This window comes from Brevundimonas sp. 1080 (assembly GCF_040545985.1).
GTDB lineage: Bacteria > Pseudomonadota > Alphaproteobacteria > Caulobacterales > Caulobacteraceae > Brevundimonas.
Genome location: NZ_JBEPMW010000001.1, coordinates 388,965 through 499,766 on the forward strand (window position 1 = coordinate 388,965; position 110,802 = coordinate 499,766).

112 protein-coding genes, 1 other RNA gene and 1 pseudogene (1 of these 114 cut by a window edge) are annotated in these 110,802 nt (G+C 66.2%); 53 read left to right on the forward strand and 61 right to left on the reverse strand.

Features of this window, described 5'->3' with window-relative positions:
* The 6 genes from glyS to ABIC32_RS02020 form a co-directional block, all read right to left on the reverse strand.
* On the reverse strand, positions 1-994 hold the 5' end (the start) of the coding sequence (glyS, locus tag ABIC32_RS01995) for a glycine--tRNA ligase subunit beta (RefSeq protein WP_354071962.1). It extends 1,079 nt beyond the left edge of the window; 994 of the gene's 2,073 nt are visible here — the first part of the coding sequence; it begins with the start codon at positions 992-994; its stop codon lies off the left edge, out of view.
* Positions 994-1,887 carry a glycine--tRNA ligase subunit alpha gene (locus ABIC32_RS02000; RefSeq protein WP_055805924.1) on the reverse strand — a complete coding sequence of 298 codons (894 nt, stop codon included), beginning with the start codon at positions 1,885-1,887 and terminating at the stop codon, positions 994-996. Before ABIC32_RS02000 ends, glyS begins: the two co-directional genes overlap by 1 nt.
* A 100-nt stretch (positions 1,888-1,987) precedes the next feature.
* Positions 1,988-2,896 (reverse strand): fasciclin domain-containing protein, encoded by a 909-nt coding sequence (locus ABIC32_RS02005; RefSeq protein WP_354071965.1) that lies wholly within the window; start codon positions 2,894-2,896, stop codon positions 1,988-1,990.
* A 203-nt stretch (positions 2,897-3,099) separates the two neighbouring features.
* Positions 3,100-3,978, reverse strand: coding sequence for a 4-(cytidine 5'-diphospho)-2-C-methyl-D-erythritol kinase (locus tag ABIC32_RS02010; protein WP_354071967.1), 879 nt, complete (start codon positions 3,976-3,978; stop codon positions 3,100-3,102).
* A gap of 3 nt (positions 3,979-3,981) precedes the next feature.
* The gene (locus ABIC32_RS02015; protein WP_354071969.1) at positions 3,982-5,844 is read right to left on the reverse strand and encodes a tetratricopeptide repeat protein; all 1,863 of its coding nucleotides are present in this window, start codon (positions 5,842-5,844) and stop codon (positions 3,982-3,984) included.
* Positions 5,845-5,908: 64 nt separating this feature from the next.
* Positions 5,909-7,564 carry an electron transfer flavoprotein-ubiquinone oxidoreductase gene (locus ABIC32_RS02020; RefSeq protein WP_354072932.1) on the reverse strand — a complete coding sequence of 552 codons (1,656 nt, stop codon included), beginning with the start codon at positions 7,562-7,564 and terminating at the stop codon, positions 5,909-5,911.
* Between the two features lie 195 nt (positions 7,565-7,759).
* On the opposite strand from ABIC32_RS02020, the gene ABIC32_RS02025 reads away from it, so the two are divergent.
* Positions 7,760-8,572 carry a uracil-DNA glycosylase gene (locus ABIC32_RS02025; protein WP_354071971.1) on the forward strand — a complete coding sequence of 271 codons (813 nt, stop codon included), beginning with the start codon at positions 7,760-7,762 and terminating at the stop codon, positions 8,570-8,572.
* A gap of 84 nt (positions 8,573-8,656) precedes the next feature.
* The gene (locus tag ABIC32_RS02030) at positions 8,657-10,342 is read left to right on the forward strand and encodes a lytic transglycosylase domain-containing protein (protein WP_354071973.1); all 1,686 of its coding nucleotides are present in this window, start codon (positions 8,657-8,659) and stop codon (positions 10,340-10,342) included.
* Positions 10,343-10,346: 4 nt separating this feature from the next.
* Here ABIC32_RS02030 and ABIC32_RS02035 read toward each other — a convergent pair whose 3' ends face one another.
* From ABIC32_RS02035 to ABIC32_RS02045, 3 genes are read right to left on the reverse strand one after another with little or no spacing between them, the layout of a single operon-like run.
* The gene (locus tag ABIC32_RS02035) at positions 10,347-10,478 is read right to left on the reverse strand and encodes a hypothetical protein (protein ID WP_255353863.1); all 132 of its coding nucleotides are present in this window, start codon (positions 10,476-10,478) and stop codon (positions 10,347-10,349) included.
* Positions 10,479-10,513: 35 nt separating this feature from the next.
* Positions 10,514-11,182, reverse strand: a complete 669-nt coding sequence (locus tag ABIC32_RS02040) for a glutathione S-transferase family protein (protein WP_199059057.1) — start codon at positions 11,180-11,182, stop codon at positions 10,514-10,516.
* 22 nt (positions 11,183-11,204) lie between these two features.
* Positions 11,205-11,525 carry a DMT family transporter gene (locus ABIC32_RS02045; RefSeq protein WP_199059058.1) on the reverse strand — a complete coding sequence of 107 codons (321 nt, stop codon included), beginning with the start codon at positions 11,523-11,525 and terminating at the stop codon, positions 11,205-11,207.
* A gap of 162 nt (positions 11,526-11,687) precedes the next feature.
* On the opposite strand from ABIC32_RS02045, the gene purB reads away from it, so the two are divergent.
* The 4 genes from purB to ABIC32_RS02065 all read left to right on the forward strand — a co-directional run bounded on the left by purB (position 11,688) and on the right by ABIC32_RS02065 (position 15,009).
* A complete protein-coding gene (gene purB / locus ABIC32_RS02050; protein WP_199059059.1) occupies positions 11,688-12,986 on the forward strand; it encodes an adenylosuccinate lyase in 1,299 nt (432 codons plus the stop codon).
* Between the two features lie 4 nt (positions 12,987-12,990).
* Complete coding sequence (locus ABIC32_RS02055; RefSeq protein ID WP_199059060.1) at positions 12,991-13,722, forward strand: 2OG-Fe(II) oxygenase; 732 nt, start codon at positions 12,991-12,993, stop codon at positions 13,720-13,722.
* Positions 13,719-14,252: a DNA-deoxyinosine glycosylase gene (locus ABIC32_RS02060; RefSeq protein WP_199059061.1), complete on the forward strand. Its 534-nt coding sequence runs from the start codon at positions 13,719-13,721 to the stop codon at positions 14,250-14,252. Before ABIC32_RS02055 ends, ABIC32_RS02060 begins: the two co-directional genes overlap by 4 nt.
* Positions 14,253-14,376: 124 nt before the next feature.
* Positions 14,377-15,009 carry a fasciclin domain-containing protein gene (locus tag ABIC32_RS02065; protein WP_199059062.1) on the forward strand — a complete coding sequence of 211 codons (633 nt, stop codon included), beginning with the start codon at positions 14,377-14,379 and terminating at the stop codon, positions 15,007-15,009.
* A 185-nt stretch (positions 15,010-15,194) separates the two neighbouring features.
* On the opposite strand, the gene ABIC32_RS02070 is transcribed toward ABIC32_RS02065, so the two are convergent.
* Entirely contained in the window at positions 15,195-15,518 is a 324-nt protein-coding gene (locus tag ABIC32_RS02070; protein ID WP_039244540.1) for a DUF1476 domain-containing protein, read from the reverse strand.
* A gap of 289 nt (positions 15,519-15,807) precedes the next feature.
* On the opposite strand from ABIC32_RS02070, the gene purC reads away from it, so the two are divergent.
* The 7 genes from purC (at position 15,808) to ABIC32_RS02105 (ending at position 20,827) form a co-directional block, all read left to right on the forward strand.
* Positions 15,808-16,566: a phosphoribosylaminoimidazolesuccinocarboxamide synthase gene (purC, locus tag ABIC32_RS02075; RefSeq protein WP_055752965.1), complete on the forward strand. Its 759-nt coding sequence runs from the start codon at positions 15,808-15,810 to the stop codon at positions 16,564-16,566.
* Positions 16,566-16,817 (forward strand): phosphoribosylformylglycinamidine synthase subunit PurS, encoded by a 252-nt coding sequence (purS, locus tag ABIC32_RS02080; RefSeq protein WP_354071978.1) that lies wholly within the window; start codon positions 16,566-16,568, stop codon positions 16,815-16,817. Before purC ends, purS begins: the two co-directional genes overlap by 1 nt.
* 96 nt (positions 16,818-16,913) lie before the next feature.
* Positions 16,914-17,393: a YbhB/YbcL family Raf kinase inhibitor-like protein gene (locus ABIC32_RS02085; RefSeq protein WP_354071980.1), complete on the forward strand. Its 480-nt coding sequence runs from the start codon at positions 16,914-16,916 to the stop codon at positions 17,391-17,393.
* 60 nt (positions 17,394-17,453) lie between these two features.
* The gene (locus tag ABIC32_RS02090; RefSeq protein ID WP_354071982.1) at positions 17,454-18,656 is read left to right on the forward strand and encodes an MFS transporter; all 1,203 of its coding nucleotides are present in this window, start codon (positions 17,454-17,456) and stop codon (positions 18,654-18,656) included.
* A 33-nt stretch (positions 18,657-18,689) separates the two neighbouring features.
* The gene (gene purQ / locus ABIC32_RS02095; protein ID WP_354071983.1) at positions 18,690-19,352 is read left to right on the forward strand and encodes a phosphoribosylformylglycinamidine synthase subunit PurQ; all 663 of its coding nucleotides are present in this window, start codon (positions 18,690-18,692) and stop codon (positions 19,350-19,352) included.
* 103 nt (positions 19,353-19,455) lie between these two features.
* Positions 19,456-20,166, forward strand: a complete 711-nt coding sequence (locus ABIC32_RS02100) for a hypothetical protein (protein ID WP_354071985.1) — start codon at positions 19,456-19,458, stop codon at positions 20,164-20,166.
* 7 nt (positions 20,167-20,173) lie between these two features.
* The gene (locus ABIC32_RS02105; RefSeq protein WP_354071987.1) at positions 20,174-20,827 is read left to right on the forward strand and encodes a hypothetical protein; all 654 of its coding nucleotides are present in this window, start codon (positions 20,174-20,176) and stop codon (positions 20,825-20,827) included.
* A 3-nt stretch (positions 20,828-20,830) separates the two neighbouring features.
* On the opposite strand, the gene ABIC32_RS02110 is transcribed toward ABIC32_RS02105, so the two are convergent.
* Positions 20,831-21,004: a hypothetical protein gene (locus ABIC32_RS02110; protein WP_354071989.1), complete on the reverse strand. Its 174-nt coding sequence runs from the start codon at positions 21,002-21,004 to the stop codon at positions 20,831-20,833.
* Positions 21,005-21,060: 56 nt separating this feature from the next.
* Entirely contained in the window at positions 21,061-21,480 is a 420-nt protein-coding gene (locus ABIC32_RS02115; protein ID WP_354071991.1) for a hypothetical protein, read from the reverse strand.
* Positions 21,481-21,554: 74 nt separating this feature from the next.
* On the opposite strand from ABIC32_RS02115, the gene ABIC32_RS02120 reads away from it, so the two are divergent.
* A complete protein-coding gene (locus tag ABIC32_RS02120; protein WP_354071993.1) occupies positions 21,555-22,352 on the forward strand; it encodes a TspO-related membrane protein in 798 nt (265 codons plus the stop codon).
* Positions 22,353-22,355: 3 nt separating this feature from the next.
* Here ABIC32_RS02120 and ABIC32_RS02125 read toward each other — a convergent pair whose 3' ends face one another.
* Both ABIC32_RS02125 and ABIC32_RS02130 read right to left on the reverse strand, forming a co-directional pair.
* A complete protein-coding gene (locus ABIC32_RS02125; RefSeq protein WP_354071995.1) occupies positions 22,356-22,601 on the reverse strand; it encodes a Tat pathway signal protein in 246 nt (81 codons plus the stop codon).
* Positions 22,598-22,738 carry a hypothetical protein gene (locus ABIC32_RS02130; protein WP_354071997.1) on the reverse strand — a complete coding sequence of 47 codons (141 nt, stop codon included), beginning with the start codon at positions 22,736-22,738 and terminating at the stop codon, positions 22,598-22,600. The genes ABIC32_RS02125 and ABIC32_RS02130 overlap by 4 nt, the downstream gene beginning before the upstream one ends.
* A 110-nt stretch (positions 22,739-22,848) precedes the next feature.
* Here ABIC32_RS02130 and purL point away from each other — a divergent pair, with 110 nt between their 5' ends.
* The 4 genes from purL to ABIC32_RS02150 all read left to right on the forward strand — a co-directional run bounded on the left by purL (position 22,849) and on the right by ABIC32_RS02150 (position 28,637).
* Positions 22,849-25,065 (forward strand): phosphoribosylformylglycinamidine synthase subunit PurL, encoded by a 2,217-nt coding sequence (purL, locus tag ABIC32_RS02135; RefSeq protein ID WP_354071999.1) that lies wholly within the window; start codon positions 22,849-22,851, stop codon positions 25,063-25,065.
* Positions 25,062-25,511, forward strand: coding sequence for a DUF305 domain-containing protein (locus ABIC32_RS02140; RefSeq protein WP_066549998.1), 450 nt, complete (start codon positions 25,062-25,064; stop codon positions 25,509-25,511). Before purL ends, ABIC32_RS02140 begins: the two co-directional genes overlap by 4 nt.
* Positions 25,512-26,069: 558 nt before the next feature.
* Entirely contained in the window at positions 26,070-27,473 is a 1,404-nt protein-coding gene (locus ABIC32_RS02145) for a cytochrome P450 (protein WP_354072001.1), read from the forward strand.
* A gap of 72 nt (positions 27,474-27,545) precedes the next feature.
* A complete protein-coding gene (locus tag ABIC32_RS02150) occupies positions 27,546-28,637 on the forward strand; it encodes a glycosyltransferase family 4 protein (RefSeq protein WP_354072003.1) in 1,092 nt (363 codons plus the stop codon).
* Here the strand turns inward: ABIC32_RS02150 and ABIC32_RS02155 are convergent.
* The 5 genes from ABIC32_RS02155 to ABIC32_RS02175 form a co-directional block, all read right to left on the reverse strand.
* Entirely contained in the window at positions 28,616-29,437 is an 822-nt protein-coding gene (locus ABIC32_RS02155; RefSeq protein ID WP_017504752.1) for a TIGR00282 family metallophosphoesterase, read from the reverse strand. The genes ABIC32_RS02150 and ABIC32_RS02155 overlap by 22 nt on opposite strands.
* A gap of 10 nt (positions 29,438-29,447) precedes the next feature.
* Entirely contained in the window at positions 29,448-29,996 is a 549-nt protein-coding gene (locus ABIC32_RS02160; RefSeq protein WP_354072006.1) for a 5-formyltetrahydrofolate cyclo-ligase, read from the reverse strand.
* Between the two features lie 80 nt (positions 29,997-30,076).
* Positions 30,077-30,237, reverse strand: a non-coding RNA gene (gene ssrS, locus ABIC32_RS02165) — 6S RNA.
* Positions 30,238-30,300: 63 nt separating this feature from the next.
* The gene (locus ABIC32_RS02170) at positions 30,301-30,624 is read right to left on the reverse strand and encodes a cell division protein ZapA (protein WP_137722256.1); all 324 of its coding nucleotides are present in this window, start codon (positions 30,622-30,624) and stop codon (positions 30,301-30,303) included.
* The gene (locus tag ABIC32_RS02175) at positions 30,624-30,887 is read right to left on the reverse strand and encodes a hypothetical protein (RefSeq protein WP_354072008.1); all 264 of its coding nucleotides are present in this window, start codon (positions 30,885-30,887) and stop codon (positions 30,624-30,626) included. The genes ABIC32_RS02170 and ABIC32_RS02175 overlap by 1 nt, the downstream gene beginning before the upstream one ends.
* A 94-nt stretch (positions 30,888-30,981) precedes the next feature.
* On the opposite strand from ABIC32_RS02175, the gene tkt reads away from it, so the two are divergent.
* From tkt to ABIC32_RS02205, 6 genes are all read left to right on the forward strand, one after another.
* Complete coding sequence (tkt, locus tag ABIC32_RS02180) at positions 30,982-32,973, forward strand: transketolase (protein WP_354072010.1); 1,992 nt, start codon at positions 30,982-30,984, stop codon at positions 32,971-32,973.
* A gap of 170 nt (positions 32,974-33,143) precedes the next feature.
* Positions 33,144-33,989 (forward strand): alpha/beta hydrolase, encoded by an 846-nt coding sequence (locus tag ABIC32_RS02185; protein WP_354072012.1) that lies wholly within the window; start codon positions 33,144-33,146, stop codon positions 33,987-33,989.
* Positions 33,986-34,390, forward strand: a complete 405-nt coding sequence (locus tag ABIC32_RS02190) for a VOC family protein (protein WP_354072014.1) — start codon at positions 33,986-33,988, stop codon at positions 34,388-34,390. The genes ABIC32_RS02185 and ABIC32_RS02190 overlap by 4 nt, the downstream gene beginning before the upstream one ends.
* A gap of 5 nt (positions 34,391-34,395) precedes the next feature.
* Positions 34,396-35,592, forward strand: a complete 1,197-nt coding sequence (gene purT / locus ABIC32_RS02195) for a formate-dependent phosphoribosylglycinamide formyltransferase (RefSeq protein ID WP_354072016.1) — start codon at positions 34,396-34,398, stop codon at positions 35,590-35,592.
* Positions 35,593-35,833: 241 nt separating this feature from the next.
* Positions 35,834-37,921 carry a carbon starvation CstA family protein gene (locus ABIC32_RS02200; RefSeq protein WP_354072018.1) on the forward strand — a complete coding sequence of 696 codons (2,088 nt, stop codon included), beginning with the start codon at positions 35,834-35,836 and terminating at the stop codon, positions 37,919-37,921.
* Positions 37,905-38,147, forward strand: a complete 243-nt coding sequence (locus ABIC32_RS02205) for a YbdD/YjiX family protein (RefSeq protein ID WP_233156286.1) — start codon at positions 37,905-37,907, stop codon at positions 38,145-38,147. The genes ABIC32_RS02200 and ABIC32_RS02205 overlap by 17 nt, the downstream gene beginning before the upstream one ends.
* Before the next feature lies 1 nt (position 38,148).
* On the opposite strand, the gene ABIC32_RS02210 is transcribed toward ABIC32_RS02205, so the two are convergent.
* Both ABIC32_RS02210 and ABIC32_RS02215 read right to left on the reverse strand, forming a co-directional pair.
* Positions 38,149-39,456, reverse strand: a complete 1,308-nt coding sequence (locus ABIC32_RS02210) for a S41 family peptidase (protein ID WP_354072020.1) — start codon at positions 39,454-39,456, stop codon at positions 38,149-38,151.
* A gap of 14 nt (positions 39,457-39,470) precedes the next feature.
* Positions 39,471-40,181: an SDR family NAD(P)-dependent oxidoreductase gene (locus ABIC32_RS02215; RefSeq protein WP_354072022.1), complete on the reverse strand. Its 711-nt coding sequence runs from the start codon at positions 40,179-40,181 to the stop codon at positions 39,471-39,473.
* 41 nt (positions 40,182-40,222) lie between these two features.
* On the opposite strand from ABIC32_RS02215, the gene ABIC32_RS02220 reads away from it, so the two are divergent.
* On the forward strand, positions 40,223-40,927 hold the full coding sequence (locus tag ABIC32_RS02220) for an HAD family hydrolase (protein WP_354072023.1): 705 nt from the start codon (positions 40,223-40,225) through the stop codon (positions 40,925-40,927).
* Here the strand turns inward: ABIC32_RS02220 and ABIC32_RS02225 are convergent.
* Positions 40,918-41,709, reverse strand: a complete 792-nt coding sequence (locus ABIC32_RS02225) for a hypothetical protein (protein WP_354072024.1) — start codon at positions 41,707-41,709, stop codon at positions 40,918-40,920. The two genes, ABIC32_RS02220 and ABIC32_RS02225, sit on opposite strands and share 10 nt — an antisense overlap.
* An 82-nt stretch (positions 41,710-41,791) precedes the next feature.
* The gene (locus tag ABIC32_RS02230) at positions 41,792-44,746 is read right to left on the reverse strand and encodes a TonB-dependent receptor domain-containing protein (RefSeq protein WP_199059087.1); all 2,955 of its coding nucleotides are present in this window, start codon (positions 44,744-44,746) and stop codon (positions 41,792-41,794) included.
* A 430-nt stretch (positions 44,747-45,176) separates the two neighbouring features.
* On the opposite strand from ABIC32_RS02230, the gene ABIC32_RS02235 reads away from it, so the two are divergent.
* From ABIC32_RS02235 to ABIC32_RS02245, 3 genes are all read left to right on the forward strand, one after another.
* Positions 45,177-45,491 carry a ribonuclease E inhibitor RraB gene (locus ABIC32_RS02235; protein WP_038293704.1) on the forward strand — a complete coding sequence of 105 codons (315 nt, stop codon included), beginning with the start codon at positions 45,177-45,179 and terminating at the stop codon, positions 45,489-45,491.
* A 25-nt stretch (positions 45,492-45,516) separates the two neighbouring features.
* Positions 45,517-48,816, forward strand: coding sequence for a carbamoyl-phosphate synthase large subunit (gene carB / locus ABIC32_RS02240; protein ID WP_354072027.1), 3,300 nt, complete (start codon positions 45,517-45,519; stop codon positions 48,814-48,816).
* A gap of 70 nt (positions 48,817-48,886) precedes the next feature.
* Entirely contained in the window at positions 48,887-49,165 is a 279-nt protein-coding gene (locus ABIC32_RS02245; RefSeq protein WP_354072030.1) for a DUF1294 domain-containing protein, read from the forward strand.
* Here the strand turns inward: ABIC32_RS02245 and ABIC32_RS02250 are convergent.
* A complete protein-coding gene (locus tag ABIC32_RS02250) occupies positions 49,155-50,453 on the reverse strand; it encodes a dicarboxylate/amino acid:cation symporter (RefSeq protein ID WP_354072033.1) in 1,299 nt (432 codons plus the stop codon). The genes ABIC32_RS02245 and ABIC32_RS02250 overlap by 11 nt on opposite strands.
* A gap of 128 nt (positions 50,454-50,581) precedes the next feature.
* On the opposite strand from ABIC32_RS02250, the gene ABIC32_RS02255 reads away from it, so the two are divergent.
* The 5 genes from ABIC32_RS02255 (at position 50,582) to ABIC32_RS02275 (ending at position 53,393) form a co-directional block, all read left to right on the forward strand.
* Complete coding sequence (locus ABIC32_RS02255) at positions 50,582-50,782, forward strand: cysteine protease (RefSeq protein ID WP_295192070.1); 201 nt, start codon at positions 50,582-50,584, stop codon at positions 50,780-50,782.
* 70 nt (positions 50,783-50,852) lie between these two features.
* Positions 50,853-51,518 carry a glutathione S-transferase family protein gene (locus tag ABIC32_RS02260; RefSeq protein ID WP_354072035.1) on the forward strand — a complete coding sequence of 222 codons (666 nt, stop codon included), beginning with the start codon at positions 50,853-50,855 and terminating at the stop codon, positions 51,516-51,518.
* A 54-nt stretch (positions 51,519-51,572) separates the two neighbouring features.
* Positions 51,573-51,773, forward strand: coding sequence for a hypothetical protein (locus tag ABIC32_RS02265; protein WP_045809837.1), 201 nt, complete (start codon positions 51,573-51,575; stop codon positions 51,771-51,773).
* A gap of 145 nt (positions 51,774-51,918) precedes the next feature.
* A complete protein-coding gene (gene greA, locus ABIC32_RS02270; protein WP_017504734.1) occupies positions 51,919-52,392 on the forward strand; it encodes a transcription elongation factor GreA in 474 nt (157 codons plus the stop codon).
* Between the two features lie 47 nt (positions 52,393-52,439).
* Entirely contained in the window at positions 52,440-53,393 is a 954-nt protein-coding gene (locus ABIC32_RS02275; protein ID WP_354072037.1) for a mitochondrial fission ELM1 family protein, read from the forward strand.
* Between the two features lie 124 nt (positions 53,394-53,517).
* On the opposite strand, the gene ABIC32_RS02280 is transcribed toward ABIC32_RS02275, so the two are convergent.
* A complete protein-coding gene (locus tag ABIC32_RS02280; protein WP_354072039.1) occupies positions 53,518-53,808 on the reverse strand; it encodes a glycine zipper domain-containing protein in 291 nt (96 codons plus the stop codon).
* A gap of 69 nt (positions 53,809-53,877) precedes the next feature.
* Between ABIC32_RS02280 and trxB the strand changes: the two genes are divergently transcribed.
* Positions 53,878-54,885, forward strand: coding sequence for a thioredoxin-disulfide reductase (gene trxB, locus ABIC32_RS02285; protein WP_354072044.1), 1,008 nt, complete (start codon positions 53,878-53,880; stop codon positions 54,883-54,885).
* Between the two features lie 16 nt (positions 54,886-54,901).
* Here the strand turns inward: trxB and ABIC32_RS02290 are convergent, their stop codons facing one another.
* From ABIC32_RS02290 to ABIC32_RS02305, 4 genes and pseudogenes are all read right to left on the reverse strand, one after another.
* The gene (locus ABIC32_RS02290) at positions 54,902-55,861 is read right to left on the reverse strand and encodes an aldo/keto reductase (protein ID WP_354072046.1); all 960 of its coding nucleotides are present in this window, start codon (positions 55,859-55,861) and stop codon (positions 54,902-54,904) included.
* Positions 55,862-55,930: 69 nt separating this feature from the next.
* A pseudogene (locus ABIC32_RS02295) lies at positions 55,931-56,353 on the reverse strand (response regulator); the annotation flags it as partial.
* 48 nt (positions 56,354-56,401) lie between these two features.
* A complete protein-coding gene (locus tag ABIC32_RS02300) occupies positions 56,402-58,339 on the reverse strand; it encodes a PAS domain-containing protein (RefSeq protein ID WP_354072048.1) in 1,938 nt (645 codons plus the stop codon).
* A gap of 79 nt (positions 58,340-58,418) precedes the next feature.
* A complete protein-coding gene (locus ABIC32_RS02305; RefSeq protein WP_354072050.1) occupies positions 58,419-59,600 on the reverse strand; it encodes a cell wall hydrolase in 1,182 nt (393 codons plus the stop codon).
* Between the two features lie 235 nt (positions 59,601-59,835).
* Here ABIC32_RS02305 and ABIC32_RS02310 point away from each other — a divergent pair, with 235 nt between their 5' ends.
* Complete coding sequence (locus ABIC32_RS02310; RefSeq protein WP_354072052.1) at positions 59,836-63,075, forward strand: PAS domain S-box protein; 3,240 nt, start codon at positions 59,836-59,838, stop codon at positions 63,073-63,075.
* Between the two features lie 79 nt (positions 63,076-63,154).
* Here the strand turns inward: ABIC32_RS02310 and ABIC32_RS02315 are convergent, their stop codons facing one another.
* Both ABIC32_RS02315 and ABIC32_RS02320 read right to left on the reverse strand, forming a co-directional pair.
* Entirely contained in the window at positions 63,155-63,511 is a 357-nt protein-coding gene (locus ABIC32_RS02315; protein WP_055752926.1) for a DUF6481 family protein, read from the reverse strand.
* A gap of 246 nt (positions 63,512-63,757) precedes the next feature.
* The gene (locus tag ABIC32_RS02320) at positions 63,758-63,943 is read right to left on the reverse strand and encodes a hypothetical protein (protein ID WP_066549928.1); all 186 of its coding nucleotides are present in this window, start codon (positions 63,941-63,943) and stop codon (positions 63,758-63,760) included.
* Between the two features lie 448 nt (positions 63,944-64,391).
* On the opposite strand from ABIC32_RS02320, the gene ABIC32_RS02325 reads away from it, so the two are divergent.
* Entirely contained in the window at positions 64,392-65,516 is a 1,125-nt protein-coding gene (locus ABIC32_RS02325) for a cell wall hydrolase (RefSeq protein WP_354072055.1), read from the forward strand.
* A gap of 21 nt (positions 65,517-65,537) precedes the next feature.
* On the opposite strand, the gene nadC is transcribed toward ABIC32_RS02325, so the two are convergent.
* Genes nadC through nadA form a run of 4 tightly spaced genes read right to left on the reverse strand, consistent with a single transcriptional unit; the run spans position 65,538 to position 69,907 of the window.
* Complete coding sequence (gene nadC, locus ABIC32_RS02330) at positions 65,538-66,395, reverse strand: carboxylating nicotinate-nucleotide diphosphorylase (RefSeq protein WP_066549924.1); 858 nt, start codon at positions 66,393-66,395, stop codon at positions 65,538-65,540.
* Entirely contained in the window at positions 66,392-67,906 is a 1,515-nt protein-coding gene (locus tag ABIC32_RS02335; RefSeq protein WP_354072058.1) for an L-aspartate oxidase, read from the reverse strand. The genes nadC and ABIC32_RS02335 overlap by 4 nt, the downstream gene beginning before the upstream one ends.
* On the reverse strand, positions 67,903-68,757 hold the full coding sequence (locus ABIC32_RS02340) for a metalloprotease (protein ID WP_354072060.1): 855 nt from the start codon (positions 68,755-68,757) through the stop codon (positions 67,903-67,905). The genes ABIC32_RS02335 and ABIC32_RS02340 overlap by 4 nt, the downstream gene beginning before the upstream one ends.
* 58 nt (positions 68,758-68,815) lie before the next feature.
* Positions 68,816-69,907, reverse strand: coding sequence for a quinolinate synthase NadA (gene nadA, locus ABIC32_RS02345; protein ID WP_354072062.1), 1,092 nt, complete (start codon positions 69,905-69,907; stop codon positions 68,816-68,818).
* Positions 69,908-70,097: 190 nt separating this feature from the next.
* Here nadA and ilvA point away from each other — a divergent pair, with 190 nt between their 5' ends.
* Entirely contained in the window at positions 70,098-71,612 is a 1,515-nt protein-coding gene (gene ilvA, locus ABIC32_RS02350; protein ID WP_354072064.1) for a threonine ammonia-lyase, biosynthetic, read from the forward strand.
* A gap of 69 nt (positions 71,613-71,681) precedes the next feature.
* The gene (locus ABIC32_RS02355; protein WP_307512393.1) at positions 71,682-73,889 is read left to right on the forward strand and encodes a methyl-accepting chemotaxis protein; all 2,208 of its coding nucleotides are present in this window, start codon (positions 71,682-71,684) and stop codon (positions 73,887-73,889) included.
* A 37-nt stretch (positions 73,890-73,926) separates the two neighbouring features.
* Here the strand turns inward: ABIC32_RS02355 and ABIC32_RS02360 are convergent, their stop codons facing one another.
* Positions 73,927-74,325 (reverse strand): host attachment family protein, encoded by a 399-nt coding sequence (locus ABIC32_RS02360; protein ID WP_017504716.1) that lies wholly within the window; start codon positions 74,323-74,325, stop codon positions 73,927-73,929.
* A gap of 109 nt (positions 74,326-74,434) precedes the next feature.
* On the opposite strand from ABIC32_RS02360, the gene ABIC32_RS02365 reads away from it, so the two are divergent.
* Positions 74,435-75,145, forward strand: coding sequence for a LamG-like jellyroll fold domain-containing protein (locus tag ABIC32_RS02365; protein WP_354072067.1), 711 nt, complete (start codon positions 74,435-74,437; stop codon positions 75,143-75,145).
* Here the strand turns inward: ABIC32_RS02365 and ABIC32_RS02370 are convergent.
* From ABIC32_RS02370 to ABIC32_RS02400, 7 genes are all read right to left on the reverse strand, one after another.
* Positions 75,142-75,669 (reverse strand): methylated-DNA--[protein]-cysteine S-methyltransferase, encoded by a 528-nt coding sequence (locus tag ABIC32_RS02370; protein ID WP_354072069.1) that lies wholly within the window; start codon positions 75,667-75,669, stop codon positions 75,142-75,144. The genes ABIC32_RS02365 and ABIC32_RS02370 overlap by 4 nt on opposite strands.
* Positions 75,653-76,744, reverse strand: coding sequence for a bifunctional transcriptional activator/DNA repair enzyme AdaA (locus ABIC32_RS02375; RefSeq protein ID WP_354072071.1), 1,092 nt, complete (start codon positions 76,742-76,744; stop codon positions 75,653-75,655). The genes ABIC32_RS02370 and ABIC32_RS02375 overlap by 17 nt, the downstream gene beginning before the upstream one ends.
* 58 nt (positions 76,745-76,802) lie before the next feature.
* Complete coding sequence (locus ABIC32_RS02380; protein ID WP_199060406.1) at positions 76,803-77,012, reverse strand: helix-turn-helix transcriptional regulator; 210 nt, start codon at positions 77,010-77,012, stop codon at positions 76,803-76,805.
* On the reverse strand, positions 77,005-77,706 hold the full coding sequence (locus ABIC32_RS02385; RefSeq protein WP_199060407.1) for a hypothetical protein: 702 nt from the start codon (positions 77,704-77,706) through the stop codon (positions 77,005-77,007). The genes ABIC32_RS02380 and ABIC32_RS02385 overlap by 8 nt, the downstream gene beginning before the upstream one ends.
* 73 nt (positions 77,707-77,779) lie before the next feature.
* Positions 77,780-78,892, reverse strand: coding sequence for a hypothetical protein (locus ABIC32_RS02390; protein ID WP_354072074.1), 1,113 nt, complete (start codon positions 78,890-78,892; stop codon positions 77,780-77,782).
* Between the two features lie 26 nt (positions 78,893-78,918).
* Positions 78,919-79,254 (reverse strand): PadR family transcriptional regulator, encoded by a 336-nt coding sequence (locus tag ABIC32_RS02395; protein ID WP_199060408.1) that lies wholly within the window; start codon positions 79,252-79,254, stop codon positions 78,919-78,921.
* Between the two features lie 161 nt (positions 79,255-79,415).
* Entirely contained in the window at positions 79,416-82,373 is a 2,958-nt protein-coding gene (locus ABIC32_RS02400; RefSeq protein WP_199060422.1) for a TonB-dependent receptor domain-containing protein, read from the reverse strand.
* A gap of 316 nt (positions 82,374-82,689) precedes the next feature.
* On the opposite strand from ABIC32_RS02400, the gene uvrB reads away from it, so the two are divergent.
* Positions 82,690-85,029 (forward strand): excinuclease ABC subunit UvrB, encoded by a 2,340-nt coding sequence (uvrB, locus tag ABIC32_RS02405; protein ID WP_354072077.1) that lies wholly within the window; start codon positions 82,690-82,692, stop codon positions 85,027-85,029.
* A 30-nt stretch (positions 85,030-85,059) separates the two neighbouring features.
* Here uvrB and ABIC32_RS02410 read toward each other — a convergent pair whose 3' ends face one another.
* On the reverse strand, positions 85,060-85,815 hold the full coding sequence (locus tag ABIC32_RS02410; protein WP_354072079.1) for an HNH endonuclease: 756 nt from the start codon (positions 85,813-85,815) through the stop codon (positions 85,060-85,062).
* Between the two features lie 83 nt (positions 85,816-85,898).
* Positions 85,899-87,578, reverse strand: coding sequence for an ATP-dependent nuclease (locus ABIC32_RS02415; protein WP_354072081.1), 1,680 nt, complete (start codon positions 87,576-87,578; stop codon positions 85,899-85,901).
* Between ABIC32_RS02415 and ABIC32_RS02420 the strand changes: the two genes are divergently transcribed.
* Positions 87,559-87,747 carry a hypothetical protein gene (locus tag ABIC32_RS02420; protein ID WP_354072083.1) on the forward strand — a complete coding sequence of 63 codons (189 nt, stop codon included), beginning with the start codon at positions 87,559-87,561 and terminating at the stop codon, positions 87,745-87,747. The two genes, ABIC32_RS02415 and ABIC32_RS02420, sit on opposite strands and share 20 nt — an antisense overlap.
* A gap of 40 nt (positions 87,748-87,787) precedes the next feature.
* On the opposite strand, the gene ABIC32_RS02425 is transcribed toward ABIC32_RS02420, so the two are convergent.
* Together ABIC32_RS02425 and ABIC32_RS02430 are read right to left on the reverse strand one after the other, a co-directional pair.
* Entirely contained in the window at positions 87,788-88,210 is a 423-nt protein-coding gene (locus ABIC32_RS02425; RefSeq protein WP_354072085.1) for a hypothetical protein, read from the reverse strand.
* A gap of 88 nt (positions 88,211-88,298) precedes the next feature.
* Positions 88,299-88,538, reverse strand: coding sequence for a hypothetical protein (locus ABIC32_RS02430; RefSeq protein ID WP_354072087.1), 240 nt, complete (start codon positions 88,536-88,538; stop codon positions 88,299-88,301).
* Between the two features lie 164 nt (positions 88,539-88,702).
* On the opposite strand from ABIC32_RS02430, the gene ABIC32_RS02435 reads away from it, so the two are divergent.
* Both ABIC32_RS02435 and ABIC32_RS02440 read left to right on the forward strand, forming a co-directional pair.
* The gene (locus ABIC32_RS02435) at positions 88,703-89,266 is read left to right on the forward strand and encodes a hypothetical protein (RefSeq protein WP_354072089.1); all 564 of its coding nucleotides are present in this window, start codon (positions 88,703-88,705) and stop codon (positions 89,264-89,266) included.
* Positions 89,267-89,563: 297 nt separating this feature from the next.
* Entirely contained in the window at positions 89,564-91,045 is a 1,482-nt protein-coding gene (locus ABIC32_RS02440) for a DEAD/DEAH box helicase (protein WP_354072934.1), read from the forward strand.
* A gap of 223 nt (positions 91,046-91,268) precedes the next feature.
* Here the strand turns inward: ABIC32_RS02440 and ABIC32_RS02445 are convergent, their stop codons facing one another.
* Together ABIC32_RS02445 and ABIC32_RS02450 are read right to left on the reverse strand one after the other, a co-directional pair.
* Entirely contained in the window at positions 91,269-92,618 is a 1,350-nt protein-coding gene (locus tag ABIC32_RS02445) for an OmpP1/FadL family transporter (RefSeq protein ID WP_354072091.1), read from the reverse strand.
* Positions 92,619-92,780: 162 nt separating this feature from the next.
* Positions 92,781-93,548 (reverse strand): competence/damage-inducible protein A, encoded by a 768-nt coding sequence (locus tag ABIC32_RS02450; RefSeq protein WP_354072093.1) that lies wholly within the window; start codon positions 93,546-93,548, stop codon positions 92,781-92,783.
* A 97-nt stretch (positions 93,549-93,645) separates the two neighbouring features.
* On the opposite strand from ABIC32_RS02450, the gene map reads away from it, so the two are divergent.
* The 7 genes from map to ABIC32_RS02485 all read left to right on the forward strand — a co-directional run bounded on the left by map (position 93,646) and on the right by ABIC32_RS02485 (position 98,085).
* A complete protein-coding gene (gene map / locus ABIC32_RS02455; protein WP_017504701.1) occupies positions 93,646-94,464 on the forward strand; it encodes a type I methionyl aminopeptidase in 819 nt (272 codons plus the stop codon).
* A gap of 282 nt (positions 94,465-94,746) precedes the next feature.
* On the forward strand, positions 94,747-95,472 hold the full coding sequence (radC, locus tag ABIC32_RS02460; protein WP_354072095.1) for a RadC family protein: 726 nt from the start codon (positions 94,747-94,749) through the stop codon (positions 95,470-95,472).
* The gene (locus tag ABIC32_RS02465; RefSeq protein WP_354072097.1) at positions 95,469-95,993 is read left to right on the forward strand and encodes a GNAT family N-acetyltransferase; all 525 of its coding nucleotides are present in this window, start codon (positions 95,469-95,471) and stop codon (positions 95,991-95,993) included. Before radC ends, ABIC32_RS02465 begins: the two co-directional genes overlap by 4 nt.
* Positions 95,994-96,049: 56 nt before the next feature.
* The gene (locus tag ABIC32_RS02470; RefSeq protein ID WP_055752906.1) at positions 96,050-96,292 is read left to right on the forward strand and encodes a BolA family protein; all 243 of its coding nucleotides are present in this window, start codon (positions 96,050-96,052) and stop codon (positions 96,290-96,292) included.
* Between the two features lie 5 nt (positions 96,293-96,297).
* Positions 96,298-97,200 carry an aldo-keto reductase family protein gene (locus tag ABIC32_RS02475; RefSeq protein WP_242077198.1) on the forward strand — a complete coding sequence of 301 codons (903 nt, stop codon included), beginning with the start codon at positions 96,298-96,300 and terminating at the stop codon, positions 97,198-97,200.
* Between the two features lie 91 nt (positions 97,201-97,291).
* Positions 97,292-97,645, forward strand: coding sequence for a Grx4 family monothiol glutaredoxin (grxD, locus tag ABIC32_RS02480; protein WP_017504696.1), 354 nt, complete (start codon positions 97,292-97,294; stop codon positions 97,643-97,645).
* Positions 97,645-98,085: an acyl-CoA thioesterase gene (locus tag ABIC32_RS02485; protein ID WP_017504695.1), complete on the forward strand. Its 441-nt coding sequence runs from the start codon at positions 97,645-97,647 to the stop codon at positions 98,083-98,085. Before grxD ends, ABIC32_RS02485 begins: the two co-directional genes overlap by 1 nt.
* Here the strand turns inward: ABIC32_RS02485 and ABIC32_RS02490 are convergent.
* A complete protein-coding gene (locus tag ABIC32_RS02490; protein ID WP_354072101.1) occupies positions 98,069-98,479 on the reverse strand; it encodes a hypothetical protein in 411 nt (136 codons plus the stop codon). The two genes, ABIC32_RS02485 and ABIC32_RS02490, sit on opposite strands and share 17 nt — an antisense overlap.
* 283 nt (positions 98,480-98,762) lie before the next feature.
* Here ABIC32_RS02490 and ABIC32_RS02495 point away from each other — a divergent pair, with 283 nt between their 5' ends.
* Entirely contained in the window at positions 98,763-99,869 is a 1,107-nt protein-coding gene (locus ABIC32_RS02495; protein WP_354072103.1) for an NADH:flavin oxidoreductase/NADH oxidase, read from the forward strand.
* 7 nt (positions 99,870-99,876) lie between these two features.
* Here the strand turns inward: ABIC32_RS02495 and ABIC32_RS02500 are convergent, their stop codons facing one another.
* From ABIC32_RS02500 to rpsD, 3 genes are all read right to left on the reverse strand, one after another.
* Complete coding sequence (locus ABIC32_RS02500; RefSeq protein WP_354072105.1) at positions 99,877-102,228, reverse strand: bifunctional diguanylate cyclase/phosphodiesterase; 2,352 nt, start codon at positions 102,226-102,228, stop codon at positions 99,877-99,879.
* A 95-nt stretch (positions 102,229-102,323) separates the two neighbouring features.
* Positions 102,324-102,689 carry a hypothetical protein gene (locus ABIC32_RS02505; protein WP_055753328.1) on the reverse strand — a complete coding sequence of 122 codons (366 nt, stop codon included), beginning with the start codon at positions 102,687-102,689 and terminating at the stop codon, positions 102,324-102,326.
* 189 nt (positions 102,690-102,878) lie between these two features.
* Positions 102,879-103,496, reverse strand: coding sequence for a 30S ribosomal protein S4 (rpsD, locus tag ABIC32_RS02510; protein ID WP_055806141.1), 618 nt, complete (start codon positions 103,494-103,496; stop codon positions 102,879-102,881).
* Positions 103,497-103,746: 250 nt separating this feature from the next.
* Here rpsD and ABIC32_RS02515 point away from each other — a divergent pair, with 250 nt between their 5' ends.
* Positions 103,747-103,968, forward strand: coding sequence for a hypothetical protein (locus tag ABIC32_RS02515; protein WP_174085306.1), 222 nt, complete (start codon positions 103,747-103,749; stop codon positions 103,966-103,968).
* Positions 103,969-103,979: 11 nt separating this feature from the next.
* Here the strand turns inward: ABIC32_RS02515 and ABIC32_RS02520 are convergent, their stop codons facing one another.
* From ABIC32_RS02520 to ABIC32_RS02550, 7 genes are all read right to left on the reverse strand, one after another.
* Entirely contained in the window at positions 103,980-104,918 is a 939-nt protein-coding gene (locus ABIC32_RS02520; protein ID WP_354072108.1) for an MBL fold metallo-hydrolase, read from the reverse strand.
* Positions 104,919-105,012: 94 nt separating this feature from the next.
* Entirely contained in the window at positions 105,013-105,624 is a 612-nt protein-coding gene (locus ABIC32_RS02525; RefSeq protein ID WP_017504687.1) for a superoxide dismutase, read from the reverse strand.
* A gap of 107 nt (positions 105,625-105,731) precedes the next feature.
* Positions 105,732-105,956 carry a hypothetical protein gene (locus tag ABIC32_RS02530; RefSeq protein WP_039244260.1) on the reverse strand — a complete coding sequence of 75 codons (225 nt, stop codon included), beginning with the start codon at positions 105,954-105,956 and terminating at the stop codon, positions 105,732-105,734.
* A gap of 15 nt (positions 105,957-105,971) precedes the next feature.
* Positions 105,972-106,916 (reverse strand): DUF4350 domain-containing protein, encoded by a 945-nt coding sequence (locus ABIC32_RS02535; RefSeq protein WP_354072111.1) that lies wholly within the window; start codon positions 106,914-106,916, stop codon positions 105,972-105,974.
* A 22-nt stretch (positions 106,917-106,938) separates the two neighbouring features.
* Positions 106,939-107,772, reverse strand: coding sequence for an S-formylglutathione hydrolase (gene fghA, locus ABIC32_RS02540; RefSeq protein ID WP_354072113.1), 834 nt, complete (start codon positions 107,770-107,772; stop codon positions 106,939-106,941).
* The gene (locus ABIC32_RS02545; RefSeq protein WP_354072115.1) at positions 107,773-108,159 is read right to left on the reverse strand and encodes a VOC family protein; all 387 of its coding nucleotides are present in this window, start codon (positions 108,157-108,159) and stop codon (positions 107,773-107,775) included. It abuts the gene before it with no gap.
* Between the two features lie 61 nt (positions 108,160-108,220).
* On the reverse strand, positions 108,221-109,327 hold the full coding sequence (locus ABIC32_RS02550) for an S-(hydroxymethyl)glutathione dehydrogenase/class III alcohol dehydrogenase (RefSeq protein WP_153925925.1): 1,107 nt from the start codon (positions 109,325-109,327) through the stop codon (positions 108,221-108,223).
* 63 nt (positions 109,328-109,390) lie between these two features.
* Between ABIC32_RS02550 and ABIC32_RS02555 the strand changes: the two genes are divergently transcribed.
* Positions 109,391-110,101, forward strand: coding sequence for an NAD-dependent deacylase (locus ABIC32_RS02555; RefSeq protein ID WP_354072117.1), 711 nt, complete (start codon positions 109,391-109,393; stop codon positions 110,099-110,101).
* 61 nt (positions 110,102-110,162) lie between these two features.
* On the opposite strand, the gene ABIC32_RS02560 is transcribed toward ABIC32_RS02555, so the two are convergent.
* On the reverse strand, positions 110,163-110,714 hold the full coding sequence (locus tag ABIC32_RS02560; protein WP_039244254.1) for an OmpA family protein: 552 nt from the start codon (positions 110,712-110,714) through the stop codon (positions 110,163-110,165).
* Positions 110,715-110,802: the final 88 nt, after the last annotated feature.

The following is a 110,802-nucleotide window of genomic DNA, read 5'->3' on the forward strand; positions in this document are numbered from 1 at the left end:
CGAAGCCGACCTTCTGGTCCTCGTCCCAGAAGAAGCGCGCGTCGTTCAGGCGGGCGCTCAACACGCGGCTGTTGCCGGCGGCCAGGGCCTTGCCCCCGTCGGTCGCCTCGACGTTTGCGACGACCAAGAAGTTGGGCGCGAGGCCATTATTGGACGGATCGCGGACGGCGAAATACTTCTGGTGCACCTTCATCGACAGGCGCACGACTTCCGGCGGCAGGGCCAGGAACTGCGGATCCATGTCGCCCAGGATCGGGGTCGGCCATTCCGCCAGACCCGCCACCTCGTCCAGCAGGCCGTCGTCATCGACAAGGGCCAGGCCGCGCGCGGCGCAGGCGGCCTTGGCCTGTTCCAGAATGCGTAGCTTGCGGTCGGCGACGTCCAGCAGGACGAAATTCTTTTCCAGTTGGGTGCGATAGTCGACGAAGTCGCTGACGCGCAGCAGCTCGCCGGATCCCAGGAAGCGGTGCCCCTCGGTGATCGCGTCGCTCTGAATCCCGTCGATCTCGAACGGGACCACCTTGCCGTCGAACAGGCACAGGATGCGCTTGATCGGACGCACCCAGCGCAGCGTGCCGGACCCCCAGCGCATCGACTTGGGCCAGGGGAAGGTGCGGACGACCTGATCGACCGTCTCGGCGACCAGATCGGTCGTGGCGCGGCCCTTGGACGACAGGACGGCGAACAGGACGCCGTCGCGCTCGGTCAGTTGATCGCGCGTCAGGCCGGTCTTGCGCAGGAAGCCTTCCAGCGCCTGTTCCGGGGCCGAGGCGCGCGGGCCCTTGACCTCTTCCTCGCGGTCCGGCGTGGCCGTGGGCAAGCCGTCGATCACCAAGGTCAGGCGGCGCGGACCGGCATAGGCCGTCAGCGCCTCCCACGTCAGGCCGGCGGCCTTCAGGCGGTCGGAGACCATACGCTCAAGGTCGCGCGCGGCCCCCTGCTGCATCCGGGCGGGGATTTCTTCAGAGAAGATTTCGAGAAGAAGTTGGGGCATCAGGCGGTTTTCCGCTCTTGTTCGACATAGGCGAGGGCGCAGGCTTTGCAGAGTTCGCGGATGCGGCCGATGTAGCTCTGGCGTTCGGCCACGGCGATGGCGCCGCGGGCGTCCATCAGGTTGAACAGGTGACTGGCCTTCAGAACCTGGTCGTAGGCGGGCAGGACCAGCGGCTGATCCTGCGGCCCGCGCATGTCGAGCAGGCGCTGAACCTCGCCCACCATATCCTCGAACCGGCGCTTCAGACCGTCGACGTCATAGCCGTGGAAGTTGGCTTCCGACTGCTGGCGCTCGTTCTCTAGGAAGACCTCGCCATAGGTCAGGCCCTCCTTGGTGAACTTCAGATCGTAGACGTTGTCCACGCCCTGGACGTACATGGCCAGACGCTCCAGCCCGTAGGTCAGCTCGCCCGACACCACATCGACTTCGATGCCGCCGACGCCCTGAAAATAGGTGAACTGCGTCACCTCCATCCCGTCGCACCAGACCTCCCAGCCCAGACCCCAGGCGCCGACGGTGGGGTTTTCCCAGTCGTCCTCGACGAAGCGGATGTCGTGCAGTTTCGGATCGATGCCGATGGCCGCCAGCGACCCCAGATACAGCTCCTGAAGGTTGTCCGGGTTCGGCTTCAGGATGACCTGGTATTGGTAATAGTGTTGGAGGCGATTGGGGTTTTCACCATAGCGGCCGTCGCCGGGGCGGCGGCTGGGCTGAACGTAGGCGGCCTTCCACGGCTTGGAGCCGAGCGCGCGCAGGACGGTGGCGGGGTGCAGCGTGCCAGCCCCCACCTCGATGTCATAGGGCTGCAGGATGGCGCAGCCCTGCTCGCCCCAATAGCGGTGGAGCGTCAGGATCAGGTCCTGAAACGCGAGCGGCTCGGTCGAGGTGGTCAAATCGGGCTCGTGGGGAGGGGCTGAAAAAAAGACGGCGGACCATAGGGCCCGCCGCCTTCCGCTTCAACACGCTACCGAGGGAGCGCGTGGATGACCCTGATCAGTTAGGGGTCGGCTTGGCTTCGGCCGCGCCGTCGGCGGCGGGATCAGCCGCATCGACCGGCGGGGTGGCGGGGGTGTCGACCTGACCATCGGTCGGGTTGACGACCGGCGACGAGGAGGTGGTCGTCGTCATCGCGGCGGGCTGACCGTTCGGCGCCGTCGGGGCCGGGGTCGATTCGGCGGCCGGAGCAGCTTCGGCCGGAACAGCTTCGGCCGGAGCGGCGGCCCCGGCGGGCGCGGCGGCCTCTTCATCGCCCATGGCGGCCATGGAGTTCGCCGGGTTCAGGACCTTGTCGATCGGGAAGATGGCGCCGTTCGAGGCGTCCAGCTCGGCGCTGACGACGGTTGCGCCGTCAGCCTTGATGGCCGAACCCGTGCCGTCCAGCAGGACCTGGCTCTCGGCGGCCGTCTCCACGCCGCCCTTCTTGCCCATGATCTGGTCGGGCGTCACGTCGGCGACGATGACGTGATACAGCAACAGCTGGCGCAGTTCGGCGGCGTTGGCCGGGTCCATCAGACGCGTCCGCTCAGCCTCCGGCACGGCGGCGAAGGCGGCGTCGGTCGGGGCGAAGATCGAGATGGCCGGGCGGCTGGCCAGGGTATCGGTCAACTGGGCGGCGTCCAGCGCGGCCAACAGGGTGGTGAACTGACCGCTGGCCTTCAGCTTGTCGACGACGGTTTCGCCGGCGACAGGCGTGGTCGCCTCAGCGGTCGTGGTCGTAGTCGCGGCGGCTTCAGCCGTCGGCGCCGACGTCTGCGGCATGGCCGGCATTGCCGGATCTGTTTGCGGCATGGTCGCCGGGGCGGGCGTCGTCGTGGTCGCCGGGGCGGTCATGTCCTGGGCGAATGCGGGGGCGGCCATCAGGCTGACGACGGCGGTGGCGGCAAGCAGTTTTGCACGAAGCATGGCGATTTCCTTTTTCCTGTTTGAGGATCGCCACGGGGGAGACAGCGACCCGTTCCAGACATCGGAACTGCCGACTCAAATCAGAACGCCGTAATTGGGTTCCGAGATTTCGAAACAATGCGTAACGTTTGTGATGATCTGGGCGAGACCTGGGCGAAATCGCCGGTTTCGCAGTCTGATCGCCGGTATTCGGCCACAAAGCTTCAGCGTTGCTGTACGGACAGCTGTGTTGCTTTGACCCAGCCCTCGGGATGTGCAGCGGACAGAGCGCGCGCAGCGTATTGGGCCGCGTGGTCGCTGGGATACAAACCGAACACCGTCGCGCCTGAGCCGGACATTCGCGTCAAGGCGATCTGGTCGGTCGCCGCCACCGCCGACAGGGCTGCGCCGATCGCCGGCGTCAGGGCCAGCGCCGGCGCTTCAAGATCGTTGCGCTGGGCCGACAGCCATTCGATGACGGCGGCGATGGACCAGTCCCGAGGCGGCGCGGGTCTGTCGGCCGCTCGCACCGGCCCTGCGTCATAGGCCCGATAGACGGCGCCGGTCGGCGAGGGGACGCCGGGGTTGAACAGGACGGCCGGCAGGGGCGGCAGGCAGTGTTCGTCGGTCAGCACGTCTCCCCTCCCCTCGGCCCAGGCCGTGCGCATCCGAAGACACATAGGCCCGTCCGCGCCGACGACGCCCGCGACCGCCTCAAGCGCGGCGTCACTGAGATCGAGCGCCAGGACGTCGCGCGCCAGTTTCAGCGCCGCGCCCGCATCGGACGATCCGCCGCCCAGCCCCGCCGCGATGGGCAGGCGCTTGTCCAGCGTGACCTTCAGTTTCGGCGCTCCGATGCCGCAGGCCTCGCCCAACTGACGCAGGGCGCGCAGGATCAAGTTGTCGTCCGTCGCGCCCAGCCCGCCGCCGAAAGGCCCGTCGACCGTCAGCGACAGACGATCCGCCGGCTCGACCGACACGCGATCCCCGACGTCGGCGAACGCGACCAGGCTGGACAGCGGATGATAGCCGTCAGCGTCCACCGCCCCGACGTGCAAGAACAGATTGATCTTGGCCGGCGCCAGGGCGGTCAGGGCGGGCATGACCTATTGCGCGACGCCCTGAGCGCTCGGCGCGTTGTCCAGCCCATTGGCGATCTTGCGTTCGACCTCGGCCCGGCGTTCGGGTTCGGGCTCCAGCACCAGGACGCGGTTCCACAGCCAGACGGCTTCGCGTTGACGGCCGACCTTCCAGTAGGCGTCGCCGAGGTGATCATTGATCTCGGCGTTGGACGGCTCCTTGTCGACAGCCTCTTCCAGCGTGTTGACGGCGGTTTCGTACTGGCCCTGTTTGAACTGCGCCCAGCCCAGCGAATCCTGGATGTTGCCGTTGTCGGGCTCCAGCGCGTGGGCGCGGGCGATCATCTCGGCGCCTTCCTGAACCCGCAGCCCCTTATCGACCCAGAGATAGCCGAGGTAGTTCAGCATATCGGCGTCGTTCGGCGCGGTCTGAAGCGCGGCCCACAGTTCGGCCTCGGCCTCGGAAACACGACCCAACGCCTCATAGGCGGCGCCGCGCAGGAAGTGGACGCTGGCGCCCTGATCGGCAGTGTTCAACAGCGGCCCGTCCAGCAGGGCCAGCGCCTCGTCATGCTGTTTCAGCTGCATCAGCTGACCGGCCAAGACCAGGGCGATCTGCCGATCGTCGGGGCTGGCGGCGGCGGCGCGGCGCAGCTCGGTGAGCGCGTCCTGCGACTGGCCGTCCTCTTCCAGCGCCACGGCCAGCTGAGCGCGGGCGGCGGCATAGAGCTGCGGATCGGCGGTCCCGACCCGCGACAGGGCGTTGCGGGCGGCGGATTTCAGACCGGCGCGGGAAAGCACCTGGGCCAGCTGATATTCCGTCTCGTCATCGTCGTGCAGGTTCTGGGCGAGGCGCAGATAGACGGCGGCGAACTCGTTGCCGCGCTCGGCCGAAGCCTGGGCGGCGGCGGTGATCAGGCCCTGGGCGGCGCCTTCGCGGAAGTCGGGCAAGGCGGGCGGGCGGCCGCCGTCCTTCAGCCGTTGCAGCGCGCGGGCCACGCCCGGATCGACGGGTTGCACCGCCATGGCGGCTTCATACAGGGCGACGGCGTCGTCGCGGCGTCCGCGCCGTTCCAGAAACTCGCCATAGGGGCGCTTGAACAGGGCGCCGACGCCGGCGACTTCGGACGCGGTCTTCAGCTCGACCTCGGCCTCGGCATAGTCGCGGCGCTTCTCCAGCAGGGCGGCGCGATTGATGTGGGCGAAGGCCAGGGTCAGGGGATCGCCGGCGGTCGGGACCGGCTGAAGCGCCCGGGTCCAGTCGCCCGCCGCGGCGGCGATCCACGGCGCGACCAACAGGCCGGCGCGCGCATGCGGGGTGCCGATGGGCTGACGGGCCAGTTCGGCGTTCGGCGTCCTGGCGTCGCCGCGCACGAAGTCCTGCACCAGCCGCACCAGCCGTCCGCCCTCGACGAACGCGGGAGACGCGGTCGCATCGGTCGGGGCCAGGGCGGCCGCCACGTCCAGATCGCCCGTCAGCAGGGCGGAGGTGAAGGCCTGTTCGCGCACGCGCGGCTGTTCCGGCGTCAGCCGTTCCGCCTGGGCCAGATAGTCCGAGCCGGTCGCCCCCTCGCCCTGCATCAGGGCCAGCTTGCCCGCCAGATACAGACCATAGGCGCTGCGGCCCTCGGCGTTCGTCGGGATCGGCGCCCAGACGGCCGGGATCGCAGGCGTCGCGGGCGTGTCGGTGATGATGATGTGAGGCTCGGGCCTGGCCTCGGTCGGCGTCTGGCCCGGCGCCGTCTGGCCCGGCTCCAGGATGACGGCCGGCGGATGGGTCTCCGGCGTCGGGGCGGGCGGGGTCGTTTCCTGAGCCGAGGCGTGGCCGGCAAGCGCCACGGCGAGGACGGTCAGGGAGGCGGCGAACAGGCGAGAACGGGAGGCGATCATGACCGGACCCTTCACGCTTTTGCAGCGGCGGGCAAGGGCGGAACACCGCCCCTGCCCCGTTCCGTCACATGTTCGGATAGTTGGGACCGCCGCCGCCCTCGGGCGTGGTCCAGACGATGTTCTGCGACGGATCCTTGATGTCACAGGTTTTGCAGTGGACGCAGTTCTGGGCGTTGATCACGAAGCGCGGATCGGCCTTGGCCGCCTCGTCGCCATAGACGACCTCGTACACGCCCGCCGGGCAGTAAAGCCGCGCCGGCTCGCCGTATTTGGGCAGGTTGACCCGGATCGGGATCGACGGATCCAGCAGCTTCAGGTGGGCCGGCTGGTCCTCGGCGTGGTTGGTGTTGGAAATGAACACCGACGACAGCTTGTCGAACGACAGCTTGCCGTCCGGCTTCGGATAGGCGATCGCCTTGTGGTCGGCGGCCAGGCCGGTCGAGGCGGCGTCGGTCTTTTCGTGCTTCAGCGTCGGGATCGGCGACAGGCCGCCCAACAGGGTGCGGCACCACATGTCGAACATGCCCAGCGCCCCGCCCAGCGTCGTGCCGAACTTGGACAGCAGCGGCTTGGCGTTGCGGACGACCGACAGCTCCTTATAGACCCAGCTCTTTTCGAAGGCGGTCTGGTATTCGACCAGTTCGTCGCCCGCGCGCCCGGCCTGAACGGCGTCGTAAGCGGCGTCGGCGGCCAGCATGCCGGTCTTCATCGCATTATGGCTGCCCTTGATGCGGGGCACGTTCACGAAGCCGGCCGAACAGCCGATCAGCACGCCGCCGGGGAAGCTCAGCTTCGGGATCGACTGCAGGCCGCCCTCGGTGATGGCGCGCGCGCCGTAGGAGATGCGCGTTCCGCCCTCCAGGTGCTGGGCGATCTCGGGGTGGTGCTTGAAGCGCTGGAACTCGTCGAACGGCGACAGGAACGGGTTCTTGTAGTTCAGGTGAACCACATAGCCGACGGCCACGTAGCGATCGCCGAAGTGATACAGGAAGCTGCCGCCGCCGGTGTGTTCATCCAGCGGCCAGCCGGTCGTGTGCTGAGCCAGGCCGGGCTGGTGCTTGTCGGCCGGGACCTGCCACAGCTCTTTCAGGCCGATCCCGTATTTCTGGGGCGACTTGCCGTCCTGAAGCTTGTGCCGGGCGATGATGGTCTTGGCCAGGGAGCCGCGCACGCCCTCGGCGATGAAGACGTACTTGCCGTGCAGTTCGATGCCGGGCTGGAAGTCGCCGGTCGGCTTGCCCTCGCGGTCGATGCCGAAGACGCCGGCGACGACGCCCTTCACCTGACCCGTCTCTTCTTCCCAGACGACGTGGCTGGCGGCCATGCCGGGATAGACCTCGACGCCAAGGGCCTCGGCCTGCTCGCCCAGCCAGCGCGTGACGTTGCCCAGCGAGGCGATGTAGCAGCCGTGATTGTGCATGAAGGGCGGCATCAGCGGCATGGGCAGCGACGCCGACCCCTGCGGGCCCAGCAGCAGGAACTTGTCCTTGGTGACCGGCGTCTCCAGCGGCGCTCCGCGTGCCTTCCAGTCGGGGAACAGCTCGTTCAGCGCCTTGGGATCGATGACCGCGCCCGACAGGATGTGACCGCCGACCTCGGCCGCCTTTTCCAGAACGGCGACGGTGATTTCCTTGCCGTCCTTTTCCGCGCGCTGCTTCAGGCGGATGGCCGCCGACAGGCCGGCCGGACCGCCGCCGACGATCACGACATCATATTCCATGATCTCGCGCTCGACGCCGTTCAGCGCCTCCAGCGGCGGCAGATTGTCGATGATGGCGTCCTGACGGGCGTTTTCCGCGCCGCCTTCGATGGCGTCTTCGGCCATGGTTTCCCCTGAATCCCGGTTATCTGTGTGGTTATGCCGCTTATCGGAAGGTGACGCGAGGGCGGTCAAGGCTTATCGGTGGTTCGAGACATGAACGCGCAACCCCATGACATCGCTGCAGTCGAAAGCCTGCTCGCCTTCTGGCGGGATGCGGGGGTCGACGCCTGCTACGGCGATGCGCCCGTCGATCACACCCACATCGCCCCGCCGCCGGCCGTCAAGGCGGTGCAGAGGGCGACGGCCTCGGTCGTCATGCCCCTGGCCGGCGTCAACGCCGATGACGCCCTCGCCGAAGCGCGGCGGCTCGCCGCCGGCGCCGCGACGCTTCAGGATCTGGCGGCGGCGGTCGCGGCGTTCGAGGGCTGTCCGCTGCGCGGCATGGGCGCGACGCAATCGGTGTTCGGACGCGGCAACCCCAACGCCTCGGTTCTGATCATCGGCGAAGGTCCCGGCGGGGATGAGGATCGGGCGGGCCAGCCCTTCGTCGGCAAGGCCGGGCAGCTGCTGGACCGGATGCTGGCGGCGGCAGGTCTGACCGACAAGGTGTTCATCACCAACACGGTCTTCTGGCGCCCGCCCGGCAACCGCACCCCCAGCCCGCAGGAACAGGCGGTGTGCGCGCCCTTCGTCGAGCGCGCCTTCGCCCTGCTGAAGCCCAGGGCCGTGCTGCTGCTCGGCGCAGCCTCGGCCAAGTCGGTGCTCGGCGCCGAGGAAGGCATCATGAAGCTGCGCGGCGCCTGGAAGGAATGGCGCCTGCTGGAGGGGGCGGTGTCGGCGCCCGTCATGCCGACCCTGCATCCCGCCTTTCTGCTGCGTCAGCCACAAGCCAAGCGGCAGGTGTGGAGCGACCTGCTTTCGCTGGCCGTTCGCCTTGAAACGGACTCGGTTGAAAAACAAGGCTAATCGCGGCATGTTCGCATGCTGACGACCGATCGCCATACACGCGCCCGTAGCTTACGCGCGTCGCCAACGAGGGGGCCGCCGCTTATGTTTTCGTTCCGCCGCGCGATCCTCGCGTCGACGCTTGTCCTTGCGTTCTGCGCCGCCACGACGGCCGCGACCGCCGAGACGCCCTACGGGTCAACCGCCGAAGCCAGTGCCGGTTCCGGACGTCCCACCGCGCTGAGCTCGGCCGACAGAATCTCCTACACCACCGCCTTTGACGCCCTGCGCCGCGGCGACATCGAGACGGCCCGCATGGCGGCCCGTCAGGCGCAGGACCGTGTGCTGCTGGGTCAGGTCGAGTTCGAGAGCCTGTTTCATCCCGATCATGTCGCCACCTATGAAGAGCTGACGGCCTGGCTTGAGACCTATTCGGATCTGCCGTGCGCGGACCGCGTCTATACTCTCGCGCTGCGTCGTCGCCCCGACGGCGCGCCCGAGCCGGTGCGTCCCGGCGGCGTGCTGGGCCGCACCTGGAACAGTCTGGTCAGCGCCGTGTCCGGCGACGGCGGCGTCACCGATCCGGCCAAGGCGGCGCGCGTCGCCTACAACAACGACGACCTGACCGGGGCGTCGGTCCTGGGGCGACAGATCGGCGACTGGTGGACGGTCGGCCTGGCGGAATGGCGTCTGGGCCAGTTCCACGAATCCTTCGCCGCCTTCGAACGCGTCGCCAACGATCCAACCGAGGACGCCTGGGTCCGCGCCGGCGCCGCCTTCTGGACCGCGCGCGCCGCCGCCCAGTCCGGTCGCCAGGATCGCGTCACCGACTATCTGCGCCTGTCGGCCCAGTGGCCGGCCACCTTCTATGGCCAGATCGCCCTGCGTCAGCTCGGAGAAGAGCCGACGATCGAGAACATGGGCCCTCGCCCCTATGAGGCCGAGCCACGCCTGCGCCGCGCGGCCTATGTGCCCCAGAGCGCCGCCGTCGAACCGACCGCCCTGGAAGCCTTCGTCCAAGCCGACGCCCGCGCCAAACGCACCGTCGCCTTCTATGAAGTCGGACGCAACGCCGACGCCGAGACCGAGCTGCGGTCCGGCCTGCGCACCGCAGTCGGCGATGCGGCCAAGATGTGGACCGCCCTGGCGCGCGCCATTCTGCCGGTCAACAACGGCGACGCCACGCGCATCGACGCGACGCGCTATCCGATGCCGGATCTGACGCCCGAAGGCGGCTTCGTCATCGAGCGGGCGCTGGTCTACGCCCTGGCGCGCAAGGAAACCGATTTCAATCCCAACGCCCGGTCCAGCGTCGGCGCCTATGGGCTGATGCAGGTCATGCCGACGACGGCGGCCGAGATGACCGGCGATCGCACCTTCGTCTCGGACCCGACCAAGCTGCTGGTTCCGGCGGTCAATATGCGTCTGGGTCAGGCCTACATCAACAAGATGCTGGCCCTGCCGGCCTTCCAAGGTGATCTGCTGCGGGCCGTGGCCTCCTACAACGCCGGGCCGGGGCCGATGCTGGCGGCCGTCAGGAAGCTGGGCGCGGACGCCGATCCCCTACTGCTGATCGAGACGATCGACGTGCCCCAGGCGCGCGACTACGTCGAAAAGGTCATGGCCAGCTACTGGATCTATCAGCGCTTGTTCGGCGGCCCGCTGAAGACGCTGGACGCCGTCGCGTCGGGGGCGCGCGCCGTGCCTATGGCGCTGGATTACGTGGCCCCGCCGCCGCAGGCCGAGCCGGTCCTGATCGCCGAGACTACGCCCATCGCCGGCGCGCGCTGACCTCTTAGAAGACCGCGAACAGCAGGCTGGCCCAAAACGCCGCCCCGACCAAGGCCGCAAGCCCATAGGCCATGACCGGATTGAGGCCGCGCGCAGCGGCTTGGGTCGGAGGGCTGGGCAGGATCGGGCTCGTCATGCCCATACAGATAACAGCGCTCACTTAACGCGGCGTCAGCCGGGATGGTTGTCGTGCGTTAAGCCCAGCGCGTCGGCTTCCCACTCCCGGAAGTGGGGATGGGCCAGCAGGGTCTCGGCATAGGCCCGGGCCGGGCCGTCGTCTCCATGGGCTGAGAGGTCAAGCTGGAAATGGCGGATGCGGGCGGCGACCGGCGTGAAGAAGGCGTCCGGCACGGACCAGTCGCCGAACAGATACGGCCCGCCTGCGCCAAACCGCTCACGCAGGCTCCGCCACAGTTCGACGATGCGGCGCAGATCCTTGGCCAGTCCCGGATGGTCCGGCGCGGATGCGCGACTGGGGCCGACCATCCAGTGATCCGGGCCGGTCGAACAGGCCGTGCGCAAGGCGGTGAAGCCGCCGTGCATCTCGCACGCCGCCGAACGCGCCAGCCAGCGCGCATGGGCGTCCGACGGCCAGAGGCGGGCTTGCGGATAGCGTTCCGCCGCCCAGACGGCGATGGCCATCGAATCCCAGATCACCTCGCCTTCGACCTTCAACACCGGGACGAGACCGGACGGCGAATGCTCGCGGATGCGCTGATCGGTGTCGGGCTGGTTCAGCGGCACGAGGATTTCGTCAAAGGTGGCACCGCAATGTTTCAGCACCAGCCACGGCCGCAGCGACCACGTCGAATAGGCCTTGTCGCCGATCACCAGTTCCATCACGCGTCTCCTGTCGCCGCCATCAATGGCTCGCCGCCAGCTTCAGCACAACCAGGCCCGATGCGACCAGGACGACGCCCGCGATCCTGAGCGGCGTCAGCGGCTCGCCCAGAAAGACCGCGCCCGCCACAAAGGCGCCGACTGCGCCGATGCCGGTCCAGATGGCGTAGGCCGTGCCCAGCGGCAGGGTCTTCATCGCCAGCGACAGCAGACCAAACGAACCGATCATGAAGACGATCATGCCCACGGTCGGCCACGGTCGCGTGAAGCCGGCCGACGCCTTCATCAGAAACGCCCAGACGACTTCGAGCAGGCCGGCGAAAACAAGGAATACCCAGGCCATGACATTCTCCCTGCATGGCGTCGGGTCGTCCCGGCGTTGGTCCCATGTGGGGGAGGTCGTCCTCCTGAAAGCGCGCTGAATCTGGGACAACGGCCGGCAAAGTCAACCGCGCCGTCCCGCAAACCTTGACTCCACGCCCCCCACGACCGACACGACCCGCCCATGATCACGCGCTACTCCCGCCCCGTCGCCGCCGCCATCTGGTCCCAGGAAACCAAGTACAAGATCTGGTTCGAGATCGAGGCCCACGCCGCCACGAAGATGGCCGAGTTGGGCGTGATCCCCAAGGAATCGGCCGACGCCATCTGGGCCAAGGGCAAGGATGCGAACTTCGACGCCGATCGCATCGACGAGATCGAACGCACCACCAAACACGACGTCATCGCCTTCCTGACGCACGTCGCCGAGATCGTCGGCGAAGAAGCCCGTTTCCTGCACCAGGGCATGACTTCCTCGGATGTGCTGGACACCTGTTTCGCGGTTCAGCTGGCGCGCTCGTCGGACCTGCTGATCGAGGGCGTCGATCGGGTTCTGGCCGCGCTGGAGACACGCGCCAAGGAGCATAAATACACCCCGACCGTGGGCCGTTCGCACGGCATCCACGCCGAGCCCGTCACCTTCGGCCTGAAGCTGGCCGGCTATCACGCCGAGTTCCAGCGCGCCAAACGCCGCCTGATCACCGCCAAGGAAGAGATCGCCACCTGCGCCATTTCGGGCGCCGTCGGCACCTTCGCCAATGTCGACCCGGCCGTCGAGCAATATGTCGCCGACCAGATGGGCCTGACGGTCGAGCCGGTCTCGACCCAGGTCATCCCGCGCGACCGCCACGCCGCTTTCTTCGCCGCCCTGGGCGTCGTCGCCAGCTCGGTCGAACGTCTCGCCGTCGAGATCCGCCACCTGCAACGCACCGAAGTCCTCGAAGCCGAGGAGTTCTTCGACAAGGGTCAAAAGGGCTCGTCGGCGATGCCGCACAAGCGCAACCCGATACTGACCGAGAACCTGACCGGCCTGGCCCGTCTGGTCCGTTCTGCCGTGACGCCCGCGATGGAGAACGTCGCCCTGTGGCATGAGCGGGACATCAGCCACTCCTCGGTCGAACGCGGCATCGGCCCGGACGCCACCATCCACCTGGACTTCGCCCTGCACCGTCTGGCGAATGTGGTCGAGCGGCTGAACGTCTACCCAGAGAATATGCAGAAGAACATCGACCGCCTGGGCGGTCTGGTGCACTCGCAGCGGGTGATGCTGGCCCTGACCCAGGCCGGCGTGTCGCGCGAAGACGCCTATGCCGCCGTTCAGGAGAACGCCATGAAGGTCTGGCGCGGCGAAGGCGCCTTCCTGGATTTCCTGAAGGCCGACGACCGCGTCACCCTGCCCGCCGACCAGCTCGAAGCCCTGTTCGACCTCGGCTACCACACCAAGAACGTGGACGTGGTGTTCAAGCGGGTGTTCGGAGACTGACGTCATGAGCGAGCGCACGATCCGGCTCAATCCCCGGCTCGATCCCCGCGACTATGCGGCGGCCTATGCGCGCGACGGCATGGTGCAGGTGCCCGATCTGCTGGATGAGGTCAGCGCCGAATGGTTGGAGCTTGCGCTCGAACACGACACGGCTTGGCATCTGTCCTTGAAGACGCCGGAAGGCGGCAAGCTGCTGTCGCCGCAAGACATGCAGGCCATGGGCAGAGATGCTATCGGCGCCCAGATGCAGCGCGCGCTGGGGGAGGGTCGCGACGGTTTCTCCTTCATCTATCTGGCCTATCCGATCATCACGACCTTGCTCACCGGCAAGGACGAGGGCCATGCGACGCACGCCCTGGTGCAGTTCTTCAACGACACGCCCTTCACCACATTCGCCAAGGCGGTGACCGGCGAAGCCAGCGTGACCAAGATCGACGCGCAAGCCACCTGGTTCCGGCCCGGCGACTTCCTGACCCAGCACGACGACACGGGCGTGGGCGAGCGACGGGCGGCCTATACGCTGGGTCTGTCGCGCGATTGGCGGCCAGATTGGGGCGGCCAGTTGCTGTTTCACGACGCCAACGGCGATATCGAGCGCGGGTTCAAGCCGGGCTTCAACGTCTGGACGGTGTTCAAGACGCCCCGCCAGCACTCCGTCGCGCCGGTCGCCGCCTACGCCGGCGGCAAGCGCCGCTCGATCACTGGCTGGCTGCGCGACGACCCGCCGGTCAAGTGACGGATCACACGGGCGATCGCAGGCTGGGGTTCGCACCCGTCGTCGATACGGAAACCCGATTGTTGATCCTGGGCAGTTTGCCCGGCGACGCCTCGTTGAGGGCGGCGCAGTACTACGCCCATCCGCGCAACGCCTTTTGGCCCCTGATCGGCGGTGTGTTGGGCGAGGACCTTGTAACCCTTCGCTATGAGCAGCGGCTGGACCGATTGAAGGCGCGCGGCGTGGGGCTGTGGGATGTGATTGCGTCGGCGGAAAGGTCGGGCAGTCTGGATGCCGCGATCCGCTCGCCGGAGGCGGCTGATCTGCGCGGCCTGATCGGCAGCTTGCCGCGGCTGAGAGCGGTCGCCTTCAACGGCAAGCTGGCGGCCAAGTTGGGACGGCGCATTATCGGCGACGTCGCAGGGGTTGGCCTTATCGACCTGCCTTCATCCAGCCCGGCTCATGCCATTCCACTGGCAGGCAAGGCGAACATCTGGAATTCGTTGACTGATCTGATCGAACGACAGGTCTCTTGCTGCAAAGCAGCATAGAAGTGCGCGCGAAAACTGAATGGTGAAGCTGCGATGTCTTGTCGCGCGGCATGCATCCATTGTGCGGTGTCGCGCGTAACGTTCCCGTTACCGCCTTGAGAGCGGCCCAAAGGGAACGAAACACATGACCAAACTTCGCAATCTTATGCTCGTCGCCGTGTCCGGCGGCGCGCTGATGGCGCTCGGCGCCTGCGGCAACAACGAGCCGGCCGCCACGACGCCGGCGGAATCGACTGCCATGGCCCCGGCCGACGGCGCCGCCATGGCCCCCGCGACCGACCCGATGGTGGGCGGCGCGGCCATGAGCCCGAACGAGACGATCGTCGCCAACGCCTCCAAGGCCTCCAACCTGACCACCCTGGTCGCCGCCGTGAAGGCCGCCGGCTTGGTCGACACCCTGCAAGGCGCAGGTCCGTTCACGGTCTTCGCCCCTGACAACGCCGCCTTCGACAAGATCCCCGAGGCGACGCGCACCAGCCTGATGCAGCCGGCGATGAAGGCTGATCTGACCAAGATCCTGACCTACCATGTGGTCGCCGGTCGCCTGACGGCCGCCGATATCGCAGCCCAGGCCGAGGCCAACGGCGGCACCGCCACGCTGAAGACGGTTCAGGGTGAAGAACTGAAGGTTTCGGCCGGCCCGAACAACACCTGGGTCATCACCGACGCCAAGGGCGGCAAGTCCACGATCACCCAGGCCGACGTGGGCCAATCGAACGGCGTCGTCCACGTCGTCGACACGGTTCTGATGCCGTAAAAAATATTTGGTTTCAGGCGGCGACGCCTGAAACCAAATCTCGGCCCTGGTGTTCTTCAGGAGCGCGAGACGCACAGTACGCCGGGTGAGACATCCCCCCAACGTCCCCGGCAAGAAGAAAGGGCCGCACTTTCCCCCGGGTGCGGCCCTTTCGAATTCTCAGATCAGTCCAAAGACCGAAGCGATTACTCGCCGGCGCGAATCTGCTCACGAGCGATCGAGGCCAGTTCGTCGATCTTGGAGCGAATCTCGCCCTCCGACACCGACAGGCCCGAGGCCTTGAAGTCGCCGGCGACCTTGCGGAACACGTCCTCGTCTCCCGGCTGCTCGAAATCGGCGCGCACCACGGCGGCGGCGTACTGGTCCGCGCTTTCGCTCGACAGGCCCATCTTTTCCGCAGCCCAAAGGCCCAGCATCCGGTTGCGCCGGGCGATGGCCTTGAACTCCTGCTCCTGATCGAGGGCGTATTTGGCTTCGAAGGCCTTTTCCCGATCGTCGAAGGTCGTCATTTCGCTCAGCAAAGCTCCGTCCACCCCGCTAACGTCGGGGCAAGCGCCGTCTATAGACCGCCCGCCCGCGAACGCAACCTGACTTCCGTCGCATGGACATCCTGTCCCCAATGATTGCAGCGCCGGCCATCCTCATTTGTATCGAGGGCCGCCTTCGGCTAAGGAGACCCCGAACGAGATTGACTGCCCGAACGATTCCGAAACGCGCCGCCAGGACCGGGTCTTCCCCCTCCACATATGGCCGCGCGATTTTTGTTTCTGGAGGGCGCCCGTAAGCCGGGACCGGACCATGAACAGCAAGCGCAAGAAGATCTACGAAGGCAAGGCCAAGATCCTGTACGAAGGACCCGAGCCCGGCACCCTGATCCAGTATTTCAAGGACGACGCTACCGCCTTCAACGCGCAGAAGAAGGCCGTTCTCGAAGGCAAGGGCGTGGTGAACAACCAGATCAGCGAGTTCATCATGTCGCGCCTGAACGGCATCGGCGTGACCAACCACTTCATCAAGCGTCTGAACCTGCGCGAGCAGCTGATCCGCGAAGTCGAGATCATTCCGCTCGAGGTCGTGTGCCGCAACATCGTCGCCGGCTCGATGAGCCAGCGCCTGGGCATCGAGGAAGGCACGCCCCTGCCCCGCTCGATCATCGAATTCTACTACAAGAAGGATGAGCTCAACGACCCGATGGTCACCGAAGAGCACATCACCGCCTTCAACTGGGCCTCGACCCAGGAGCTGGACGACATGCTGGCGATGACGGTGCGGGTGAACGACTATCTGTCGGGCATGTTCAGCGCCGTCGGCATCACCCTGGTCGACTTCAAGATCGAGTTCGGCCGGGTGTGGGAAAACGACTTCAGCCGCGTCCTGCTGGCCGACGAGATCAGCCCCGACAGCTGCCGCCTGTGGGACGCGTCGACCGGCGAGAAGCTGGACAAGGACCGGTTCCGCCGCGACCTGGGCAATGTGATCGAAAGCTACACCGAGGTGGCGCGCCGCCTCGGCATCATGAAGGGCATGCCGACGGTGATCCAGGGAGGACTGCACTGATGGCCCCAACCGCTTCAAGCAAGGTAAAAGTTCACGTCTTCCTCAAGCCCGGCGTCCTGGATGTTCAGGGCAAGGCCGTCGAAGGCGCCCTGCAGGGTCTGGGTTGGTCGGGCGTCTCCAATGCCCGCGTCGGCAAGCTGATCGAGTTCGACCTTGCCGGCGCCGAAGACCCGCAAGGCGAAGCCAGGAAGATGTGCGAGCAGCTGCTCGCTAATACGGTGATTGAAAGCTACCGCATCGAGGCGGCGTAAACTCTGCTGTCTCCTCTCCCATGTCGCGGGAAGGAGACGGTTGCATCCTTCGGCATCGACGCCAGTTTAGCAAACGGCTTGATTGACGGAGCGCCCATGACCTTCACCCTCACCTCCACTGACATCCAGGACGACGGCGTGCTGCCGGACGCCCAGGTGCACGCCAAGGGCAACACCTCGCCGCAGCTCTCCTGGTCCGGCGCGCCGGAGGGGACCAAGAGCTATGCGATCACCTGCTATGATCCCGACGCGCCGACCGGCTCGGGCTTCTGGCATTGGACGGTGGCCAATATTCCGGCGGATGTGACAGAGCTGCCGGCCGGCGCCGGCTCGCCGGGCGGGCATCTGCCCCACAGCGCCATCCAAGGCCGCACGGACTATGGTCAGCCCGGTTTCGGCGGCGCCGCCCCGCCCCCCGGCCATGGCCCGCACCGTTACATCTTCACCGTCTTTGCGGTGGATGTCGAAAGCCTGGACGTCACGGCCGACAATTCCGGCGCCGTGTTCGGCTTCAACCTGCATTTCCACACCCTGGCCAAGGCGTCGATCACGGCGACCTACGAAAACAAAGCGTGATCGGCGCCGGGCGGTGTCGCCCTTGTGGCGTCATGAACGCTGATTAGTTTGCAGCGCAACATGACCGACGCCGCTCTCGACACCCCCCTTCCCGTCCGCTCGCGCGGGGCGGTCGCCCTCGTGCTGATCGCTCTAGCCATGGGCGGGTTCGCGATCGGCGTGACCGAGTTCGCGGCCATGAGCATCCTGCCGGACTTCGCCGCTGGGCTTGGCGTCGATGCGCCGACCGCCGGCCATGTCATCAGCGCCTATGCCGCAGGCGTCGTGGTCGGCGCGCCGATCCTGGCCGTGCTAGGAGCGCGCTACCCACGCTGGCTGCTGCTGATCGCCTTCATGGCCCTGTTCGCCATCGGCAATGTGGCCAGCGCCCTAGCCCCGACCTATCACTGGATGCTGGTCTTCCGCTTTCTCAGCGGCTTGCCGCACGGGGCCTATTTCGGCGTGGCGGCCCTGGTCGCGGCCTCGATCGTACCCCTGCATTTTCGCACGCGCGCGGTCTCGACCATCCTGATGGGGCTGACGGTCGGCACCGTTCTAGGCGTGCCCGTCGTCAACATGATCAGCCATGCCCATGGCTGGCGCTGGACCTTCGCCATCGTCGGCGTGCTGGCCGTCGTCACCATGGCCCTGGTCGCCCTGTTCGCGCCGCGCGATACTGCCCACCCCGACGCCAGCCCCTGGCGCGAGTTGGGCGCCCTCAAGCGCGGCCAGGTCTGGCTGACGCTGGGCGTGGGCGCCATTGGCTTTGGCGGCATGTTCGCAGTCTACGCCTATCTCGCCTCGACACTCGAGGCGGTGACGGGCGCCGGCGCGGCTGTCCTCCCCTGGGTCTTCGCCGTGTTCGGCGTCGGCATGTTCCTGGGCAATATCCTGGGCGCCTGGGCGGCGGATCATCTGGGGTTCAAGGCGGCGGGCGGCCTGTTGTTATGGAGCGCAGCGGCGTTGGCGCTTTATCCGCTCGCGGCGCCTCACCTGTGGGCCGTGATGGTCGTGGTCTTCCTGATCGGTGGCGGAGGCGGCCTGGGTTCGATCCTGCAGACGCGGTTGATGGACGTCGCCGGCGACGCCCAGACCCTGGCGGCGGCGCTCAACCATTCGGCGTTCAACACGGCCAACGCCATTGGCCCGCTCTTGGGCGGGATGGCGATTGCGGCCGGTTATGGCTGGGCCTCGACCGGCTGGGTCGGCATGGGCCTGTCCCTGGGCGGCTTCGTCATCTTCCTGATCGCCTGGCTGACCGGTCGGGCGCGCGCGACGGCCTGACAAGGCGAAAGAACCCTGCTAAAGGCCCGCGCCATGAGCGCAGCCGTCATCGTCTTCCCCGGTTCCAACTGTGATCGCGACTGCAAGGTCGCCGTCGAACGCTCCACCGGCGAGCCGGTCTCGATGGTGTGGCACGCCGAGACCGAACTGCCCCAGGGGCTGGACCTGATCGTCATTCCCGGCGGCTTCTCCTACGGCGACTATCTGCGTTGCGGCGCCATGGCGGCCCAGTCGCCGGTCATGCAGGCGGTCAAGAAGGCCGCCCACGACGGCGTCGCCGTGGTCGGCATCTGCAACGGCTTCCAGATCCTGTGCGAAGCCGGAATGCTGCCCGGCGCCCTGCTGCGCAACAGGGGTCTGAAATACGTCTGCAAGCCCATCGCCCTGACCGTCGCTAACGGCCAGACCCGCTTCACCGCCGGCTATCAGGGCGAGCGCGAAGTGACGATGACCCAGGGCAACGGCGACGGAAACTTCTTCGCCGACGCCGAAACCCTCGCCCGGATCGAGGGCGAGGGTCAGGTCGTCTTCCGCTACGTCGACAACCCGAACGGCTCGGTCAACCATATCGCCGGCATCCAGAATGCGCGCGGGAACGTCCTGGGCATGATGCCCCACCCGGATCGCGCCTTCGAAGCCGAACTCGGCTCCGCCGACGGCGCGACCCTGTTCCGGAGCATCTATGCGGCGGCTTGACGCACCCTTGCGCTAGGCCTCAACGCTAAGCGACTATCGTCGCTCGCCCAAGTTGACAACCTCCCCGCGCCGCGCCATCCAACTGGCATTGGGGGAGTTCAAAATGATCAAGAAGTTCGTCGTTGTCGCATCCGCGATGCTCGTCACCGCATGCGCTACGCCTTACGTTGCGACGCCGTATGAGCGCGCGGACTCGAACGTGCGCACCATCACCGTCTTGGACGATTCAGCGGAAGACCAGGCGATCGCCTACGAAGTCGCGTCCATGGGTTCGAACTTCGGCCTGATCGGCGCGCTGGTCGACGCCGGCATCCAGGCCGAGCGTCGGGCTGCGCTGAACCGTGCGCTGCAGACGGCGTCCTTCGACGGCGAAACCCTTTTCGAGACGCGGCTGGCCGAAAGACTCGGCTCGCAAGGCTATCAGGTCAAGGTCCAGAAGACGGACGCGCCGCGCGGGAAGCGTGATTTCCTGGTCAGCTATCCCACGCCGGAGGGGCCGGTGGACGCCTATATCGACGTCGTCGTCACCCACTACGGCTATCTTTCGGCGGGCGCTTTCCAACCCTTCCGGCCATCCGTGGGGGCCAAGGTTCGCCTCGTGGCCGCCAATGACCCGACCAAGATCTTGATGGACAACCGCATCGTCTACAACATGATGAACACCGAAGGCTCTGGCGCCATCACCCTGTCGCCGAACCCGGCCTATGAGTTCAAGAACCGCGAGGCCTTGCTGGAACACCCGGCGCGCACCGCGGCTGGCATCCAGGACGCACTGTATCAGGTCGCCGACACCGCGGCCCAACTGCTGCGCTAGTCTCGCCATGCGTTTCGTCTTCGCATCCGTTGTCGCTTCGGGCGTCGTGGGGTTGGCCGGTTGCGTGACCGTCGCACCGCCCACGCCCGCCACGCTGACGTTCGACCGCACAGACTGCATGGCAGTGGACCTGACAAAGGCAGTTAGCCTGACTCCTCCCAAGGAACAGGCGGTCCACTATGTCTCGGCGCCCGTCGACCAGACTGCGCCCTGCGCGGCTCTCGATGGCGCGTACTTGGCCTATGCTCTGTTCGCCATTCCGGACGACACCGAAGACAAGACCCTGACCGTAGGAGCCTATCTTGAGCCTTTGCGGATTCTGTCGCCGGCCGTAACGATTTTCGACGCCGAGGGTCGTGTGACGCGCGGTTTCGGTTCCGAGGAATTCATGTATCGCGGCATGAACTATTCGGTCTTATTCAGACCGCGCGCCAACGAGCGCTTCGTGATGGTGTCCAGCGATCCGTCACGGGTGGGCCAGCGATATGATTCCATCAGCATCGGAACGAGTGCGACAACGGCTTATACAGGCTACGGGACCGCGACCATCGTAAGTGGCGTTGATAGTGCGCAATCACGGGTCTTTTCCTACGACGGATTAGCCCAGGTGACGGTGAACGACGCCGATACCAAGGAAGAGGCCGCCGCTCCCAGGCCCTGAGCGTCAGGCGGTCTCGTCATCCGTATCGGGCGCTTCGTCCGGCGTAACCACGCCGCCCGGTTCGCGCTGGGCGGCCAGTTCGCGGGCGCCGACGCCGAGGCCTTGTTCGATAGCGCGGTTGGCGGCGACTTCGTCTTCGAGCGAGGGCTGGGGCTGGGTGTTTTCGATATCGGCCATGATGGGCTCCTAAGTGTGGATTGCATCTGACAACCACGCGGTCGAGCTGATTGTTCCTACCGGCCGAAAAACGGCTCCAGGCTGGCGCGCGACAAAGGGCGGAAGATCAGGAACTGACCATCCACCGTCACCGTGACCTCATGGGCTTGCGGACGTTGCAGCAGGGCCGGATCGTCCAGCGACACGGCGCGGCCTGAGGCGATATCGCGCGCATCCAGCGCCGGCGTCGTCGGCCGCCCCTTCTCGTTGGCGAGCGCCGACAGGAAACCCCGCACCTCATTGGCCTGCTGCTGAGGCGTCAAGGCTGCGCGGACACGTAACCAAGCGGTCTGGATTGAAGTCAGCAGAGCCGCTCCGCTCGTCTGGGCGGACGCTTGGCCCGCTGCCACGACGATCGCGATGAACAGAGCCGGCAGGGAAGCTTTGAGCGTCATGTCGGGCAGGATGAAGCCGCCGACCGCCAATGCAAGCTTCACTTTTCTGCCGCTCGCGGTGAACCTTCTGGCGTGGCGAGGCGTAAAGGCCGGATACGCGTCACACTGGAATCCGAATGTCCTCCATCATCCGTCCCACGCCCCGCCAACGCACCCGTCGTCTGGTCGTCCTGGCCGCCGCCCTGTTCGCCATCATCGTGCCCCTGGTTCAGAACCTGGCGGGCCTGGGCTTGAACCAGGCCGAGTTCGCCGCCGACGGCAACAGCACCCTGCGCGTTGCGGGCTACGCCTTCTCGATCTGGGGCCTGATCTATATCGGCATTCTGGCCTATGCGATCCGTCAGGCCCTGCCGCAGACCGGCGAAAGCCCGCTGCTGTCGCGAATGGGCCTGCCGTCCGCCGTCGCCTTTTTCGGCATCGGCTTCTGGATCATCGTTGCGGCTATGAACCTGAAGGCCGCCAGCGTGGGCGTGATTTTCGCCTCGCTGATCGCGCTGTTGCTGCCGATGCTGGCCGTATCCGGCCACATTCGCGCGCTGCGGATGTTCGATCGCGAGCGCATCCTGCTGGTATGGCCGCTGGCGGCCTTGGCCGGCTGGCTGACGGTTGCTGCGCCGTTGAATCTGATCACGACGGCGACCGCGTTCAACGCCCTGCCCGCCGCCCTGTCGCCTGACCTGTGGGCCATCGTCGCCATCGTCGCCGTCACAGTCGTCGCCCTGGCGGTGACGGCGGTGCTGCGCACCCTCGCCTATCCCCTGCCGACGGCCTGGGGCCTTCTGGGCGCGTTCGTCGCCGAACAGGCGGACAAGCCGACCGTGGCCTTCACGGCCCTGGCCGGCGCGATCGTCCTGCTGATCGGCGGCCTGCTGCTGACCTTCCGCCTGCGACCGAGCGTCGAACGCGCTCGCTAAGCCTCAGGGTTTGTCGGTGACCGCGTCGTCCTGAGGCGCATGGTCGTCGGCGCCCACGTCGAAGCCGCCGGTTTCATCGAAGCCGACGCTGCCGACCCCGACGGCCGAACCAGTCAGCCGCTGACGCCGGCTGGCCAGAGCCGCTTGCGGCGCTGCGGCGTCCATCTCTGCGGTGGTTTCTGGATCATTGGAACGATCCATCTGCTGGCCCGAGGCCGGGACGATGCGGTCGGTGTGCGGCTTGCTCACGTCTCGTCCTCCTCGGCGTCATCGGCCTGTTTCTGAGCCCGTTCGGCCAGGGCGGAGGCGCCGGCGTCGTCGGCGGCGATCTCGGGCAGGTCGTCGTCTTCGGGGGTGGCGGCGGGGTCGATGGGCGTGTCGGTCATGGCGGCTCCTTTGGCTGTCTACGAAATCAACCACCTGCGATGGACGATGTTCCCCGTTCTTGCGCCGCGCGGGCTGACATTCGGCCCATCTGCGGCTAGAAGCGCCGCCCATGAGCGCTCCGCAAAAGACCATGGCTGAACTGGCCGCCGAATACGGCCTGGCCCCCAACGAATATCAGGTCGTCCTCAACCGACTGGGGCGCGAGCCCAACCACGTCGAGCTGGGCGTCTTCTCGGTCATGTGGTCCGAGCACTGTTCCTACAAATCGTCCAAGATCCACCTGGGCAAGTTCCCAACGACCGGCGAGCGCGTCATCTGCGGGCCGGGCGAGAACGCCGGCGTGATCGACATCGACGACGGCGACGCCTGCATCTTCAAGATGGAGAGCCACAACCACCCGTCCTACATCGAGCCCTATCAAGGTGCGGCGACGGGCGTGGGCGGCATCATGCGCGACGTCTTCACCATGGGCGCGCGGCCGGTGGCCCTGCTGAACGCTCTACGCTTCGGCGATCCGTCGCATGAAAAGACCAAGCGTCTGGTCAAGGGTGTCGTCTCGGGCATCGGCGGCTATGGCAACTGCGTCGGCGTGCCCACGGTCGCCGGCGAGACCAACTTCCATCAGGGTTACAACGGCAACATCCTGGTCAACGCCATGTGCGTCGGCCTGGCCCGCGCCGACGAGATCTATTATTCGGCCGCGCCGGAGGCGGGCCATGACGTCGTCTATTTCGGGTCCAAGACCGGTCGCGACGGCATCCACGGCGCCACCATGTCCTCGACCGAATTCGATGACGAGTCGGAGGCCAAACGCCCCACGGTCCAGGTCGGCGACCCCTTCGCCGAAAAACTGCTGATCGAGGCGACACTGGAGCTGATGGCCTCCGGCGCCGTCGCCGCCATTCAGGACATGGGCGCGGCGGGCCTGACCTCTTCCTCCGTCGAAATGGCGGGCAAGGGCGGCGTCGGCATCGAACTGAACCTCGATAAGGTGCCCCAGCGCGAAACCGGCATGACGGCCTATGAGATGATGCTGTCGGAAAGCCAGGAGCGGATGCTGGCGGTGCTGAAGCCCGGCTATGAGGACGTCGGCTATCGCATCTTCCAGAAGTGGGGCCTGGACTTCGCCATCATCGGCGTGACCACCGACACCGGCCATCTGGTGCTGAAGCATCACGGCGAGACCGTCTGCGACGTGCCGCTGGCGCCCCTGTTCGACGACGCGCCCCTGTATGACCGCCCGTGGGTCCAGCCGGCGCTTCAGCCCAAGCTGAACCACTCGGACATTCCTGCGCCCGAAAACTGGGCTGATGCGGTGATGAAGGTCGTCGCCTGCCCCGACATGGCCTCCAAGCGCTGGATCTGGGAACAGTACGACCGCCACGTCATGGCCGACACGCTGCAGGACTCCTCGACTGGCGCCGACGCCGGCGTGGTGCGCGTGCATGGCACGGACAAGGGTCTGGCCGTCACCTCGGACTGCACCCCCCGCTACGTCCAGAACGACCCCTATGAGGGCGGCAAACAGGCGGTGGCCGAGGCCTGGCGCAACCTGACGGCCGTGGGCTCGCGTCCGATCGCCATCACGGACAACCTGAACTTTGGCAATCCGCAGCGCCCGGAGATCATGGGCCAGATCGTGCGCGCCATCGACGGGATGGCCGAGGCCTGCCGCGAACTGGTGTTCCCGGTCGTGAGCGGAAACGTGTCGCTCTATAACGAGACCAACGGCGTCGCCATTCCGCCGACCCCGACCGTGGGCGCCGTCGGCCTGCTGCCCAACTACGACGTCGTGACGGGCTTCTCGACCATGGCCGAAGGCGATGCGCTGGTCCTGATCGGCCAGACCCAGGGTGAACTAGGCGCCTCCATCTATCTGCGCGAGGTCCTGGGCCGTGAGGACGGCGCTCCGCCGCCCGTGGACCTAAAGCTCGAAAAGAAGACCGGTGATTTCGTGCGCGACCGGATCGAGGCGGGCGAGCTGACCGTGGTTCACGACCTCTCGGACGGCGGCCTGATCGGCGCCGCCGCCGATCTGGTGCTGGCCTCCGACGTCGGCGTGACCCTGGACGCCTCCAGCGCGGCCCACGCCCACATCTTCCTCTTCGCCGAGGATCAGGCCCGTTACCTGGTCGCCGTGCCTGACGCCGACGCCATCATCGCCAAGGCGCGCGAGGCGGGTCTGCACGCTTCGGTCGTCGGCCATGCGGGTGGCGCCGCCTTCGCCTCCAAGGGCGACAAGGGCGAACTGTTCAGCATCCCTATCGCCCACCTGCGCGAATGGCACGAAGGCTGGATGCCGGGTTGGCTGGGCGACGCCGCATGATCCGCGTCCTGACGCCGCTCGCCCTGCTCGGCCTGCTGAGCGCCTGCGATGGCGGCGGCGATCCGGTGCAGCAGGCGCTTCGGGATACCTCCGCCGCCAACCAGGCTGCGGCGGCGCGCACGACGGAACAGATGGAAGCCGCGGGTCATGCCGGTCACGACATGGGCGGCTCTACCCCCGAAGCCACGTCTGGAGATCGGGCCTTCGCCGCCTCCGAGGCCGAGATGCACCGCAAGATGGCCGCCGCCTCGGGTCAGACGATCGATCAGGCCTATGTCGCCAAGATGATCGCCCACCACGAAGGCGCCGTCGCCATGGCCAAGGTCGCCCTGCGCGACAGCCGCGACCCCGAAATCCGCCGCATGGCCCAGAGCGTCGTCGACACGCAGACGCGCGAGATCGCCGAGATGAAGGCCTGGGCGCCGACCGCCCCTCCGGCGAACTGAGATTGGCCAAGGGACCCTATCGCGGCGGCGGAAAGCCAGCGGCGCCCACCCGCACCAAGGCTCCGTCGACTGGGCGCCCGTCGTCCAAGCCTTCGCAGATCACCAGAGACGAGCTGAGGCATTTCGCCTTTCGTGATCGCTCCAAAGAGGCATTTCTGGACGAGCTCGACCCCCTGCTCCGCGCCTGTTTCAAAAGCGGCTTCACCCGGCCTAACGAGGTCGCCGGCCTGCTGAACAAGGCGGGAAAGAGCACCGCCTGCGGCCAGCCGTGGACGCCTCACCTGGTCTGGGGTCTTCAACGCTTCCTTTTCGAAAGGCGCGAAAAGAAGAGAGCGGCTCAAGCCGCGGCCCCCGCAGCGACGATTTCAAAACCCGCCGTGTCCAGCCAGCGCGCGAAAGATCTGGCTGCTGAAGATATGATGCGCTTGCTCGCCGCGATCGGCAGGGCGCGCCCGTCGCGTTGACTTCGCATTGATCCCGCATGAACGCAGGAGCCGGATGGCGCGTTTCAGAAGCGATGCGCCTGGCTGAACCGGCGACTTGAACAGGGAGCGTCTGATGGACGCGACGACCGCCGACACCATTTTCCGCCCTGCCATACCGCCCCGGCGCGCGGGCAAACCGCTGTCGCTGCTGCCCTTCCTGTGGATCAGCTGGCGCGATCCGATCCAGATGTGGTCCGAGCGGCATTTTACCGAGCCGCAACTGCATGGATCTTCGGCCTTTGGTGAAATCCTGGTGGTCAGCCATCCCGAGGGTGTGCGGCACGTCCTGACCGAGAACGCCGCCAACTATGTGAAGGGCGATCTGCAACGGCGTGTGCTGGGACCGATGCTGGCCGAGGGCCTTCTGCTGACCGAGGGCGAGGCCTGGCGTCGCGCGCGGCGCATCCTCGCGCCCCTATTCACACCGGCCAAGATGGCGACGCTGAACGCCCGGATGGCCGAGGTCTGTCACGCGCGCGTGGCCGCCTGGTCGCTGTCGGCGCGCGGGCGAGTGCTGGATATCGACAGCGAAATGTCGGGCCTGACCTTCGACATTCTGTCGGCGACCATGTTCTCGGACGAGCTAGGCGGCGAGGCGCGCGGTTTCGAGCGGGCGCTGAACCAGTTTCTGGCCAATGGCGCGCGCATCGATCCGCTGGACGTGCTGGGCGCGCCGGACTGGGCCCCGCGCTTGGGCCGGCTGGCCAGTTTCCGCTCGGCCCGCTTTTTCGAGCAGCGCGTCACGAAGCTGGTCGAAGCCCGCCGCGCCCGGATAGAGCGTGGGGTCGAAACAGGCGAGGCGCCGCCCGACGACCTGCTCAGCGCGCTTCTGTTGGCGAAGGATGAGAACGGTGGTCCGGGCCTGACCGACGAAGAGGTCGCAGCCAACATCCTGACCTTCATCCTGGCGGGGCACGAGACGACGGCCCGCGCCCTGGGCTGGACCCTACATGTGCTGTCGCGCCAGCCGGAGTATCTGGCCCGGCTCCAGGCCGAGGCCGACGCCTTCGACGTCTCCGATCCGAAATGGGCCGAGGCCCTGCCCTGGACCCGGGCTGTCCTGGAGGAGACAATGCGCCTGTTTCCGCCCGCCCCCACCATGGCCCGCAAGGCCCTGGCTGACGACGAGATCGGCGGACAGACGATCAAGGCTGGCGCCACCGTCATCATCTCGCCGTGGATTCTCCAGCGTCACCAGCTGCTGTGGGACGACCCCGACGCCTTCAAGCCTGAGCGGTTCCTCCCTGAGAACCGCAAGGCCATTGATCGCTACGCCTACATTCCCTTCAGCGCCGGACCCCGCGTCTGCATCGGCGCCGCCTTCGCCCTGCAGGAGGCGATGATCGCCCTGGCGGCCATCCTGCGCGTCGCCGATGTCGAGGCCTTGACCACGGTGGAACCCCGGCCTGTCCATCAGATCACCCTGCGCAGCCGCGATCCCATGCGATTGCGGCTGAGGGCGCGGCGCAAGGGCTGACCGAGCGGCGCCGTCGCCGTTCCGCCACGAACCGTCTATAGGTCGCGCCGACCTTCCCACTGGAGGCGACCTTTGCGCACCGCCATTCTGCTCCCTCCGGGCTGTCTGTTTTCCGAAGCCCAGCCGAACTCGATGGAGACGGTGGTGCGGACGATGGCGGGCGTCGATCAGGGCGGCGAGACGCGCATCTTCTGCTGTCAGGGCGCGGACGACGTCCAAGCGTCGGGCGTGGATGTCCTTCCCACCGGCCGTATCCGCATGCGAAGCCTGATCGAACGGCTACGCGCCTTTCGACCCGATGTGATCGAGCATCATCAGCAGGTGAAACAGGCGCTGGCGGTGCAGCAGGCGCTGCCCAAGACGCCTCACCTGCTGTATCGCCACAACGCTCTGCGCCCGCCACGCCACCCCATCGACCAATGGCGTTATCGAGTGCGTTATGAGCGGCTGGACGGCCTGATCTTCGTCAGCGCAACCGAACGCAACGCCTTCGTGCGCACCTTCCCCGATCTGGACGACCGGGCGTTCGCCGTACCCAACCCCATCGACGCCGGCGCCTGGATGGCCCCGCCCGAGGATCGACAGCCGGTGATCGCCTTCGCCGGTCGCGCCATGCCGGAAAAGGGCGTCGATGTGCTGTGCGCCGCCCTGCCCGGTGTGCTGGACGCCCACCCCGATTGGCGCGCCGTGCTGACGCTAAACGACTGGGACGATCACGCGCGCTGGGCGGCCCAACACGTTGCGCCGCTAGAAAACTACGGCGACCGGGTGGAGGTGCTGAAGTCCGCGCCTTTGTCCGAGGTGCGGCGGCGCATGCAGACGGCGGCCATCGCCCTGACGCCGTCGGTCTGGGACGAGCCGTTCGGACTGACGGCGATCGAGGCCCATGCGGCAGGCGCGGCCCTGATCTCGTCCGGCCGCGGGGGTCTGCGCGAAGCAAGCGGGCCGCACGCCCTCTATGTCGATGCGGTGACGCCGAAGACATTGGCGGCGGCGATGGATCGGCTGATCTCGTCACCCGAGGAGCGGCTGGCTCTGGCGCGATCCGCCCAGGCCTATGTGCTGGCGAACCATACGCCCGATCGTCGTGCGGCCGAGCTGAAGGCCGTGCGCCAGACCGTGATCGACCGTCGCCGGGCGCGTCAGACGACCGGAATCGCCTGAGACAACCGCCCGCCAACCCGGATCGGCTCGACCCGCGTCGCCAGCCCCGTCCGGTCGTCGGTCTCGACGAAGACCCCGCACACGGTCGCCGGGCCGGAGGCCGGCATGTAGCGGCCGCCGGAAATCCGGGTGGTGAAGCGGCGCAGCGGCTCTTCCTTCTCGTTGCCGATCACGCTGTCGTAGTCGCAGCAGCCACCGGCGTCGGTCTGATAGGCCGTGCCGCCAGGCAGGATCTGACAGTCGGCGGTGGGCACATGGGTGTGGGTGCCGACCACCAGCGACGCGCGCCCGTCGCAGAAGTGGCCCATGGCCATCTTCTCGGACGTAACCTCGGCATGCATGTCCACGATCACGGCGTCCGCCACCGCGCCCAGCGGCGCCGCCGCCAGTTCGCGCTCCACCGCTCCGAACGGATCGTCCATCGGGTCCATATGCACCCGGCCCAGCACGTTCATGACGAGGACCGTCCGACCCGAATGGGTCTCGAACAGATTGGCCCCGGCGCCCGGCGCATCCATCAGGCGCGGATAGTTGGCCGGCCGGATCAGGCGCGGCTCGCGCACGATATAGGTCAGAGCCTCGCGTTGGTCCCAGCTGTGGTTGCCCAGCGTCAGGCAGTCGGCGCCCGCCATGAACAGCTCGCGCGCCGTGTTCTCGGTGATGCCGAAGCCGCCCGCGGCGTTCTCCGCATTCACGACCACGAAGTCGAGCTTCAGGTCCCGCTTCAGGCCCGGAAGATGATCGCTGATCCCGTCACGGCCGGACTTGCCGATGACGTCGCCGAAAAATGCCAGTCTCATGCAAAAAGTCTCATTCGAAAGCCGTATAGCCGGTCTCGGTCAGAACGCCATGCAGTCGAATGTCGTGCGGCTCCAACGCCAGCCGCTCGACCCTTTGGCCGGCGTAGGCGAAACCGATGCGGATGGCGTCGAGTCGCGCGGCGAAGGTCCGGTCATAATAGCCGCCGCCCTGCCCCAGGCGCCCGCCCTGATCGTCAAAGGCCAGCAGCGGCGTCAGGATCAGGTCCGGCATGACGACCTCGGCCAGCGGCAGCGGCGCGGGGCATCCGGCGGCGTCCACCTCCAGCGGCTCACCGGGCGACCAGGCGCGGAACTCCATCGGCGCGTCGCGCTGGACCACGACCGGCAGGCACAGCCGGCGGCCCGCCGCCTCCAGCGCCGCGGCCAGGGCGTCGGTATCCAGCTCCGACCCCATGGCGCGATAGAGCGCGACGATCCGAGCGGCCGGAAGCGCATCGGCATGGTCCCCAGCCCGGCTGGCGGCCAGCGGATCGACCTGGGCCAGACGCTTGCGCAAGGCGCGGGCAGCCGATCGAAGTTCGTGCTTGTCCTGGATCATCGAACCGCCCCTGCGAACGCGTGCTCATGCAAAGAGCCGCCGCGCGTCGAGCGATAGCACACTCGCAAAGAGAGGAAGGTGGCGGCGCCGCACGAACCGTGAAGAACGTTTAAATCCTCTCGACCTGGGTAGCCAGGTGGGCTCCGTATGCCCAAGCCCTCGAGCCCGGACAGGGACAGATCCCTATGAGTGAATTAAGGTCAGAAGGATATGTTGTCTTCGACGTGAGCCGCAGCAAGACCCGCCGTCGATCAAGATAGGCCTTCGCCGGCCCCGACGCCAGCATCCGCAGCGGAATAATCGACTACAGGTTTTGGGCGATCTTTTCGATCCGCGCGGCGACGGCGTTCAGCGCCTCGGCGACCCCGTCCGTCGAAGCCGCCGCCGGGGCGGCCGCTGACGAAGGCCCCGCCTTGCCGGCGTTCAGCCGCGCCTCATGCAGTTCGTCGGCCAGGATCAGCGCGGACATCAGAAACAGCCGCAGATCGCCGACATGGCCCACGTCGCCTGCGACCTGGCGCACCTGATTGTCGAACTGTTTGGCCAGGATGCGGACCCGCTCTTCCTGCCCGTCGGCGCAGCCCACCGCATAGGGGCGACCGTTGACCTCGACCGTCACCGTCGCCATCAGCTGGCCTCGCTTTCGGCCAGGGCCTCGCGCACGGCCTGGGCGGCGCGGCCCAGCGCCTCGGACGCTTCGCGCCCGGCGGCCTCCAGCTCGGCGACACGCTGATCTGCTGCCCCATGATCCGAAGACTGGGGCGCAAACAGGTCGTCGTCCGCGATCGCGAGTGCCGAGGCGGGCCGCGCCTTCAGCTCCAGAATCTTGCGTTCCAATTCGGCCAGGGCGCGATCGATACGCGCCCGTGCGGCCGTGGTGGCGTCTGCCATCGGTCGCTCCTTTAGATTCCGTATAGAAGCCGACGAAGCGCCGGGGTAAAGGGGCGCGCCCCCTTTTTCCGCCTTCCCAACAGAGGTCTCCACAGTGACCGACGCCAAAACCGCACCAAAGGCCACGCCCGAGCAGATGGCGAACGCCATTCGCGTCCTCGCCATGGACGGGGTCGAGAAGGCCAAGTCCGGCCACCCAGGCATGCCGATGGGCATGGCCGATGTCGCCACGGTGCTGTTTTCCCGCTTCCTGAAGTTCGACGCCTCCCGCCCCGACTGGGCCGACCGCGACCGCTTCATCCTGTCGGCCGGCCACGGCTCGATGCTGATCTACGCCCTGCTGCACCTGACCGGCTACAAGGGCGCGACGAAGGAAGAACTGTCCAACTTCCGTCAGTGGGGCTCCAAGACCGCGGGCCACCCGGAATATGGCCATATGCCGGGCGTCGAGGTCACCACGGGCCCGCTGGGCCAGGGCCTGGCGACCTCGGTCGGTTTCGCCATGGCCGAGCGCCATCTGGCGGCGAAGTATGGCGATGATCTGGTCGATCACCGCACTTGGGTCATCGCCGGCGACGGCTGCCTGATGGAAGGCGTGTCGCAGGAAGCCATCGCGCTTGCCGGCCGCTACAAGCTGAACAAGCTGCACGTCCTGTGGGACGACAACGAGATCACCATCGACGGCAAGGTCTCCTTGTCGGACACGACCGACCAGAAGGCCCGTTTCAAGGCCGCCGGCTGGGCGGTCAAGGCGATCGACGGCCACGACATGAACGCCGTCAAGGGCGCGATGAAGTGGGCCATGCGTCAGGACAAGCCCACCCTGATCGCCTGCAAGACCAAGATCGGCAGGGGCGCCGCCACCATGGAAGGCAGCCACAAGACCCACGGCGCGGCCCTGGGCGCCGCCGAGATCGCCGCCACGCGCCTCGGCCTGGCCTGGGATCACGATCCCTTCGAAATGCCCCAGACCATCGCCGACGCCTGGAAGAAGGTCGGCCGTCGCGGGGCCAAGGACCGCAAGAAGTGGGAGGCGCGCCTCGCCGCCTCGTCCCAGGCCGCCGACTTCACCCGCGCTATGAAGGGCGACCTGCCCGAGGCCGCCTTCGACGCCCTGAACGCCAAGATCGCCGAATTGGTTGAGACCCAGCCGGCCCAGGCGACGCGCCAATCTTCGGGCGCGGCGCTCGACGAACTGTTCGCCGCCATTCCCGAACTCGTTGGCGGCTCGGCCGACCTGACCGGCTCGAACAACACCTTCGTCAAGGGCACGCCGATCCTGGACGCGCCGACCTATGAGGGGCGCTACGTCAACTGGGGCATCCGCGAGTTCGGCATGGCCGCGGCCATGAACGGCCTGGCCTTGCACGGCGGAGTCATCCCCTACGGCGGCACCTTCATGGTGTTTTCGGACTACAGCCGCCCGGCCATCCGCCTGGGCGCATTGATGGGCGTGCGCACCATCCACGTCCTGACGCACGACTCGATCGGCCTGGGCGAAGACGGCCCGACGCACCAGCCGGTCGAACATCTGGCCGCTCTGCGCGCCATTCCGAACCTGCTGGTCTTCCGCCCCGCCGACACCATAGAGGCCATGGAATGCTGGCAGATCGCCCTGCAGACCAAGACCGCGCCATCGGCCCTGGCCCTGTCGCGCCAGAAGACCCCGGCTGTCCGCACCGTCGCCGCGACGGAAAACCTGTCGGCCAAGGGCGCCTATGAGATCAAGGCCGCCAATGGCGAAGCCAAGGTCACCCTGTTCGGCACCGGCACCGAACTGGCCCTGGCGCTGAAGGCCGCCGAGACGCTGGAAGCCGACGGCGTCGCGACCCGCGTCGTCTCGGTCCCCTCGTTCGAGTTGTTCGAACAGCAGGACGCCGCCTATCAGGCCTCGGTCATCGGCCGCGGCACGGTCCGCGTCGCCGTGGAAGCCGCGATCAAGCAAGGCTGGGAACGCTTCATCGGCGAAGACGGCGCCTTCGTCGGCATGACCGGCTTCGGCGCCTCGGCCCCGGCCGAGGTTCTGTACGAGAAGTTCGGCATCACCTCGGACGCCATCGTCGCGGCGGTCAAGGCGCGGCTTTAAAACCTGCCCTTCGCCCGTTGGGAGAAGGTGGCCCGCAGGGCCGGATGAGAGTCGGCCGATAGGCCAGTTCGCACCACCCGACCCTCAACCTTTCGCGCAAGAACGACGGCTTTCGCCGCCGTGCGTTCAAGCCCTCTCCCACCGGGAGAGGGTGGCTTGTGGAGATGCCGATGCTTTCGATTCGCGGTCTGGTGCTGACCATCGGTCTGGTCACGGCCCTCGCTTCCACTACCCATGCTCAGGCTCTCGACATGGGCATCCGCGCCACGCCCATCTTCCTCGGATCATCATGGGCCGTACCGTCCATCGTGTATGGCAAGACCCGCGAGATCAACGTCTGGCTGCCCCCCGGCTATGCCGACAGCGGCAAGACCTATCCTGTCCTCTATGTCCTCGACGGCGGCCAGGATCAGGACTTTCACCACATCTCGGGCATCGCCCAGTTGGGGACCATCGTCGGCACGACGCGCGACGTGATCGTGGTCGGCATCGCCTCGGAGGATCGCCGCAACGAACTGGCCCTGCCCACCACCGATCCTGACTTGATCGCCCGCTATCCGACACAGGGCCATTCGGACCGTTTCCGCCGTTTCGTGGCCGAAGAGGTCCTGCCCTTTATCCAGACCCGTTATCGCACCAGCGGCGAGACGGCCCTGATGGGCGAATCGCTCGCCGGCCTGTTCGTGGTCGAAACCTTCTTGAAGGAACCGCAGATGTTCGACGCCTATGTCGCCGTCAGCCCCAGCCTGTGGTGGGACGGGGGCGAACTGGCGCGTCAGTCCGGCGCCCGTCTGCGTGACCAGTCGAACGACCCGCGCACCCTGATCCTGACCCTGGGCGACGAAGGCCCCGAGATGCAGGCGCCGATGGACGTCCTGACGGCCAATCTGCGCGACCACGCCCTGCCCGGCCTGAGCTGGAGCTTCACGCCCCGCCCGACCGAAAGCCACGCCACCATCTATCACGGCGCGGCCCTGGACGCCTTCCGCCAGCTCTTTGCGGAGCCTGCGAAATGAGTCGGCCCACACATCGGCTCGGCGCGATCAGCCTGCTGGTCCACGACTATGACGCGGCCATCGCTTTCTATGTCGAGAAGCTGGGCTTCGCGCTCAGCGAAGACACCGACATGGGCGCAGGTAAACGCTGGGTGCGGGTCACGCCCAAAGGTGGCGAGACCAGCCTGCTGCTGGCGCGCGCCACGACCGACGCCCAAAAGGCTCAGGTCGGAAACCAGGCCGGCGGCCGCGTCTGGCTGTTTCTGGAGACCGACGACTTGATGCGCGACCACGCCGCCTGGCTTGCCGCCGGCGTCCATTTCCGCGAAATCCCGCGGCATGAGACCTATGGCAAGGTGGTGGTCTTCGAAGACCTCTACGGCAACGCCTGGGACCTGATCGAACCCGCTACCGGAGCCTGACGCCCATGAAACTCGGCACCCCGCTTTCCGACACAGCCGTGCGCGTCATGCTGCTGGGCTCGGGCGAACTGGGCAAGGAGGTCGCCATCGAGCTTCAGCGGCTCGGCGTCGAGGTGATCGCCGTCGATCGTTATCCCAACGCACCGGCCATGCAGGTGGCACACCGCAGCCACGTCATACCCATGACCGACGCCCAGGTGCTGAACGGCGTCATCCTGGCCGAGGCCCCGCACTTCATCGTGCCCGAGATCGAGGCCATCGCCACCGAGGTCCTGGCCGATATCGAGGCCGCCGGCATGGCGACGGTGATCCCGACGGCTCGCGCGGTGCAATTGACGATGAACCGCGAGGGCATCCGCAAACTGGCCGCCGAAGAACTAGGCCTGCCCACCAGCCCCTACGCCTTCGCGGGCTCGGCCGAGGAACTGGCCGCCGGCGCCGAGGCCGTCGGCTATCCCAACTTCGTCAAGCCGGTCATGTCCTCGTCGGGCAAGGGCCAGTCCTTCGTCGAAGGCGCCGATGAAATCGCCGACGCCTGGACCTACGCCCAGGACAGCGGCCGCGTCGCCAGCGCCCGCGTCATCGTCGAGGGACGCATCGACTTCGACTTCGAGATCACGCTGCTGACCGTCCGCTCGCGCGACGCCGACGGCACGACCCGCACCGATTTCTGCGCGCCCATCGGCCACCGCCAGGTCAAGGGCGACTACGTCGAAAGCTGGCAGCCGCAGCCCATGACGCCCGCTGCGCTGGCCGCCTCCCGGGACATCGCCGCCAAGGTTACTGCGGCCTTGGGCGGTTACGGCGTCTTCGGCGTCGAACTGTTCGTCAAGGGCGACCAGGTCTGGTTCTCCGAAGTCTCGCCCCGCCCGCACGATACCGGCCTGGTCACCCTGGCCAGCCAGACCATGAGTGAGTTCGCGCTGCACGCCCGCGCCATCCTGGGTCTGCCCGTCGACGTGAGCCAGCGTGAACCCGCCGCCAGCGCCGTCATCTATGGCGGCATGGACGCCCAAGGGATCGCCTTCGAGGGCGTCGCGGAGGCCCTGTCGATCCCGACCGCCGATCTGCGTCTGTTCGGAAAGCCCGAGGCCTTCGAACGCCGCCGCATGGGCGTGGCTGTCGCCCGCGGCGCCGACGTCGAACAGGCCCGCGACCGCGCGCGGGAAGCCGCCGGACGGGTCAAAGTCGTTCGGAACTGACACCGCCGTCTCCTCCCCGCTAGCGGGGAGGGGGACCGCGAAGCGGTGGAGGGGTTCCTGAAGTCCCATTGGCGCTCGTGATGCTGTGGAGAACCCCTCCGTCTCTCCGCTGCGCTTCGAGCCACCTCCCCATGAATGGGGAGGAGACGTATTTCTACGACTTTAGTCGATTGGCCTTGTCCCGCATTGTGGTGCAAACCAAGGGCGAGGGTCGCAGTCAGCCGGCCGGGAGGGATCTGTCGTGGGCAAACTCAGCACACCCATAATCTTCGGCGCCATCGCCATCCTGGGGGCGGTGTCCCTCGGCATCATCGCACTGCATCAGGGCGAAAGCATCAGCGCGGTCTGGATGGTGGTCGCCGCCGTCTGCACCTATGCGATCGCCTATCGGTTCTACAGCCGCTACCTGGCCAACAAGGTCATGCAGCTGAACCCCGCGCGCCTGACCCCGGCCATGCGTCGCAACGACGGGCTCGACTATGTGCCGACGCCCAAGAACGTCCTGTTCGGCCACCACTTCGCCGCCATCGCCGGCGCAGGCCCGCTGGTCGGGCCGGTGCTGGCCGCCCAGATGGGCTATCTGCCGGGCGTCCTGTGGATTCTGGTCGGCGCCGTGCTGGCCGGCGCGGTGCAGGACATGATGGTCCTGTTCATGTCCACGCGTCGCGACGGCAAGTCGCTGGGCGACATGATCCGCACCGAAATGGGCAACATCCCCGGCATCATCGCCCAGGTCGGCGTCCTGATGATCATGGTCATCATCCTGGCGGTTCTGGCCCTGGTCGTGGTCAAGGCCCTGGCCGAAAGCCCGTGGGGCACCTTCACCGTCGCCGCCACCATCCCCATCGCCATCTTCATGGGCCTGTACACCCGCTTTCTGCGGCCGGGCCGCGTGGGCGAGGTATCAGTGATCGGCGTCGTCCTGCTGATCCTGGCCATCATCGGCGGCGGCCATATCGCGGCCGATCCGTTCTGGGGTCCGGCCTTCACCCTGACCGGCCCGACCCTGGCGATCCTGATGATGGTCTATGGCTTCATCGCCTCGGTCATTCCGGTGTGGCTGCTCCTGGCGCCGCGCGACTATCTGTCGACCTTCCTGAAGATCGGCGCGATCGTAGCCCTGGCCGTCGGCATCCTGATCGTGCGCCCGCACCTGCAGATGCCGGCCATCACCCCCTTCATCGACGGCACCGGCCCGGTCTTCGCCGGCGCCCTGTTCCCCTTCCTGTTCATCACCATCGCCTGCGGCGCCGTGTCGGGCTTCCACGCCCTGATCTCGTCGGGCACGACGCCTAAGCTGCTGGAGAACGAAGCCCAGATCCCCATGATCGGCTACGGCGCCATGCTGTGCGAAAGCTTCGTCGCCGTCATGGCCCTGATCGCCGCCACGGTGCTGGACCCGGCCGTCTATTTCGCCATGAACAGCCCGGTCGCCGTTATCGGCAAGGATGCGGTCTCAGCCGCCGCCGCCGTGGCCCAGTGGGGCTTCCACATCACGCCCGGAGAGCTGGAACAGCTGGCGCGCGACGTGGGCGAACATTCGATCCTGTCGCGCGCAGGCGGCGCCCCGACCCTGGCGGTCGGCATGGCGCATATCCTGTCCGGCGTGATCGGCGGCAAGGCCATGATGGCCTTCTGGTATCACTTCGCCATCTTGTTCGAGGCCCTGTTCATCCTGACCACGGTCGACGCCGGCACACGCGTCTGCCGCTTCATGATCCAGGACCTGCTGGGCGTCGCCGTGCCCAAGATGCGCGAGACGAAGTCGTGGGGCGCCAACGTCGTCGCCACGGCCCTGACGGTCGGGCTGTGGGGCTATTTCCTCTACACCGGCGTGGTCGATCCGCTGGGCGGCATCAACAGCCTGTGGCCCCTGTTCGGCATCGCCAACCAGATGCTGGCCGCCGTCGCCCTGATCCTGGGCACCGTCGTCCTGTTCAAGATGAAGCGCGAGAAGTTCGCCTGGGTCATGGTCGTTCCCGCGACCTGGCTGCTGATCTGCACCCTGACGGCGGGCTTCCAAAAGCTGTTCCACCCGGACGTCCGTATCGGCTTCCTGTCCCACGCCCGCAAATATCAGGAGGCGCTGGGCGCCGGCGAACTGATCGCTCCGGCCAAGAGCATCGGCGACATGCACCGCATCGTGGTCAACGACTACGTCAACTCGACCCTGACGGCGGGCTTCCTGTTCGTGGTCGTCACCATGGTCGTCTATGGCGTCCTGGCGTGCCGCAAGGCCTATGCGAACAACCGCCCGACGGTCCGCGAGTATCCGGAAAGCCACCAACTGACGGCGGCCGACGAGGCGGCGGATGCGGCCCGTGCCTAACCCGTCGCAAGACGACCTGCTGTGCCTGTGCCGCGACACCGCCCTGCGGTGGGGTCGCGGCGTTCGGCGCACGGCCGGCGCCATGATCGGTCAGCCGGATTATCAGGCCTATGTCGATCACGCGGCGGCGACCCATCCCGACCAGCCGCCACTGGACAAGATCGCCTTCTTCCGCCTGCACGAGCAGCGCCGCTTCGGCGGCGCCGGCGGGTTCAAATGCTGCTGAACTAAAGCCCGCTGGCGGGGGTCGAAGCCCTCGCCCGCTCCTCCGCTCGAAGCGCGGCGATCGCCGCCTCCAGCGTCGGGTCGTCGCCCGCGCGGCGCTGGGCCACGGTGCGAGGCGCGGCGATGTCGGGCGTGACCCCCCGCTTCTCCAGCCGAATCCCGCCCGAAGTCACGAAGTCCGCCCGGCTCAGCGTCAGCCGCCCGCCGTCCGGCAAATTGGTCTCCTGAGCGATCAGCACCGATCCGCCAGTCTTCTCGCCCACCACAATGCCACGCCGCGCCTCCTGCAAGGCGGCCGGCGTCAGTTCGGCGGCGCTGCGGCTGCCTTGATCCACCAGAACCGCCACATCATTGGCCAGGGGATCGCGCCGATCGCCGCAGTCGCCCGCCGCCCTCAGCACCACCGGCCGGCCGCTGCGTCCCGTCCGCGTCGCCCAGACCTGATCGCGCGGCAGGAAACAGGTCAGGACCGATTCCGCCTCCATCAGCCGCCCGCCGGGATTGCCGCGCAGGTCCAGCACCACGTCGACATCCGGCGGCAGGCCTTCCAGTTCGCTGCCCATCCAGGCGCCGAGGCCTTTGTCGAACTGCTCGACGCGCAGCACCAGCACCCCCGGTCGCGACTTGTCGGCGGTGAATGGTTCGATGGCCTCCATCACCCGCGGCGTCAGGGCGATCTCGCGCCTCTGTCCCGCATCGTCGGTCAGGACCAACTGCACCGGAACCCCGTCATAGGTCTCGACGTCCGGTCCCCAGGGCTTGCCGTCGACCGAGTTCAGAGCCCAGCCCATCTGCACGCCCGCCGCCTCGGCCGGCGAGCCCGGCCGGACACGCTCGACGGTCCAGTCGTCCGGCGTCTCGCCCCGCATCAGGGTCAGGCCCATCACGGCGCGCCGGGCGAACTGCGCCTCCTGACGCCGCACCGCCGCCGGCGGACTGGCCGCCGCATGACCGTCGTCCAGCAGATCCAGCATCGCGTTGATGACGCGGTACAGCCCCCGCTCATCACTCGCCGCCAGCGCCTGGGGCCGGAAGGTCGCCCGCGCGGCGTTCCAGTCCACGCCGTGCAGGGTCGGATCGTAATAGCCCCGCCGCACTTCGCTCCACACCCGATCGAACACCCGCTGGTTCAATCGCGCGCGGTCACGCGAGGGCGCTGTGGCGACCACCGCATCGACAACCGGCGAAGCGACCGGTTGGGCCACGGCCGGAACGCTCAGCGGCAGGCCGAGCAACAGAAGGCTGAAAAGCCGGGCGGAAACGCTCAGACGCATGACCACCATCTGACGCCAGTCGCCCGTCTCGCTCAAGTCACGACTGCGCGCTATTCGGGCACCCGCACCCCGTCCCAGGCGAAGACGCCGCCGCTGTCGGCCGGGGTCAGGTTCGACAGCACGGACAGCAGTCGCTCGGCGGAATGGTCTGCCGTGAACAGCTTGCCCTCGGCCACCCCCTTCTGGAACGGCGCGCTCAGGTCCGTCGCCACCGTGCCCGGATGCAGGCCGGCGATCACGGCCTGCGGATGGCTGCGCGCCATCTCGACCGACAGATTGCGCAGAATCATGTTCAGCGCCGCCTTGGACGCGCGATAGGCGTGCCAGCCGCCCAGCCGATTGTCGGCAATCGACCCCACCCGCGCCGACAGGGCCGCGAACACCGCGCGCCGATCGCGCGGCATCAGCGGCAGCAGGTGCTTCGCCGCCAGCGCAGGCCCCACCGCATTGACGCGGTAGTCCCGCAACAGATGTTCCGCATCCAGCTGACGAAACGACCGCTCCGGCTGACGCCCGTCGTGCAGCACTCCGGTCGCCACGACGATCAGGGTTGGGGCGGGCCCCTGGCCGATCCGTTCGGCGGCGGACGACACACTAACCTCATCCTCCAGATCGGCGGCCAACCCTAGGGCGCCCGCCACATCCGCGCCGGACCGCGACACGGCCCAGACCGTCTCGAACGCGCCGTCCGCCACCATCCGCTCGACCATCGCCCGGCCGATGCCGCCCGTCGCCCCGATCACCACCGCCGATCCGTTCATCGCGTCTCCCTTCCGCGTTCGTCCCATGATAGGGGCGCGGCATGAGCATCACCACGGTCGGCCTCGATGCCGACGACACCCTCTGGCACAACGAGACGATCTTCCGCCTGACCCATGCGCGGTTCGTCGATCTTCTGGCCGACCACGGCGACGAGGCGACCATCGAGGCGCGCCTGGCCGAAACCGAGCAACGCAACCTGCGGCTCTATGGCTACGGCATCAAGGGCTTCACCCTGTCGATGATCGAGACGGCGATGGAGTTGACGAACGGCGAGGCTCCGACCCATGTCGTGCGCGAGATCCTGGCCGCCGGTCGCGAGATGCTGGCCCACCCGGTCGAAACCCTGCCCGGCGTGGACGCGGTCGTCGCCGAACTGTCAGAAAAATACCGACTTGTCCTGATCACCAAGGGCGACCTGCTGGATCAGGAGCGAAAGCTGGCGACCTCAGGCCTGGGCGACCTGTTCAGCGCCGTCGAGATCGTCTCCGAAAAGGATCGCGCCACCTACGAGCGGGTCTTCACCCGCCACGGCACCGGCCCCGCCGAGGCCGTCATGGCCGGCAACTCCATGAAGTCCGACGTCCTGCCCGCCATCGCCGCCGGCGCCTTCGGCGTCCACATCCCCTACCACGTCACCTGGGCCCACGAACTGGCCGACGCCCCGGAGAACGAGCCCCGCTACGTCTCACTCGCCCGCATCGACGAACTGCCCCACTGGATCGCGGCGATCGGTGATCAGGCGTAGCCGAGCAGCGCCCTTAAACCGGGCGCATGGAAATCAACTAGGGCCTTCTGCTGCGCGGAGAGTTCGACTGGGAAAGTGATCGCGTTCGCGGCCTTAAGGTTTTCTCGCGCCGTGCGGCTGTAGCGCCTGTCAGCGCCAACAACTACGCGCTCAGCCCAGTCGTCAGGCCGCTCAATCCCGCACGCCTTGAACAGTTTGTCGAACAGTACATCCGCCTCCGGCGTGTCGATGGATTGGACAGCGCCCAGCAGGTCTTCATACCGCAGCAGATGCACGCCTGTGCCCAGCCAAGCGGCGGCGTTGTGAGTGAAAATATCGATCAGTCCCGGCGTCTTCTGATGGATGCCGAAGATCATCATGTTGATCAGCGCGTCGGTCGAGAACACGCCGGATTTCAAATGCGCGATATTGTCCTGCTGAAACTCTTCCGACACGAAGAAGCGCGCGCGCGCCAACACCCAATCGTAGGGATCGCGCACCAGGAGAATGTGCCGTGCTGTGCGCACATTGGCGTAGGACTGATCGCTGAACAGCAGATGGGCTGCGCTGAGCATCGGGGCATGCGGGTTGAAGGCTTCCAAATGCTGATGCATGTTCGGCACCTGCACGAAATCGGCGTTGTAGTGCTGCTCTACCGGCACAAACATTCGCATGATGTTTCGCAGGAGATGCGTCCCTCCCTTGGGGACGCTGTTCAGCATGATCGGCTGCTCCAGAGACCGCTGTGAGAATTTGACGACCTGTTCGTCGAGAGTGTCGGGGATACCGCCAATACGGGCCATTTTCAGTTTCTCGCATGACTGCATGTGAAACGGGGCGGCGGATCGCTCCGCCGCCCCGTGACAGTGGTTGCTGGGTCTGACCTTAGAAGGTCTTGCTCACCCGCAGGAAGCCCCGACGCCCATAGAAGGCTTCGGTATACTGCGATCCGAAGACTGAGTTGCCTTGAACCGTCGTCGCAAAGGAACTCGCCGCCGGCGGCAGTTCGTCGAACACGTTGGAGACACCGCCGCTGACACGCCAACCGTTGCTGCTATCGTAGCTCAAAGACACGCTGTGGAAGCCGGTGAACTCCGCAACGGCTTTGACCTCGACCCGACGACCATCGATGGTCTCGAACAGATCGCCGTTGTCATCGATGTAGTCGAAGCGGCTGTCCTGATTGCCGATCCAGTCGAAGCCCCAGAAAGCCGTCCATGGACCTCGGGCCAGGCTGGCGTTGATGTTGCCGACCAATTCCGGATTACCGATCCGGCCTAGCGGGTCCACCGGAGCATCTTCGAATAGGGCGGTGCGATCCTCCAAAGTCCAGGTCGTCTGGCTGTCCAGCGTCAACTCGCCGAAGGGTGTGTCGGTGATGTAGCGAACAGTGAAGTCCAGGCCACGGTTCGTTTGTTCAGCCACGTTCAGATAGGAGTCGCGCACTTGGGTGATGCCGCTGGAATTCACATCGCGGTCGAACTGGTTGCAGATCGGATCCGTCGGGAAGTTGTCCGAGGTGTAGCAGGCAGCCAGGATAGACGCCGCACCAAGGTTTCTAACCTCGTCTTGAATTTCGATTTCGAAATAGTCCACTGCAACGCTTAGGCCGCTGTTCGGCGGCGTAACGATAACGCCGAGGACGGTAGCCTTCGACGTTTCGGGCTCTAACACGCCCAGACCGCCGCCGGTGATAATCGTTGCCGACGACGGCGCACCTGCATAGGCTCCGTCAACACCGCCGCCAGGCCCCGAGGCGCTGGTGCAGTTATTGTACACTTGCTGCGACACAGAGCCGTCAGCGAGCCTATTATCCAGGTTGAGGCAGGGATCGATCGAGCGCTGGGCCAAGAAGCTTGTCTGGTCGGCCAGATACAATTCGAACAGCGCTGGGGCGCGGAACGACGTTCCGTGCGAAGCCCTGAAACGAATGCCGTCAACCAACTCCCAGTTTAGCCCAACCTTATAGGTGCTTGCATCGCCGGAGGTCTTGGTGTCGGTGTACCGACCAGACAGCGATAGATCGAGTTCGCGGAAGAAGGGTACGTCGCGCGCCAGAGGGACGGACAGTTCGGCGTACACTTCGCGGGTGTCATCCGAACCGGCAGTGATTCCGGAGCCCGTCAAACCCCAACTGTTGTCCGCGAGCGTCACAGCGCCGGGCGTGTCGTTGATTTCATCACGACGAATGTGGAAGCCCAAGGCCAACCCGAGCGGGCCAGCCGGCAACTGCATCACGTCGCCGCCGATAAAGCCTTCGACATAAGTCTGCTCATACAGCGTGTTTCCTGTCTCTGTGTCGAACAGGAAGGCGCGTTCTTCATCGGTGAGACGTCCCGCCAAAAAGTCTGGGTCGGTGAAATCGACATCGATACACCGACGACCGCTGACTGGCAGGGTTTGGCCCACGCAGCTTGCGGTCTTGAAGCTGGTTGAATCTACCGCGTCTTGCAGAATGACATCGGACGTATAGTCGCCATCTGAACGGCTATATTGAACGAACAGATCCCACTTCCAGCTCTTTAGCGGGCCAACGGTGAGATCTCCCCGAATACCAGCGACACCACGCACGTAATCGACGCGCTGTGATTGGTCAAAATGATCGGTAATCGGAGTCGCGCTAAGCAGATTGGGGCCAGTAAAACCCGTCACCGGGTCGCCACCTGCTCCAGGACCGTAGATGTAGTCAAAGAAATCTGCAGTATAAGTATAGTTCCAAAACTGCCGGAATCCGTCGGTCCGGCTCTCACGGCGATTCAGAAGAAACTCGCCGTAGATTTCAGCGCTACCAACTTCGTAAGAACCTTCGACAAACGCAGTATATCGATCAACCTCTGGGATGATTGATGCTTCTCTAGCAAAATCTGGCAGATTGTTCGTCACAGCACGCGAAGGTACGTCATAGTTGACGAGATAGAACCCGGCGGGTGCATTGGCGTACTGAGCCGAAACAGCGGGATCTGTCGGTCGTGCCGGGATATACCGGCCCAAATCGCCATCGTAATCAAATTGGAAGCGGCCGGGACGACCGGAGAAGTCGTCACCGTAAACGTAAACCTGACCCCAAGGCGTATCCGTGCACTGCGGTTGTCCAGTGCGAGGATCGATGCGATCGGCGCGGTTGCGTGTGCCCGGTTCGAACACGTACTGATTGGTGCAAATCAGATAGTCGCGGTCTCCAGCGCGTAGCGCCTCTTGGCGATAATAATCCGCAGAGAAGTTGACGTGACCACGATCAAACTTTTTTCCAAACGATCCAGAGACATTGAACTGCTCGCCGCCACCTTCAAAGGGCGCCGTGGCAAAGATCGACATTTCACCGCCGTCACGGTTCTGATCAGTGATCAGGTTAACAACCCCAGCGACAGCGTCAGAGCCATAGATGGAAGAAGCGCCATCCTTCAGAATGTCGATGCGATTGATCGCGGACTGCGGAATGACGTTCAGATCGAAAGATGATACGCCGCCACGGGTCCCGGCGGGACCTGCACGACGACCATTCAGAAGAACCAGCGTGCGATTGGCGCCTAGTCCGCGCAGTGAGATCGTGGCGGCGCCAGGCCCGCCATCCGTCACGAACGCGCTCGAGATGGCAGAATTCACCTGAGGCGAGCCGGCCGCAAGGGTGGATGACTGGAGGAACTGAGCCGTGTCGCTGATGCCGCGCTGTTCTGCGCGAGCAGCCGTCAGCACCTGAACCGGTGATGCACTAGTGAACTCGTTACGGGGAATGCGTGAACCCGTAACCACAATCTCGCCGACCTCTGTCGCCGAGCCCGCAGGTTGCTCGCCCTCGACAGGCGGAGGCGTTTGCTGAGCGAAAGCGGGAAGGGCGACCATGAGGCCAACTGCAGAAAGCATGCTGCCAGCCAGCAAACGAGACCGATGGTACGTCAAATTCAAGCCCTCCAGGCCAATGCAAACATCGTGCGGACACGCGACAGCACGCTGCTGCGCAACTCCTCATGACGTCACATTAGAACCAAAGACCAGCCACATCCAAGTCGGGAATGTGTCATCGGCGCAACAAGTTTGTTTCAAAGATTGATGTATCTCGAGTTTAGAGTGAGGCGATCCTCAAATTAGTCCGTCTTTATGGGTCGAGGTTGATGGGTATGCCGGGATCGATCGCACGCAATGTTTCCGGTTGCCCCTTCGCCCCACCCTCTCTAAACGGGCCGCTTAACCGACAAGCAGACGTGAGCGTCGCAGGGCCAGGCTCTGCGGGGGGCTTCTCGCGCGCGTAGAGAACGAAGGACGACGCACTCCCTTGGACGCCTCGGACATCCGTCATGACGAACGCGACGCCATGGTGCGCGCGGCGCTGGCCGAACAGGGCGACAGCGGTGTGACGCCGCGCCATACGCTGTTCTACTTCTATGGCGAGGGCGACCACGGCGACCTGAACGAGGTCGCCCGGCGCGCCGGATTTCTGACGCGCGGCGCCGACGATATGACGGTGCTCGAAACGACCATGGCGGTGGACGAGGCGTCGTTTGCCGCGACCTCGGCCATGATGCAGACCTGGGCCGCGGCCTTCCAGCTGGAGTATGACGGCTGGGAATGCGCGGTCGTGACCCACTAGCGTTCAATAAGAAGAAGAGCTGGCGATGCCCAAGCGCACAGACATCAAGTCCATCCTCATCATCGGCGCCGGCCCGATCGTCATCGGCCAGGCGTGCGAGTTCGACTATTCCGGCGTTCAGGCCTGCAAGGCCCTGAAGGCGGAAGGCTATCGGGTCATCCTGGTCAACTCGAACCCCGCCACCATCATGACCGATCCGGAGGTGGCCGACGCCACCTATATCGAGCCGATCACGCCCGAGATGGTCGAGAAGATCATCGTCAAGGAAAAGCCCGACGCTCTGCTGCCGACCATGGGCGGCCAGACCGCGCTGAACACGGCCCTGGCCCTGCATGAATCCGGCGCACTGGCCAAGCACGGGGTCGAGATGATCGGCGCCAAGGCCGAGGTGATCGACAAGGCCGAGGATCGCCAGAAGTTCCGCGACGCGATGGATAAGCTGGGTCTGGAGAGCCCCCGCTCCAAGGCCGCCCATTCGATGGAAGAAGCGCTGGAGGGGCTGGAGTTCGTCGGCCTGCCGGCTGTCATCCGCCCGTCCTTCACCCTGGCCGGCACCGGCGGCGGTATCGCCTTCAACCGCGAGGAGTTCGAGGAAATCGTCCTGCGCGGCCTGGACCTGTCGCCGACGACCGAGGTCCTGATCGAGGAATCGGTCCTGGGCTGGAAGGAATACGAGATGGAGGTCGTCCGCGACACGGCGGACAACTGCATCATCATCTGCTCGATCGAGAACGTCGATCCGATGGGGGTCCACACCGGCGACTCCATCACCGTCGCCCCTGCCCTGACGCTGACCGACAAGGAATATCAGCGGATGCGGACGGGCTCGATCAATGTGCTGCGCGAGATCGGCGTCGAGACGGGCGGGTCGAACGTCCAGTGGGCGATCAACCCCGCCGACGGCCGCATGGTCGTGATCGAGATGAACCCGCGCGTATCGCGCTCGTCTGCGCTGGCGTCCAAGGCCACAGGCTTCCCCATTGCCAAGGTCGCGGCGCGTCTGGCGGTTGGCTACACCCTGGACGAACTGACCAACGACATCACCCAGGTCACGCCGGCCAGCTTCGAGCCGGCGATCGACTATGTCGTCACCAAGATCCCGCGCTTCGCCTTCGAGAAATATCCGGGATCCGAGCCCCTGCTGGGCACCTCGATGAAGTCGGTGGGCGAGGTGATGGCCATCGGCCGCACCTTCCAGGAATCGATGCAGAAGGCCCTGCGCGGGCTGGAGACCGGCCTGTCGGGCTTCGACGAGATCGAGATCGAAGGGGTGGCCGGCGCCGAAGACGACGCCACGGCCCGCGGCGCCGTCGTCCGCGCCCTGGGCGTTCCGACCCCCGACCGCATCCGCGTCATCGCCCAGGCCTTCCGCCACGGCCTGACGGTCGAAGAAGTCAACGCAGCCTGTTCGTATGAGCCTTGGTTCCTGCGCCAGATCGCCGACATCGTGCGCGAAGAAGGCCATGTGCGGGTCAAGGGCCTGCCGACCGACCCGACCGAGTTCCGCCGCCTGAAAGCCAAGGGCTTTTCCGACGCCCGTCTGGCGCAACTGACCGGCCAGAGCGAAAAATCCGTCCGGACCGCCCGTCGCGGCCTGAACGTGCGCCCGGTGTTCAAGCGCATCGACACCTGCGCCGCCGAGTTCGCCAGCGCCACCGCCTATATGTATTCGACCTATGAGACCGGCGCGCTCGGCCAAATCCCCGAGTGCGAGAGCGAGCCGTCGGACAAGAAGAAGGCCATCATCCTGGGCGGCGGTCCGAACCGGATCGGCCAAGGCATCGAGTTCGACTACTGCTGCTGCCACGCAGCCTTCGCCTTCGACCAGATCGGCGTCGAAAGCATCATGGTCAACTGCAACCCCGAGACCGTCTCGACCGACTACGACACCTCCGACCGCCTGTATTTCGAGCCGCTCACGGCCGAGGACGTGCTGGAGCTGATCGAGGTCGAGCGTTCGAACGGCGAGCTGATCGGCTGCGTCGTCCAGTTCGGTGGCCAGACCCCGCTGAAACTGGCCCACGCGCTGCAGGAGGACAATATCCCCGTCCTGGGCACCAGCGTCGACTCCATCGACCTGGCCGAGGATCGCGAACGCTTCCAGCAGATGCTGGAGGGCATCGGCCTGCGCCAGCCGCCCAATGGCCTGGCCCGTTCGGCCGAGGAAGCGGCGCAGAAGGCCGAAGAGGTCGGCTATCCCGTCGTCCTGCGCCCCTCTTACGTCCTCGGCGGTCGCGGCATGATGATCGTCCACGACCGCGAGCAACTGGACCGCTACGTCCACGAGGCCATGCGCGTCTCAGGCGACGATCCCGTCCTGATCGACCACTATCTGAACCGCGCCACCGAGGTGGACGTCGACGCCCTGTGCGACGACGAGACGGTCTTTGTCGCTGGCGTCCTGGAACATATCGAGGAAGCCGGCGTCCACTCGGGCGACAGCGCCTGCTCCATGCCGCCTTTCTCGCTGCGGGCCGAGATCGTGGACGAGTTGAAGCGCCAAACCACCGAAATGGCCAAGGCCTTGAAGGTGCGCGGCCTGATGAACGTGCAGTTCGCCATCGAGGAGCCGCACAGCGAAAACCCGCGCATCTTCGTGCTGGAAGTCAATCCGCGCGCCAGCCGCACGGCGCCCTTCGTGGCCAAGACCATCGGCCAGCCGATCGCCTCCATCGCCGCCAAGGTCATGGCCGGCGTGCCGCTGAAGTCCTTCGGCCTGACGGACAAGCCCTACGACCATATCGCGGTCAAGGAAGCGGTCTTCCCCTTCGCCCGTTTCGCCGGGGTGGACACCGTCCTGGGCCCGGAGATGCGTTCGACGGGCGAGGTCATGGGCCTGGACTTTAAGCGGCCGGGAGAGGCCGACATGGCCCCCGCCTTCGCCCGCGCCTTCGCCAAGTCCCAGATCGGCGGCGGCACCACCCTGCCGACCTCGGGCTGCGCCTTCATTTCGGTCAAGGACGAGGACAAGCCCTTCATCGTCGACGCCGCCAAAACGCTGCTGGCCGAAGGCTTCAGCCTGATGGCCACCGGCGGCACCCATGCCTATCTGGTCGAACAGGGGCTGGAGGTGAAGCTGGTCAAGAAGGTGCTGGAAGGCCGCCCGCATATCGTGGACGCAATGAAGAACGGCGAGGTCCAGCTGGTCTTCAACACCACATCGGGCAAGCAGTCGCTGCAGGACAGCTTCAGCCTGCGCCGCACCGCCCTGATGATGAAGATGCCCTACTACACCACCACCGCCGGCGCCCTGGCGGCGGCCCAGGCCATCGGCGCGATCAAGGCTGGCGACCTGGATGTGCGGGCGATCCAGGACTACGCTTGACGTTGACAAAATCTCCGGTTTTCGGCCGCACGCTGCAGGGCTGTAGCGGCCGAACGCTGGAGATGCGCCGATGTCCAATCTCGACCTTGTCCTGATCGCCATCCTGTGCGGCGAAGTGCTGGGGTTTCTCGCCTTCGCCAAGGACAAGCGGCGCGCCAAGGCCGGCCTGTGGCGGACTCCAGAATCCACGCTCTTGCTGTTCGGCCTGATCGGCGGGCTGGGCGCCTGGATGGGTCAGCACATCCTGCGCCACAAGACGCGCAAGGAGCCGTTCAGGACCCGGTTCGGCCTGGTCGTCCTGCTTCACCTGATCCTGCTGGCGGGCGCCGCCGCCTGGGTCATTCTGTAGCGCGACCGTCCTCGCCTGCCCCATCTTCGCCGGCCACGATCCGGGTCGCGGCCAGGTCGGCGGTGACGTTGCCGACGGTGCGGAAGATGTCGGGGATGACCTCGACCGCCAGCAGCAGCGGCAGCACGCCCAGCGGCAGGCCCATGGCCAGGCAGATTGGGCCAATGGCGGCGAAGAAGCTGACCTGGCCCGGCAGGCCGACCGAGGCGATGGACACGGCGATGGCTGTCAGTCCACCGGCGATCAGCACGCCGAGCCCCAACTCCACCCCGTGCAACTGCGCCACATAGAGGCAGACCGCCAGGTTTGCGACTGGGCTGGTGATGCGGAACACCGCCACCGCCAGCGGCAGAACGAGGCCGGCGGAGGTCTGGGGCACGCCCAGCCAGTCGCGCGCGCGCTCGATCATGACCGGCAGGCTGGCCAGCGACGACTGGGTCGAGACGGCGACCACCTGGGCCGGGGCCACGGCGCGCGCGAAACGGGCCAGCGAAATCCGTCCCCACACGATCGCCACGACATAGATGATCAGGATCAGGCCGATCTGGCTGAGGCAGACGATGGCGACGTAGTGAGCCAGCGTCCCCGCCACCCCGAGGCCCGCGCGCAAACCCACGCCCAGCGCCAGGGCGAACACCCCGAATGGCGCCGCCAGCAGCACCCAGTGGACGATGACCACCATGGTCTCGGCCACCGCCTCGAAGAAGCCCGCCAGCGGGCGCCGCAGCTCGGCCTTGATCCGCGTCGCGGCGAAACCGAAGGCGACGGCGAAGACCACCACCGCCAGCACCCCGTCGTCGGACGCCGCCTTGATGACATTGGCCGGCGCCAGACTGGCCAGGAAGGCGCGCAGGCCGTCGGTGCGCGCCGCCTCCCCCACGGTCGCCAGGGATTCGGCGCTGACCCCCGCCAGCAGCCCACGCCCCGCCTCGGCATCGATCGGCCAGACCGCCAGCAGGCCCAAGCCGGCCAGGATCGCATAGAGCGTCGCCCCGACCAGCAGCACGCCGAACACCACCAGCGACCGCACCGCGATCCGACCCGTCGCCGCCGCATCGGCGATGGAGACGATACCGGTCACCAACAGGCTGAACACCAAGGGAATGACGGTCATGCGCAGGGCGTTCAGCCACACCTGGCCCAGGCTCTCGACCACGCCCAGGGCGCCGGTCAGCCAGGCGGCCTGCGACCCTTGCGCCAGGGCGCCGACGACGACGCCGGCGACCAGCGCCGCGATGACGAAAAAGCTCAGGGAGGTGAAGAAGGCGGCGATGCGGGATTGGCTCATACCCTAGCGCTAGCACCGCTTGACGCATCGCGCGCGCCAAACCTTCTGTCGGTCGCTGACAGTTCATGTCGTCGCAGGGCGAACTCCGGTCGCACACCGCGCGTTGGGATGATGAAAGGAACTCTATCATGTCCCGTCTGCACAAGCTCGTTCCCCTCCTCGGCAGCCTTCTGCTCTCCAAGGGCGGCCGTCGCGTCGCCGGTCGTCACGCAGGGAAGCTGGCCCTGGCGACCCTGGCCTATGAGGTCTGGCGCAACCGCCGCGAAGGCGCCAAGCCCAGGGTCGCGCCGCAACCGCGCGGACGCTGGAGCGGCCGCCGCCCGCGCTGAGGCCGCAATCGCCACTCGACTTCTCTGGCGGCGTTGCGAATAGTCACGCCTCGCCGCCCGGAGCCGACCCATGATCAAAGTCCACCATCTGAACGACAGCCGCTCGCAACGCGTCCTGTGGCTGCTCGAAGAGTTGGGCCTGGACTATGAGGTGGTCCGCTACCAACGAAACCCCGGAAACCGGCTGGCCCCGCCCGAACTGCTGGCGATCCATCCGCTGGGCAAGTCGCCGGTCATCGAGGACGGCGCGGTCAAGGTCGCAGAGACCGGGGCCATCGTCGAATATTTGCTCGATACCTACGGCCAAGGCCGGCTGCGTCCGGCGGCGGGAACCGAGGACGGCCGTCGTTTCACGTATTGGCTGCACTATGCCGAGGGGTCGGCCATGCCCCCCCTGCTGCTGAAGCTGGTCTTCAACATGCTGCCGCGCCGCGCGCCCGCCCTTCTGAAACCCATCGTCAATGGCGTCGCCAACAAGGCGATCACCAGTTTCGTCGACCCGCAACTGCGCACCCATGTCGTTTTCTGGGAAGACGAGTTGGGCCGCTCGGAATGGTTCGCGGGCGACCAGTTCACCGCCGCCGACATCATGATGAGCTTTCCGGTCGAGGCGGGCGCCGACCGCGCCTTCGACGCCGAGACCAAGCCCCGTCTGAAGGCCTTCTTGAATCGCATCCACGCGCGGCCCGCCTATCAGCGCGCGCTCGAACGCGGCGGCCCCTACAGCTACGCGTGATCGGATCGTGATCGCGACGGCGCAACCCGCCGTGGTCGAGGGCGTTAAGGTCGCATGCGCCTTCAAACCATTCAGATCGTGGCCGGACTGGCTGCGGCCGTCGCCTTCGTCCTGGCCTTCATGGCGGCAGGAGCCGCCCTGATTTCCGGCATCTTCATGCTCGCCGGCCTCGCCGCCGTGGGTTGGCTGGCCTACAGCCTTATCAAGGGCGTCCTGCGCCGCGACCACAAGCCCGAACCGCCGGCCCGCGCCTGAGGGTCAACCGGGACGGGCGGCACGCTCTTGAATTCCTGAGCGAGAAACCCTAGTCTTGATGCCCGGCCGCGCCCGCCCCGCGGCCTTTTGTGTGCTTATCTCGCGTCTTTCCAGTCTCCGGGCGAACCAGAAAAATCACGACACAATGGAAAAAGTGCCGATGACGGCCGAGGGCTACCGCGTCCTCGACGATCAACTGAAGCAATTGAAGTCGGTCGAAAGGCCGAGCGTGATCGCCGCCATTTCCGAGGCGCGTGAGCACGGCGACCTGTCCGAAAATGCCGAATACCATGCCGCCAAGGAACGTCAGGGCTGGATCGAAGGCCAGATCGCCGAGATCGAGGACAAGATTAGCCGCGCCCAGGTCATCGACGTGTCCAAACTGTCGGGCAGTCAGGTCAAGTTCGGCGCCACGGTCACCGTGGTGGACGAAGACACCGAGGAAGAGGCCACATATCAGATCGTCGGCGAACACGAAGCCGATGTGAAGAAGGGCAAGATCTCGATCGCCTCGCCGATCGCGCGCGCCATGATTTCCAAGGAGGTCGGCGACGTCGTGGAGGTCAACACCCCCGGCGGCGTGAAAGCCTACGAGATCCTCAAGGTCGAGTGGAAGTAAAAGTGATGGCGGGGGCAGCGTCCGCGCGCCCCCTCTCTTCCGATCCCTTGGCCATCTGGGTCGTCTCCGACGGCCGCGCCGGCATCGCGAATCAGGCGCTGGGTCTCGCCGAGGCCGTTCAGCGCCTGACCCCGGCCGAAATCACGATCAAACATATCCGCTGGCGGCCGATCTTCGACCGCCTCCCGTCGGCGTTGAAGACCCCGGCTATGCTGGCGTCCGCGCCGCTGACCGGCCCCTGGCCCGATCTGTGGATCGCCACGGGTCGCGCGACCCTGCCGCTGTCGACCCGCATCAAGGCCTGGAGCGGCGGCAAGACCTTCGTCGTTCAGACCCAGGACCCCCGCTGGGCCAACGACCGCTACGACCTGATCGTCGCCCCCGCTCACGACGGACTGTCGGGCGACAATGTCTTCGAGATCACCGGCTCGCCCCATCGCATCACGCCGCAGCGCATCGCCGAGGCCGCGCCCACCTTCGCCGACCGGATCGCCCCCCTGCCCCATCCGCGCATCGCGGTGCTGATCGGCGGCAAGTCCAAGGCCTTCGACCTGCCCCCCGCCCATGCGGCCGACCTGGCCGACCAGATCGCCGACGCCGTGCGGACGTCGAGCGGGGCGCTGATGCTGACCTTCTCACGCCGCACGCCCGATGCGGCGAAGGCCGTCATGACCGCTCGCCTGTCGGACCTGCCGTGCTGGATCTGGGACGGGACAGGCGACAACCCTCTGTTCGGCTTCCTGCATTTCGCCGACCACATCCTGGTCACCGAGGACAGCGCCAATATGGCGGCCGAGGCCGCCTCCACCGGCAAGCCGGTCCATGTCCTGCCCATGATCCCGCTGAAAGCCGGCGACAAGTTCGCTCACCTGCACGACGACCTGCAATCGCGCGGCGCCACCCGTCCGTTCGACGGCGCGCTGGACGGCTGGACCTACGAGCCGCTGGCCGAGACCGACCGCGCCGCGCGCGCCGTTCTGGAAGCGATGCAGACCCGATAGCGAGACCGACGTCCGTTCCTGACGCCGCCATGCCTCATGGTGACGACCGTCATCGGGAGGATTTCTAAGAACGGCTCGCAAAAATCTGCACGAAAGTGCACTAAAAGATTCTGGAGTGGCCTTTTCAGTCGCCGCCACCCCCGCCGCCGCCGTCACACCCGCTGTCCCCGCTGCAGTCCGAGCCGCTGGGCTGGGACGTATCCGATGACGGCATGACGGCGCCGCCGTCCGATCCGCCGCCCTTTTTGGCCTTCATGTTCGCCGCCCCCATCAGAGCCACGCCGAACCCTGATCCGATAGCCGTGCCCAGGGCGAGACCCAGGCCAACGTTGTCCAGGGCCACGCCCAGCGCCACGCCGATCGACAGGCCCAGACTGATCCCGATCGGCAGGAAGGCCGCGTTCTTGTTCGTCATCCCCATCTCCCCTTCATGTCAGGCGAGACTAGCATCGCGCAAACGGGAATCACTGCCTAAATAGGGGCCATGAACCAAGCTCGTACCGTTCGCGTCGCCATCATCGGTTCCGGTCCCGCCGGCTGGACCGCCGCCATCTACGCCGCCCGCGCCTCGCTGAACCCCGTCGTCATCGCCGGCATCCAGCCTGGCGGCCAGCTAACCATCACTACCGACGTCGAGAACTATCCCGGCTTCGCCGACACCATCCAGGGCCCCTGGCTGATGGAGCAGATGCAGGCCCAGGCCCTGCATGTCGGGACCGAGGTCATCCACGACATCGTGGTGTCCGCCGACCTGTCGCAACGCCCGTTCCGCCTGACGCTGGACAGCGGCGAGGAATTGCTGGCCGAGACGGTGATCATCTCCACCGGCGCCCAGGCCAAATGGCTGGGGCTTGAGAGCGAGGCCGCCTATCAGGGCTTTGGCGTCTCGGCCTGCGCGACCTGCGACGGCTTCTTCTATCGCGGCAAGGAGGTCGTAGTCGTCGGCGGCGGCAACACCGCCGTCGAAGAGGCGCTGTTCCTGACCAACTTCGCCTCCAAGGTCACGGTCGTTCACCGCCGCGACGAGTTCCGCGCCGAAAAGATCCTGCAGGACCGGTTGTTCGCCCACCCGAAGGTGGAGGTGATCTGGAACTCGGCGATCGAGGAAATTGTCGGCGTTGTGGACGGCATGGCCAAGAACGTCACCGGCGTTCGGCTCAAGAACGTCCAGGACGGCTCGACCCGGGAAATCCCCGCCGACGGCGTCTTCATCGCTATCGGACACGCCCCGTCGTCGGAACTGTTCAAGGGTCAGCTGGAGACCAACGCCGGCGGCTATCTACGGGTCAAGCCCGGCACCGCCTCGACCGAAATCGAAGGCGTCTGGGCCGCGGGCGACGTGACTGACGACGTCTATCGCCAGGCCGTCACCGCCGCCGGTATGGGCTGCATGGCCGCGCTGGAAGTCAGCCGCTTCCTTGCCGAGGAAGACCACGCCAAGGCTCACCATCCCATCAGCCACGCCGAGGCGGAGAAGATCGGGGTCTGGTGACCCCGATCCTGCGCGATCAGTAGGCCGAGGCCTCCGTCAGTTCCGCCAGATCCTCGTCAGATAGCTTAAGCGTCGCCGCCTTCAGCGTGTCGGCCAGTTGTTCGGTCGAGGTGGCGCTGACGATCGGGGCCGTGACCCCAGGTTGGGCCAGCAGCCAGGCCAAAGCGACCTGGGCGGACGTGGCCTCGTTCTTCTGCGCCACGGCGTCAAGGACCGCCAGAATGCGCACGCCGCGCTCGTCGAACTTGTCCTTCAGCATTCCCTCGCGCTTGGTCCCGGCGATCTGATCGACGGTCTTGTATTTGCCGGTCAGGAAGCCGCTCTCCAGGCTGAAATAGGTGATGACGCCCAGGCCCTTCTGGACGGCCAAGTCCTGCAATCCGCCCTCGAAGGTGTCGCGGCTGTAGAGGTTGTAGTGCGGCTGGATCGTCGCATAGGCGGCCAGACCCTCGCGCTGCGAGATGTCCAAAGCCTCGGACACCTGCTCGGCCGAATGGTTGGACGTGCCGATGGCGCGCACCTTGCCGGACTGCACCAGCTTGCCCAGCGCGCGCAGTGTCTCCTCCTGCGGCGTCTTCGGATCGGGCCAGTGGGTCTGATACAGGTCGATATAGTCGGTCTGGAGCCGGCGCAGCGACGCCTCCACCGCCGTCTCGATCCAGGCCGGCGACAGGTCGTTGTGGCCCTGCCCCATGTCCGATCCGACCTTGGTCAGTATCTTCACGTCGTCGCGCCGGCCGCGCGCCTTCAGCCACTTGCCGATGATCGTCTCGCTTTCCCCTCCGGAGTGGCCCGGAACCCAGCGCGAATAGGCGTCGGCGGTATCGATGGCGTCAAAGCCGGCCTCGACGAAGGCGTCCAGCAGGGCGATTGACGTCGCCTCATCCGCCGTCCAGCCAAAGACGTTGCCGCCGAACACCAGTGGGGCGATGTCCAGACCGCTGGAGCCGAGCTTGCGTTTGGGAAGGGTTGTCATGGGGAGGTCTCCTCTGGGGAGCCCTCGACATATGCCGCATCGCTGCGACCGCAACCGCCTCGGCGGCGGTCAGCCGAAGAGTTGAAGGCCCGGAGGCGCATAATCGACCGGTTGGCCCTGACGCCGACGCAGCGCGTAATCCACGGCCCTCTGAACCGCATGTTCGTCGGTCGGTTTGGACAGCACGCCGATGGTGCCGGCCACGCCCTCGCGCACCATGCCGGGATTGGCCGTCATGAATAGGACGGAGACGCCCATGTCCTGGCCCAGTTCGCGACCCAGGTTGATCCCAGTAGGACCATCGGAAAGGTGGATATCGACCAACGCCAGATCGACGTCGTTCTCGCGCACCAGATCGCGCGCGGCCTGTGCGGTCGCGGCGACGCCCAGAACCTCGTGACCGAGATCCTCCAGGACGAACCTGAGCTCCATCGCAACGAGAGCTTCGTCTTCGATGATGAGGATACGCGCAGTCATGGCTCGATCGGGGGTTCGGGAACGTACGTAACGTCAGTGTGAGGGATAGGTTTCAATAGAGGACTAATTTGAATACCCGCCGGCCGCTCGCCGCCTGGACAAGGCCGTCGCCGGCAGATCCACGATGACCTGAAGGCCCTCGGGTCGCCATTCGCGCGACAGCCGACCGCCCAGCTGTCCCTCGACCGACAGGCTGGCCAGGGAGGAGCCGAAGCCGGTGCGCTGCGGCAGGCTCTGGATGACCGGACCGCCCGTTTCCGACCAGGTTAGGACGAAGCGATCCTCCTGTCGTTCGGTGTCGAGCGTCACGACGCCCCCGCGCTCGGACAGCGCGCCGTATTTGGCGGCGTTGGTCGCCAACTCATGAAACAGAAGCGCCACGGAGGTCGCCGCCTGATCGTCGAAGACGGCGTCCTCGCCCCGGATCACGACGCGCGCCCCCCCCGTCTCGTCCGCATAGGCCTTGAACAGGTCGGACAGGAAGGAATGCAGGGTTGTCGCCCCGATCGTGGTCTTGGACGTCTCGGTGTGCGGCCGCACGAACTCATGCGCCCGAGCCAGGGCGGCGATGCGTGTGCGCAGCGAGGCCGCAAACGCCTTGGCTTCCGGATACTGACGCGCCGACAGGGCGACCAGGGCGGTGACCACAGCGAAGATGTTCTTGATCCGGTGGCTCAGCTCCTGGCTGACCAACTCGCGGCCTTGCTCCAGCCGCTTCAACTCATCGATATCAGTCAGGGTGCCGAACCAGCGGGTTATCTCGCCCGCCTCGTCGCGGATCGCCACCGCGCGGCCCAGGGTCCAGCGATAGACGCCGCTGTGATGCTTCAGCCGGTATTCGATCTCATAGGGCTCGCCGGTTTCCAGCGAGTTGCGCCACACCGCCCACGCCCGTTCGCGGTCGTCGGCATGGAACATGTCGTTCCACCCCTCGCCGTCCGTCGATCCCAGAGGCACGCCCGTGAACTCATACCAGCGCGCATTGTAGTAGTCGTGGAAACCGTCCGGCAGAGTGGACCACACCATCTGCGGCATGGCGTCCGCCAAGACCCGGAACCGGCTCTCGCTTTCGCTCAGGGCCACGGCGGTTTCGGCGAGGTCCGTCTCGATGGTCTTGCGTTCGGTGATGTCCACCGCGACGCCGGGGAAGCGGATCGGCTTACCCTCCGCGTCGAAATAAACCTGCCCGCGCGCCAGAACCCAACGCATGTCATCGCCCTGGCCCAGACGATATTCGCTGACGAAGGCGCCGTCGCCCGTCATGGCGCGGTCGATCTCTTCGGCGACGCGCTGGGCGTCGTCGGGATGGACGTTGCTTGTGAAAACCTCGATGGCTGCGCCTTCGCGCGCCGCTTCCGGATCCACGCCATACATGCGCGCAAAGCGTTCGTCGGCGATCACGCGATTTTCGGGAATATCCCAGTCCCAGGCCCCGACATAGGCCGAGGCCTCCATCGCCAGCCGCGCCGTGCGGTCGCTGAGGTCACGGTCCAACAGGGCGCGACGCAGCTCAAGTTGCGTCATCACCTGTTGCGCCAGGGTCTTGAGCGCAATCAGCTGAAGCTCGGTCAGACCTTGCGGGCGCGGCGTGTCGTCCAGCACGCACAGGGCGCCCAGCGGCACGCCGTCGGGGGTCCTCAGCGGATAGCCGGCATAGAAGCGAATGTGCGGCGCGCCCGTCACCAGATCATTGTCGATGAAGCGGTCATCCTGCATCGCGTCGGGGATGACCATGACGTCGTCGCCCAGCATGGCGTGGGCGCAGAAAGACAGCGGGCGCGGCGTTTCGCGTACACCCAGACCGACCTCGGACTTGAACCACTGACGCTGGGAATCGACCAAACTGACGGCCGCCATAGGCGCTTCGCAGATGCGCGCGGCTAGCGACGCCAGATCGTCGAACGACCCTTCGGGCGTCGTGTCCAAAACCCCGTAGCTCGTCAGGGCCTTCAGACGGTCGCCTTCGTCCCACCTCGGACAATCGACTTCGGGGTGGGTCAAGCAGGCGTCCTCGCTGGGCCGGTCAGGCCCGGCCATCGACATCAATGCTCGGAGTGGCGAAGCGTTGCAATGCTGGATGTCAGTTCGCGGGGCGACCGACTTCCTCCACATCCATTGTCGTGACGCCCGCGGGCGCCGGAGCGGCGGGTTTGGTCGACGATGCGGGCCGCTCCAGGGCGTTCAGGCGCGCGTTGATGGCGGCGACTTCGTCACGCGTGGGCAGGCGGCGACCGCCCAGGCTGACCACGCCGACGACCCGCTGCTGACCATCGATCTCGACCGTCTTCAGAGGCGCGTCTTTCAGCGGAGCGTCGGGATCGGCGCCGCCGGTTGCAGAGCCGGCCGCGATCGTCATGCGCGGACGCGAGAAGCGCGCCTCGTCTATCGTCGGCTCGCGCCCATTGTAGGTTTTGCGGAAGGCGGCCGTTTCGCCATAGACGCCCTTCCAACGATAGAAGATGTGCGCGCCGATTTGCGTCACCTTGGCCACCGTCGGCGCCCACCAGGGATGCACATAGTCGGCGTGATAGTGTGTGGCGGTCCCCACCTCCTGAGCCACGGCGCCGTTCAGCGCACGCTCCGCCACCTTGCGCGCCCGCTCCCAAGCCCAGCCGACCGGTGCCTGGCCCAGCGAGCCGTCGCAGGTGAAGCTGAACTGACAGCCCGTGACGCGTTCGGCCCCTTCGAACACCACGCCGCAGACGGTGCTGGCGTAATTCGGATCGCGCACGCGGTTCAGGACCACCTGCGCCACGCCCGCCTGGCCGTTGTCCGGCTCAAGCGCCGCCTCGTAATAGACCGCCTGGGTCAGGCAGCGCAAAGCCCGCCTGCGATCCTCGGCGCTGCCCTTGAACACGAACGGCAGGGCAGGACGCAGCGCGCCGGACGCGGGCGCCATGGCCGCGTTCAGACGTTGGGCCTCAAGGCCGCTCTTGCCCGATTCCAGACCTGGCTTGCCGGCCAGCGTCAAGCTCTCCCAGCCCGGCGTCAGCCCGTAGAGAGCCGGCTGCAGAAGGTTGGGATCATGCCGCATGGCGACGGCCAGCTGCGACGGCGTCAGTCGCCCCTTGATCGCGGCCAGCCCGCCCGCGCCGAGGTCGCCGCCGGTGATGCGCGAGACCGCCTCGGCCGTCCGATCCATATCGGGCCGCACGCTGGACCCCGCCGCCATGGCGACGCCCAGCACCGCGCCGGCCGCGGGCAAGGCCGCCGCCGAACGCCGCAGCGCCTTCCACATCGTCTTCCAGAGCAACCGGGTCATTCAGGGTCCAATAGCCGCGATCGGCGCACCGGCCTTTCGCTGAGATCGCGCGTCTAGTCCGACTTATAGGCCATTTTCCGGCGTCACGACGACCGCCGTTATCAAACCCCCTGCGCGTCAGGGGTGGTCGCCCCAAACGCAAGGTGTAAAACTATGTTCCAGCGGGGCAAACGCGTCGCTGGTGGGGCGAACCGACGATATGAGCGCAGGCGGATCGAAACGGCGGATCGCGGTCATGGATCGCTGGCTGATCGGCCTGGCGCGCCTGTCGACGGCCTCGCCTACGCATCGCTTTTTGATCGGGATCGGCATCGCCCTCGCGGGTCTGGCGATCCGGGCGGCGGCGTCGCCGCTGTATGGCGAGGTGACCGGCTTCACCATCCTGTTGCCGGCGGTGACCCTCGCGGCTCTGGCGGCCGGCTGGACCGGAGCCTTGACGGCGCTGGCGGTGTGCACCGGCGGCGGCTGGGCGATCGTCGCGCTGACGGCCACCGGCCGGGATGGCGTGCTTGACGCCATCGGTGGTGCGGCGACCTGGAACTTCGTTCTGGTCGGCCTGTTCATCGCGGCGGTGGGGGCGTCGCTCCGCAAGGCCCTTTCGCGGCTGAGTGAAAGCGAGACCCGGTTCCGCGAACTCGCCGATACCGCCCCCTCGCCGATCTGGCTGCTGGACGCCAAGGGCGAGTTCGAGTTCGTCAACGCCGCCGTCTTCACCCTGCACGGGCTGGACATCGAGGCTCTACGCGAGGGCGGCTGGAAGACGGCCGTTCACCCCGACGATCTGGAGACTGTAAAGGCGGCCGAGAAGGCCGGCGCCGCTGATCGCGAGCCTTTCCAGATGGAGGCGCGCGTTCTGGGGCAGGATGGCGTTTGGCGCTGGATGCGGGCCGTCGTGCGTCCGCGCTTCGATGGGCAGGGCGTCTTCGTCGGCTATGCCGGCATTTCCTTCGACGTGACCGAAGCCCGCGAGGCGCTGGATGCGGCGGCGCGCGCCGCGCGACGTCAAGCCTTCCTGCTGGACTTCAGTGATCGTCTGCGCGACCTGACCGATCCCGAAGACATCATGGCCGATGTGGAGAGCACGCTCGGCGCGCTGCTGGACGTCGACCGGGTCGGCTATGGCGAGGTGGATCAGGCGGCGGGCGTCGTTTCCATGAGCCGCGACTGGACCGCCGGCGTCGAAAGCGCTCAGGGTCAGTTCAGCCTGAACGCCTTTGGCGAAGGTCTGATCTCAGACCTGAATGAAGGCCGCACCATCCAGATTTCAGATGTGCGCGAAGACCCTCGCACGGCGGCGGTCGCCGACGCCTTCGACGCCATCCAGACCCGCGCTCTGGTGCGCGCGCCGCTGATCCGGACCGGACGTTTGCGCGCGTTTCTCTATGTCCATTCGGCGACGCCGCGCGACTGGACCGAGGCCGAGGTCAGCCTTGTCGAAGAAGTCGCGGCGCGCACCTGGGCCGAGGTCGAGCGCGCCCGCGCGGAAAACGAGACCCGTGAGAGCGAACAGCGGTTCCGCGCCATCGCTGACACCGCGCCGGTGCTGATCTGGGTCACCAAACAGGATCGCACGCGCGCCTTCGTGAACCGCGCCTATGTCGATTTCCACGGCTCAGACTATCAGACCGTGCTCAACCTGGATTGGCGCAGCGCGCTGCATCCCGAGGATCAAGCGCGCATCTTGGCGGAATCGATTAACGGGGAAGCGACGCGCGAGCCCTTTTCGATGGAGGCGCGTTATCGCCGTCACGACGGCGAATGGCGCTGGCTGAAGTCCTTCTCCCGCCCCCGTCTGGCCGGTCAGGAGGTTGTCGGCTTCGTGGGCGTGGCGTTTGACGTGACGGACATGCGCACGGCCCAGGCGCGCCTGGAGGAATCCGAGAACCGCTTCCGCACGGTCGCCGACAGCGCGCCCGCCCTGATCTGGATGAGCGACGACGCCGCCCAGATGGTGTTCGCCAACAGGCGCTATCGCACCTTCTTCGGCGTCGAGGCGGACGCGCATCTGCCCGATAGCTGGCGGCGCCTGATCCACCCGGACGACGAGGGCGTTTTCGCCGCCGCCTTCATGCGAGCCTTCGAGGCGCGGGATCGGTTCGAGGCGCTGACGCGGGTCAATCATCCAACACTCGGTCCGCGCTGGCTGCGCACCGAAGGCGTGCCGCGCTTCGACGCCTCCGGCCTATTCCAGGGTTATGTCGGCGCCTGTCTGGATGTGACCGACGCCAAGCGGGCCGAAGACGACCTCAAACGCATCAATGAACTGCTGGAAGAAAGGGTTGACGAGGCCCTGATCGAAAAGGCTCAGGCCGAGGCGCAACTGGTCCATGCCCAGCGGATGGAGGCGGTCGGGCGGCTGACCGGCGGGGTCGCGCATGACTTCAACAATCTGCTGACCGTGGTGATCGGGGCCTTGGACATCATCCTGCGCAGCGAGAACGCGGCCAAGCGCAAGAAGCTGGGTGAGGCGGCGCTGGCGGCGGCGCGACGGGGCGAGAGCTTGACGCATCAGTTGCTGGCCTTCTCGCGTCGTCAGGCTCTGCGGCCCGAGCCGATCGATCTCAACGCCCTGATCCGCGAGAGCGAACCGCTGCTGCGTCGGGCCGTCGGCGAGGCCGTGGACTTCAAGGTCAAGCTGAAGCGTGGCGGCGCGCCCGCCAATGTCGATCCGGCCCAGTTCGAAGCCGCGCTGCTGAACCTGATCGTCAATGCGCGCGACGCCCTGGGCGATGTGACCGGGGCCAGGGGCCGCCAGGCCCGCATCACCGTGCAGACGCGGGCCTGCACGGTCGAGGCCGGACAGATCGCCGAACTGGCGGCGGGCGACTATGTCTGCGTCAGCGTCGCCGACAACGGCGAAGGCATGTCGCCGGACATCCGCGACCGGGTGTTCGAACCCTTCTTCACCACCAAGGGCGTCGGCAAGGGGACAGGCCTGGGGCTGAGCCAGGTCTATGGGTTCGCGCGCCAATCGGGCGGCGGCGTCCAGATCATCTCCGAGCCGGGACGCGGGGCCGAGATCTGCATTTTCCTGCCGCCTCTGTCGGCGGAAGACGCCGCAATGACGTCCAGTCTGGTCGCCGCCGATGGCGTCCCCGTAGTCGAGGGCGGGCGGATGTTGCTGGTGGAGGACGACGCCGGCGTCGCCGCCATCGCGCTCGAAATCCTGGAAGGTTTCGGGCTGGAGGTCGACTGGGCCGAGACGGGCGACGATGCGCTGAAGTTCCTTCAGGCCGACGACTTCGATCTGATGCTGACCGACGTTGTGATGCCCGGCGGCATGAGCGGCATCGATTTGGCGCGCGAGGCGGCGGCGCGCTGGCCGGATCTGCGGATCGCCCTGACCTCGGGCTACGTCGGCGAGGACGTAGATGCGGTGCTGGCCGACACGGTCTGGCCGCTGCTGCGCAAACCCTATTCGTCGGACCAGTTGCGCGCCCTGCTGGAACGCCTCAGCGCCGCGCCGACGAACTAACTAACAAGGGAACTGACGGCCAAAGAAAAACGCGCCGCAGCGATGCGACGCGTCGATCTATTTGGAGCTGCAGCTGGATTTAGCGGCGGGCCTTGCGGGCGGCGTAACGCGCGTCGCGCTTGGCCTTCTGCTCTTCCTTGGTTAGCTGCTTGCGCGCCTTGCGGTCGGCGCGCTTTTCGGCGTCGATCTCTTCCTGAGCGGCGAGTTCGGCGGCCAGACGAGCGGCTTCCTTTTCAGCCTTTTCACGACGCTGCTCGGCCTTGGCTAGTTCGTGCTGCTGACGCAGAGCTTCCTTTTCGGCGGCGCGCTTTTCAGCCAGACGCTCGAACTCGGGATCGGGCGCGGCGGCCTTGGGCTTGAATTTGGCGAGCAGGGCCTTCTTGGCCTCTTGCTGGGCGGTAATGCGGTCGGAGAATCCGGTCTTCAGATCTTTCATGCGAAAGCGTCAGGGTTCCTTGTGAGCGACCAGGGCGGTCGTCGGGGGTCAGGCTGCGCCACGCACGGCCCGAAGCGGGGCGCACAAAGCCGATAAGCGCGCGAAAATCAAGGTTCGCAGCCCGCAAATCGGCTTGATGCGTCATTTGGGGCGTCGCGGCGGCGTGGCCGCAACACTTCGTTCAGATAGGCGACGCAGCCCTGATCGCAAGCGCGGCGATAAGAGCGTGCGTCGATCGAGGCGGTCTTAGTTCGGCTTTTGCGCCTGGCCGACAGCCGTCCCAGCAGCACCGCCCACGGCGGCGCCGACCGGCCCGCCGACGACCGCGCCCGCGATAGCGCCGCTGGCGGCCTTCTGTTCGATGGTCGCGCCGCAGGCAGACAGGGCGAACGCCGCCGCAGCGGCCGCAGTCAGGGTGATGATTTTCGTCATGAGCTTCTCTCCAAAGGCCACGCTTGAACGCGAACGCGGCATAGCGGTTCCTGGCTTGGGGTCTAGTTGCGCCGACAACCACCGCCACAATTCTAAACAGCTTTGTTCGCTCCATTTAGTTTGCTGCGATGCAGCATATCTAGACATAACAAGTTCAACAGTTGATGGATACAGTATTCGGCCTATAGATTTATCCAGTCTTGCCGTTTTGCAGCCACACGGGTCGCCGCGACTGAAAAATACCTACCGAATCCGATGCGTTAACCATCGGATTGCGAATCGAACACATTGAGGCCATAAAAGGCTGGCTAAAGGCCCGTCCTCGACGCCCGGGCCACTGAGCCGAGCGCCGGAATTTGCAGGCTGGACCGCGACCGCAATGGGTCGCCTCGCCGGCAAGACTACCCCGGGGGCCGCGTTTCTCGCCCTGCTGAACAGGACTATCTCGTTGTCGCATTCCTCGCAGACGCGCGCCATTTTGCGCGCCGATCGTGTGGCCAAGATCAAGCCCATGACGGCTGCTGCAGCCTTTGGCGGTCTGTTGGGACTGGCGATCGGATGCGCCTATCTGGGCGGCACGACGGCGCGCGCGACGACGCTGCGCGCCCAGGCCGAACGGATTCAAGGCGCCACCGCCGCCGGTTTCACGGAAGAAGCTCTCGCCGCCGCCGCCGGCGGCCTCGACGCCAGCGCCCTGACCATCGCGCGTCGACACGATCCCTACACCAGCGCGGGCTCGGCCCAGCGCGATCGCCAGGCCGAACTGCTGGCCGCCCGTCTCGAACAACTCCGTGCGCCGGGCGACCCCAACCTTCGCCGCGCCAGCCTGACAGCACCGACCGCCGCGCCCGCGTTCCGCGTCGCCAACGCCCTGGACGCCAGCCGCGATCTCGATTGCCTGACCCAGGCCGTCTATTATGAAGCCCGCGGCGAGGGCGCCGACGGCATGAAGGCCGTGGCCCAGGTCGTCCTGAACCGCGTGCGCCACCCCGCCTTCCCCAAGACCGTCTGCGGCGTCGTCTTCCAAGGCGCGGCGCGCAGCACCGGTTGCCAGTTCTCCTTCACCTGCTCGGGCGCGATGCGCGGCCGCGTCAACCAGGCCGCCTGGAACCGCGCCAAGACCGTAGCCTCGAACGCCATGTCGGGGTCGGTCTTCTCGCGCGTCGGCAATGCGACCCACTTCCACGCCACAGCCGTGACGCCGGGCTGGCGTTCGTCGCTTGTGCAGGTCAGCCAGGTCGGCAGCCATCTGTTCTATCGCTTCGGCGGCCGTTCAAGCACCGGCGGGACCTTCACCTACGCCGCCCGTCGCGCGGCGCCGGCGGACCAGCCGCGCCTGATCCAGGCCGGCCTAAACCCGGTCGAAACCGCGCGCCAAGCCGGACAAGCGGTCGCCTATTCGATGGTGCTGGCGCAGGAAGGCCGCGCCCTGCCCGCGCCGGCGGCCCAGTCGACGACGTCCTCGCCTGCCGCCACGCGCGCCGCCGTGTCCCAACCGGCTTCCCGCCCTGCGCGGGCGAACGAGACCTCGGCCAAGACCGACGTCGCCGAAACGGCCTCCAGCCCCGCTTGATCGGCGGAGGCCTGGAGGCCGTCAGAGCGCGTCCAGGCCGATATCCAGAACCGGCGCCGAATGGGTCAGGGCGCCGACCGAGATGACGTCCACCCCCGTCTCGGCGATGCCGCGCACGGTTGTCAGATCGACCCCGCCCGAGGCCTCAAGCACGATCCGCCCTGCGACGCGCGCCACGGCGGCGCACAGGTCGTCGAGGCTGAAGTTGTCCACCATGATGACATCGGGCGCCGCGCCCTCGTCGATCAGGGCCAATACGGCGCCCAGTTGATCCAGCCCATCGACCTCGACCTCGACCTTCATCAAATGCGGGGCGAAGGCCTTGGCCCGCCGCACCGCCTCGGCGACGCCGCCGCAGACAACGACGTGGTTGTCCTTGATCAGGATGGCGTCATCCAGCCCGAAGCGATGGTTGATACCGCCGCCGCAGGCCACGGCGTGCTTCTCCAGCGCGCGCAGGCCTGGCGTGGTCTTGCGCGTATCCGCGATCCGCGCCTTGGTCCCGGCGACGGCTTCGACATAGGTGCGCGTTAGAGTCGCCACGCCGCTGAGCCGTCCGACCAGATTGAGCGCTGTCCGCTCGGCCGACAGGAAGGCGCGCGCGTCAGCCTCCACCACCGCCAGCACGTCGCCGGCCTCGAAGGCGTCGCCGTCTCTCAGCCGCAGATCGACCGAGGCCTTGGGGTCCATGGCCAGCACGGCCAAGCGCACGCAGTCGATGCCCGCGAGCACGCCGGGCTTTCTGGCCGAAAAGGCCGCCTTCATCCGCGCACCCTCAGGGATGCAGGCAATGGCGGTCATGTCGCCGGCCCGACCCAGATCCTCGGCCAGCGCCAGGCGTACGACAGGCTCGATCAGAACGTCTGGAAGTCGTCTCATTCCGCCGCCTCCAACGCCGCCGGGTATGGCATCCGCACCCGCGTATGCACAGCGACCCCGTCCGTCTGCGGATAGTCCGAGCGGTAGTGCCCGCCCCTGCTCTCGCGCCGGTCCAGAGCCGCCTGGGCAATGAGCCTCGCCGCCAACAGGACGGCCGCCGGCCCGTGCTGGCTCTGCAGCCGGTCAATCAGGGAGATGAGGGTCTGTAGTCCCTCCGCATCACGCACCACACCCGCATGCGCCGTCATGGCGGTCCGCAGTTCGGCCATCGCCGCATCCGGCAGGTCAGGCGAGATATCAGCCGCCAACGCGCGGCCGCCGCCGACTTCCTGGGCCGCCGACCGGCCCGCGCGCCGACCGAAGGCCGCCGCTTCCAGCAGAGAGTTGGACGCCAGCCGGTTGGCGCCGTGCACGCCGGTCGCCGCGCACTCCCCGACCGCATAAAGGCCCGCAACCGTCGTACGGCCGTCCGCGTCGGCGGCGGTCCCGCCCATATGATAGTGGCACGCCGCCATCACCGGGATCGGACTGATGCGTGGGTCCAGCCCGGCGCGCATGCAGGCGGCGAAGACGGCGGGAAACGCGTGAGGAAACTCGTCCCCGATCGCCGTGCGTGCATCCAGAAAGGCCCCTCGCCCGTCGGCGCGCGCCGCATGGACCGCTCGCGCCACCACGTCTCGCGGCTTCAGATCGGCGTCGGCCTCGTCGCCCAGCAGAAAGCGTCCCTGACCATCGATCAGTCGCGCGCCCTCACCCCGCAAAGCCTCGGTCGCCAGCGGCGCGGGGTCCAGTCCTACGTCGATGGCGGTGGGGTGGAATTGCACGAACTCGGGATCGAGCATTTCCGCGCCAGCGCGCGCGGCCAGGGCCATACCCTCGCCCTTCAACGCCGCCGGGGTCGTGGTCGCCGCGAACAGACCGCCCGCGCCGCCAGTGGCCAACACCACCGCCGTCGCCGTGATCTCGACCAGGCGGTCGCCGCGCATCACCACCGCCCCGACCACTCGGCCGTCGGCATCCTGCGACAGGGCCTTCAGTCGTGCGTCGTCCCAGACCTCGATCAGCTTTTCAGCTCGCACCGCCGCAACGACGGCCGACAGGATGGCTCGACCAGCGCCGTCGCCGCCAACCCGCGCCACGCGAGGAACGGAATGAGCCGCCTCCAGACTGACCACGAAGCCGCCGTCCGCATCCCGGTCGAACGGCGCGCCCAGGGCCGCCAGCCACTCCACCGTCTCGCGCCCGGCGTCGGTCAGGGCGCACGCCGCGACCGCCTCGACCAGACCCGCGCCCGCCGCCTCGGTATCTTTGGCGTGCAATGCGGCCGAATCCGGCGCCGTCAGCGCCGCCGCCATCCCGCCCTGCGCCCAGGCGGACGAACAGGCGTTCAGCAAGGGCTCGGGCGTCACGACGAGAACCTTCGCGCCGGCCTTGGCCGCCTCAAGCGCAGCCGACAGCCCCGCCAGCCCCGCCCCGACGATCAGAGGTCCGTGATGCCGCGTTCGGTTCATCGTCCAAAGCCCAAGTAGTTGAGGCCCAACTGCACCGCGCCGGACGGATCGCCCGCGGTCATCGGCATCAGGGCGCCGACGGCCGCCGCCGCGCACGCCGCGAGGGTTAGCAGATAGAGCGCCAGGCTGTTGGCCGCCTCGGGCCAACTCAGCGTTCCCCAGGCCGCACGCCAGACGCCGCGCTTCAGATGGCTGAACACCGACAGGGCCAGAAAGGCGGCCAGAATGAACCGCCCGGTCGTCAGTCCCCACCAGACCACCGTCACGCCGATCACCAGCAGCACGATCTGCTCCAGACGCGGATGCACACGCGTCAGCACCGGGCCCAGAGCCTTGGATCCATCCAGAGGCGGCGCAGGCACAAGGTTCACCAGATTGAGCATGGCGATGAAGAAGGCGCCCATCAGCCACTCTCCCTGCCCCAGAACCATCCAGACCCCGACGAAGGGGATCATCGCCAGCAGGCCGAACGCCGGTCCGGCCAACGACACCAGAACCCCGTCCCACTCACTTTTCGGCTCCCGCCGCGCCTTTGCCAGGCCGCCCAGGAAGGGGATAATGTAGATGCGGGCCGGCCCCATGCCGAGCTTGTTCATCGCCAGGGCGTGGCCCGCCTCATGGACGAACAGGCCGATCAGCACCGCGCCCGCCACGATGGCGCTGCCCGTGATCCACCACAGGAAGCCGCCCATCAGCGCTGTGGACAGCATCGCCCACACCAGGCTCTGGTCCTTCTCGACCGGCGCTTCGGCTGCCGGCGCGGTTTCACGCGCCAATGTCGCTTCGGGCTTGGCGTCCCAAGGCCCCGGCGTGCGGCCAGGCGTCTGATCTGTGGTGTTTGTGTTGCTCATGGCGTCCAGATGGGCGCGGACGACCGACCCGTCGCCGGGACCGATCGCCGCGTCACGCTCAGATCAGTTCCACATCCACGTGGTGGCGCGCCTTGACCAGATCGTAGCGCGCGGGAATGGCGGGCGGCGGCAGGTCGATCATTCGCTGCACCGCCAGGCGTCCGCGTTCGATCATGTCGGCCGGCACCGTCACCTCGAACTGCATGTGCAGCAGGCAGTCGCGGATGTTCTGCAGCGTGATCCGCTTCATATGCGGGCACAGGTTGCACGGGCCGATGAACTGCACGCCCGGCACGTCGCCAGCGACGTTCGAGGCCATCGAACATTCGGTGATCATCACCACCTGTCTGGGCCGGCGCGCCTCGACATAGTCGGTCATCGCCGCCGTCGAGCCGGCGAAGTCCGCCGCCGCCAGCACGTCCTCAGGGCATTCGGGGTGGGCCAGGATCTCGGCCCCCGGATAGGCGGCGCGCATCTCGGCGATATCGGCGACCGTGAACCGCTCATGCACCTCGCAGCGACCTTTCCAGGCGATGATGCCGACCGTCGTCTGGGCCGCGACATTGCGCGCCAGGAACTCGTCCGGGATCAGGATGACCCGATCCACGCCCCATTCCTTCGCCGCCCATTCCACCACCTGAACGGCGTTGGCGGACGTGCAGCAGATGTCGGTCTCGGCCTTCACATCGGCGGTGGTGTTCACATAGGTCACGACCGGCAGGCCCGGATAGCGCTGCTTGATCAGCCGCACATCCGCGCCGGTGATCGACGAGGCCAGCGAGCATCCCGCGCGCAGGTCGGGGATCAGCACGGTCTTTTCCGGGCTCAGGATCTTCGATGTCTCGGCCATGAAATGCACGCCCGCCTGGACGATCACCTTCGCGTCCGACCGCGCGGCCTCCTTGGCCAGACCTAGGCTGTCGCCGACATAGTCGCCGACGCCGTGGAAGATCTCGGGCGTCATATAGTTGTGGGCCAGGATCACCGCGTCGCGCTCGCGCTTCAGCCGGTTGATCTCGCTGATCAGGCGCGCCTGCGCAGGCCATTCCAGCGGCGTGACGTGGTCCTTGACCTTGGCCCACACCCCGGCGGTTTCCCGCTCCAGCTCTTTCGTCAGACCAAAGGCGCCGTCAGCCATGATCATCTCCATACCCTTATGCTCACATTTAGCATAAGCAGGCGCAATGTAGGCCGATGCGTGTGCTGTGCAAGAGGAAATGCATACCTCTTCCTGCAAGTCACCGACGACCGCGATCTGCAAAAACCGTTCCCAAGTGGGCGGATATCGCCTAGATGGCAGCCCACTTCTTTGCCCCCAAGCGCCTATTCACGACATTTCCATGCAGGACACCATCCGCCGCATCCTCACCGCCCGCGTCTATGATGTGGCGGAGGAGACGCCTCTCGACCCGCTGCGCCGCCTGTCGGTGCGGCTCGAGCGGCCCGTTCTGCTGAAGCGCGAGGACTTGCAGCCGGTCTTTTCGTTCAAGATCCGCGGCGCCTATAACAAGATCGCCGGCCTGTCGGAGGACGAACTGTCCAGGGGCGTCATCTGCGCCTCGGCCGGCAATCACGCGCAAGGGGTGGCCCTGGCGGCCGCACGTCGCGACATTCCCGCCACCATCGTCATGCCCACCACCACACCGGGCATCAAGGTCGCGGCCGTGCGCGCCCTTGGCGGCGAAGTGGTTCTGCATGGCGACAGCTTCGACGAAGCCTATGCCCACGCCCGCCATCTGGAAAGCCAAACCGGCGCGGCGTTCATCCATCCCTTCGACGACCCCGACGTCATCGCGGGCCAGGGCACGGTGGGCCTCGAGATCGCCCGTCAGCACGCCGATCCGATCGAAGCCATCTTCGTGCCCATCGGCGGCGGAGGCTTGGCCGCCGGGGTCGCGGCGATCGTCAAATTCCTGCGGCCCGAGACCCGGATCATCGGCGTCGAGCCTGTGGATGCTCCGACGATGAAGTCCGCCATCGACGCGGGTGAGGTCGTGACCCTGAACGAGGTCGGCCTGTTCGCCGACGGCGTCGCCGTGCGTCGAGCCGGGACTGAGACCTTCCGGCTGTGCAAGGATCTGCTGGACGAGATCGTGCTGGTGGACACCGACGCCATCTGCGCCGCGATCAAGGACATCTTCGACGACAGCCGCGCCATCGCCGAGCCCTCGGGCGCCGTGGCCTTGGCGGGGCTGAAGGCCTGGGCCGCCGCCCATCCCGGTAGCGGCAGTCTGATCGCCGTCAACTCGGGCGCCAATCTGAACTTCGACCGGTTGCGCCATGTCGCCGAACGGGCCGAGATTGGCGAGGGCGCCGAGGCGCTGCTGGCCGTGGCGATGAAGGACGACCGCGACGACTATCGTCGATTCCTAGACAGTCTGGACGGCCGTTCGGTCACCGAATTCAACTATCGCTGGTCCGGCGACGGGCAGGCGCAAATCTTCGTCGGCGTCGCCCTGCGAAACGGTCCGCACGAGCGCGACGACCTGATCGCGGCCCTGCGTTCGGGCGGTTACGCCGTCGAGGACATGAGCGACAATGAGACCGCCAAGCTGCATGTCCGCTACATGGTCGGCGGCCGCACCGTTGGCCTGCCCCACGAACGCATCCTGCGCTTCCAGTTCCCCGAGCGCCCCGGCGCCTTCCTGCGGTTCCTGAACAGCCTCCAGCCCGCCTGGGCCCTGACGCTGTTCCATTATCGCAACCACGGCGACGACGTCGGCCGGGTGCTGGCGGGGATCAGCGTGCCGCCCCAGGAACAGGACCAACTGACCGCCGCCCTGGCCGATCTGGGCTACCCCTACGTCGACGAGACCGCCAACCCGGCGTGCCGCCTGTTTCTGGACGGTGCGTAACTACGTAGTGCGACCTTAACCGGACGTTTGCGGGCGGCGGCGCATGAATACAGGCCTACGGAGCCCGTCATGTTCTCGTTCAATCGCCTGTCCATCGCCCTGAAGCTCGCCGTCGTGGCGGGGCTTGCCATCGGCGCCCTGATGATCGTCGCGGCCATCGGCGTGACGGCCTATTCCGGCGCGATCGTCCGCGACATGGCCGGCCGATACGCCGAAAGCGCTGCGCTAGAAGCCTCGCAAGAGATCCGCAACGAGATCGTCTCGGCCGGCACGGGCGCCAAAACCCTGGCCGCGACCTTGGGCGCCGCACGACAGACGGGCCTGACCGACCGCGCCGCCTACATGGCCTTGGTCAAGCCGAACGCCGAAGCCACCGATCAGGTCATGGGCGCCTGGTTCATGGCCGCCACTGACGCCGTCGGCGCAGACGCCGCCCACATTGGTGATGCGGCGAGCAGTTCGAACGTCAACGGACGACTTTCAATCTATTGGGTGCGTCGTGACGGTCAGATTTCCTTGGAGCCTGAGGCAGACGGCTCGGACTTCGAACAGGCCTATTATACCGAACCGATGGCCAGCGGCGCGCCGGTCGTAGTCGAGCCGTACGAAGAGAACATTGGCGGCGGCAAGGTCGCGATGACCTCGGTCGCCTATCCGGTGCGCGCCAACGGCCGCATCATCGGCGTCGCGGGCCTGGATATCACCTTGGCCAACCTGTCGCAGCGCTTGGCGGCGATGAAGCCGCTGGGCACGGGCCGCGTGACCCTGGTGTCGAACAAAGGCGTCTGGGTCGCCCATCCGGACGCCGCCGTGCGAGGTCAAGCCTATGCGGATGCTGGCGCGGACATCGTGCGCAACGTCATCGCCAAACGCCAGGCCCAGGCGGTCGAGGGCGTCAGCGTGAACGGCGAGCCGGTTCGACGTCTGGTGCAGCCCGTGATCCTGCCCGGTCAAAAGGCGACCTGGGCCGTCGTTCTGGACATCCCCGTCGCGACGATCGAGGGTCCGGCGCGGCAGTTGGCCTTGATGCTTCTGGTCGGCGGCGTTCTGATCATCGCCGCCATCATCGTCGCCCTTCTGGTCACCAGCGACCGTTTGATACGACGCCCACTTGCGCGTCTGACGGCCGATGTTCGGACCATGAGCGAAGGACGTTATGACGTTCCCGTCGCCGGTGCGGACAAGGCCGACGAACTGGGCCAGATTGCGCGGGCGCTCGAAGGGTTCCGGCTCGAGCTTGCGGACGGCCTGGCGCGGCGCGATCAGCAACAGCGCGAACGTGCGGCCGCCGAAACCGATCGTCGCCGGCACGCCGAGGAGACGGAGCTTTTCGCCGCCTCGCAAACGCGCGCCGTCGAGACTTTGGGCGAAGGTCTATCGCGCCTCGCCGCCGGCGACCTAGCCTGGCGGATGCCCGAGGCGGGCTTCACCGCCGACACGCGTCGCATCCCGGAAGATTACAACGCCGCCCTGCATCAGTTGCACTCGACGATGACCGGCATCTGGACCACGGCCCAGTCGATGCGCGGCGGATGCCAGGACATCGCCGCCGCCGCCGACAGCCTGTCGCGCCGCACCGAGCAGCAGGCCGCCGGTCTGGAGCAGACCGCCGCCGCGCTGGACGAGCTGACGCAGACGGTACGCAGCAGCGCCGAAAACGCCGAGCGCGCCCGAGACATCACTCAGGCCGCTCAGGCGGCGGCGGACAAGGGCGAGGCCGTCGTGCAGGACGCAATCGGCGCCATGTCGGAGATCGAGCAGTCCTCGACCCAGATCAATCAGATCGTCGGCGTCATCGACGAGATCGCCTTCCAGACCAGCCTTCTGGCCCTGAACGCCGGCGTCGAGGCCGCCCGGGCCGGGGAAGCCGGACGCGGCTTCGCCGTCGTCGCCTCCGAGGTGCGGGGCCTGGCCGAACGGTCGGCCAGCGCCGCCAAGGAGATCAAGGCGCTGATCGCCCTGTCGCAAAGCAATGTGCAGCGCGGATCCGATCAGGTGTCGCTGACGCGCGATAGCCTCAGCGCAATCGCTGTCCAGGTTGCGGAGGCCAACGCCCTGGTTCGCACCATCGCCGCCGCGACGCGCGAACAGTCGGTCGGCATCGGCGAGATCAATGTGGCGATCAATCAGATGGACCAATTCACCCAGCAGAACGCCGCCATGGTCGAAGAATCCACCGCCGCCAGCCACGCCCTGACGAGCGAGGCCGGCGAACTGGAGGGGCTGATCAGTCGCTTTGATCTGGGTCAGACGGCGCAGTCGAGACGCGCCGCCTGATTAGAGGACGGGCACCACGCACAGCGCCCGTCTGTCTTCACGCCTTATCGATGGCGGCGGCGATCTGATCGCTGGAATGGCCCGTCAGGTCCTTGGCGATCTCGCCGACCAGCTTGGCTTGAAGGTCTTTGTGCCAATGCTTGCGCAGTTCGCCCAGCGTCTTGGGCGCTGCGATCACCAGCAGTTCGTCGATCTTGTTGGTGACCGACCATTTGTTCAGCACCTCGGCGACGCCCATGGCGAAACCGTCCTCGGCCTGGGTGTCATTGTCTGGGTTCGCCTCATTGGATCGACGGCCGGCCGAACCCGACACCCGATCCGCGATGGCCGGGGTTTCCAGCGGCGTCAGCTTGATGTCCGAAGCGTTCGTATTCTTGAACAGGGCCAGCTTCTCGCCATCGACCACCGCCACCAGCGCGCCATTGGAAAGTTTCATCGTCGATACTCCAGTGTGTAGGGACCTGGACAACGAACCGGGACGCAGGCCGTTGCCTCGCGCCGCCGATCCCATAGTGTCGCGCGACAAAACCGCCGGGAGATAAACCATGCCTGACGTCCTGCCGCTGGACCGCCGCCGCCTGATGGCCCTGGGCGCATCGGGCGCCGCGGCTGCGATCTTGCCAGGGTGCGCGACCATGACGGCTGCATCGCCGCGCCAGACGGTATGGACCTTTGATCGCCTGACCGACATCGGGGGGATCGAGACCCGCGTCGAGGGCGCGCCGGGCCTGATCGACAGCCCCTTTGGCCGAGCGGTTCAGTTCGACGGCGTGGACGACGCCCTGTTCATCGATCAGCATCCGTTGGCCGGAGCCGAGACCTTCACTTTCGAGGCCCTGTTCCGACCCGACGGCGGCGCCTTCGAGCAACGCTGGTTTCATCTCGCCGAAGAGGCGCCGGCCGGTCAGCCGCCGTCGCAGACGCGATTCCTGTTCGAGATCCGCGTGGTTCGGGACCGCTGGTATCTGGACGCCTTCACGCGCGGCCCCGGCTACAACCACACCCTGATCTTCCCCGAGCGGCTCCATCCGTGCGGACAGTGGTTCCACGTCGCGCAGACTTTCGACGGCGTCCTGTACCGGGCCTATGTCGACGCGGTCCTGCAGGGCGAGCACCCGGTGCCGTTCAAGCCGCAAGGGCCAGGCCGCGCCTCGGTCGGTTGCCGCATCAACCGCGTGAACTACTTCAAGGGGGCGGTGCGTCAGGCCCGCTTCACCCACGCCGCCCTGACGCCTGAAAGGTTCACTCGCGGCTAAAGCAGCCGGCCGCCCGCTTCATGCGCCAGAAGCCAGCGTTTGCGCTCAAGTCCGCCCGCATAGCCGGTTAGCGTCCCGTTCGCTCCGATCACGCGGTGGCACGGCACGATGACGCCGACTGGATTGGCGCCGTTGGCCAGACCCACGGCGCGGACGGCCTTGGGCGCGCCGATGGCCGCAGCGAGCTGACCATAGGTGCGCGTCTCGCCGATCGGTATGTCGCGCAACGCCGTCCACACCGCACGTTGGAACTCCGTGCCGCCCGTGCGGACCGTGATGGCGTCGAAGGCGGTCAGGTCGCCGCCGAACCAGGCCTCGACCGCCCGACGCACCGGCTCCGGCGCGCGGCCTTCGGTCAGGACAACCTCACCGTAGTGTCGGCGCAGCAGCAGGCGCAGACGGGCTTCATAGTCGTGGAAATCAAGCGCGCGCACCGCGCCGTGGGCGTCGGTGACGACCAGCACCTCGCCGACGGGGGACGGGATGCGATCCAGGGTCAGATGCATGTCAGGCTGCTTGGTCATCTCGCCGCTCCTCGCTCAGGGCCCAGTAGAGTGCGCCATAGGCCCGCCACGGCCGCCACCGCTCGGCGCGCGCCAGCAGCGCGGCGTCTGTCGTCGTCAGCCGGTCGCTGGGCGCATCCGCACCGGCATCGATCCAGTCGCCCGCAAGCCGCAACCCCGGCCTGGCCGTGATTGCCGCGCGCAGCACGGGGTCGGCCAATAAGTCGCGCGTGATCGCCTCGGGATCGGCGGCGAGGTCGAAAACGCGCCGCACCCGCGCCAGCACGCCCGGCAAGGCTTTCAGATTCTCAACCCGCGCCTCGACCGCCGCCTTGCCCGGTTGGGCGGGGCGCACCATCACCGAACCGTCCGTATCGTCCACGTCGGGGTGAAGCCGCCGGGTCCAAGCGTCGTTGACCACTGCTTCGCCTGGGACGCTGCGTATCGCCAAGGTCTTCATCATGGCATCCCAGTCATAGGGCGGGCGGTAGGACAGGCCGATCTTTATCACCCCGCCCGCTTCGGCCTCGACCTTGCGACGCCGCAGGTCGGACGGTGCGCGCCCATACAGGGCCTGAAACGTCTCATTGAATCGTCGTACGCTGCCGAAACCCGACGCCATCGCCACCTTGGCCATCGACAGGGTGCTCTCGTGGATCAACTGTTTGGCCAACAGCACGCGCCGCGTCTGGGCCACGCTGACCGGGGCCGCGCCCAGATGCTGGCGGAAAAGGCGGCGCAGCTGCCGCTCGCCCATGCCCAGCCGTGTCGCCAAAGCGTCCGTGTCGCCGACATCCAGCGCCCCCGCCTCGATCAGGGCCAGGGCCCGGCTGACGGTATTCGACGTGCCGCGCCAGGCGCCCATTTCCGGCGCCGTCTCGGGCCTGCACCGCAGACAGGCCCGCAAGCCAGCCGCCTCGGCTGCTGCGGCGCTGGGGTGAAAGACCACATTCTCGCGCTTCGGCGTCCGCGCCGGGCAGACCGGCCGACAGTAGATCCCCGTCGAGGTCACGCCGGTGAAGAAACGCCCGTCGAAACGGGCGTCCCGCGCCACGACGGCGCGCCAGCAGGCCTCCTGATCCAAAACCTGATCCATGCCCGCAGGATGCGCCGCCCGCCCGACGATGTCTCGCGGTTTTCGGACATGAATCGGATCAGTCTCTCAGGAAGAACAAGGCCTCCACCGTCGTGTCCAAAGCCCGGGCCAGTTCCAAAGCCAGAACGGTCGAGGGCACGAAGACGCCGTTCTCGACCGTATTGATGGTCTTGCGCGAGACGCTGGCCTTGTCGGCCAGCCCCTGCTGCGTCAGGCCTGCGGCGGAGCGCGCCTCCTTCAGCCTCGAGCCGAGCCTGGGATCACCCATCGCGACCGGCCTCGCGATCCAGCCAGGCGAACCGCAGGCCCGCCGACGCCCCGCCCAGCGCCAGCACATAGGGCAGAGCCAGCACGCCATAGTCCGCGCGCCACAGACCCAGACCCAGCGCCACGGTGACCCCGCCCATCAGCACGACGAAGGCCAGGATCATCGACCGCGCCCGCAGAACCTGCGTCAGCTCGTCTTCCATCAGACGGCGGTTCTTCTGTGCATTCCAATCCCAGCCCATGACGAGCACGGGAATCAACCAGCCGTACAGAACCGGCAGCAGGATCTGCACGTAGGCGCCGAGATTGTGGTCCCCGCCCAGAACCCGCTGCATGGCCAGATGCGCCTGAGCCATGAACAGCAGCAGTACGAGGGGAAAGAGCACCAGCTGTCGGGTGCGCTCCCGCTGCAGCTTTTCGCGGCGGGCGCCGTCCCGGCTCTCCGCAACATCGATGGTCTGACCGGGGCGGCCGCACCACGCCGTCATGGCCCCGATGATCATCAGCCCGAAGCCGAAGCCCGCCGCCACGCCCGCCGTCGTCGCCTGATCGCCCTCTGTTCCATGCATGAGTGCAAAGCCCGCGCCACCCGCCAAGGCGGCGGCGCCGATGACGAGCATGGCGACGCCGCCCCACCAGTATCGACGCCGGCTCGACTGCACCCGCAGAACCGCGGCGTTTTCATCCTTGTTCACGACGTCCTCCTGAAGTAACCTTGAGGTGACATATCACCTATAGGTTACATGCCGTCAAGAGGGGGCGTCGCCTTTATCGACCGACGACCAGCCGCGCCGCCGCGCGGATGACCCGCACCACCTCTGCGGCGAAGGCCCAGACCACCACAACCATCAGAATCGTCGCCACCCCGCCGACGTCCTCGCCGGAACGGCCGATCAGAACCCGAATCCGGTCCACGAAATCGGTGACGCTGCCGACCCAGATCACCGGCGACAGGGGCGACCAGAACCAAACCCACAGCAGGCCCCAGGCGGCGGCGATCCCAAACGCCAGATCGCCCAGCGCCGTCACCCGCACATTGCCGCCCGACGCCGCCCGCATCAGGTCGAAGCCGATGCGGCAGGCGGCGAACAGAGCGACCGGCCAATAGGCGACCCGCACCATGTCCGCCAGAATGCGCCCGTAATCGACGCCGTCGACGACTCCGGCCAGTTCCTCCGGCCGGATCGGCGCCACCTGCAAAAGGCCCGTCCACCACAGCAGCACCACGGTCCAGCCGATGGCGCTGGCCACCGCACGCGCCACGGGCGACATCTCGGCGCTCTTGCGCACGGCGCGGCCGGACTTGGCCTTACCCGCGCTTCCGCCCGACCAGTCGCCGTTCGCCAGCTTCTGCCCCCACTGTTCGGCGTCGAAATCGCCGCCCAGCTCGAACATACCCAGGTCCTTGACGCGCCATTTGGCGATGAAGTCCGGCTTCTTCGACTGACGCTCCAGCACGAAGCCGACCGCGGTCAGGAGACCGACGACCGTGATCGCCCCGCTGATCAGGCTGGAAACGCCCTGCCCGATCGCCTGGCCCACATAGACGTCGCCGACCAGGACCCGCACCGCCAGGCCGATCAGGGTGACAGCCGCCATCACCGTCAGCCCGACTTTCAGCCCGAACATCCACCACGGATAGAGCTCAGGCCCGATCAGCGCCTGCGGTCCTGGGCGATAGCGCGCCGCCACGGTCAGCGGATGACCGACTTCGCGCAGCAGGCCCTCGACCTCGTCGTCGATCGGCGCCCGTCCTAGGCGAGCCTCCAGGGCCTCCAGACGCCCCATGATCTCGTCGCGCAGCTCGGCGACGATGTCCTCGCGGTTGTCCTTCGGCAGCTGGGCCCCCACGGCCTTCAGATAACGTTCGACCAGGTCCATGCCGGTCTCTCCCTCTTTCCCGATATTCACAGCATCTTCTCCAGCGAGGCCGACAGGCCGCGCCATTCCACGGCGAGCCGTTCCAGCATCGCCTCCCCGCGCGATGACAGGCGATAGAAGCGCTTCTTGCGCCGCCCCTCCTCGCGCCATTCGCTGTCCAGCAGCCCCTGGCTCTCCAGCCGGCGCAGCAGCGGATAGAGGGTGCTCTCCTCCATCTCGACCCCGACCTCGCCCAGGGCGACCCGCAGCGAATAGCCGTACTGCTCGCGCCGCAAGCTCGCCAGCACGGCCAGGATCAACGACCCCCGCCGCAGCTCCAACCGCAGACTCTCGAACAGCAACGCCTCGTCATTTTCGCTCACCCACCACCTCCGTGCGTCACATAGTGTGTGACGCACAGTGTATGCGGCATACTGTGTGAGGGAGTCAAGCGCCCCTCCACCGCCTCTCCGGGAGATCACCCAAAGAAAAAGGCGGCGGACCGAAGTCCGCCGCCCAAATAACGTCTTTCAGAAGCTAACGCTTAGAACGACTTGGTCAGGTTCACAAAGGCTGTGCGGCCCAAGTAATCATAACCCGAATACAGCGGTGCATTGCCGACCCGGTTGTAGACGCCAGACGAGATAACCGGCGGGTCTTCGTTGAACAGATTGCGCACGCCGACGGTCGCGGTCCAGCCGTTGGCCGAATATTGAACCGAGGCGTTGTGCAGCCAGTAGTCGCCGACCTCGAGATCGTAATCCGACGTAACCGGATCTTCCTCGTAATAGGCGTAGCTGTCCGTACCTTGGATCCATTCGACTCCGTAACGCACGCGCCACTTGTCCCACGCGTAGGATACATCGGCCGTTCCGGTGAATTCCGGATTGTTGATCATGCCGGTGAAGTCTTCCAGCGGATCGTCGGCGAACAGTTTACTGGAGATTTCCGTGTACTGGGTGACGGCCAGATTGAACAAAGCCGTGCCAGGACCGACATCCTTGCGATAGCGCAGAGTGTAATCCAAGCCCTTCACATTGTCCGTGGCCAGGTTGATGTAGCTGTCCTGGACCGTCAGGCTGTTGTCGACGGTGCTGCGCGTGACGAGACGGCAGAAGCCGTTGTTGGCGGCGAAGTCAGCAGGGTTGGAGTCGTAGCAGCGGGTAAGGATTTCACCCGCACCCGTGCGAGACACGCCGTTCTCGACCTCGATTTCGTAGTAATCAACAGCGAAGGAGAGATCACCCCAGTTGGACGGCAGCGGCGGCTGAAGGACCAAACCAACCGTCATGTTGGTCGAGGTTTCGGCCGATAGACCGGCGTCTGCGCCACCCGAGGTGACGACACGAACGCTCGTGACCGACTGGAAGTCGCCCGGCAGGCCTTCGGCGGTGCAGTTGGCGACCCGGTTCGGGTTTACGTTTGGCGCACCGTAGTTGTTGCAGCGGTCCAGAGTATTGGACTGGAAGCCGGTCGTGGCGCCAACGAACTGCTCGAACAGCGCAGGTGCACGATACGATGTGCCGTAAGTGCCGCGAACCGTGACCCAGTCGATCGGACGATAGACTAGACCGATCTTGTAAGTAGTGTCGTCGCCGTAGGAGTCATAGTCAGTGTAGCGGAACGAACCGTTCAGCGTCAGTTCCTTGGCAAACGGCATGTCCGCCAGGATCGGCGCTTCGATTTCGCCGAACACTTCCTTCACCGAGTCCGAGCCGCGCGTGATGGCCGAGGTCGAGAAGTTGTAGGTGTTGCCCAGTTGGCTGTCGAGACCAGGCGTGTCGTCGATTTCCGACTCACGCCATTCAGCACCAAAGAAGCCCATAACTTGGCCGGCAGGAAGGCTAAAGAGCGGACCGTCGATGCCGAAGCTGACGACCTTTTCGGTAAACTCGGTGGTGCCGGTCACCGGACGGAAGACATAGTTGACCCAGTTTTGCGGCAGAACGCCACCAATGGTTTGGGTGTTCAGAACAGGGGCAGCGATACAGCCAGGATTGGCTCCCAGTTGAGCACACTGGAACTGGCCCGGCGCGGTCTGCACGACATCAAGCGTCTCAATCAGGCGGTCCGTAAGGAACTGCTCGCTGGTATAGGTCGATTTGGAGCGCGAGTAGCTGACGGACGCGTCGTAGCGCCATTCGGGGATGAAGAAGTTGCCCTTTATGCCCGCCACGTAGCGGCCAAAATCGACCTCTTGTTCGGAGTAGTCGTTGCCGAACCCGATGAAGGCGCGAACGCCGACATTCTGGCCTTTGTTCAAACCCTGGTCGGCGAAGGCGACACTGCCTCGAAGATTGGCAGGGATCAGCGGGCTGCCAACAGCATAGTCCAAGGCCAGCTGACGATAACCGGTCTGCGACGACTTCCGGCGGTTGAACAGAGCTTCACCATAGACCTCGGCATCGCCAAGCGCTTGAAGCTGGTAGCCCGCTTCGCCGTAGAGTGTCGTAATCTCGACTGGCGAAATCAAAGACTCGTTCAGCATGCGATCCTCGAACGTGTCACGCACATTGACGTCGTTCAGGCCGCCGCCGACGCCCTCGAAGCCGACCAGACCGGTGGTGACGGCTGAGTTCGGGCGCCAACGGTTGAAGGTCGTGCCGACAGCTCCGGCCGCGGCCACGCCTGCAGTTGTACCGGTGCCGATCGTGTTGATCGTCACGCCGTTCGAGCCGGTCGTGGTGATCGGATAGCATTTCGACAGGCCGGTCAGGGGATCGATGAAGTCCTGGCCATTGCGGAACCCGTCAGTCTGGCAACGCGTGAACTCACGGTCCCGCAAGGTCAGTTCGTCACGCTCGTAACGCTCGATTGAGCCCGCTGCGCGCCAGCGATCGCCGCTGGTTCCGGCCGTCAGCGATAGGCGAGTCGAACCGCCAGCGCCATTTGCCTCTAGCGCCTCGTTGCGCTGGGCTTCGATCGTCACGCCCTGAATGTTCTTGCGAGTCTGGATGTTGACCACGCCAGCGACGGCGTCAGAGCCGTAAACCGACGAGGCGCCATCGCGTAAGATTTCGACGCGGTCGATCATTGCGGTGGGCAGGACGTTCAGGTCAGCCGCGCCGACCGATCCGCGCGAGCCGGCCGGCGAAACGCGGCGACCGTTGAGGAGAACGAGGGTTCGGCTGGGCGACATACCGCGCAGACCAATGGTGTTGGCGCCAGGGCCACCGTCGGTGACGTAGCCGCCATAGGAGTTATTGATCTGCGACGTGCCGCCAGTGACGGCTGTGCTTTGCAGCGCCTCAGTGGTCGAAGCGAAGCCCTGCAGCGTTGCCTCTTCACGTGTCACGACCTGCGTTGGTGAGGGCGCATTAAAATTATCGCGGCGAATGCGTGAACCGATGACAACGATCTCGTCAACATTCGCAGCTTCACCGTTCTGAGTAATCGCAGCATCTTGAGCCACAGCCATAGACGGAGCAAACATCGCAAGCGATGCTGTAACAATGCCGCCGACAACAGTCGATGCAAGTAAGTGGTTCTTACGGTTTCGCATACGTCTTATCACAACCCCAATTGGCACGATATTAATCGCCTATCTGCATAACGCAGATATATATCATCGATATACATAATGTATCGATTGTGTGACAGCCGTAGTCGCAACGAAGGCTGTCCACAACTGAAAAAGTCACACAATCGTTCAGAAGGCGGTGAAATTGGGCGTAGAACGTCGCAGTTCAGCCTGAAATTACGAAAAAGATTCTTACATTACGTTGGTTTTTAGATCGATTTGTTCCATGTTGCGCGATATGGCCGCTCAAGGCCTCCGTGCTATGGCAAGACTTGTGGGCGGCGCCTAAGTTCTGTTCATGAACCGTTCTTCGACGCCGAAGCCCGCCGCCGCCAAGCCGGCCAAGCCCGTTCACGTCCCAAATCCAGGAGTGCAGGAGGCGTCGGCCGCCTTTATCCGCGATACGGGCAAGATGCCGATGTTCGCCCCGGTCGCCGGGCCGCGCCTGACGCCGGAGGAGCCGGTCGCCGCGCCCGCCGACTGGGTGCCGCACCGCCCCTCGCACGAAGGCAAGAAGAAGGGCGGCCGCTTCCGGCTGGAAACCAAATACACGCCCGCCGGCGACCAGCCCGCCGCCATCGCCGAACTGGTGGCCCAGGCCCAGGCCGGCGACCGCGATCAGGTGCTGCTGGGCGTCACCGGCTCGGGCAAGACCTTCACCATGGCCAAGGTGATCGAGGAAACCCAGCGCCCTGCCCTGATCCTGGCGCCGAACAAGACGCTGGCGGCCCAGCTCTATTCCGAGTTCAAGTCGTTTTTCCCCGACAACGCGGTAGAATACTTTGTAAGCTACTACGACTACTATCAGCCGGAAGCTTATGTTCCACGTACGGACACGTACATTGAGAAGGACTCAAGCATCAATGAACAAATCGACCGCATGCGGCACTCTGCGACGCGGTCTATACTAGAACGAGAAGACGTCATTGTTGTGGCGTCGGTGTCCTGCATCTACGGGATCGGGTCGGTTGAGACCTATACGGCGATGACGTTCACGCTGAAGGTGGGGGACCAGATCGACGAGGCGAAGCTGCGGGCGGATCTGATCGCGCTGCAGTACAAGCGCAACGACCTGAACTTCGACCGGGGCATGTTCAGGAAGCGGGGCGATGTGATCGAAATCTTCCCGGTCCACCTGGAGGATCGGGCCTGGCGGATCAGCCTGTTCGGGGACGAGTTGGAGGCGATCCAGGAGTTCGATCCGCTGACGGGCAAGAAGACGGCCGATCTGAACGAGATCACCGTCTATGCGGCCAGCCACTATGTGACCCCGCGCCCGACGCTGAACCAGGCCGCCGCCGGCATCAAGGCGGAGCTGAAGGAGACGCTGGACTGGATGGTCGAGAACGGCAAGCTGCTGGAGGCCCAGCGGCTGGAGCAACGCACCCGGTTCGACCTGGAGATGATGGAGGCCACCGGCAGCTGCGCCGGCATCGAGAACTACAGCCGCTGGCTGACCGGCCGCGCGCCGGGCGAGCCGCCGCCGACCTTCTTCGAATACATCCCCGACAACGCCCTGCTGTTCGTGGACGAAAGCCACGTCACCATCGGCCAGATCAACGGCATGTTCCGGGGCGACTACCGCCGCAAGTCGACGCTGGCGGAATACGGCTTCCGCCTGCCCTCCTGCATCGACAACCGCCCGCTGAAGTTCGAGGAATGGGAGGCCATGCGCCCCCAGACGGTGCACGTCAGCGCCACCCCCGGCCCGTGGGAGATGGAACAGGCGGGCGGCGTCTTCGTCGAGCAGGTGATCCGCCCCACCGGCCTGATCGACCCGCCGGTCGAGATCCGCCCCGTCTCGGGCAAGACCCGCAACCAGGTCGACGACGTCATCGACGAGGTCAAGGCGACGACGGCCAAGGGCTATCGCAGCCTGGTCACCACCCTGACCAAGAAGATGGCCGAGGACCTGACCGAATATATGCATGAGCAGGGCATCCGCGTCCGCTACATGCACTCCGACGTCGACACGCTGGAGCGGATCGAGATCCTGCGCGACCTGCGGCTGGGAACGTTCGACTGTTTGATCGGCATCAACCTGCTGCGCGAGGGTCTGGACATCCCCGAGTGCGGCCTGGTCGCCATCCTGGATGCGGACAAGGAGGGCTTCCTGCGCTCGGAAACCTCATTGATCCAGACCATCGGCCGCGCCGCGCGCAATGTGGACGGCCGCGTCATCCTGTACGCCGACCGCATGACCGGCAGTATGGAGCGCGCCATCGCCGAGACCGACCGCCGTCGTGAACGCCAGGTCGCCTACAACACCGAACACGGCATCACGCCCGAAACGGTCAAGCGCGACATCAAGGAGATCATGGACAGCCCCTATGAGTCACGCGAGATGGACCGCCTGACCAAACCGGGCGTGGCCGAAGCCTCCAAACCCTTCGTCGGCTCCAACTTCCAGGCCGCCCTGCGCGACCTGGAAGGCCGCATGCGCGAGGCCGCCTCCAACCTGGAGTTCGAGGAAGCCGGCCGCCTGCGCGACGAGATCAAGCGCATGAAGCTGATGGACCTGGAGTTCGCCAACGAAGCCCTGACCGGCGCGGGGGAAGCGGTGGACAAGTCGGCGCCGAAGCGGTGGCGGGCCGAGGCAGCGGCGGAAAAGGCGGCGGCGTTCAGAAAGGGGCGGTAGCTCAAAGGAACTCGCTTTTTACCGGCAGCCTTAAGCGTCGAATCCTCCGCCGCAATACCAATCGGACGCAACGAGGGCAGCATACATCGCGATCTGCCAACTGTTACGCCGCTCCTCCTTATGGCCTTCTAGGTCTTCGCTGAGGTGGTTTCTGACGGCTTGAGCGCCACCCGCGGCTAAAAGTCTGCGCAACCTGGTTCGCATAGACGGAAGTTGATCACTGGATAGCGCGGCGAACAAAAACCCGTGCGCTAGATTTTCAAAGTGCGCGATAACTCGCTCACGTTTTGGCGCAGGCCAAGCGGCGGGAGGATCGGCGCGGTAGTTCAACGACGGTGGAGATGCTTCGACGACTGTGGCGAAAAGCCACTCGCCGTCATCGACATCGTCAAAATAGGGGTGCAGGTGCTGATCCGAATCCGCGGCCGCCTGGCTGTCGCCCTTGGCCTTGTTGCAGTCGGAGCAACTGGGAACGAGATTGATTGGAGTGATAGTGAGTGCTGGATGTTTGGTTTTCGCCAAGTAGTGGTCCAGCGTCTTTATTTGCTGACTGCCGCACAAAGGGCATATGCCGTTCGGAGCGCCTTGTTTGATCTTGTCGTAGAGGTCGCGTGATTGCGTCCCTTTGCGACTAAAAGTGCCTGTGTATAAGCCTTCCATTTCGCCGGCGGATACCAGCCCTGGACCCACGTCACCTGCTTCTACAATCTCATAAAGCGTCTTCAACGGCCCGCGCTGGAGATATTCGATTTCTGCGGCAACTAGGTTGCCGCGCGCCCGTTCCAAGCGATCGCGGAGGTCAGCCCGTTTATGTAGCAAACAAGCATCAAGCGCGTCTCCTACGCCTATGTTAGGTGGTTGTATTTGCCTCATACCGAGCCGCCGAAATCACGTTCGGAAACCAGCGCGCGAGCAAGCGCCCTTCCTTCAGCGCCGAGCTGACCCTCGAACAAAGCAACTATATCTTCGTAGCTATTTAGCGGGTCGCGAGCCGCCTCAGCAATGAGCTGATGAAATCCAGACTTGGTGATCTCTAAATTGAAAACTTCACGCGTTAAATCACTGACGTTTTCTGCGAAAGTTTCACCTTCGGGACGATCAACGCGCGTCTGACGGCCGTCACGGCGAATTTTCCAGACACAGGATTTTGGAACTTCTTGAAGGACTACCGGCGAGTGCGTCGCGATCAGGGCGACGCCATTTCGGCTGATCAACAGGTCCGAGAGGCTTCGAACAAAGGCTGCCAGAAGTGGAGGATGAAGATGAGCCTCAGGCTCGTCGAGCAGCACAAGTGTTCGTTCGTCCACGTGTTCAACAAGCTTGGTGATAGTCAGCAGGATTATCTTGTGTCCAGAACTCAAGAGTCTGAATAATCTGGCCGCTTCGGCCCGCCATTCGTCGTCGGGTATCTCGAGGAGAGAAGCGACATTCGACTCTGCGAAGAGGTCATCCTGCCCAAGAGTATCCACAGCCTTGCGCCACCGCTCGGCACGGAGCCCGACTCTACATTTTTCGAGACTGGTGACAAAATCTTCGGCCAGCTGAATAGGGGATTTGGTTGCCGGCACTTTTCCGGTGATCGTATCAATGCTGGTTCGCAGGCCGACCTGAACCGCTTTGATTGGTTCATCTTGTCTGAGTTGTAGGTCAAAGTCGTCAAATGCACTGAACGACACTAGGACTAGACTTGCAAATCCTTGAGGCCCAAAGAAATCGGCTTCAATTGCAATCGTCCCCACAGAGTTGTCATCGTTCGGGTGTTTCAGAAGCGAACGCGCCAAGCCTTGCATTAGCCTCGTCTTACCAACACCGTTTCGGCCAATAAGTACGTGGACGTTCGTGGGCGGGTCGACGTCTGGCCGGACATCAAACGTCAACACTGGTGGGACAACGTCGCCGTATTGAGGTAGCGTATAACTGAAATGAAATTCTGTAAGATTGGCGTCGCCTTTCGTCAGGCGATGGTATCGCCCTCTCACCGAGGAGGCGTTGATGCCTCGGAGAAGTGACTGAGAGACGACATCTTCATCTTCGACCAAGTCGAACAACGACTGGTCCAGCGCTAGATCGCGGAGGCCCTCAAGAACTCGATACTTCAGAGCCTCGGGTAACCGGTTCAATGTCTCGTAGTAGGTTTCATCTTGCCCCAGCGAGAAAAATCCGTCCGGTAGGGCATCAAAGGTTTGGGGAAGGTTAGGCGAACGCTGGCCAGAAACGCCGTTTTCGACATGCTGACTGCCCCGCATTCCGCGTTCACCAATCTTCACACTTCCGGGTTGGTGGTGCTCGCCGTCGCGGTCAACGACTATTAAGGTGAACATGGTGCGATAAGAAAACCAGTCATCCCAGTTATCGATGATAAGAAAAGCCGATTCTGGCGGGGCGTTTTGTGGCGCTCTGGCGTCCATGACGGTAAAAAACATAGCTTCACCTTGGGGAGTTTGATCACTCAACGTCAAGATAGGGCCTTGCTGGTTTCCGCGCCTAAGTTCCAGATTTGCTGCGGCTGACTTCTGGCTGCTGGCCGTGATGAAGACGGTCGAAGCCATAGGGAAGCCGGAGTTCACCTTGGACGATGTCTATGCTCGCGAGGCGCCCTTGGCTGCGCTGTATCCAGCCAATTACAACGTCCGCGCGAAGATCAGACAGCAGCTTCAGGTGCTACGTGATCAGGGTTGGTGGGCTTTCGATGGGCGCGGCACCTATCGGCGAGTCTGAATAAGGCCCTCAGGCCTCTCAGGCTCACAGGGATCTGATGTCACAACTCATCCAGCGTCTTGTCCCACTCCTCCATCGTGATGGTCCCGCGCGGCTCGCCGACGTAGAGGTCGAGGCCCTGGGAGATGCGGCGGTCCTGTTCGCGTTCGATGACGGGGTCGAGGCCGGCGGCGCGGAGCTGGTCCTCGAGCGCGGCGATGCGGCGGTCCAGCTGGACGCGGCGGGCCAGTTGGGCGTGGCCCCATTCGGTGTTGGCGCGCTCCAGTTTCTGCTTCGCCTGCCAGTATTGGCCGCGCAGTTCCCAGTCGCTCTTGTCGCTGGTGTTCATGGCGAAGCGGCGCTCGGCCTCCGCCTCATTGGTCAGGATGTCGAAGACCAGTTGCAGGGGCGCGTTCTTCACCGTCAGGCGGGCGGCGCGGCCGGGGCCGTCGCGGTCGGCCAGTTTGCGATAGGTCTCGGCCAAGGCCGCCAGGGCGCGGGCCTGGGCGAAATCCTGGGCGTGCAGGGCGCGGCCCGAGGCCTGGGCGGCGGCGCGCGCCTGGGCGGCCGGGTCATTGGGGTCGTCCGGCGACAGGTCGGCCGCGTCCTGCGGCGACAGGGGCTGGGGCGCAGGACGCGGCCTCGCTGCGCGGATGGCGGGACCAGCCCTCCTTCGTCGCGCGGGCGCGGATGGAGGCCTCGGTCACGTCGTGGCGGGCGGCGACGGTCTTGGCGTCGAGGCCGGACAGATAGTCCTTTCGGACCTGGGTCCAGACCTCGGGCGGTTTGATCTTGTAGCGGCGTTTTTCCATGCGGGCATTATGGAGCGGTCTCTACCCCAGGCCGGAAGAAGGCCGATTTTCGAGGCTAGAGACCTGATTTTCCACATCGCGACATGTCAGGGGTCACGCGCCAGCTGTGCATGAGCCGCAGGTGCGACCGATGATGACGCAGGGGCGTGCGACACCCCTGTCCCATGAGCCAGGGCATACATCGCAAGATCCGGCCGGATGCCGTCTGGGCCGAGGTTCGTAAGGCGTGGGAGGACGGCGAGACTGCGCGGTCGGTCGCCGCGCGCTATGACGTCGGGGTGCACGCCCTGTGGAAGCGGCGCGAGGCGGAAGGCTGGAAACGGCCCGAGCCGACGCTGGCGCCGATCGAGCCGGCCGAGGGCTGGGACCGGCATATCCAGGCGCGGCGCGACGCCTTCAACGCCCAGCTGGAGGACGCGCGGGCGCTGGCGGAATGTCTGGCGGCGGCGATGACGGACGAGCGGCTGAGCCGGGCGCCGCACTGGCATATTCCGTGGCTGTACCACTGGCGCGCGACGCATCTGGGGCCCGAGGCGACGGCGCGGGACCGGGCGCGGGCGATCGAGACGGACCAGCCGTGGGCGGAGCGGTTCTGGGACGCGGACGGGGCGCTGAAGCCGCTGGCGTGGCTGGATCTGGAGATGGCGCGGCTGCATCCCGAGGACTGGCGCGCGGCCATCGGCCTGCCCGACGGCCTGCCGGAGGCGGCGACGCGATACGCGCCCTGAGGGGCGCCGCAGTTGACTTATCGGCGATAAGCGCCCATTTGCGCGGCGTCGCACACTCGCGATCTCCGGCGTCTCCAGCGCGTGTGGGTCCCACTCGGACCTGTCTGTAGAAGCCGCCGGCCCCTCATATCCATTCGCTGCCCGGACACGCGGGGCGGCGCCCGATCCACCCCGCAGGCCCCCTCCCCGAGGCCCCGTCGGGACTGGCGGTGCGCGGCCCGACGGCGTCATGCCATGGCTGATCGCGCCCTGCCGCTACGCGAAAGATAGACTGCTGTGAGCACCACATTCGAATCCATGGGCTTGAACAAGGCCCTGCTGCAGGCCCTGGCCTCGACCGGCTACACCAAGCCGACCCCGATCCAGGAAAAGGCCATCCCCGACGTCATGGCCGGCAAGGACCTGCTGGGCATCGCCCAGACCGGCACCGGCAAGACCGCCGCCTTCGCCCTGCCGATCCTGCATCGCCTGGCCGAAAACCGCATTCCGCCCCGGCCCCGCACGACGCGCGTGCTGGTCCTGAGCCCCACGCGTGAACTGGCCACCCAGATCGGCGACAGCTTCAAGGCTTACGGCGCGCACCTGGGCTTCCGGGTCGCGGTGATCTTCGGCGGCGTGAAATACGGCGCCCAGGAGCGGGCCCTGCAGCAGGGTCTGGACATCCTGATCGCCGCGCCCGGCCGCCTGCTGGACCACATCCAGCAGAAGAACCTGGACCTGTCCTCGACCGAAATCTTCGTGCTGGACGAGGCCGACCAGATGCTGGACCTGGGCTTCATCAAGCCGATCCGCCAGATCGTCTCGAAGATCCCGGCCAAGCGCCAGAACCTTTTCTTCTCGGCGACCATGCCGTCCGAGATCGGCAAGCTGGCGGGCGAACTGCTGAAGGATCCGGTCAAGGTCCAGGTCACGCCGCAGTCGACCACGGTGCAGCGCATCAGCCAGTCGGTCGTCTATATCGAACAGGGCCGCAAACGCGCCCTGCTGACCGAGATGTTCTCGGATCCCGAATACACGCGCTGCCTGGTCTTCACCAAGACCAAGCACGGCGCCGATAAGGTCGCAGCCTATCTGGAAGCCGGCGGCGTCGAGGCCGGGGCCATCCACGGCAACAAGAGCCAGCCCCAGCGTGAGCGCACCCTGGAAGCCTTCAAGAAGGGCAAGCTGCGCGTCCTGGTCGCCACCGACATCGCCGCGCGCGGCATCGACGTGGACGGCGTCTCGCACGTCGTGAACTTCGAACTGCCGCACGTGCCGGAAAGCTACGTCCACCGCATCGGCCGCACCGCGCGGGCGGGCAAGGACGGCACCGCCGTCAGCTTCGTCGCCGGCGACGAGATGAAGCTGCTGCGCGACATCGAAAAGGTCACGCGCCAGAAGATCCCGGCCATCGACCGCCGCAACGACAAGGCCCTGGGCCAGCTGGACGCCACCATCATGGCCACCGGCGTCGGCAAGAAGGCGACCCTGCCCGAGCGCGAAGGCGGTGAGCGCAACGAAGGCGGCCATGGTCAGGGACGCGGCGGTCGCGGCCGCCGCAATCCCCACCGCGACGGCGTGCGTCCGGAAGGCGGCGGCCAGCCGCACCGCCAGCGTCGCAACCGCCCAGGCGAAACCCCGGCGGCCCCGCGTCCCGAGCGCGCCTACAACCCCCTGGCCGGCGAGCGCGTGCCGTCGATCAATGACAACGCCAAGCCGGCGGAAGGTCAGATGAAGCGCCGCCCGCGTCGCCGCCCGTCGAACGGCGGCAAGGGCTACGGCGGCGCCGCCAAGAGCTGATCTGGGTCCTCCCCCGTGCAGCGCAGCGAAACGGGGGAGGGGGACCGCGAAGCGGTGGAGGGGGCGACCGTCGAACGGCGCGACACGTCAAACGTCGCGCCTGTTTCCGCCCCCTCCACCCCGCTTCGCGCGGTCCCCCTCCCCCGCTTTGCGGGGGAGGAATAAAAACGGCGGCTCCTGCGAAGGAGCCGCCGTTCTCATGTCAGCCGGGGGTGGGTGGACCTCAGAAGTTCCAGGTCGCGCCCAGCGAGAAGCCGACGCCCGAGCCTTGCGCTTCGCCGCGCAGGTTCGAGACGACAAGGCCGTTGCCATAGACGTCGCGCGTGTCGTTGATCGTCGCGGTGTCGATGTCGATGTAGGTCACGGCGCCGTCAAAGGTCATCGAACCGATCGTCTTGGACAGACCGGCGGCGTAGAGCCAGCGGTCGCCGTCCGGGATGCGGGCGGTGCGGTGATCGTCGGGCGTCGGGGTCGGGTCGTAGCCCAGACCGGCGCGGAAGGTCATCGACGGATCGATCTTGTAGTCGAAGCCGATCGCGCCAGTCGTGACGTCGTCATAATCCTGAACGATGGTCGAGCCGCCGCCGGTGTAGGCGACGCGGATGGCGTCGAACTCGCTCCAGCCGATCTGGTTGACCTGTGCGTTCAGGGTCAGGCGATCGTTGACGGCGTAGCGGGCCGAGACGGTGGCGTACCAAGGCGTGGTGAAGGAGGCGCCGCCATCGGTCGAGACGTTGGCCCCGGCCAGGACGCCGGTCAGGCCCGAGATGTTTACCGAACCTTCCAGCTCGTGTTCGATCTTGGAGCGGTAAGACAGACCCAGGTCCAGCTTGCCGAAGTGCATCTGGGCGCCGGCGTTCCATCCGTAATCCCAGCCGTCGCCTTCCAGTTGGTTGCGGCCATCGGTCGACGGCGAGACGACATAGGCGGGCGACAGGACGGCCGGGATCGGCGCGTTCGGCAGGGCCGACGACAGGGTCGCCTTGGCGTATTGGGCGTCGAAACCGGCGCCAATGTCCAGCCAGTCGGTGACCGTCATGGCGGCGACCAGGCTGACGTTGGCCGAGCGCAGTTCCGACGTCAGAGCGTCGTAACGCGCGAAGTCGGTCGGCTCATATTTGGTGGTGAAGTTGTAGGGCGCCTGGACGGCCAGGCCGACGTTGAAGCGGTCGCCGATCGGCATGGAGACGGCGAAGTTCGGCACGATGCCGCTTTCGACCACGTCATGGACGTGCGGGTCGCCGTTGACCGGATAGGTACGGCTGACCACGCCCACGCCGGCGACGGGGACGTTGTAGGTCAGGGTCGAGCCGCGATTGTCGACGTCGGAGTCCAGGATCAGGCCGTGGGCGCCGAGGTAGACTTCGCGCTGGGTTCCGGCGATGGCGGCGGGGTTCCACCACAGCGACTGGACGCCCTTGTCGGCGCCGACGCCGGCGTTGGCGCGACCCTGGCCGCGGGTCGATTGTTCCTGGACATAGAAGGAGCCGGCCATGGCCGGGGCGGCGACGCCGGCCAGCAGGGCGGTCGTCAGGGCGATCCCGCCCACGCGGGCGAAGTTCCTGGAGGTCATTTCATACACCTAAGTAAGCGCCGGCCGCATTACGCGCGGTCGATCAGGGGAGGAGCCCTCTCAGCGTTCGCGGCGCGAAAGCGTTGCGGGCAAGGCCCCCATCGGACCGGAAACAGGCGAAACCGTGGCGCCCGAGCCGCACACGATCACGGCTTTGCGAGGTTACGCAGCGGCAACGTCGATGCCCAGATTACGCAGTTCTGCGATCAAATCATGCGCCGCCGCATGGATCTGATCGGCGTTGCGGCCACGAATAACCAGATGGATTCCCATCTCGCCGACGCTGCCATGGCCGAAGGGGTAGCTGCCGAAGGACAGGTCGCGGCGCTGGTTGGCTGCTGCGCGTAACACATCCGCCACAGCCCCCTCGCCCACGCCTCTGACCTTCAAGGTCTGGGCATGAACGATGGCGCCGGTGCGCAGGCGCGGGGCCACATCCTCCAGCATCGCCTCCATGATCTTGGGCACGCCGGCCATGACGAAGACATTGCCAATCTGGAAGCCGGGCGCATCGGTGACCGGATTGGCGATCAGAACGCCGCCTTCCGGGATGCGCGCCATGCGACGGCGCGCGGCGTTGAAGTCGTCGCCATAGCGGCGCGACAGGATCGCCAGCGCGTCGGGATGTTCAGGCAGGGCCACGCCGAAGGCGGCCGCCACGGCGTCGGCGGTGATGTCGTCATGGGTCGGACCGATGCCGCCGGTGGTGAAGACATAGTCCCAGCGTGAGCGGAGGGCGTCCAACGCCTCGACGATCCGGCCGTGATCGTCGCTGACGACCCGCGCCTCCATCAGGTCGATCCCCAACGCCGCCAGAAAGCGGGCGATGGTGTTGGTGTTGGTGTCCTGGGTCCGGCCCGACAGGATTTCGTCGCCGATGACCAGGACGGCGGCGGTCGGGCCAGAGCGGTCGGTGTCAGCGTCGGTCATGCGGGAATCCGGGGGCAGGCTTGAGGTTTCATGCTATAACGCCCATCTGCGGCGAACGGATTGCGCCGTATCCCGCCTTTTGCAGACCGATCGCCCCATGTACGAAACGCCCGAACTCGAAACCGACGTCCTGGTCCGCTCCAGCGCCATCCGCATCCATGAGGCGGAAGACTTCGAGGGCATGCGCAAGGCCGGCCGTCTGGTCGCCGAGGCGCTGGACATGATCGCGGCGCATGTGAAGCCGGGCGTCCTGACCAGCACGATCGACGATCTGGTGCGCGAGTTCACCCTGGACAACGGCGGCCTGCCCGCCTGCCTGGGCTACAAGGGCTACGAGAAGACCGTCTGCACCTCGATCAACCACGTCGTTTGCCACGGCATTCCCGGCGACCGGGTGCTAAAGGACGGCGACATCGTCAACATCGACCACACCGTGATCGTGGACGGCTGGCACGGCGATTCCAGCCGCATGTATGCGGTGGGCGAGATCAATGCGCGGGCCAAGAAGCTGATTGACGTGACCTATCAGTCGCTGGATCTGGGCCTGGAGCAGGTCAAGCCGGGCAACACGTTCGGCGACATCGGCTATGCGATCCAGAAGTTCGTCGAGGCCCAGCGGATGAGCGTGGTGCGCGACTTCTGCGGCCACGGCATCGGCCGAGTCTTCCACGACAGCCCCAACGTCCTGCACTACGGCCGTCGCGGCGAGGGCGCGGTGCTGAAACCCGGCATGTTCTTCACCGTCGAGCCGATGGTGAACCTGGGCAAGCCGCACGTGAAGGTGTTGTCCGACGGGTGGACCGCCGTGACGCGCGACAAGTCCCTGTCGGCCCAGTGCGAGCACACCATCGGGGTGACGGAAGACGGACTGGAAATCTTCACGGCGTCGCCGGCGGGGCTGTTCCGACCGAACTGACGGCGAGCTTCTTCTTTCGTCATCCTCCGGCAACCCCCGCGAAAGCGGAAGGAGACCGGGGGACCCAGCGGCGCGCGTGAGCGCGAACCTGCCGCGACCCCGGTCTTTCGACGTCTTGCGAACTGATGGATCGCCTTCGGCGCCGCTGGGTCCCCCGGTCTGCGCCGCAAGCGGCTTGCCGGAGGATGACGAAAGAAAAGTGTAGTCGCACACGCTGCACTTGCGCCCATCGCCGGATCGACCGATCCTGCCAAGGTTGCGCATCTGCGAGCCCGACGGCGTATGACCGACGAAACTCTCATCAAGCCCAAACCCCGCCACAGCGGTCATCGCGACCGGCTGCGTGAGCGGGCGGCGAAGGGGGGCCTGGGCGCCCTGCCCGACTATGAGTTGCTGGAACTGCTGCTGTTTCGCAGCGTGCCCTATAAGGACACCAAGCCGCTGGCCAAGGATTTGCTGGCACGGTTCGGAGGGCTGGAGGGGATCGGGGCGGCCAGCCATGAGGCGATCGAGGATCAGGTGGCGCGGTCGATGGGATACGCCGTCGGCAAGGCGACGCGAGCGGTGGCGCTGGACCTTCAGCTGATCTTCGACGTGACGCGGCGGATCGCGAAGGAGCCGACGGCGAAGCGGCCGGTGATCTCGTCGTGGACGGCGCTGCTGGCCTATGTCCGCGTCGCCTTGCAGCACGAGCCTCGCGAGCAGTTCCGGGTGTTGTATCTGGACAAGAAGAACCAGCTGATCCTGGACGAGGTGCAGAACCGCGGCACGGTCGATCATGCGCCGGTCTATCCGCGCGAGGTCGTGCGGCGCGCGCTGGAGCTGTCGGCCAGCGCCCTGATCCTGGTACACAACCATCCGTCGGGCGATCCCACCCCCAGCCGCCCCGACATCGAGATCACGAAACAGGTTGTGCAGGCCGGCCGCGCCCTTAACGTCGAGGTTCACGACCATCTGATCGTCGGCCGCGACGGGGTGGCCAGCTTCAAGCAACTGGGCCTGATGTGACCGACAGGATTCTGACGTCCGAGCGACTGGTGATGAGCCCCGTCTTGACCGACGATTTCGACGATCTGCTGACCCTTTGGGCCGATGAGGATTTCACGCGCCACATCATGGGCCGGGCGCTGGGGCGCGAGGAGGTCTGGTTCCGGCTGCTGCGCGATCTCGGCCATTGGGCGGCGATGGGCCATGGCAACTGGACGATCCGGCTGCGGGACGGCGGCACCTATCTGGGCAGCGTCGGGGTGTTCGACTATCGCCGCGAGATGGAGCCGCCATTCGATGCGCCGGAGCTGGGCTGGGGCTTGGCGCCGAGGTTTCAGGGGCGGGGCTATGCGGCCGAGGCCCTGACGGCGGCCCTGGCCTGGACCGACCGGAGGCTGGAGGGGCGAACCGTCTGCATGATCTCGCCCGAGAACCTGGCCTCGCTGAAGCTGGCGGCGCGGGTGGGTTATCGCCCCTATGCGACGACGACTTACAAAGACCAGCCGGTCCAATTGTTCGAACGACCCCGCCGCGCGCCGTAGGTCGGCATTAAGGATTATCGGGCAAACTGGCATCCAACGAAGTGTGAGTGCCCGCCATGCCCATGTCCGTGGAAACGCTGCGCCAGCATCTGGTGGAAGCCTTCGCCGACGCCGAGATCGAGATCGAGGATCTGGCGGGCGACGGCGACCACTATCGCGCGCGGATCGTGTCGAGCGCCTTCGCTGGCCTGCCGCGCGTGCGTCAGCACCAGATGGTCTATGCCGCGCTAAAGGGTCAGATGGGCGGCGAACTGCACGCCCTGGCGCTGGAGACCTCTGCACCGGCCAAGGAGGGCTGAGGGCCATGCGCTATCGCCCCTTCGGCGTCTCCGGCTCCGCCATCTCCAACCTGACGCTGAGTTTCGGCGCCGACGTGCTGAAGCGCGGGCGCGAGGCCGGGCTGGACCTGCTGTATTCGGCGCTGGAAGCGGGGGTGAACAGCTATCGGCTGGAGACCGCCGACCCGGTGGCGGCCGAGGTGCTGGGCGAGGCCCTGTCGCATGTGGATCGCAAGCTGGTCTACGTCAGCCTGACCCTGGGCGCCGGCGACGGCCGCGACCAGCAGCGCGACTTCTCGGCCCAGGGGATGACGGCGGCCATCGACCGGGTGCTGCACTTCTCGGGCCTGGGCTGGATCGACGTGGCGGTGCTGCACGAGCCAGGCGAGACCGAACTGGCGCAGTCGTCGCTCAGCGCGCTGAAGGCCATGCGCGCCACGGGGCGGATCAAGCTGCTGGGCATCGCCGGCGGCGGCGACGTGATGGACGCCTATGTGTCGACGGGGGCGTTCGACGCCCTGCTGACGCCGTTCGACATCAACGCCGACTGGAAGATCCGAAACCGCATCCGCTCGGCGCGCGAGCAGGACATGGCGGTCTTCGCCTATGATTTCTACGCCGACCGGCGCGCGCGGGCGCCCGATGCGCCGATCTTCAAAAAGGGGCTGTTCGGCTTCGGCAAGGACAAGCGTCCCGTCGATACGCCCAAGAAGGACGCCTTCGGCTTCCTGTATCGCACCCAGAACTGGACGGCCGAGGCGATCTGCCTGTCCTACGTGCTGACCGATCCGTCGGTGTCCAGCGTGATCGTCACTCCGACCGACACCGATCGGCTGGCGACACTGGCCGCCGCGCCCGAGCGGGACATGCCGCCGGGCCTGGCCGCGCAGATCGAGATGGCGCGCGTCGTGGCCAATCAGGCGGCCTGACCGGCCCCAGCGGTTGTGCAGAACGTCGCGGACGCCTTGACCGCGCCCGTTCGGCTCCCTAGCTGACGGGCTTCACGAAAGGCCCGTATCCGTGACCGACACCGCCCAAGCCGCCGATCCCGTCCACGCCTTCATCGGCGAAACCGTCGCCCAGAACGACGTGGTTCTGTTCATGAAGGGCACGCCGGACCAGCCGCGCTGCGGCTTCTCGTCCCTGGCGGTGCAGATCCTGGATCATGTCGGCGCCGGCTTCGTGGGTGTGGACGTGCTGCAGGACGAAGCCCTGCGCGAAGGCATCAAGAGCTTCACCGACTGGCCCACTATTCCTCAGCTCTATGTGAAGGGCGAGTTCGTGGGCGGATCGGACATTATCCGCGAAATGTTCCAGGCCGGCGAACTTCAGGCCCTGATGGTCGAGAAGGGCGTGCCGCTCGGCGAGGCCTGATGGCCAGGAAGACCCTCACGCCGCGCGAGGACCGCGAGGTCTTCGTCGTGCCCTTGGACGTGCGACCCGAGCACATCGACGCCAACGGCCACGTCAACAACGTCGTCTATGTCGGCTGGCTGCAGGATGCGGGCACGGCCCACTGGAACGCGCGCTTCGACGAAGCGACGCGGGCGAAATGGTCGTGGGTCGCGACCCGGCATGAGATCGACTATCTGCGCGGCATCGAGCCGGGCGCAGAGGGCGTGGTCGCCCGCACCTGGGTCGGCGATCCGCAGGGACCGCGCTTCACCCGCTATGTCCGCATCGAGGACGCCCAAGGCCGCGTCTGCGCCCAGGGCGTCACCGAATGGGTGTTGGTGGACGCTGCGACCCTGAGACCGCAGCGCATTCCGCCAGACATGCTGGTCGTGTTCGAGACGCCTACTTCAGCGCATTGAGGATGCGGGCCGGCGTGCCGGGCTCCAAGCCCAGGTCGGCATAGGTCCAGCGCAGCTCGACGCCATCCGGGACCAGGGCCTTGCACAGGTCCTGTTTGGTGCGGCGAAGCGTGATCTCGGCCGGCGAGCCGTCCGACACCGACACTTCGAAATCCGACGCCTGAGTGCAGCCGTTGGAATCGACGCGCGCGACCAGGGCGCCGTCGGCGAACCGGGCTTCGCGGATGGCCTCGGCCGGCGGGGCGTCGTCGCGGCGCAGGTTCACCGAGACGTTTTCGCCCGCATCGCTGTCATAGATGACGCAGGCCGACAGCAGCGGCGCGACCAGGGCCGCGATCGCCAGACCCTTGATCATCTGGCCCTTGATCATCGGACCCTTGACCAGGCTGCGCATCACTGACCCGAGGCCGGCGCGGTGATGACGCGCGTGGTCGGCTTTTCGGTCGAGACGATGATGCAGCCCGATAGCAGCGGGGCGGCGATGGCGATGGCGAGAGCGAGACGAAGCATTGGTGTGTTCCCCAGTTGAAGCTTGACCCTTTTGTGCCGCGTGGGCCGGGCGTGCACACGTGAATAATCGGAAAGCTGGGTGAACAATCGGAAAGGATCGGGGTTGAACGTGACCGCAACCGCCATAGCTACAGTCCCCCCCTCTCCTGCCCCACGGATCGCCTATCATGAGCCAGCTGTTCTCGCCCCGCGCCGTCGGCCCCCTGACACTGAAGAACCGGGTCGCAATCGCGCCGATGTGCCAGTATTCGGCCATCGACGGCGTGCCCCAGCCCTGGCACGTGCAGCATCTGGGACGACTGGCGATCTCCGGCGCGGGACTGGTCATTGTCGAGGCCACGGGAGTCGAGGCGGCGGGACGGATCACGCCGGACGACACCGGCCTGTGGAACGACGCGCAGGAAGAGGCCTTCGCCCGGATCATCCGCGACATCCGCACCTATAGCGACACCCCGATCGGCATCCAACTGGCCCACGCCGGACGCAAGGCCTCGACCAGCGCGCCGTGGAAGGGCGGCGGCGCCCTGAAGGCTGAAGACGGCGCGTGGGAAACCTTCAGCGCCTCGGCCGAACCGTTCAAGGATGACTGGCACACGCCGACCGCCATGACCCCGGCCGACATGGATCGCGTCGTCGCCGCCTTCGAGGACGCGGCGCAGCGGGCGGACCGCGCCGGATTCGATCTGGTCGAACTGCACGCCGCCCACGGCTATCTGCTGACCCAGTTCCTGTCGCCCCTGTCTAACAACCGCACCGACAATTTCGGCGGATCGTACGAGAACCGGGCGCGCTTCCCGCTGCGGGTCGCCCAGGCCCTGCGCGACGCCTGGCCCCGGTCCAAGGCGCTTGGCGTACGCTTCAACGGCTCGGACTGGGTCGAGGGCGGCATCGCCCTGGACGAGGTGACGGCCCTTGGTCAGGCGCTGCACGACATGGGCTACGACTATCTGCACCTGACGTCGGGCGGGAACGTCGCGCAGGCGAAAATTCCGGGCGGTGAGCCGGGCTATCAGTTGCGGTTCGCCCAGGCCATGAAGGCGGCGACGCCGCAGGCCAATGTGATGGCCGTCGGCATGATCTTCGATCCGCAGCAGGCCGAGGACATCATAGCGTCCGGTCAGGCCGACTTCATCGCAATCGCGCGTGCGGCGCTGGACGATCCGCACTGGGCGCACCATGCGGCCGTCGCCCTGGGTGAGGATGAAGGCCTGCCGCCGCAATACGAGCGGGCCGGAAAGGCGCATTGGCCGGGGTACGGCAAGGCCGGCGCTTAAGGCCTGATCAGGCGGCCTTTTCCATCGACCGATCGACGGCCCACAGAACGCGTGCGGCGGCTTGGATCTCGGCATCGGCCGTCTTTTGCGGGCGGCCGAGCAGATAGCCCTGGACCTCGTCACAGCCCTGGTCACGCAGGAAGGCCAACTGCTCCAGCGTCTCGACGCCCTCGGCCAGGACGGGGATGTGCAGGCTCTCGCCCAGGGCCAGGACGGCGCGAATGATGGCGGCCGATTGAGGTCCGCCGTCCAGTTCGGACATGAAGGAGCGATCCAGCTTGATCTTGTCGAACGGGAAGGCGCGCAGGGTCGACAGCGACGAATAGCCGGTGCCGAAGTCGTCCATGGCGATGGAGACGCCCAGCAGCTTCAGCTGACGCAAGACGTGGGTCGTGCGTTCCATGTCGGTGATCATAGCTGTCTCGGTGATCTCCAGCTCCAGCCGCGACGGCGACAGGCCGCTCTCCACCAAGACCTGATGCACCAGGCGCGGCAGGTCGACGTGGCCCAGCTGGACCGGCGACAGGTTTACGGCGATCTTGTGCGGTTCGGTCCAGCTGGCGGCCTCGGCGCAGGCGGTGCGCAGCACCCATTCGCCGATCGGCAGGATCAGACCATTCTCTTCGGCCAGAGGAATGAAGTCGGCCGGCGAGATGAAGGTCCCGTCTGGCTGAATCCAGCGCAGCAGCACCTCATAGCCCGTGATGTCGCCGGTATCGACGGCGGCCTGCAGCTGCCAGTTCAGGCTGAACTGGCCCTGATCCAGGGCCTCACGCATCTGTTGAGCCATGCGGCGGCGATTGCGCACCGCCTCGTCCATCTCCTCCTCGTAGAAGCAGACGTCGGTCCCCAGCGAGGCCTTGGCGCGGTACATCGCTAAGTCCGCGTCATTGATCAGGGCGGACGGGTCGTGGGCGTCGTCGGGCCAGATCGCGATGCCGGTGCTGAGGCCGCAGGCGACCTCGGCATGGTCCAGCACGACCGGGGCGGTGACGGCGTCGCGCAGACGCGCGACCAGATCCAGGGCGTCGTCCTTTTGCCGGATCGGCACGACGGCGACGAACTCGTCCCCGCCCAGGCGTGCGATGAACTCGTCGTGGCGCAGGCAGGCGCGCATCCGTTCGGCGATCTGGATCAGCAGCTGGTCGCCGGCGGCATGGCCGTGAACGTCGTTGACCTCCTTGAAGCGGTCCAGATCCATGGCCAAGAGGGCCACCTTGTTCGGAACGGTCAGGTCGGCGGTCTGGCGCGTCAGCCATTCCAGGAAGGACGAGCGGTTGGGCAGGCCGGTCAGGCCGTCGTTGCGCGCCAGATGGGCGATGCGACGCTCCTGCGCCTGACGCATGCGCAGATCGCGCACGGCGTAGATCAGGATATGGTCGCGGCCGCAGTCGCGGCGCACGGCGATCTCGACGGGAATGTCCGCCCCGCCTTCGGCGATCAGTTTAGACTGGCTCAGGCCGTTGACCGCCAGATCGGCGACGCCGGCGATCCAGCGCGACAGCGGTTCGCCGATCAGGGCGTGGTGGGGGACGCCCGCCAAATCCGCGAAGGCGGCGTTGGCGGCCAGGATGACGCCGTCCTGTTCGACCACCATGCCATCGACGCTGCCCTCGATCAGGTGATCCAGGCGCGCCTTGGCCTGAAGCCGGGACTGGACGTCCAGGGCGTGGCTGGCGACGCCGGTGCCCAGCATCATCAATCCGACGGCGGAGACGGCGAAGGCCAGGACCAGATTGGTCGATCCGACAGCGCCCATATCGACCAGCGCGCCGACCGGCACGATCGTCATGGCGGCCATGCCGGTGAAGTGCAGGGCCACGATGCCCAGGACCATCAGCACGACCGGGACGACCTTGCCGGACTGCCGGGCGCGATTGAACGCCAGGGCGCCCAGGACGACCGCCCCCGCCACTGAAGCGGCGACATAGGGGGCCGACCAGTGGATGACGGCGTCGGTCGCAAAGGCCGCCATGCCGGTATAGTGCATGGCCACCACGGTCAGGCCGAAGAGCACGCCGCCGATCTCGGCCGAGGCGGGCATCCGGCGCGAGGCCACCCATAGCGCCAGCGCGCTGCCGGCGATGGCGACGCCCAGGGACAGGCCGGTCAGCACGGGGCCATAGGTGATGGTAACGCCGGGCTCATAGGCGATCATCGCCACGAAATGGGTGCACCAGATCGTCGCCCCCGTCGCCACCGCGCCCATGAAGGCCCAGGCCAGACGCGTGCCCTTTTCGGCGGCGCGCAGGCGGCGATACAGGCGGAAGGTGATGATCGAACCGATCAGGCACAGGCCGGCGGCCAACGCGACGAGCCAGAGATTATGGTCGTCGGTCAGGCAGGTGAAGAAGCGCATGAAGCTACAGACCTTGGGGGGACGGTCTGTCGTCGTAACGGACGTTGCTTAATCAGACGCGCTCGAACAGGCTTAACGAAACGCTACAGCCGTTTTCAGGAGCGAGGCATCTGATAGGGGTTGTTGACGCTGACAGGCGAGCCGGGCGTCAGGCCCAGTTCCTCGAACGACCACTTCAGCTCGACGCCCTGGACCAAGTCCTGCTTGCACTTGTCCTCGTCGATGCGGCGTAGGGTGATGACGGCGCTGCCGCCCTGTAGGCTGACGATCGGGATCAGGTCTTCCTTGGCCGTGCAGCCGTTCGAACTGACCCAGAAGACGGCCTGGTCCTTGGTGAAGGCGGCGGCGTGGATCGGCTCCAGCGCGCCGGGCATGCCCGCGGTGGAGACGGTGGGCTCGCCGCGGCTGGCGCAGGCGGCCAGGCCCGCCGATGCGGCGGCGATCAAAGCCAAGCGTTTCATGATGGAGTCGCGCAACTGACGACCTCCCCTGCCTCAAAGCCTGAACCGGCCGAGAATGCGCCTGTTCGCCCTTGGAGGGAACAGGATAAAAAACGAAAGGCCCCGGACGAATCCGAGGCCCTCCAAACTCAAATCCAGAAGCGGCTCAAGTAGGCCGAAGGCCGATAGCCGCTCTGAAGAAAACTCCGCTTACGAAGCGTAGTATTCGACGACCAGGTTCGGTTCCATCTTCACGGCGTACGGCACGTCCGACAGTTCCGGCACGCGGACGTAGCGAACCGAGAACGAGCGGTCCGACAGTTCCAAGTAATCCGGCACGTCGCGTTCCGACGACTGCTGGGCTTCAAGCACCAGAGCCATGTTGCGCGACTTTTCCTTCACGGTGACGACGTCTTCCGGCTTCACGCGGTAGGAGGCGATGTCGACCTTCTTGCCGTTGACCAGGACGTGGCCGTGGCTGACGAACTGGCGGGCGGCCCAGACGGTCGGGACGAACTTGGCGCGGTAGACGACGGCGTCCAGGCGCGATTCCAGCAGACCGATCAGGTTTTCCGAGGTGTTGCCCTTGCGACGCGCGGCCTCGTCATAGGTCTTGGCGAACTGCTTCTCGGTGATGTTGCCGTAGTAGCCCTTCAGCTTCTGCTTGGCCTTCAGTTGCAGACCGAAGTCCGAAACCTTGGACTTGCGACGCTGGCCGTGCTGGCCGGGACCGTAAGAACGCTTGTTGACCGGCGACTTGGCGCGGCCCCACAGGTTCTCACCCATGGCCCGGTCGATCTTGTACTTGGCGCTGTGGCGCTTGGACATTCTATTCTCTTTTCGACGATACGGCCCGGCATCCCCTGGATTGGGAATGCGATCTCAACGGCGGTCCACGCATCTTCCGTCATTCATCCCGGCCCCGCCGAAGCGGACCCGTGGAAGGCGGCGCTTATGGCCAGCGAGGACGGCGGAGTCAAGCACGGCGGGCCGTTAAGCACGATGGAATGGAACGATCCCGTCGCCCCACCCTTCCCTTGACGCAACCGAACCACGCATGAGGACAAGGAGGAGTGGAATGCAGCCCGAACCCAACAGCTTTCAGACCGGCCTGTCCGACAAGGCCATGGAAACGCTGAAAAAGCAGCTGGTCGATCTGGTCGAGCCTTTGAGCGATCATCAACTGCTCGATCTCGCCGACGGCATCCATGAGATGCTGCGCCAGCGCCGCATGGTTCGCCAGCACCATGCCGAGCGCATGAACGAGCGCACCCGGCACGGCGTGGATCTTCGCATCTAGTCCTTAGCGACCTAATCCTTTGCAGACTGGGCTTCGGAGATGAACATGGCGCGACCTTCGCGGGTCGCCACCTTGCCCAGGCCCGGGAACGGGAAGTGATACGCGTAGATGTGGGCGCCGGAGTTGCGCAGCGCCGTCACCTCGTCTAGCCGCGCCTTCAGGCCTGCCGTCTGATCGTCGTCATAGCCGACCTTCCAGTCCGGATGTTCGACCGACAGAATCCAGTGATGCATCAGGTCGCCGGTGTAGAGCAGTTGGTTCTGGCCGTCGGCGATCAGATAGGCGACGTGGCCCGGCGTATGGCCGGCCGTGTCCTGGGACTGGACGCCCGGCGCGACCTCGCCGCCCGGCTCGAAGGCCTGGACCTTGGGCGTGATGATCCGCACCAGATCGGTCAGTTCGGGATTGGCGCGGATGGACGCCCATTCCGCCTGCGACATCCGGATCGCCGCATTGGGGAAGGCCAGGCCGCCGTTACGGATCAGGCCGCCGACATGGTCCGGGTGGCCGTGCGAGATCAGCACGTCGGTGATCGAGGCCGGATCGACGCCCGCCTTTTGCAGGCTGTCCATCAACTGGCCCTTGCCCTCGCCCAGGCCCGTGTCGAACAGCATCGTGCGGGCGCCGTTCCTGACCAGAAGCGGATGGATTTCCAGCATGATCGGATCGGCCGGCTGTCCGGCGGCGGTGAGCGGCGCGGCGACCGCCTGTGGCGTCAGGCCGACGCCGAAGGTCTGGTTGTCGTTCTTGACCGGGTTCTCGCCGTCGAACAGGGCGATGGCGTCCAGCGCGCCGATCTTGAAGTGATAGACCGGCTTCTCGGCTGGCGCGGCGACGGTCTGGGTGGGATTGGGCGGCGCGGGATCGCCGGGCTTCTGTGCGTTTGCGTTGGGGTTACAGGCCGCCAACATCAGGGCCGCGAAAGCAGCCCCCGTCATCATCATCCGCATCGCTTCGATCTCCGTTTGCGATGACGCAATCGAAAACGCCCGCCGGAGGTTCCGGCGGGCGTCGTCATCTCTCGATCGCTGGGCTGTACCGGCCTTATTTGGCGGCGGCGTAGAGTTCGTTGACCTTGTTCCAGTTCACCACCGTCCAGAACGACTTCAGATAGTCGGCGCGGCGGTTCTGGTATTTCAGATAATAGGCGTGCTCCCAGACGTCGGCGCCCAGGATGACCTCGCCGCGCTCGTCCACGACGTCCATCAGCGGATTGTCCTGGTTCGGGGTCGAGGTGATCTTCAGCTTGCCGTTCTGCACGATCAGCCAGGCCCAGCCCGAACCGAACTGCGCGGCGCCGGCGGCGTTGAAGTCTTCCTTGAATTTGTCCATGCCGCCCAGATCGGCGTCGATGGCGGCCTTCAGCTCGGCCGAGGGCTCACCCGCCTGATCGGCCGGGGCCAGCAGTTCCCAGAACAGGCTGTGGTTCCAGTGGCCGCCGCCGTTGTTGCGCACGGCCTTGGGCGCGGTGGAGATGCTGGTGAAGATTTCCTCCAGCGACTTGCCCTTCAGGTTTTCGTCGGCGTCGACGGCCTTATTGAGATTGTCGACATAGGTCTGGTGGTGCTTGTCGTGGTGGAAGGTCATCGTCTCCTTGTCGATGGCCGGCTCCAGCGCGTCATAGGCGTAGGGCAGCGGGGGCAGGGTGAAGGCCATGGGAGGTTCCTCTCGCGACAAGTTTCCGATGCGCCTCATCTAGGCGCCCGTTCATGAAACCCAAGCGACAGCGCCTGGATTTGTTCCGACTTATCGACCCGTAACGGTCAAGCTGGCAAGTTCGCCTTCAGGCAATCGCGAACGGCCCGCTTCACATCGCCCGGCGCATTGGGTTCATCCACGCCCTCTGCCGCGAAGACGGCGCGCACGGCGGCGTCCAGCCCCTTTGGCAGCGCCTCGATCACCCGCTTCTGCCCCTTGGCGTGCAGGCAATAGCCCACCTCGCGGCACAGGGCGGAAAACATCGGTTCGTAGGGATCAGAAGCGCTCATGGCGCTCCTCTAGCATCAGGGGAGCAGACGCGACAGCCAGTGCATCAGGTTCAGCACGAACTGCTGATCGTCATGACCAGTCGTATTCAGCCCCATGCGGACAGGCTCGCGATCCGGCTGGTCGGGAAAACGCACGATCTGAGCCGTGAGCATCCCCGCCTCTCCCAGCACGACCACCCGCCCTGCGCCAAGGCGCAAAGCCAGACCTTGGGCGGGTAAGGCGGGCCGCGACAACTCGGCAAGGACGACGGCTGGATCCTGACCGGCCCGAAGCCGCGTTCGGATCGTTTGCAAGGCTCCGAGATCGGGAGCCTCTCGCGCATCTGCGCTCATCGCAAGCAACACGGTCGCGTCTGCCGGCCCCGACAGCGACTGCCCGGTGAAGCTCTTGACGACCGTCAGGCGCTCGCTTTGGTCGCGGCCTTCGATGATCGGATGATCCGCAAGCGCCGGGCGCGGAAAGACCAGATTGGCCGTGACGTCGCCGCCCACGGGCTGGAAGGCGTAACCTGTGCCCATCGACACGCCGAACTTGGCAGCCAGGGCTTCGGCGGCGGAACCATGGGGCGCGTGATCGGCGGCAAGAAGCAACGCCCCGCCCTGCTCCACCCATCGGCGGATCGCCTCGATCTCGGCGTCGTCAAAAGCCGAGGCGCGCGAGCCGTCCGCCGGTCGCGCCGGATTGGCGATGACCAACACCGCCACGCCATTAAGCGCGCCGGGCGCATCGAGCCGCTCCCGGCTGGCTTCGATCCGATAGCCGTCGGCCCGCACCAGCGCGGCGAAGCCGGCATAGCGACCTTCGATCGTCTGCTCGCTGCCGTGGCCCTGATCGACAAGCACGACAGGACCAACCATCGCATAGGCCGGCGAGACCACCTTTGGCCGCCAATCCAGATCGCCGACCTGCTCTTGCGCCAAGGCTGAGCCCGCCAGCAGCAGGACTGCGACGGCGATCAAACCCCGGCGTCCCACCTGGCGCCTAGACCTTCAAGCGTTCGGCATGGAAGGCGATGTGGTCGGCGATGAAGCTGGCCATGAAGAAGTAGGAGTGATCATAGCCGGGCTGCATCCGCAGGGTGATCGTCTGGCCGGCGGCGGTGGCGGCGGCCTGGAGCAGCTCAGGCTTCAGCTGGTCGATCAGGAAGCTGTCGGCGTCGCCTTGGTCGATCAGGATGTCGTCATAGACGCCGCGCGCCGCGCCGGCTGCGATCAGCTTGGCGGCGTCGTGGCGGTCCCAGGCGGCGCGGTCGTCTCCAAGGTAGGCGGTGAAGGCCTTTTCGCCCCAGGCGCATCGGGTCGGCGAGCAGATCGGCGCGAAGGCGGAGACCGAACGGAACAGGTCGGGTTGGTTCAGCGCCAGGGTCAGGGCGCCGTGGCCGCCCATCGAATGGCCGCTGATCGAGCGGACGCCCGTGGTCGCAAACTCGGCGTCAATCAGGGCGATCAGTTCCTCGGTGACATAGGTTTCCATGCGGAAATGCGGCGCCCAAGGCGCCTGCGTCGCATCGACGTAGAAGCCCGCGCCCTGACCCAAGTCATAGGCCGGATCGTCGGCGACGCCTTCTCCGCGCGGGCTGGTGTCGGGCGCCACGACGATGACGCCGTGTTCGGCGGCGGCCTGATAGGCCCCGGCCTTGGTGGTGAAATTATCCTCGGTGCAGGTCAGGCCCGACAGCCAGATCAGCACCGGGAAAGGCCCCTCCCCGCCCGGAACGAAGACCGACAGCGTCATCGGCGTGCCGGTCGCTGTGCTGTCGTGCTTCAGATAGCGCAGGGTTCCGCCGTGAACGGCGTGGGTCTTGGTGGTTTCCATTCAGCCGGTCTTTCGGTGCATGGCGCAGATCTTGTTGCCCGAAGGGTCGCGCAGATAGGCCAGGATCATGGGGCCGAAGGGGCCCTTGCGTTCGCCGGGCGGGTCCTCGATGGCGCGACCGCCGGCGGCGACGCCCGCGTCATGGAATGCCTGGACCATCTCGGACGTCTTGGCGTGAAAGCCGATGGTGCCGCCGTTGGCGTGGCAGGCCGGCTCCCCGTCGATGGGCGCGCCGATCGCAAAGGCGCCCATGCGGGTGCGCCACCAGTAGCGGCCCTTGAGGTCCGGCCCCTGGCCCGGCTCGACGCCCAGGGCGCCCAGCGCGGCGTCGTAGAACCGGCGCGACGCCTCGATGTCGTTGGCGCCGACGGTGACGTGGGTGAACATGGTCAGACCTCCCTCTTTCAGTCCGTTTTCTTAAACAACGAACCGAGCGGCGCGCAAGGCGTCAGAACACCACGACCGAGCGGATGCTCTTGCCCTCGTGCATCAGGTCGAAGGCCTTGTTGATGTCGTCCAGGGCGAAGGTGTGGGTGATCATCGGGTCGATCTCGATCTTTCCGTCCATATACCAGTCGACGATCTTGGGCGTGTCGGTGCGGCCGCGCGCGCCGCCGAAGGCCGAACCGCGCCAGACGCGGCCGGTCACCAACTGGAACGGGCGGGTGGCGATCTCCTTGCCGGATTCGGCGACGCCGATGACGACGCTCTCGCCCCAGCCGCGGTGGCAGGCCTCAAGCGCCTGGCGCATGACGACGGTGTTGCCGGTGCAGTCGAAGGTGTAGTCCGCGCCGCCGTCGGTCAGCTGGACCAGATGGGCGACCACGTCGGAAACTTCCTTGGGATTGACGAAATGGGTCATGCCGAAGCGGCGGCCCCATTCTTCCTTGTCGCCGTTGATGTCCACGCCGACGATCATGTCGGCGCCGACCATCTTCAGCCCCTGGATGACGTTCAGGCCGATGCCGCCCAAGCCGAAGACGACGCAGTTGGCGCCGGGCTCGACCTTGGCCGTGTTGACCACGGCGCCGACGCCGGTGGTCACGCCGCAGCCGACGTAGCAGGCCTTGTCGAAGGGCGCGTCCTTGCGGATCTTGGCCACCGCGATCTCGGGCAGGACGGTGAAGTTCGAGAAGGTCGAGCAGCCCATATAGTGGGCGATGGCCTGACCCTTGTAGCTGAAGCGGCTGGTGCCGTCGGGCATGACGCCCTTGCCCTGAGTGCCGCGAATGGCGGTGCACAGGTTGGTCTTGCGCGACAGGCACGACTTACACTGGCGGCATTCCGGCGTGTACAGCGGGATGACGTGATCGCCGACCGCGACCGAGGTCACGCCCGGCCCCACCTCGACCACCACGCCCGCGCCCTCGTGGCCCAGGATCGAGGGGAAGACGCCCTCGGAGTCCAGCCCGTCCAGCGTATAGGCGTCGGTGTGGCAGATGCCGGTGGCCTTGATCTCGATCAGCACCTCGCCGGCGCGCGGCCCCTCCAGATCGACCTCGACGATCTCCAACGGACGTTTGGCCTCGAAAGCGACGGCGGCGCGGGTTTTCATGGCGGGGGCTCCTGAACGATTCCCTCCTCTTCTAGGGCAGGCGCAGGATGGTATGAAGCCGTCATGTCACACACAAACCTCGTCGTCCTGACCGGAGCCGGCATATCGGCCGAAAGCGGCGTGCCGACCTTTCGGGCGTCGGACGGGCTGTGGTGCGGGCATCGGGTGGAGGACGTGGCGACGCCGGAGGGTTATGCGGCCGATCCGGCGCTGGTGCAGGACTTCTACAATCAGCGGCGGCGGCAGTTGGCCGAGGTGCGGCCCAATGCGGCGCACCGGGCGCTGGCGGACCTGGCGGCGCGTTGGGAAGGCGACTTCCTGCTGGTGACGCAGAACGTCGATGATCTGCACGACCGGGCGCATGAAGCGATGCCGCCGGCCGCCGGGTTCGAGCTGATCCATATGCACGGCGAACTGTTGAAAGGCCGCTGCACCCGGTCCGGCGTAGTCATGGACTGGGCCGGGGACATGGCGGCGGACGAGGCCTCGCCGCATCATCCCGACGGCGTCATGCGGCCGCACATCGTCTGGTTCGGGGAGATGCCGCTTCAGATGGAGCGGATCGAGCGGGCGCTGGAGCGGTGCGACCTGTTCGTGTCCATCGGCACGTCGGGCGCGGTCTATCCGGCGGCAGGGTTCGTGCAGGCGGCGCGGTATGCCGGAGCGCGGACGGTCGAGATCAACCTGGAGCCGACGTCGGGGGCGCGCCTGTTCGACGAAGGCGTTTACGGGCCGGCGACGCAGGCCGTGCCGGCCTTCTTCGACACGCTGTAGAAACGAAAACGGCGGCCGCTGCGAAGGCGGCCGCCGTTCCGGCGTTCGAGGTCGAGGCGGCTTAGGCCAGGACGACGATGGTCACGCGGCGGTTCTGCGAACGGCCCTCGGGCGTGTCGTTCGAGGCCACCGGCTGTTCCTGGCCATAGGAGATGGTGGCCATGCGGTTCAAGGCGACGCCCTGGCGGTTCAGGAAGCGACGCACGGCCTCGGCGCGTTGCTCGCCCAGCTGGTCGTTATGCTCGGGCGTACCGGTCGAATCGGTGTAGCCCTGGATTTCCAGATAGACGTTCTTGTTCTCGCCCTGCAGACGCTGGGCGAACTGGGCCAGGCGCTGCTCGGCCTCGGGCGACAGGGCGGCCGCGTCGGTGGGGAATTTCACGGAATCGTCCGACAGCACGACCTGATAGAGGAACTTGCCCTCGGCCAGCTTGTGCGCGTCGTTGGCGCGTTGCAGGGCCTGGCCTGCGGTGCCTTCGACGGTGGTCACGCGGTTGTCGACGACTTCGACCTGATCACGCACGAAACGATGGCTGGCGCAGCCGCTGGCCGCAAAGCCGAGGGCGATGAGGGCGCCGCCGACGACCGCCGTCCTGAGTTTCGATCTGCTCAAGTTCTGTCTCCTTCTTGCCGGGAGCGCCACACCCAGTTCATGCGCAAGATGAAAATGGCGTATGAGACAAGGCGGAGTAATGACGCGC

Excerpts from the sequence above, each read along its gene's own strand:
- ABIC32_RS02005 (WP_354071965.1), bottom strand. The coding sequence starts at position 2,896 with ATGCTTCGTGCAAAACTGCTTGCCGCCACCGCCGTCGTCAGCCTGATG.
- ABIC32_RS02010 (WP_354071967.1), bottom strand. The coding sequence starts at position 3,978 with ATGCCCGCCCTGACCGCCCTGGCGCCGGCCAAGATCAATCTGTTCTTG.
- ABIC32_RS02015 (WP_354071969.1), bottom strand. The coding sequence starts at position 5,844 with ATGATCGCCTCCCGTTCTCGCCTGTTCGCCGCCTCCCTGACCGTCCTC.
- ABIC32_RS02020 (WP_354072932.1), bottom strand. The coding sequence starts at position 7,564 with ATGGAATATGATGTCGTGATCGTCGGCGGCGGTCCGGCCGGCCTGTCG.
- ABIC32_RS02025 (WP_354071971.1), top strand. The coding sequence starts at position 7,760 with ATGAACGCGCAACCCCATGACATCGCTGCAGTCGAAAGCCTGCTCGCC.
- ABIC32_RS02030 (WP_354071973.1), top strand. The coding sequence starts at position 8,657 with ATGTTTTCGTTCCGCCGCGCGATCCTCGCGTCGACGCTTGTCCTTGCG.
- ABIC32_RS02035 (WP_255353863.1), bottom strand. The coding sequence starts at position 10,478 with ATGACGAGCCCGATCCTGCCCAGCCCTCCGACCCAAGCCGCTGCGCGC.
- ABIC32_RS02040 (WP_199059057.1), bottom strand. The coding sequence starts at position 11,182 with ATGGAACTGGTGATCGGCGACAAGGCCTATTCGACGTGGTCGCTGCGG.
- ABIC32_RS02045 (WP_199059058.1), bottom strand. The coding sequence starts at position 11,525 with ATGGCCTGGGTATTCCTTGTTTTCGCCGGCCTGCTCGAAGTCGTCTGG.
- purB (WP_199059059.1), top strand. The coding sequence starts at position 11,688 with ATGATCACGCGCTACTCCCGCCCCGTCGCCGCCGCCATCTGGTCCCAG.
- ABIC32_RS02055 (WP_199059060.1), top strand. The coding sequence starts at position 12,991 with ATGAGCGAGCGCACGATCCGGCTCAATCCCCGGCTCGATCCCCGCGAC.
- ABIC32_RS02065 (WP_199059062.1), top strand. The coding sequence starts at position 14,377 with ATGACCAAACTTCGCAATCTTATGCTCGTCGCCGTGTCCGGCGGCGCG.
- ABIC32_RS02070 (WP_039244540.1), bottom strand. The coding sequence starts at position 15,518 with ATGACGACCTTCGACGATCGGGAAAAGGCCTTCGAAGCCAAATACGCC.
- purC (WP_055752965.1), top strand. The coding sequence starts at position 15,808 with ATGAACAGCAAGCGCAAGAAGATCTACGAAGGCAAGGCCAAGATCCTG.
- purS (WP_354071978.1), top strand. The coding sequence starts at position 16,566 with ATGGCCCCAACCGCTTCAAGCAAGGTAAAAGTTCACGTCTTCCTCAAG.
- ABIC32_RS02085 (WP_354071980.1), top strand. The coding sequence starts at position 16,914 with ATGACCTTCACCCTCACCTCCACTGACATCCAGGACGACGGCGTGCTG.
- ABIC32_RS02090 (WP_354071982.1), top strand. The coding sequence starts at position 17,454 with ATGACCGACGCCGCTCTCGACACCCCCCTTCCCGTCCGCTCGCGCGGG.
- purQ (WP_354071983.1), top strand. The coding sequence starts at position 18,690 with ATGAGCGCAGCCGTCATCGTCTTCCCCGGTTCCAACTGTGATCGCGAC.
- ABIC32_RS02100 (WP_354071985.1), top strand. The coding sequence starts at position 19,456 with ATGATCAAGAAGTTCGTCGTTGTCGCATCCGCGATGCTCGTCACCGCA.
- ABIC32_RS02105 (WP_354071987.1), top strand. The coding sequence starts at position 20,174 with ATGCGTTTCGTCTTCGCATCCGTTGTCGCTTCGGGCGTCGTGGGGTTG.
- ABIC32_RS02110 (WP_354071989.1), bottom strand. The coding sequence starts at position 21,004 with ATGGCCGATATCGAAAACACCCAGCCCCAGCCCTCGCTCGAAGACGAA.
- ABIC32_RS02120 (WP_354071993.1), top strand. The coding sequence starts at position 21,555 with ATGTCCTCCATCATCCGTCCCACGCCCCGCCAACGCACCCGTCGTCTG.
- ABIC32_RS02130 (WP_354071997.1), bottom strand. The coding sequence starts at position 22,738 with ATGACCGACACGCCCATCGACCCCGCCGCCACCCCCGAAGACGACGAC.
- purL (WP_354071999.1), top strand. The coding sequence starts at position 22,849 with ATGAGCGCTCCGCAAAAGACCATGGCTGAACTGGCCGCCGAATACGGC.
- ABIC32_RS02140 (WP_066549998.1), top strand. The coding sequence starts at position 25,062 with ATGATCCGCGTCCTGACGCCGCTCGCCCTGCTCGGCCTGCTGAGCGCC.
- ABIC32_RS02145 (WP_354072001.1), top strand. The coding sequence starts at position 26,070 with ATGGACGCGACGACCGCCGACACCATTTTCCGCCCTGCCATACCGCCC.
- ABIC32_RS02155 (WP_017504752.1), bottom strand. The coding sequence starts at position 29,437 with ATGAGACTGGCATTTTTCGGCGACGTCATCGGCAAGTCCGGCCGTGAC.
- ABIC32_RS02160 (WP_354072006.1), bottom strand. The coding sequence starts at position 29,996 with ATGATCCAGGACAAGCACGAACTTCGATCGGCTGCCCGCGCCTTGCGC.
- ABIC32_RS02170 (WP_137722256.1), bottom strand. The coding sequence starts at position 30,624 with ATGGCGACGGTGACGGTCGAGGTCAACGGTCGCCCCTATGCGGTGGGC.
- ABIC32_RS02175 (WP_354072008.1), bottom strand. The coding sequence starts at position 30,887 with ATGGCAGACGCCACCACGGCCGCACGGGCGCGTATCGATCGCGCCCTG.
- ABIC32_RS02185 (WP_354072012.1), top strand. The coding sequence starts at position 33,144 with ATGCTTTCGATTCGCGGTCTGGTGCTGACCATCGGTCTGGTCACGGCC.
- ABIC32_RS02190 (WP_354072014.1), top strand. The coding sequence starts at position 33,986 with ATGAGTCGGCCCACACATCGGCTCGGCGCGATCAGCCTGCTGGTCCAC.
- purT (WP_354072016.1), top strand. The coding sequence starts at position 34,396 with ATGAAACTCGGCACCCCGCTTTCCGACACAGCCGTGCGCGTCATGCTG.
- ABIC32_RS02205 (WP_233156286.1), top strand. The coding sequence starts at position 37,905 with ATGCGGCCCGTGCCTAACCCGTCGCAAGACGACCTGCTGTGCCTGTGC.
- ABIC32_RS02215 (WP_354072022.1), bottom strand. The coding sequence starts at position 40,181 with ATGAACGGATCGGCGGTGGTGATCGGGGCGACGGGCGGCATCGGCCGG.
- ABIC32_RS02220 (WP_354072023.1), top strand. The coding sequence starts at position 40,223 with ATGAGCATCACCACGGTCGGCCTCGATGCCGACGACACCCTCTGGCAC.
- ABIC32_RS02225 (WP_354072024.1), bottom strand. The coding sequence starts at position 41,709 with ATGGCCCGTATTGGCGGTATCCCCGACACTCTCGACGAACAGGTCGTC.
- ABIC32_RS02230 (WP_199059087.1), bottom strand. The coding sequence starts at position 44,746 with ATGGTCGCCCTTCCCGCTTTCGCTCAGCAAACGCCTCCGCCTGTCGAG.
- carB (WP_354072027.1), top strand. The coding sequence starts at position 45,517 with ATGCCCAAGCGCACAGACATCAAGTCCATCCTCATCATCGGCGCCGGC.
- ABIC32_RS02245 (WP_354072030.1), top strand. The coding sequence starts at position 48,887 with ATGTCCAATCTCGACCTTGTCCTGATCGCCATCCTGTGCGGCGAAGTG.
- ABIC32_RS02250 (WP_354072033.1), bottom strand. The coding sequence starts at position 50,453 with ATGAGCCAATCCCGCATCGCCGCCTTCTTCACCTCCCTGAGCTTTTTC.
- ABIC32_RS02255 (WP_295192070.1), top strand. The coding sequence starts at position 50,582 with ATGTCCCGTCTGCACAAGCTCGTTCCCCTCCTCGGCAGCCTTCTGCTC.
- ABIC32_RS02260 (WP_354072035.1), top strand. The coding sequence starts at position 50,853 with ATGATCAAAGTCCACCATCTGAACGACAGCCGCTCGCAACGCGTCCTG.
- ABIC32_RS02265 (WP_045809837.1), top strand. The coding sequence starts at position 51,573 with ATGCGCCTTCAAACCATTCAGATCGTGGCCGGACTGGCTGCGGCCGTC.
- greA (WP_017504734.1), top strand. The coding sequence starts at position 51,919 with ATGGAAAAAGTGCCGATGACGGCCGAGGGCTACCGCGTCCTCGACGAT.
- ABIC32_RS02280 (WP_354072039.1), bottom strand. The coding sequence starts at position 53,808 with ATGACGAACAAGAACGCGGCCTTCCTGCCGATCGGGATCAGTCTGGGC.
- trxB (WP_354072044.1), top strand. The coding sequence starts at position 53,878 with ATGAACCAAGCTCGTACCGTTCGCGTCGCCATCATCGGTTCCGGTCCC.
- ABIC32_RS02290 (WP_354072046.1), bottom strand. The coding sequence starts at position 55,861 with ATGACAACCCTTCCCAAACGCAAGCTCGGCTCCAGCGGTCTGGACATC.
- ABIC32_RS02305 (WP_354072050.1), bottom strand. The coding sequence starts at position 59,600 with ATGACCCGGTTGCTCTGGAAGACGATGTGGAAGGCGCTGCGGCGTTCG.
- ABIC32_RS02310 (WP_354072052.1), top strand. The coding sequence starts at position 59,836 with ATGGATCGCTGGCTGATCGGCCTGGCGCGCCTGTCGACGGCCTCGCCT.
- ABIC32_RS02315 (WP_055752926.1), bottom strand. The coding sequence starts at position 63,511 with ATGAAAGATCTGAAGACCGGATTCTCCGACCGCATTACCGCCCAGCAA.
- ABIC32_RS02320 (WP_066549928.1), bottom strand. The coding sequence starts at position 63,943 with ATGACGAAAATCATCACCCTGACTGCGGCCGCTGCGGCGGCGTTCGCC.
- nadC (WP_066549924.1), bottom strand. The coding sequence starts at position 66,395 with ATGAGACGACTTCCAGACGTTCTGATCGAGCCTGTCGTACGCCTGGCG.
- ABIC32_RS02335 (WP_354072058.1), bottom strand. The coding sequence starts at position 67,906 with ATGAACCGAACGCGGCATCACGGACCTCTGATCGTCGGGGCGGGGCTG.
- ABIC32_RS02340 (WP_354072060.1), bottom strand. The coding sequence starts at position 68,757 with ATGAGCAACACAAACACCACAGATCAGACGCCTGGCCGCACGCCGGGG.
- nadA (WP_354072062.1), bottom strand. The coding sequence starts at position 69,907 with ATGGAGATGATCATGGCTGACGGCGCCTTTGGTCTGACGAAAGAGCTG.
- ilvA (WP_354072064.1), top strand. The coding sequence starts at position 70,098 with ATGCAGGACACCATCCGCCGCATCCTCACCGCCCGCGTCTATGATGTG.
- ABIC32_RS02355 (WP_307512393.1), top strand. The coding sequence starts at position 71,682 with ATGTTCTCGTTCAATCGCCTGTCCATCGCCCTGAAGCTCGCCGTCGTG.
- ABIC32_RS02360 (WP_017504716.1), bottom strand. The coding sequence starts at position 74,325 with ATGAAACTTTCCAATGGCGCGCTGGTGGCGGTGGTCGATGGCGAGAAG.
- ABIC32_RS02365 (WP_354072067.1), top strand. The coding sequence starts at position 74,435 with ATGCCTGACGTCCTGCCGCTGGACCGCCGCCGCCTGATGGCCCTGGGC.
- ABIC32_RS02370 (WP_354072069.1), bottom strand. The coding sequence starts at position 75,669 with ATGACCAAGCAGCCTGACATGCATCTGACCCTGGATCGCATCCCGTCC.
- ABIC32_RS02375 (WP_354072071.1), bottom strand. The coding sequence starts at position 76,744 with ATGGATCAGGTTTTGGATCAGGAGGCCTGCTGGCGCGCCGTCGTGGCG.
- ABIC32_RS02380 (WP_199060406.1), bottom strand. The coding sequence starts at position 77,012 with ATGGGTGATCCCAGGCTCGGCTCGAGGCTGAAGGAGGCGCGCTCCGCC.
- ABIC32_RS02390 (WP_354072074.1), bottom strand. The coding sequence starts at position 78,892 with ATGGACCTGGTCGAACGTTATCTGAAGGCCGTGGGGGCCCAGCTGCCG.
- ABIC32_RS02400 (WP_199060422.1), bottom strand. The coding sequence starts at position 82,373 with ATGCGAAACCGTAAGAACCACTTACTTGCATCGACTGTTGTCGGCGGC.
- uvrB (WP_354072077.1), top strand. The coding sequence starts at position 82,690 with ATGAACCGTTCTTCGACGCCGAAGCCCGCCGCCGCCAAGCCGGCCAAG.
- ABIC32_RS02420 (WP_354072083.1), top strand. The coding sequence starts at position 87,559 with ATGAAGACGGTCGAAGCCATAGGGAAGCCGGAGTTCACCTTGGACGAT.
- ABIC32_RS02415 (WP_354072081.1), bottom strand. The coding sequence starts at position 87,578 with ATGGCTTCGACCGTCTTCATCACGGCCAGCAGCCAGAAGTCAGCCGCA.
- ABIC32_RS02430 (WP_354072087.1), bottom strand. The coding sequence starts at position 88,538 with ATGGAAAAACGCCGCTACAAGATCAAACCGCCCGAGGTCTGGACCCAG.
- ABIC32_RS02435 (WP_354072089.1), top strand. The coding sequence starts at position 88,703 with ATGAGCCAGGGCATACATCGCAAGATCCGGCCGGATGCCGTCTGGGCC.
- ABIC32_RS02440 (WP_354072934.1), top strand. The coding sequence starts at position 89,564 with ATGGGCTTGAACAAGGCCCTGCTGCAGGCCCTGGCCTCGACCGGCTAC.
- ABIC32_RS02445 (WP_354072091.1), bottom strand. The coding sequence starts at position 92,618 with ATGACCTCCAGGAACTTCGCCCGCGTGGGCGGGATCGCCCTGACGACC.
- ABIC32_RS02450 (WP_354072093.1), bottom strand. The coding sequence starts at position 93,548 with ATGACCGACGCTGACACCGACCGCTCTGGCCCGACCGCCGCCGTCCTG.
- map (WP_017504701.1), top strand. The coding sequence starts at position 93,646 with ATGTACGAAACGCCCGAACTCGAAACCGACGTCCTGGTCCGCTCCAGC.
- radC (WP_354072095.1), top strand. The coding sequence starts at position 94,747 with ATGACCGACGAAACTCTCATCAAGCCCAAACCCCGCCACAGCGGTCAT.
- ABIC32_RS02470 (WP_055752906.1), top strand. The coding sequence starts at position 96,050 with ATGCCCATGTCCGTGGAAACGCTGCGCCAGCATCTGGTGGAAGCCTTC.
- ABIC32_RS02475 (WP_242077198.1), top strand. The coding sequence starts at position 96,298 with ATGCGCTATCGCCCCTTCGGCGTCTCCGGCTCCGCCATCTCCAACCTG.
- ABIC32_RS02485 (WP_017504695.1), top strand. The coding sequence starts at position 97,645 with ATGGCCAGGAAGACCCTCACGCCGCGCGAGGACCGCGAGGTCTTCGTC.
- ABIC32_RS02490 (WP_354072101.1), bottom strand. The coding sequence starts at position 98,479 with ATGCGCAGCCTGGTCAAGGGTCCGATGATCAAGGGCCAGATGATCAAG.
- ABIC32_RS02495 (WP_354072103.1), top strand. The coding sequence starts at position 98,763 with ATGAGCCAGCTGTTCTCGCCCCGCGCCGTCGGCCCCCTGACACTGAAG.
- ABIC32_RS02500 (WP_354072105.1), bottom strand. The coding sequence starts at position 102,228 with ATGCGCTTCTTCACCTGCCTGACCGACGACCATAATCTCTGGCTCGTC.
- ABIC32_RS02505 (WP_055753328.1), bottom strand. The coding sequence starts at position 102,689 with ATGAAACGCTTGGCTTTGATCGCCGCCGCATCGGCGGGCCTGGCCGCC.
- rpsD (WP_055806141.1), bottom strand. The coding sequence starts at position 103,496 with ATGTCCAAGCGCCACAGCGCCAAGTACAAGATCGACCGGGCCATGGGT.
- ABIC32_RS02515 (WP_174085306.1), top strand. The coding sequence starts at position 103,747 with ATGCAGCCCGAACCCAACAGCTTTCAGACCGGCCTGTCCGACAAGGCC.
- ABIC32_RS02520 (WP_354072108.1), bottom strand. The coding sequence starts at position 104,918 with ATGCGGATGATGATGACGGGGGCTGCTTTCGCGGCCCTGATGTTGGCG.
- ABIC32_RS02525 (WP_017504687.1), bottom strand. The coding sequence starts at position 105,624 with ATGGCCTTCACCCTGCCCCCGCTGCCCTACGCCTATGACGCGCTGGAG.
- ABIC32_RS02530 (WP_039244260.1), bottom strand. The coding sequence starts at position 105,956 with ATGAGCGCTTCTGATCCCTACGAACCGATGTTTTCCGCCCTGTGCCGC.
- fghA (WP_354072113.1), bottom strand. The coding sequence starts at position 107,772 with ATGGAAACCACCAAGACCCACGCCGTTCACGGCGGAACCCTGCGCTAT.
- ABIC32_RS02545 (WP_354072115.1), bottom strand. The coding sequence starts at position 108,159 with ATGTTCACCCACGTCACCGTCGGCGCCAACGACATCGAGGCGTCGCGC.
- ABIC32_RS02550 (WP_153925925.1), bottom strand. The coding sequence starts at position 109,327 with ATGAAAACCCGCGCCGCCGTCGCTTTCGAGGCCAAACGTCCGTTGGAG.
- ABIC32_RS02555 (WP_354072117.1), top strand. The coding sequence starts at position 109,391 with ATGTCACACACAAACCTCGTCGTCCTGACCGGAGCCGGCATATCGGCC.